This window comes from Streptomyces sp. NPDC002779 (genome assembly GCF_042888685.1).
Classification (GTDB): Bacteria; Actinomycetota; Actinomycetes; order Streptomycetales; family Streptomycetaceae; genus Streptomyces.
Genome location: NZ_JBIAQC010000016.1, coordinates 1 through 115,343, shown reverse-complemented (window position 1 = coordinate 115,343; position 115,343 = coordinate 1). Strand labels below are relative to the sequence as shown.

The window sequence follows — 115,343 nt, the reverse complement described above, 5'->3', positions numbered from 1 at the left end:
TCGTCGAGGCCATGGCCGACCGGGTCGCCGTCCTGAAGCCGCAGAGCGCGTTCTTCGAGCGCTTCGGCTCGCGCGGGATCGCCGTGCTGGAGAAGTCGGTGGAGGAGGCGCGGGCGGCCGGGGCGCTGGTCGTCATGGACGCCAAGCGCGGCGACATCGGCTCGACCATGGCCGCGTACGCCGAGTCCTTCCTGCGCAAGGACTCCCCGCTGTTCTCGGACGCGCTGACCGTCTCGCCGTACCTCGGCTACGGCTCGCTCTCGCCCGCCGTGGCGCTGGCGCGGGAGAGCGGCGCGGGGCTGTTCGTGCTGGCGCTGACCTCCAACCCGGAGGGCGGCGAGGTCCAGCACGCGATCCGCGCGGACGGCCGGAACGTCGGCGCGACGATGCTGGCCCACCTGGCCGCCGAGAACGAGGGGGAGGAGCCGCTCGGCTCCTTCGGGGCGGTCGTCGGCGCCACGCTCGGCGATCTGTCCTCCTACGACCTGAGGATCAACGGCCCGCTCCTGGCGCCCGGCATCGGCGCCCAGGGGGCCACTGCGGCCGACCTTCCCCGGGTCTTCGGGGCGGCGGTGCGAAATGTGGTGCCGAACGTAAGCCGGGGGGTGCTGCGGCACGGTCCCGACGTCGGGGCGCTGCGCGCGTCCGCCGAGCGGTTCGCGGAGGAGATCCGGGCGGCCGTGACCGCCGGGTGAGTCCCAGCGGGCACGCCGATCGGGAGTATTTAGACGGTTGATCGGCAGTATTTAGACGCTTGTTCGAGTCCGCCGATGAGTGACCGCGGGTCGACTTGAGTCTGAATACATCCTCAAATCCAGGGCAATATGTCTTAAATGTCCGTCCTGACGGAGGCTGACCAGGACTTTTCCGCTGTTCTCGCTGACTCTGGCGGACTTGCCCGCTAGTCTCCGAGCAGAGAACGGGCAAGCGTGTTGCTCGTACTCCGCAGGTGTGGGGCGACTAGGTTCCTCACCGGTCCGTATCCGACAGTCAACATCCGAGGTGACGTAGGCGTGGCTCTTCCGCCCCTTACCCCTGAACAGCGCGCAGCCGCGCTCGAAAAGGCCGCCGCGGCTCGCCGGGAGCGGGCCGAGGTCAAGAATCGACTCAAGCACTCCGGCGCCTCCCTTCACGAGGTCATCAAGCAGGGCCAGGAGAACGACGTCATCGGCAAGATGAAGGTCTCCGCCCTTCTTGAGTCGCTGCCGGGCGTGGGCAAGGTCCGCGCCAAGCAGATCATGGAGCGACTCGGTATCTCCGAGAGCCGCCGTGTGCGTGGCCTCGGCTCCAACCAGATCGCTTCCCTGGAGCGTGAGTTCGGCAGCACCGGCTCCTGATCCCGGGCACTGCCGGGAAGGGAGTCCCGGGCACCCCGGGATTGCTGGAATAATCGCTGCATGAGTGAACGTCCGCGGCTGACCGTGCTCTCCGGCCCCTCTGGGGTCGGCAAGAGCACGGTCGTCGCCCATATGCGCAAGGAACACCCCGAGGTCTGGCTCTCGGTGTCGGCGACGACCCGCAAGCCCCGACCCGGCGAGAAGCACGGAGTCCACTACTTCTTCGTCACCGACGAGGAGATGGACAAGCTGATCGCCAACGGCGAGCTGCTGGAGTGGGCCGAGTTCGCGGGCAACCGCTACGGCACACCGCGCGCGGCCGTGCTGGAGCGCCTGGAGGCGGGCGAGCCCGTCCTGCTGGAGATCGACCTCCAGGGCGCCCGGCAGGTCCGCGACTCCATGGAAGAGGCTCATCTGGTGTTCCTGGCTCCTCCCTCCTGGGAGGAGCTGGTGCGCAGGCTCACCGGCCGCGGCACCGAGCCGCCCGAGGTGATCGAGCGCCGGCTCCAGGCGGCGAAGGTCGAACTGGCCGCCGAGCGGGAGTTCGACGAGACCCTGGTCAACACCTCCGTCGAGGACGTGGCGCGCGAGCTGCTAGCCTTGATGGACGTTGTGTGATCGTCTCTGATCGCCTGACTTAATCTTTCCCATCCATCGGAAGGTAGAGCGTGTCCTCTTCCATCTCCGCGCCCGAGGGCATCATCAACCCGCCGATCGACGAGCTCCTCGAGGCCACCGACTCGAAGTACAGCCTCGTGATCTACGCGGCCAAGCGGGCCCGCCAGATCAACGCGTACTACTCGCAGCTCGGCGAGGGCCTCCTCGAGTACGTCGGTCCGCTCGTCGACACCCACGTCCACGAGAAGCCGCTCTCGATCGCCCTCCGGGAGATCAACGCGGGGCTGCTGACGTCCGAGGCCGTCGAGGGCCCGGCGCAGTAATATTTCCTGCTTGCAGCAGTCTTTTCCACAGGCCCGGCAGTCATGCTGCCGGGCCTGTGGTGTGTCATGGGGTTGTACGTGTTCCGAGCGTTTCCGAGCCGGGGAGAGACCGTGGACAAGCCGAGGGTCGTGCTGGGGGTCAGCGGTGGCATCGCCGCGTACAAGGCCTGTGAGCTGCTGCGCAGGCTGACCGAGTCGGGACATGACGTCCGTGTGGTGCCCACCTCCTCCGCGCTGCACTTCGTCGGCGCCGCCACCTGGTCGGCCCTGTCCGGCAACCCCGTCTCGACCGAGGTGTGGGACGACGTCCACGTGGTGCCGCACGTCCGCATCGGCCAGCACGCCGACCTGGTGGTGGTCGCCCCGGCCACCGCGGACCTGCTCGCCAAGGCGGCACACGGCCTCGCCGACGACCTGCTGACCAACACCCTGCTCACCGCCCGCTGCCCGGTCGTGTTCGCCCCCGCCATGCATACCGAGATGTGGGAGCACCCGGCCACCCAGGAGAACGTGGCGACCCTGCGCCGCCGGGGCGCCGTCGTCATCGAGCCCGCCGTCGGCCGCCTCACCGGCGTCGACACCGGCAAGGGCCGGCTGCCGGACCCCGCGGAGATCTACGAGGTCTGCCGCCGGGTGCTGGCCCGGGGCGTCACCGAGCCCGACCTCACCGGGCGGCACGTCGTGGTCAGCGCCGGCGGCACCCGCGAGCCCCTCGACCCGGTCCGTTTCCTCGGCAACCGCTCCTCCGGCAAGCAGGGCTACGCCCTCGCCCGCACCGCCGCCGCGCGCGGTGCCCGGGTCACGCTGATCGCCGCCAACACCGGGCTGCCGGACCCGGCGGGCGTGGACGTCGTCCAGGTCGGTACGGCCGTACAGCTGCGGGAGGCGGTGCTGAAGGCGGCCGCCGACGCCGACGCGGTGGTCATGGCCGCGGCGGTCGCGGACTTCCGGCCGGCCGATTACGCCGCCGGGAAGATCAAGAAGAAGGACGGCCAGGACCCGGACCCGATCGTCCTGGTGCGGAATCCGGACATCCTCGCGGAGATCTCCGCCGACCGGGCCCGCCCCGGCCAGGTGGTCGTCGGCTTCGCCGCCGAGACCGACGACGTGCTGGCCAACGGCCGCACCAAGCTGGCGCGCAAGGGCTGCGACCTGCTGGTGGTGAACGAGGTGGGGGAGCGCAAGACCTTCGGCGCCGAGGAGAACGAGGCCGTGGTGCTGGGCGCCGACGGCACCGAGACGCCGGTCCCCTACGGCCCCAAGGAAGCGCTGGCCGAAACCGTGTGGGATCTGGTGGCCGTCCGGCTCGACTGACCGTCGCATTCGCCGCAGGGCCTGCGAAACCGCGCACATTGGGGCGTGGCGCCCCTGGCCAAGGCCACAGAGGATTGGGCAGAATGCCCGTGCCGCAGGTCACAGCGCTCCCGAGAGGCGAGACGGGTGGGCCCGCGGGTGAGCGCGACCGATAAACTGTTCACGGACGACGCCGGGCGCAGCCCCCGTCCCGTCCACCAATGATCAGCCAGCAGCCGCTGCAACCCCAGGGAGCGTTGTGTCCCGTCGCCTGTTCACCTCGGAGTCCGTGACCGAGGGTCACCCCGACAAGATCGCTGACCAGATCAGCGACACCATTCTCGATGCGCTCCTGCGCGAGGACCCGACCTCCCGGGTCGCCGTCGAGACGCTGATCACCACCGGCCTGGTGCACGTGGCCGGCGAGGTCACGACCAAGACGTACGCGGACATCGCGACGCTGGTCCGCAACAAGGTCCTCGAGATCGGCTACGACTCCTCCAAGAAGGGCTTCGACGGCGCCTCCTGCGGTGTCTCCGTCTCCATCGGCGCGCAGTCCCCCGACATCGCGCAGGGCGTCGACACGGCGTACGAGACCCGGGTCGAGGGCGACGAGGACGAGCTGGACCGCCAGGGCGCCGGTGACCAGGGCCTGATGTTCGGCTACGCGACCGACGAGACGCCGACGCTGATGCCGCTGCCGATCTTCCTGGCGCACCGCCTGTCGAAGCGGCTGTCCGAGGTCCGCAAGAACGGCACCATCCCCTACCTGCGCCCCGACGGCAAGACGCAGGTCACCATCGAGTACGACGGCGACAAGGCCGTCCGCCTCGACACGGTCGTCGTCTCCTCGCAGCACGCGAGCGACATCGACCTGGAGTCCCTGCTCGCCCCCGACATCCGCGAGTTCGTCGTGGAGCCGGAGCTGAAGGCGCTCCTGGACGAGGGCATCAAGCTGGACACGGAGAACTACCGCCTGCTGGTCAACCCCACCGGCCGCTTCGAGATCGGCGGCCCGATGGGCGACGCGGGCCTCACCGGCCGCAAGATCATCATCGACACGTACGGCGGCATGGCCCGCCACGGCGGCGGTGCCTTCTCCGGCAAGGACCCGTCCAAGGTGGACCGCTCGGCCGCGTACGCGATGCGCTGGGTCGCCAAGAACGTCGTCGCGGCGGGCCTCGCCTCCCGCTGCGAGGTCCAGGTGGCGTACGCCATCGGCAAGGCCGAGCCGGTGGGTCTGTTCGTCGAGACCTTCGGCACCGCCAAGATCGACGCCGAGAAGATCGAGAAGGCCATCGACGAGGTCTTCGACCTCCGCCCGGCCGCGATCATCCGCGACCTCGACCTGCTCCGCCCGATCTACGCCCAGACGGCCGCGTACGGCCACTTCGGCCGCGAGCTGCCCGACTTCACCTGGGAGCGCACGGACCGCGTGGACGCGCTGCGGGCGGCGGCGGGGCTGTAAGGCTCCGCATCCGGTACGGCTGACGAGGCCCGGCGCCCCTTCGGGGGTGCCGGGCCTCGCGTATGTCCGGGTGGCGCCGCTGTCAGTGGCATTTGGTAAGAATGCAAGCGTGAGCAGCGAGGACGGGCAGGTCGGGGGTGGGGCCGAGGGGGCGCCGCCCGAGCAGCTCGCGTTCATTCGGGAGAGTGTGCGCAAGGCCAAGGGGCCGCGGGCCAAGCCGCGGACCTGGCGGGGGGCCGCGCTTGCTCCGGAGCTGCCGGTCGCGCGGGTGCTGGTGGACAAGGGGGTGCTGCACCTCGACCGGTACTTCGACTACGCGGTGCCGGAGGAGCTGGACGCCGACGCGCAGCCCGGGGTGCGGGTGCGGGTGCGGTTCGGGGCCGGGCGGCACCGGGTGCGGGACGGGCGCCGTGAGGGCGGGGGGCTGATCGACGGGTTCTTGATCGAGCGGCTGGCCGAGTCGGACTACTCCGGGCCGCTCGCCGCGCTGGCCCAGGTGGTGTCCCCGGAGCGGGTGCTCGACGAGGAGTTGCTGGGGCTGGCCCGGGCCGTCGCGGACCGGTACGCGGGGAGTCTGGCCGACGTGCTGCAGCTCGCTGTTCCGCCGCGCAGTGCCCGGGCCGAGCAGCGGCCCTCGCCGGAGCCGTTGCCGGTACCGGCGGCGCCCGAGGCGGGGTCCTGGGAGCGGTACGAGCACGGTGGGACGTTCGTGCGGGCGCTGGCCTCGGGCGGGGTGCCTCGGGCCGTGTGGAACGCCCTTCCCGGGCCCGAGTGGAGCGAGGAGATCGCCCGGGCGGTCGCGGCGACGCTGGCGTCCGGCCGGGGGGCGCTGGTCGTGGTGCCGGACGGGCGGGCCGTGGCGCGGGTGGATGCCGCGTTGACGGCGCTACTGGGGGAGGGGCGGCACGCCGTGCTCACCGCCGATGCCGGGCCCGAGAAGCGGTACCGGGAGTGGCTGGCCGTGCGCCGGGGGGCCGTGCGAGCCGTCGTGGGGACGCGGGCGGCCATGTTCGCGCCGGTGCGGGATCTTGGGCTCGTGGTCATCTGGGACGACGGGGACGACAGTCACAGCGAGCCGCACGCTCCTCAGCCGCATGCGCGGGATGTGTTGCTGCTGCGGGCCGCGCAGGACAAGTGCGCGTTCCTCCTGGGGGCTTGGAGCTGCACCGTCGAGGCCGCCCAGCTGGTGGAGAGCGGGTGGGCCCGGCCGCTGGTCGCCGGACGGGAGCAGGTGCGGGGGGCCGCGCCGCTGGTGCGGACGGTGGGTGACGGGGACCTGGCCCGGGACGAGGCCGCTCGCGCCGCGCGGCTGCCGACGCTGGCCTGGCAGGTCGTCCGGGACGCGGTGCGGCAGGGGCCGGTACTGGTGCAGGTGCCCCGGCGGGGGTACGTGCCGCGGCTGGCGTGCGCCAACTGCCGGGCGCCCGCTCGGTGCCGGCACTGTTCGGGGCCGCTGGAGGCGCAGGACGCGGGGGCGCTTCGGTGCGCGTGGTGCGGGCGGGAGGAAGGCGCCTGGCACTGCGCGGAGTGCGGGGGGTTCCGGCTGCGGGCGCAGGTCGTGGGGGCTCGGCGGACCGCGGAGGAGCTGGGGCGGGCGTTTCCGGCCGTGCCGGTGCGGACGTCCGGGCGGGAGCAGGTGCTGGACACGGTGCCGGGGGTGCCGGCGCTGGTGGTGAGTACCCCGGGGGCCGAGCCGGTGGCCGAGGGCGGTTACGCGGCGGCCCTGCTGCTGGACGGGTGGGCCATGGTGGGGCGGCCCGATCTGCGGGCCGGTGAGGACGCGTTGCGGCGATGGATCGGGGCCGCGGCGCTGGTGCGGCCGCAGGGGGACGGGGGGACCGTGGTGGTGGTGGCCGAGCCGACCCTGCGGCCCGTGCAGGCGTTGGTGCGGTGGGATCCCGTGGGACATGCGGTGCGGGAGCTGGCGGAGCGAGCCGAGCTGGGGTTTCCGCCGGTGTCCCGGATGGCCGCGGTGTCGGGGACGGCGGAGGCTGTGGGGGAGTTTCTGGGGGCCGTGGAACTGCCGGGGGAGGCGGAGGTGCTGGGGCCGGTCCCGGTGCCGGTCACCGCCCCTGGGCGGCCTCGACGGACGGGTGGGCCGCCGCCGGGGGAGCGGTGGGAGCGGGCGTTGATCCGGGTGCCGCCGGGGAGGGGGGCGGCGCTGGCCGCCGCGCTGAAGGCTGCGCAGGCTGCCCGGATGGCTCGGGGTGGGGCCGGTGGGGAGGCGGCGGTTCGGGTGCGGATCGATCCGCCGGATATTGGGTGACGGGGGTGGGGTGCGGGGTGCGGTGGGTTTGCCTGCCGTGCGTCGGTGCGGGTGCGCGTGCGGTGGGGTTCGCGTGTACGTGCGCTGGTGCGGTTCCCATTGGTTTGCGGAGCCGGGGGGTGGGGGCGCTCGCCCGCGCTGGCGGGGTGCCTCCCCCAGCCCACCCGTGCCGCCCCAGCGGCGGCGGGCGGGGGATGAGGGCCGGTGTGCGGGGGGTGCCGTAGCCGCAGTGGCAGGGGTTTCGGGGCGCTTGCGCTGCCGGGCTCCTGGGCGGCTGAGCGCTCCATCAGCACGCCTCCTGGCAGCCGCGGCGGATGTGTCGGGTGCCGTGAGGAGTGGCTTGCGTGCGGGTCGATGGCGGCGATGAGGCGTGAGCGTCCGCTGGGGCGCGTAGCCCCGCAGCCGTGGGGATGGGTGCCGCAGGGGCAGGGGCAGGGGCAGGGGTTTGAGGGCTTCGGAGGTCCCGCGCTCGCGGGGTGAACCGGTGCGGAGATGTTTGTGCCCCCGGCCTCCCGGTGTCGGTGGGGGAGGGCGGGGGCGTGGGGGCGGGGGTGTCAGCCGTTGCGGGGGGACGGGAAGGCTGGGGGGCGGGGGTCTTCTCGGAGGGCGGGGGTCGTGGCCGTGGGCTGGGTGGGCATCGACCGTGCCGCGGGGACCGTGGGGACCGACGGGATGCCGGTGTTGACGCTCACCGTGCGGGTGGCCGTCGTCTCCGTCGTGCGCTCGGCCTCGGCCGCCGCCTGGGTCACGGCGCGGCGGGCGCCGTAGCGGCGGTGGACCGCCTGCTTGGTCACGCCGAGGGCGGAGCCCACCGCGTCCCACGAGAAGCCGAGTGAGCGGTCGAAGTCCACGGCCGCCGTCACCAGGGTCTCGACGCTGTCCCGCAGCTCCTGGGCGAGGCGTACCGTCGGGGCGGGAGCGCGTCCGTAGACGACGAAGCCCGTGGACGGGCCGGAGCGGCGCGGGCGGTAGACGTTGCCCAACTGGGCGGTGAGCGTGCGCAGTGCGTCCACCTGCCGGCGGACCCGCTCGATGTCCCGCACCAGCAAGTGCAGGCTGGCCCGAGCCTGGGCGTCGTGGGTTGCGTGGTCGGCCATGAACAAGCCTCTCGAACCGGCGTTGAAAAGGAGCGGGCCGCGCGATGTGCGGCCCGTTGGGGTCAACTCTTTCTTGACCAACGCGTAGACGCTCCGCTGGTCACGCAGAGGGGGCGTACCGGCATATGCGTGCGCCGGGGGTGCGGGGCTGCCGACGGCCCTCCCCTCGGCGGCCGCTTTCCCCCAATAGACTGGTGCGCTGCCCGACCCATCCCGACCGAGAGGCCCGCACCCACCCATGAAGCTCGTCTTCGCCGGTACCCCCGAGGTCGCCGTTCCCGCTCTGGACGCTCTTCTCGCCTCCGGGCGGCATGAGGTGGCCGCTGTCGTCACGCGGCCCGACGCTCCCGCCGGGCGAGGGCGCAGGCTCGTCGCCTCGCCGGTGGCCGAGCGGGCCGAGGAGGCCGGGATCGAGGTGCTGAAGCCCGTCAAGCCGCGGGACCCGGAGTTCCTGGAGCGGCTGCGGGAGATCGCGCCGGACTGCTGTCCCGTGGTCGCGTACGGCGCGCTGCTGCCGCGCGTCGCCCTCGACATCCCGGCCCACGGCTGGGTCAACCTGCACTTCTCCCTGCTGCCGGCCTGGCGCGGGGCCGCGCCGGTGCAGCACTCCATCATGGCGGGGGACGAGATCACCGGTGCCTCCACCTTCCTCATCGAGGAGGGCCTCGACTCCGGGCCCGTCTACGGCACCGTCACCGAGACGGTCCGGCCCACCGACACCAGCGGCGACCTGCTCACCCGGCTCGCCTTCGCCGGCGCCGGGCTGCTCGCCGCGACCATGGACGGGATCGAGGACGGCTCCCTGAAGGCCGTACCGCAGCCGGGCGAGGGCATCAGCCTGGCGCCCAAGGTCAATGTGGAGGACGCCCGCATCGACTGGAGCGCCCCCGCCCTGCGCGTCGACCGGGTCGTCCGCGGCTGCACCCCGGCGCCCGGCGCCTGGACCGTCTTCCGCGGGGAGCGGCTCAAGCTCATCCAGGTCCAGCCGGTGCCGGACCGGACCGACCTCGCCCCGGGCGCGCTCGCCGTGGGCAAGAACAGCGTGCACGTCGGCACCGGTTCGTACGCCGTCGAGCTGCTGTGGGTGCAGGCCCAGGGCAAGAAGCCGATGCGGGCGGCCGACTGGGCGCGCGGGGTGCGGATCGCCGACGGCGAGCGGCTCGGGGCCTGACCGGCCGCGCACCGGGCGCCCGGTGCGACGTACGCTGGACACGCACGTCCAGCACATGTCATCCAGCAACGCGGAGCACCTTTTTCGTGAGCGAGACCTCCCGTCGGCCCCGTAAACCCGGCAAGCCCTACCGGCGGCCCCAGAAGGACCCCGTCCGCTTTCTCGCCTTCGAGGCCCTGCGGGCGGTGGACGAACGGGACGCGTACGCCAACCTCGTGCTGCCGCCGCTGCTGCGCAAGGCGCGCGAGCAGGGGGACTTCGACGGGCGGGACGCGGCGCTCGCGACCGAGCTGGTGTACGGGACGCTGCGCCGGCAGGGGACGTACGACGCCGTCATCTCCGCGTGCGTCGACCGGCCGCTCAGGGAGGTCGACCCGCCGGTGCTCGATGTGCTGAGCCTCGGGGCGCACCAGCTCCTCGGCACCCGGATCCCGACGCATGCCGCCGTGTCCGCCTCCGTCGAGCTCGCCCGGGTCGTCCTCGGCGACGGGCGGGCCAAGTTCGTGAACGCCGTGCTGCGCAAGGTCTCCCAGCACGATCTCGACGAGTGGATCGAGCGGGTCGCGCCGCCCTACGACGACGACCCCGAGGACCATCTCGCCGTCGTGCACTCGCATCCGCGCTGGGTCGTCGCCGCGCTGTGGGACGCGCTCGGCGGGGGACGCGCCGGGATCGAGCGGCTGCTGGCGGCCGACAACGAGCGGCCCGAGGTGACCCTGGTCGCCCGGCCCGGGCGGGCCACCACCGAGGAACTGCTCGGCGAGGACGCGGCGGTGGCGGGGCGCTGGTCGCCGTACGCGGTGAGGCTGGCCGAGGGCGGTGAGCCCGGCGCCATCGAGGCCGTACGCGAAGGGCGGGCCGGGGTGCAGGACGAGGGGAGCCAGCTCGTCGCCCTCGCCCTCGCCCACGCGCCCCTGGACGGGCCCGACGCCAGGTGGCTCGACGGATGCGCCGGGCCCGGTGGCAAGGCGGCGCTGCTCGCTGCGGTCGCCGCCGAGCGCGGGGCCGTGCTGCTCGCCGCCGAGAAGCAGCCGCACCGGGCCGGGCTGGTGGCCAAGGCGCTCGCCGGCAACCCCGGGCCGTACCAGGTCATCGCCGCCGACGGGACCCGGCCGCCGTGGCGGCCCGGCTCCTTCGACCGGGTGTTGATGGACGTACCGTGCACCGGTCTCGGCGCCCTGCGGCGGCGGCCGGAGGCCCGGTGGCGGCGCAGGCCCGAGGACCTCGACGGGTTCGCGCCGCTCCAGCGGGGCCTGCTGGGCACCGCCCTCGACTCCGTGCGGGTCGGCGGGGTCGTCGGCTACGCCACCTGCTCCCCGCATCTCGCCGAGACCCGTGCGGTCGTCGACGACGTGCTCAAGCAGCACCCGGGCGCGGAGCTGATCGACGCCCGCCCGCTGCTGCCCGGCGTACCGGACCTGGGCGACGGGCCCGACGTCCAGCTGTGGCCGCATCTGCACGGGACCGACGCGATGTATCTGGCGCTGATCCGCCGCACGGCTTGACCGGCCGGGCGGTTGTCCCGGCCCGGCCCTCCTGCCGAGACTCGTGAGGACCGAGCCGTGCCGGGAGGCTGATGTCCTTGACCGAGGATCCGGATGTGTGGGCCGACGAGGACGGGCATGACGTCGTACGGCTGCGCCCCTGGAAGGGGGAGTGGACCGAGGCCGATCCGCACGCCGCCTTCAAGTCGGACGTGGTGGGGTACGGCCTGCTCGACCCGCTGGCCACGGTGCGCGGGATGTCCCGGAACCTGGACATCCCGGTCGGCGCCCTCGTCCGCTACGTCCTGGCCCGCTGGGCCTCGGGCGGCAGCGGGGGGCTGCTGGAGGTGGGGCCCGTCATGGTGCCCCGGCTGTGGGAGCCCGTCGCCGCCGCCGAGGAGGCGGACAGCGACGAGGAGCGGCTGCGCGCCTACCACCAGCTCCGCCAGATGATCGCCTGGCTCAAGGTCCCGCTGGACGAGCCGTCGGTGTATCCGCCGCAGCGGGACTGACCGAGCCGTCCTCCTTGGCCGGCCGGTGCGGCCACCACACCTTCGGGCCGACGTCCATGAACAGCGCCGGGACCAGGATCGAGCGCACGATGAAGGTGTCCAGGATGACGCCGAGCGCGACCGCGAAGCCGATCTCCGCGAAGGCGACCATCGGGAGCGTGCCGAGGGCGGCGAAGGTCCCGGCCAGGACCAGGCCGGCCGAGGTGATGACCGCGCCCGTCGCGGCGAGGCCGGTCACCACGCCCGCCCGGGTGCCCTGACGGGCCGCCTCCTCGCGGATCCGGGTGGTCAGGAAGATGTTGTAGTCGATGCCCAGGGCGACCAGGAAGACGAAGACGAACAGCGGGAAGTCCGTGGACTCGCCCGCGTAGTGGAAGAGTTGGCGGAAGGCGAGCGCGCTGAGGCCCAGGGCCGCCGCGAAGGACAGGATCACCGTGCCGATCAGCAGCAGCGGGGCGATCAGGGCGCGCAGCAGGACGCACAGGATCAGCAGCACGACGATCAGCACCAGCGGGATGATCAGCAGGTTGTCGTGCGTGGTCGCCCGGTCCATGTCCAGCAGGGCCGCCGTACCGCCGCCGACCTGGGCGTCGGCGTCCGGCACCGCGTGCACGGCGTCCCGGACCCGCTCCACCGTCTGCTGGGCCGCCTCGCTGTCGGCCGGGTCGGACAAGGTGGCCTCGAACAGCACCTTGCCCTCGAAGGACGGTTTCGTGCCCGGTGGCAGGCCCAGGGACTCCGGGACCACGCCCGGGGTCCGGGCGACCGCCTGGCCGACCTCCTCGGCCCGGTCCCGGTTGCTGATGACGACGAGCGGATCGCCGCTGCCCGCCGGGAAGTAGCGCTCGGAGACCTGCTGGCCGGTGATGGAGTCCGGGGTGCCGGTGAAGGCGTCCGCGTTGCCGATGCCCTCGGCGCGCAGCTGGATCAGGCCGAGGGAGCACAGCGCGAGGACCGCCGCCGTGACCGCCCACACCATGCGCGGCCGCACGGAGATACGGCGGCCCATGCGGGCCCAGATGCCCCGCTCGTGCGGGTCGGGGGCGCCGACGTGCGGGATCACCGGCCAGAAGATCCACCGGCCGCAGATCACCAGCAGTGCCGGGAACAGCGTCATCATGGCGAGCAGGCCGACCGCGACCCCGATCGCGGCGACCGGTCCGAGGCCGCTGGTGGAGTTCATCTCGGCGGCCAGCAGCACCAGCATGCTCAGCACGACGGTGGTGCCGGAGGCGATCACCGCGGGGCCCGCGCGGTGCAGGGCCAGTGCCATCGCCTCGTGCCGGTCCTCGTGGGAGCGCAGCTCCTCGCGATAGCGGGCCACGAGCAGCAGGGCGTAGTCCGTCCCCGCGCCGAAGACCAGCACGGTCAGGATGCCCGCGCTCTGGCCGTTCACGGTCAGGCCCGCGTGCTCCGCGAGGAAGTAGATGAGCGCCTGCGCGGTGAGCAGGGCGGCGATCACGGCGAGCAGCGGGATGACCAGCAGGGTCGGGCTGCGGTAGGTGATCAGCAGCATCACGATGACGACCGCCATCGCCGACAGCAGCAGGGTGGAGTCGATGCCCTCGAAGGCCTCGGCGAAGTCCGCGGACGTACCGCCCGGGCCCGTGATGTGCACGGCGAGGCCGCCGCCGCCCTCCCCGGTCACCGCCTGGATGTCGTCGACCGCGGGCGAGATCTGCTCCCAGCCCTTCTCGTCCATCGTGATCGGCACGTACACCTGGGCCGCCCGCGGATCGGTCTCCCGATCGTAGGCGGGCCCCCGGGTCTCGTCGCCGCGGATCCCGTGCGCGGTGAGCCGCTTCAGCTCCCGCACGTCCTCCGCGATCGCGGCCCGGTCCTCCGCCGTGAGTCCGCTGTCCCGGGCGTAGATGACGATGGCGGGGATCTGCTCCGGCCTGAAGTCCTCGGACATCTGCAGGACTTGGGTGGACTCGGCGGAGCCGGGCAGCCAGGAGGCGGCGTCATTGTCCTGGGCGTCGGTGAGCTTCTGGGCGAACGGCGCCGTAAGGAAGAGCACGATGAGCCACAGCACCAGGACGACCCACTTGGCCCGCCGCCCGCAGACGCGATGCGCAATCCCGCGCTTTCCGGTCATCGCCACCCCCGGGGCCGAGAGGATGCCGTGCACCGGAGCCCCCGGTAAGGGGCGCCACGACGATCCCCCGCGGGGCGTGGCAGAGTTGGGTCATGGCCGTGCAGATCAACCCCAGCATCCTGTCCGCCGATTTCGCCCGCCTCGCGGACGAGGCGAAGGCGGTCGAAGGAGCCGACTGGCTCCACGTCGACGTCATGGACAACCATTTCGTCCCGAACCTCACGCTCGGCGTGCCGGTCGTAGAGTCGCTGGCCCGTGCGACGGACACTCCGCTGGACTGCCATCTGATGATCGAGGCCCCCGATCGATGGGCGCCCCAGTACGTAGAAGCGGGGGCCGGTTCGGTCACCTTCCACGTCGAGGCGGCCGCCGCTCCGGTGCGTCTGGCCCGCGAGATCCGGGCCAAGGGTGCGCGAGCCTCCATGGCGCTGAAGCCCGCGACGCCCATCGAGCCGTACGAGGACCTGCTCCCCGAGCTCGACATGTTGCTGATCATGACGGTCGAACCCGGTTTCGGGGGACAGGCGTTCCTCGACATCATGCTCCCCAAGATTCGCCGCACCCGCGAGTTGATCAGCAAGCACGGACTTGAGCTGTGGCTTCAGGTGGACGGCGGGGTCTCGGCCACGACGATCGAGCGGTGCGCGGAGGCGGGCGCGGACGTCTTCGTGGCCGGCTCCGCGGTGTACGGGGCGGCGGATCCCGCCGAGGCGGTCCGCGCGCTGCGGGCACAGGCGGAAGGAGTGACCAAGTCCGCGGCCTGGGCATGCGACCACTGAACCAAGGGAACGTGAACGGCGCCCATCAGGGCGGACCCGGTGCGCCGGATCTGCAAGGATGAACGGCGAATCCAGAGTGTGAACAGTAGTGAGGAGATCGCCGTGTCGGGTATGTCGGCGGGCCGGTCAGCCATGCGGATGGGACCCGCTGAGCTGGTGCAGGCGGCGGCCATGGCCCGCCGCTTCTACCTCGAGGGGAAGTCCAAGATCCAGATCGCCGAGGAGTTCGGCGTCAGCCGCTTCAAGGTGGCCCGGGTCCTGGAGACCGCCCTCGAAAGGGATCTCGTGCGTATCGAGATCCGCGTCCCCGCCGAGCTGGACGCCGAGCGCTCGGACGCGCTGCGGGCCCGCTACGGCCTCAGGCACGCCGTCGTGGTCGAGTCGCCGGCGGAGGCCCAGGACTCTCCCGACCCGGAGAACCTGGGAGAAGTGGCGGCCGATCTGCTCGGCGAACTGGTGAACGAAGGTGATGTCCTGGGCCTGGCCTGGGGCCGCTCCACCATCCACATGGCGGCCGCGCTCGACCGGCTGCCGCCGTGCACCGTGGTGCAGCTGACCGGCGTGTACGACGCCGGGACCGCCGAGCGCGGCTCGGTGGAGGCGGTGCGCCGGGCGGCCCAGGTCTCGGGCGGCGACGCGCACCCGATCTACGCGCCGATGCTGCTGCCGGACGCGGCCACCGCGGCGGCGCTGCGCAACCAGACCGGGATCGCCCGGGCCTTCGAGTACTTCGACAAGGTCACGGTCGCCTGTGTCTCCATCGGTTCCTGGGAGCCGGGCATCTCCACGGTGCACGACATGCTCAGCGACCAGGAGCGGGCGCACTACGCCTCGCTCGGAGTCGCCGCCGAGATGTCGGCGCACCTCTTCGACGCCGATGGCCGCCGGGTCGGGCGGGACCTGGGCGAGCGGTGCATCACCGTCAAGGCCGACCAGCTCCGCCGTATCCCCGAGGTGGTCGCCATAGCGGGCGGGTCGCGCAAGGCGTCCGCGATCGACGCCGTGCTGCGGTCGGGGCTCGTCACCAGCCTGGTGACCGACACCTCGGCGGCGGACGTGCTGATGACGGCCGGGCCGACGCCCAAGCCCGCGCTCAACAGGTCTGATCCGGACGGAATCTGACGGAAGGTCAGGAGGGGATGGCCGTGGCCGCGGCGACGGAATGCCGCCGCGGTCCGTCCCCGCCGTGGCCGATGATCACCACGACTCGTTCCGGACGGTACTGAGATGGCGGAAGTGCTGGCCACGCTGGACCTCACCGGGGTCACCGACAAGGCGGGCCTGATGGACCGGTGCCTGCGGGACCTGGGTCTGCCGGACTACTTCGGCCGCAACTGGGACGCGCTGGCCGACGTCCTGTCCGATCCCGGCCTGTGGCCCGAGGGCCCGGCCATGGTCCTCGTACGGAACTGGGAGCCGTACGCCGAGGCGCGCCCCGAGGAGTGGGCGACCGCCCGTGAGGTTTTCTCGACCGGCTCGGCCGTCACCGTGGCGCTCGTCCTTGGAGGATCCTCCTAAGCGCCTCTGACCAGCCTGGATGAACAGACCGTGTATGGCGTACCGGTCGTCATGGGAGAATGAAGTACGTGCTCTTTCCCCCTGGCTGACCTGTCCGGGGGCCACCTCTGATCGACTGGGATGTGCAGCACGTGCGTTTCCTCAATGACATCCAGCCCCCGTACGACCTGACGTACGACGACGTCTTCATGGTGCCGAGCCGCTCCGCGGTCGGTTCCCGGCAGGCGGTGGACCTCAGCGCCCCCGACGGCACGGGCACCACGATTCCGCTCGTCGTCGCCAACATGACCGCCATCGCCGGCCGCCGCATGGCGGAGACGATGGCCCGGCGCGGCGGTCTGGTGGTCATCCCGCAGGACATCCCGATCGACGTCGTCACCGAGGTCGTCACCTGGGTCAAGAGCCGTCACCTGGTCCTCGACACCCCCATCGTGCTGGCCCCGCACCAGACGGTCGCCGACGCCCTCTCCCTGCTGCCCAAGCGCGCGCACAACGCCGGGGTCGTCGTCGACGACGACTTCAGGCCGGTCGGCGTGGTCACCGACGCCGACCTGAGCGGCGTGGACCGCTTCACCCAGCTCGAGGTCGTCATGTCCCGCGACCTGCTGCTGCTCGACGCCGACATCGACCCGCGCGAGGCCTTCAACACCCTCGACCACCACAACCGCCGCTACGCCCCCGCCGTCGACGCGGAGGGCAAGCTGGCGGGCATCCTGACGCGCAAGGGCGCCCTGCGGGCCACCCTCTACACCCCGGCCGTGGACGCCGACGGCAAGCTGCGCATCGCCGCCGCCGTGGGCATCAACGGCGATGTGGCGGGCAAGGCCAAGCAGCTGCTCGACGCGGGCGTGGACACGCTCGTCATCGACACCGCGCACGGCCACCAGGAGTCGATGATCAGCGCGGTCAAGCTGGTGCGCGCACTCGACCCGCAGGTGCCGATCGTGGCCGGCAACATCGTCGCCGCCGAGGGCGTCCGCGATCTCATCGAGGCCGGTGCCGACATCATCAAGGTCGGCGTCGGACCCGGTGCCATGTGCACCACCCGCATGATGACGGGCGTCGGCCGGCCGCAGTTCTCCGCGGTGCTGGAGTGCGCCGCCGAGGCGAAGAAGTACGGCAAGCACGTGTGGGCCGACGGCGGCGTCCGGCACCCGCGCGACGTGGCGATGGCCCTCGCGGCCGGTGCGTCCAACGTCATGGTCGGCTCCTGGTTCGCGGGCACCTACGAGTCCCCGGGCGACCTCCAGCACGACGCCCAGGGACGCGCCTACAAGGAGTCCTTCGGCATGGCCTCCGCGCGCGCGGTGCGCAACCGTACGTCGGAGGAGTCGGCCTACGACCGGGCCCGCAAGGCGCTGTTCGAGGAGGGCATCTCCACCTCGCGGATGTTCCTCGACCCGGCCCGTCCGGGCGTGGAGGACCTGATCGACTCGATCATCGCGGGCGTCCGCTCCTCCTGCACCTACGCCGGTGCCGGCTCCCTGGAGGAGTTCGCCGAGAAGGCCGTCGTCGGCGTCCAGAGCGCCGCCGGCTACGCCGAGGGCAAGCCGCTGCACGCCAGCTGGAGCTGACTGCCCCTGCCTCACGTACGGCCCCCGTCGTTCCCCGCCCGGGAACAGCGGGGGCCGTTCTGCGTGCCCCCCGAAAACTCCCGTCAAAAGGCCCCGGCGAAGGTCATCGCGCAACGGTCGAAAGCCGCCGTGCAACGAACACCCACCCAGGCCGGAAGTACGCAATGATCATGCGGGTATGCGCAAGGTTGCTGCATTTCATCAGCAACGCCCCACCTCATAGGCTGTCGCCTCGTACGTGGCGTGGCGGGGACCCCGCTCGGTGGGTCCCTGCTTCGAAGGGGTACCGCCTGTCCCTGCCGCCCTGACCGGCAGCGATGAAGGAGCCAGCGCGTGCTCGACCAAGGCGCACCCCCGCACGACCCAAGCCAGACCGCCCCCGCGTCCCCGGGGCTCGGCGCGCGCCTGATGCGACGCAAGCCCGTGGAAGCCCTGGTCGAGGAGGGTGGCCAGGGCGAGGGAGGCTCGCTGCGGCGCTCCCTGGGCCTGTGGCAGCTCACCATGATCAGCATCGGTGCCACCCTCGGCACCGGCATCTTCGTCGTCCTCGGCGACGCCGTCCCCGAGGCCGGTCCCGCCGTCACCCTGGCCTTCGTCATAGCGGGTCTCACGGCACTGTTCTCGGCCCTGTCCTACGCGGAGCTCGCGGGCAGCATCCCGGTCGCCGGATCCTCGTACTCGTATGCGTACGCAACGATGGGCGAACTCGTCGCCTGGGTCTGCGGCTGGTGTCTGGTGCTGGAGTACGGCGTCTCCGTGGCCGCCGTCGCGGTCGGCTGGGGCGAGTACCTCAACGAGCTCCTCGACGGCACGATCGGCGTCACCATCCCCTCCGCGCTCTCCTCGGCGCCCGGCGAGGGCGGCATCATCAACCTGCCCGGGCTGCTCGTCGTCGTGCTGGCGATGGTCTTCCTGCTCGGTGGCGTCCGGGAGTCGGCCCGCGCCAACACGATCATGGTCGCGGTGAAGATCGCCGCACTGGTGCTGTTCTGCGCGGTCGGCTTCATCGGCTTCAAGTCCGGCAACTACGAGGACTTCATGCCGCTCGGCATGGCGGGCGTCAGCGCCGCCGGTGCCACCCTGTTCTTCTCCTACATCGGCTTCGACGCCGCCTCCACCGCCGGTGAGGAGGCCAAGAACCCCAAGAAGGACCTGCCGCGCGCGATCATGCTCTCGCTGATCATCGTCACCGCGCTGTACGTCCTGGTCGCCGCCGTCGCCGTCGGCGCCTGGAACTGGACCAAGTTCGAGGGCTCCGAGGCCTCCCTCGCGGCGATCATGAACGACGTCAGCGGCCAGTCCTACTGGGGCACCCTGCTCGCGCTCGGCGCGGTCATCTCCATCGCGTCGGTGGTCCTCACCGTGCTGTACGGCCAGACCCGCATCCTCTTCGCGATGTCCCGCGACGGCCTGGTGCCCAAGGCGCTCGGCAAGGTGGACCGCAAGACCGGCACCCCTCGTCTGAACACGGTCCTTGTCTCGCTGTTCTGCGGTGTCCTCGCCGCGCTGATCCCGCTCGGCAAGCTCGTCGACGCCACCAGCATCGGCACGCTGTTCGCCTTCGCGCTGGTCAACATCGCGGTGATCGTGCTGCGCTACCGGCGCCCGGAGCTGGAGCGGACCTTCAAGGTGCCGTTCGGTCCGGTGTTCCCCGTCCTGGGCTTCGCGTTCTGCGCGTACAACATGTTCAGCCTCGACACCGTGACCTGGGTGGTCTTCGGGTGCTGGATGGCGGCCGGTCTCGTGTTCTACTTCCTGTACGGCTACCGCCGGTCCCGTCTTGCCGTGTCAGAAGTGAAGTGAACCACCCGCAGTGCTGAACGATCTCGACGAACGCATCGTGCACGCCCTCGCCGAGGACGCCCGCCGCTCCTACGCGGACATCGGGCAGCTCGTCGGCTTGTCCGCGCCCGCCGTGAAGCGGCGCGTGGACCGGCTGCGCGCCACCGGAGCCATCACCGGATTCACGGTGCGGGTGGACCCGTCGGCGCTCGGCTGGGAGACCGAGGGGTTCGTCGAGATCTACTGCCGGCACAACACCTCGCCGGACACCATCCGGCGAGGGCTCGAGCGCTATCAGGAGGTCGTGGCCGCGTCCACCGTCACGGGTGACGCGGACGCGGTCGTGCAGGTCTTCGCCTCCGACATGCGCCACTTCGAGCGGGTGCTGGAGCGGATCGCCGGGGAGCCGTTCGTGGAGCGGACCAAGTCGGTGCTGGTGCTGTCACCACTGCTGAGGCGCTTCTCCTCGGGCTCGCCCACCTAGCCGGGGCGCCCTTCCGCGGCCTGTGGTGCGGCGGTGGCGTCCCTCCCGGAAATCTCCGTGCACGGGAGGACCGGACCGGCCTACTATCGAGCCATGACCTGGCGACATTGATCCATAACCCGTCGTGCCTCCCGAGGGCCGCCTCGGACGCCGTACCCCGCGTCCGATCCGCCCCTCAGGGAAGGCCTCATGACACTCTCACCCGCGCGCGTGCCCGCCACCGGCAGCCTTCGCCGGCTCACTCGCACGCTGTACGGTTACGCGTTCCTCGACGATCTCGTCCTGCTCTACCCGCTGTACGCCCTGCTCTTCGCCGACAGCGGGCTGTCGCTGTGGCAGATCTCCTCGCTGTTCGCCCTGTGGTCGCTCACCGGCGTCGTCCTGGAGGTGCCCTCCGGCGCCTGGGCCGACGCCGTCTCCCGCCGGGCGCTGCTGTGGCTGGGCCCGCTGCTCAGCGCGGCCGGCTTCGCCCTGTGGGTGCTCGTCCCCTCGTACTGGGCCTTCGCGGCCGGCTTCGTCCTGTGGGGCATCAGCGGAGCGCTGGGCTCCGGTGCGCTGGAGGCCCTGGTCTACGACGAACTGGACCGGCTCGGCGCCGCCGACCGCTACGCGCGCGTCATGGGCCGGGCCCGGGCGGCGGGGCTGCTGGGCGTCATGGCCGCCATGGCGGCGGCCGGTCCGGTGTTCGCGCTCGGCGGCTACCAGGCCGTGGGCGCGGCCAGCGTCGCCGTCTGTCTGCTGGCCGCGCTGACGGCGAGCCGGTTCCCGGAGGACCCGGCCCGGTCCAGCGACGGCGAGGGCTGGGCGGCGACCCTGCGCACCGGCCTCACCACCGCCCGCCGGGACCGCTCGCTGCGCGGCGCGCTGCTGCTCGTCCCGGCCGTGGCCTGCGTGTGGAGTGCCCTGGACGAGTACTCACCGCTGCTGGTCCGCGAGACCGGCGTGCCCGACGGGTTCGTGCCCTACGCCCTGCTGCTGATCTGGGCCGCGGTCACCGCCGTCAGCCTGCTGGCGGGCCCCGCCGAACGGCTCGGCACGACCGGCTTCACCTGGTTGATCGCGGCCTCCGCCCTGGCCCTGGCGCTCGGCGCGCTCACCCGCACCCCGGCCGGCCTCGCGCTGATCGCCGTGGCCTTCGCGGGCTTCCAGCTGGCGACCGTCCTCGCCGACGCCCGCCTCCAGCACCGCATCGAGGAGGGCGGCCGAGCCACCCTCACGTCCGTCGCGGGCCTGGGCACGGAACTGCTGACGGTCCTGGTGTACGGCGCCTACGCGGCGGCCGGTGACCACGCCTCCCACGGCACGGTGTTCGCCCTGTTCGCGCTGCCGTACCTGGTGGGGGCGCTGATCCGAGGGGCGGCCGCCAAGGCCCGGCGCTGACCGGAGGCCGCGCAACGAATCGCCGCGCCCGGCCCGGAGCACGCAACGTTCCGCTCACGAGCGCGCAACGGCTCCTGCTTGTCCGGCCGAGCGCGGCGACCGTACCGTCTAGGGGACCCCTTGAACCCCCTTCCGCCCGGTGAGGATCACGCATGCGCACCGCCCTGCTCCAGAGCTCCGGCCGTCCCGGCTCGGTCGTCGAGAACCTCAAGGTGCTCGACGAGGCCGCGGGCCGTGCCGCCGCGGCGGGCGCCGGGCTGCTCATCGCGCCGGAGATGTTCCTGACCGGGTACGCGATCGGCGAGGACATCGCGCGGCTCGCCGAGCCCGCCGACGGGGACAGCGCGGACGCCGTCGCGGAGATCGCCTCGCGGCACGGTCTCGCCCTCGCCTACGGCTACCCCGAGCGGGACGGCGAGACCGTGTACAACTCCGCGCAGCTGATCTCCGCCGACGGCACCCGGCAGGCCAACTACCGCAAGACCCACCTCTTCGGCTGCTTCGAGCGCGACCACTTCACGCCGGGGGAGCGGCAGGTGGTGCAGGCGGAGCTCAACGGCCTGCGCGTCGGCATCCTGATCTGCTACGACGTCGAGTTCCCGGAGAACGTGCGCGCCCACGCCCTGGCCGGCACCGACCTGCTGTTGGTGCCCACGGCGCAGATGCACCCCTTCCAGTTCGTCGCCGAGTCGATGATCCCGGTGCGCGCCTTCGAGAACCAGATGTACGTCGCCTACGTCAACCGGGCCGGGCAGGAAGGGGAGTTCGAGTTCATCGGCCTCTCCGCCCTGGCCGGTCCCGACGGCGTCGCCCGCGCCCGCGCCGGACGCGGTGAGGAGCTGGTGTTCGCCGACACCGACCCCGCGTTCCTCGCCGCCGCCCGCGAGGCCAACCCGTACCTGAAGGACCGCCGCCCCGGCCTCTACGGGTCCCTCGTCTGAACCTCCCCCTCCCAGCTTTCTCAGCTTTCGCAAGGAGTCCGTACCCCATGACGTCCACGGTGCCCACCGCCGTCCAGCACGCCGACGAGCAGCAGCCGCCGATCACCATGTTCGGGCCGGACTTCCCGTACGCGTACGACGACTTCCTCGCCCACCCCGCGGGCCTCGGCCAGATACCCGCGACCGAGCACGGCACCGAGGTCGCGGTGATCGGCGGCGGTCTGTCCGGCATCGTGGCCGCCTACGAGCTGATGAAGATGGGTCTGAAGCCCGTCGTCTACGAGGCCGACCAGATCGGTGGCCGGCTGCGCACCGTCGGCTTCGACGGCCCGGGCACGGAAGGCCTCACGGCCGAGATGGGCGCGATGCGCTTCCCGCCCTCCTCCACCGCCCTCCAGCACTACATCGACCTGGTGGGCCTGGAGACCCGGCCCTTCCCCAACCCCCTGGCCGAGTCCACCCCTTCGACGGTGGTCGACCTCAAGGGCGAGTCGCACTACGCCGAGACCGTCGACGACCTGCCCCAGGTGTACCGGGACGTCGCCGCGGCCTGGAACAAGTGCCTCGAAGAGGGCGCCGACTTCTCCGACATGAACCGCGCGATGCGCGAGCGGGACGTCCCGCGCATCCGCGAGATCTGGGCGCAGCTCGTCGAGAAGCTCGACAACCAGACCTTCTACGGCTTCCTCTGCGAGTCGGAGGCCTTCAAGTCCTTCCGGCACCGCGAGATCTTCGGCCAGGTCGGCTTCGGCACCGGCGGCTGGGACACCGACTTCCCCAACTCCATCCTGGAGATCCTGCGCGTCGTCTACACCGAGGCCGACGACCACCACCGCGGCATCGTCGGCGGCTCCCAGCAGCTGCCCCTGCGCCTGTGGGAGCGCGAGCCGGAGAAGATCGTGCACTGGCCCTACGGCACCTCGCTGGCGAGCCTGCACGACAACGGCGCGCCCCGCCCGGCGGTGACCCGCCTCAACCGCACCGCGGGCAACCGGATCACGGTGACCGACGCCAACGGCGACATCCGCACCTACCAGGCCGCGATCTTCACCGCGCAGTCCTGGATGCTGCTCTCCAAGATCGCCTGCGACGACTCGCTCTTCCCGATCGACCACTGGACCGCCATCGAGCGCACCCACTACATGGAGAGCTCCAAGCTGTTCGTGCCTGTGGACCGGCCGTTCTGGCTGGACAAGGACGAGGAGACGGGCCGGGACGTCATGTCGATGACGCTCACCGACCGGATGACGCGCGGGACGTACCTGCTCGACGACGGCCCGGACAAGCCGGCCGTCATCTGCCTCTCCTACACCTGGTGCGACGACAGCCTGAAGTGGCTGCCGCTGTCCGCGAACGAGCGGATGGAGGTCATGCTGAAGTCGCTCGGCGAGATCTACCCCAAGGTCGACATCCGCAAGCACATCATCGGCAACCCGGTGACCGTGTCCTGGGAGAACGAGCCCTACTTCATGGGCGCGTTCAAGGCCAACCTGCCCGGCCACTACCGCTACCAGCGGCGCCTGTTCACGCACTTCATGCAGGACCGGCTGCCCGAGGACAAGCGGGGCATCTTCCTCGCCGGTGACGACATCTCCTGGACGGCCGGCTGGGCCGAGGGAGCGATCCAGACCGCGCTGAACGCGGTGTGGGGCGTCATGCACCACTTCGGCGGCGAGACCGACGCCACCAACCCCGGGCCCGGCGACGTGTACGACGAGATCGCCCCGGTGGAGCTGCCGGAGGACTGACCTGCCGGAGGACTGACCGCCCGGGGTCAGTCCGGCAGGGGGGTGAGCAGCATGCGGCCCGCGAACCCCACCGCCGCGTCCAGCCGCTCGGTGAACTCCCCGGCCAGCTCGGGGAGTCGGCGCAGCGCCCACAGCGCCCGGGCCGCCGACCAGGTGGCGTCCCGGGCCCGCTCCAGGCTCCACGAGCCGAGCAGATGCGTGAGCGGATCAGCGATCTGGAGCAGGTCCGGGCCCGGCATCAGATCCTCGCGGATGCGCTCCTCCAGCGAGACGAGGAGATCGCCCACCCGATCGAACTCGTCCTCCAGATCGGTGGGTTCGCAGCCGAGGGTACGACAGGCGTCCACGACGGCGAGCGCAAGATCGTGGCCGATGTGCGCATTGATGCCCGCCAGCGCGAACTGCAGCGGTCGTACGCCGGGATGGCGGCGGAACTGGAACAGCGGCCGCCAGCAGGCGGGCGGGCGGCGCTCGTCGGCGACCGTGCCGACCGCCGCGAGATAGCGCTCCGCGAACCGCACGTCCAGCGTGATCGCGGCCCCCGGATCCGCGAAGTGGCCCGCGTCGATCCGCCGGTCCACCGCCTCGGTCACCGCCAGGTAGACACGGTTGAAGACGGCCACGCCGTCCCGGGCGGGCAGGGCCGCGTCCAGGGCGCGCATCCGCGAGACGACCGCGTCTACGGGGGTGGTGAGTTGTTCGCATTGCGCCATGGGGGCAGAGTCGCAGCTTTAGGGTGACGGGAGGGTCGGCGGGCCGATCCTTCCCCAGAACGGGGGAACGCGCCCGCCACGGGGGGAGTGAGCAGTGGCAGGGCAACGTGCCCGGCGTCAGGCCGCGCGCAGGTCGGTGCGGCGACGGTCCGCACGGCGGGGCGCCATGGTCGTGGCGGCCTCCGTCGTGGTCGCCATCGCTACCGCGGCCGGGATGATCTCGGCGCTGGAGGAGGAGGGCGGCTCCGACGAGGCCCGCCCCGAGGTGACGCACTCGCCGCGCCTGCAGTCGCTGCCCGTGCGGCCGCCGGTGTCCGCGTCGCCCAGCGCGTCGCCCTCCGCCACACCCTCGCCGACGGAGAAGGCGAAGAAGAAGCGGGCGGCGAGCCCCACGCCCTCGCCCACGAGGACCGAGCCCGAGCGGCGCACGGCCGCCGTGTCCACCCGGCTGTACCGGCACCCCGAGTCCCAAGTGCTGGACTGGGTACGGGAGAACACCGGCGATCCGCGGCACGGCGTCATACAGTCCCGGATCGCCGCCCAGCCGGCCGCGGTGTGGTTCGCCGACTTCACCCCGGACACCATCACCGCCCGGGTCCGCGCGGTCACCTCCGGCGGCGCCGCCCTCGGCCGGGTGCCGGTCGTGGTGGCGTACGCGATACCGGACCGCGACTGCGGAGGGGCCAGCCAGGGCGGGGCGCCCGACCTCGACGCCTACGACGACTGGATCGACCGCTTCGCCGCGGGCCTCGGCTCCGGCGATGTCATCGTCGTCCTGGAACCCGACTCCGTCGCCCAGGCCGAATGCCTCTCGGGCGGCCAGCGAGCCGACCGCTTCGCCTCGCTGGCCCGTGCGGGGCGCGTCCTGAAGGAGGCCAACCCGAGAGCACGCGTCTACTACGACGCCGGCCACTCCGGCTGGCACGCCCCCGCCAAGCAGGCGGGCTGGCTGAAGCAGGCCGGAGCCGCCTCACCCGCCTCCTCCGACGGCATCTTCAGCAACGTCTCCAACTTCCACACCACGGCCGACGAGAGCGCCTACGACCGACAGGTCCTCGACGCCCTAGGCGGCCCCGCCTCGCTCGGCGCCGTGATCGACACCAGCCGCAACGGCAACGGTGCCCCGGCCGACGGCGAGTGGTGCGACCCGGCGGGACGGAGGATCGGCCGGGCGCCCACCCTGAGCACGGGAGAGGCACGGATCGACGCCTACCTGTGGGTCAAGCTGCCGGGGGAGTCCGACGGCTGCAAGGGGACGCCGGGGACGTTCAGCGCCTCGTACGCCTACGACTTGGCCTCGTCGTAGGAGGACGTGCCCTCGTCCAGCTCTTCAGGTGGGCCGGGCGAACGAGCGAGGAGGCGGTCGATCCACCGCAGGGCCAGTGCGAGCACCGCGCCGATCGTCAGCACCACGGCGACGTTCCGCAACGCCACCGGGTAACCGAGGGCACCGACGTCGAGGAACGGGTACGGGTACCAGCCCGTCGTCGCGCCGCGCACCAGGGTGTATCCGATCCACCCCAGCGGCCAGGCGAACGACCACGCGAGTGTGCGCCGGTCCGTCTGCCCCCGTGGGCCGAACACCAGCCAGCCCAGGAACGTGGCCGGTGGTGCCACGTAATGGAATGCGATCGTGCACCACAGCGCGGCACCCGACAGGTGCACCTTGGACGCCAGCACGGTCACGAACACGAGCCCTGTGATCAGGATGGCGAGCAGTGAGGTCAGTCGCAGCGCCCGCCATACCCGCCCGTCCCGGTCCGGACCGAGTGCGAGTCCCACGCAGGCCATCGCGACCAGCACATTCGAGTCCACCGTGAAGAAGGAGAAGACCCGCACCAGACGCGAGGCGACACTGGACTGTGGGTCGACCCGGCCCGAGTTGGCGTCCGCTCCCCCCAGGACCAGGAGAACGATCTGAGTCACCAGCGCCGCAATGATCACCGCGGCCAGAGCGCCATGCCAGACCCGCGACGCCGTCAGATACCCAGAACTGGTCGCGCAGCCCGCGCGGTATGAAGCCCCACAGTGACCGTCTGCTCCGGTTTGCCCCTTTGGTTCCACCAGGCAAGTACACCACTATCCCCGCCTGTGCCCCGATGGCAGCGCCATGGCCGGGGTGGTGAACGCAGCCGGTGCGCGCCCCCTTCGTGCGCTCGCGCTATCCGGCTCGACCCTGACTCATCCACTAGCGGCACCCGACACCCGGCGCCCTCGGATGAGAGTGCGCCGCGGTCGATTCCGGTTCTGCACCACGCAAAGGGAACTCCGCATGTTCACTCGTCTTCGCGCTCTCCTCGGTGTGCTGGCGGCGGCTCTGCTGCTCGGCCTCACCGTGGGTGCGGCTCCCGTCCAGGCCGATCCCGCCAACACCGCGACGGTGCAGGATCCGACCGGCACCTTCGGACTCAGCGTCACACCCGCCAGCGCCTCGGTGGGTGACACGGTGTACGTGACCCTCGACTACACGAACAAGGGGTCCGCCACGGTCCAGACGAACTTCGGCTACACCGGCTCCCCTGTGGGTTCCTACGCGATCGGGGCCCCCACCGGTGACACCGCGGTCTGCGGCGGCCCTCTGATCGTCGAGGGCGGCTGCACCTACCTGCTGGTTCCGGGCGGCGACTCCCGGCGCGCCACCTGGCCCGGCCAGTCGTTCTACTTCCTCCCGCCGCTGGTGCTCTGCGTCCACTGACGCGCAGCCAGTTGCTTTCAGGGCCGGGGGTCGGGCACGGCCGCGTCCGGGTGGCTGATCCGGGTGGACTTGCGCTCCGCGGTGCGCAGGACGCCCGCGAAGCCGACGAGGCCGGTCGACAACAGCGTCACCAGGGCGAACGACACCACCAGACTGGTCAGCTGGGCCAGCCCCCCGATCGCGCTGGGCGCGACCAGACCGGAGGTGTACGTGATGGTCGCGACGCCCGCGATGGCCTGACTGGGGTTGGGGCCGCTGCGGCCGGCCGCCGCGAAGCACAGCGGCACGACCACCGCGATGCCGAGCCCCATCAGCGCGAACCCGGTCATCGCCATGGCGGGATGGTCCGCCAGGACGATCAGCAGACCGCCGAAGGTGGCGAGGACACCGCCGGAGCGGACGGTGCGCACGGCGCCGTACCGGTCCACCACCTTGTCGCCCGCGATCCGGGCGATGGCCATGGTGAGCGTGAACCCCGTGGTGCACGCGGCGGCGAGCCCGGCCGAACTGCCCAGCTCGTCGCGGAGGTAGACGGCCGACCAGTCCAGGCTCGCCCCTTCCGCGAACACCGCGCAGAACCCGACCGCGCCGATGAGCAGCGCCGAGCGCGGCGGCAGCGCGAACCGGGGCGGCGGTTCCTCGTCCTGGGCGGGCTGGAGGTCGAGCACCCAGGTGCACGCGACTATTCCGGAGACGGTCAGGACTGCCGCCGCCAGCGCGTGGTGCACCCGGGCGTCCGTGCCGAGGTGCGCGGCGAGCGTGCCGCCGAGCGAGCCGAGGACCGCGCCCGCGCTCCACATGCCGTGCAGCCCGGACATGATCGACCGGCCCAGGCGGTTCTCCACCTCGACGCCGAGCGCGTTCATCGCCACGTCGGCCATGCCCGCCGTGGCGCCGAAGACGAACAGGGCGAGGCAGAGGGTGAGCAGGTTCGGGGCGAGGGACGGCAGCACCAGGGCGAGCGTCCACAGCGCCATCAGCGCGCGCAGGGCGGCGCGGGCGCCGAAGCGGTGGGTGATGCTGCCGGCGAGCGGCATCGCCACCGAGGCACCCAGCGCGGGGAAGGCCAGGGCCAGCCCCAACTGGCCCGCGCTCACCGACGCGTGGTCCTGGATCCACGGCACCCGGGTCGCGAACGACCCGGCCACGGCTCCGTGCACGGTGAAGACCGCGGCCACGGCATAGCGCGCCCGCTTCACCTCGCGTCCGTCGTAGACCCCGTCACTCATGCTCAGGCCCCTCCCTGTGGCTGCCGATGCCGTAAACTATCAGGAAGCCTGCCTGATAGATAGGGGATTACATGGCCGCGCCCCGCACGGCCCCGCCGATCTGGAAGGATCCCGGCATGTCCGCATCCCCCAGCACCGCCCGGGCCATCAACGACCGGCTCGCCCTGCGCCTGCTCCAGCAGGAGGGCCCCCTGACGGCGGGGCGGCTGAAAGAGCTGACCGGACTGTCCCGGCCGAGCGTCGCCGACCTCGTCGACCGCCTCATCGCGGCCGGACTGATCGAGGTCGTGGGGGAGTCGGGGGAGCAGCGCCGCGGCCCCAACGCCAAGGTGTACGGCATCGTCGCCGCCCGGGCCCATCTCGCGGCCCTCGACGTGCGCACCGAGGGCGTCGCGGTGGCCGTGTCCGACCTGGTCGGCGTGGTGCTGGCGGAGGCGTCGGCGCCGATCGACGGCGGCGTCGGCACGGGCCCCGCGGTCGAGCAGGCGGTGGCCCTGGTGGAGCGGGCGGTGAAGGAGGCCGGCGTGGACCGGCCGCACACGGTGGGCATCGGCACCCCGGGCCTGATCGACCCGGCGACGGGTGAACTGCGCCGCACCACAGGGCTGCCGGAGTGGCACCGGCGTCTGGTGGCGGCGCTTCAGGAGCGGCTGCCCGAGGCGCGGGTCAGTGTCGAGAACGAGACGAACATGGCGGCGCTGGCCGAGCAACGGGACGGCGCCGCGGCGGACCGCGACACCTTCGTCCTGCTCTGGCTCGGCATGGGCGTCGGCGCCGCCGTGGTGCTGGACGGCGTGCTGCGCCGGGGCGCCTCGGGCGGTACGGGCGAGATCGGCTTCCTGCCGGTGCCGGGCACCACGGGCCTGCCGTCCGCGACGGACTGCGACGGCGGCTTCCACTCGCTGGCGGGGGCGGCCTCGATCGCGGAACTGGCGGCGCGGCACGGAGTGACGGCGCCGGAGAGAGCGGGCGAACCGCATGCGGCGACGCTGGTCCGCACGGCGGTCCAGGCCGCGGACCCGGCTGCGCACGCAGGCTTCCTGGACATCCTCGCCGACCGCCTGGCCCTCGGCGCCGCGGCGGTCATCTCGGTCCTGGACCCCGGCTGCGTGGTCCTGGGGGGCGAGATCGGCCGGGCGGGCGGGGCGGAGCTGGCCGCCCGGGTCCAGGACCGCCTGGTGCGCATGTCGCCGCTGCCCACGGAGGTGCGGGCGAGCACCCTGGGCGGGGCGGCGGTGCTGAGGGGCGCGCTGCTGACGGCACGGGACCGGGCCCAGGAGGAGCTGTTCGCTCCACCGGCCCGTTAAATCGACTCAGCGACTCAGCGACTCAGCGGCTCGCGCGCAGCGGCTCAACGGCTCAGATCCGCTCATCGGCTCGGAACCCCTCAGCGCCCGAAGCGCACCGCCAGATACTCCTCGAAGGTCCCCGTCCCCACCGCCCGCTCCGGTGCCAGATGCCCGCCCGCCTTGAAGGCCCGGTACGCCTTGCCCGCCAGGGGGACGTTCACCACCCGGCGCTTTCGGCCCGTGGCCTTCAGATAGGCGCGGGCCAGGGAGTCGAACGGCCGTACCTCCGGGCCCGCCATGTCCGGGACCCGGCCCGCGGGAGCGGCCAGTGCCAGTTCCACCAGACGGTCCGCGACCTCGGCCACGTCGACCGGCTGGTCCCGCACCCCGGCCGGCACCAGCATCACCGGAGGCTTGGCCAGGATCTCGAACACCCGCGTCAGCAAGTCGTGGAACTGGGTGGCCCGCAGGATCGTCCAGCCGAGGCCCGACTCCTCGATCAGCTTCTCCACCGCGAGCTTGCTCCGGTAGTAGCCGAACGGCACCCGGTCGACCCCGACGATCGAGATGTAGGCGAGGTGTCCCACCCCGGCCCTGCGCGCCGCCGCGATCAGCTGCGCCGCCGCCTTGTCGTCCCCACCGCCCGGCGTGCTCGCGCAGTGCACGATCGCGTCCACGCCCGACACGGCCGCGTCGAGCACGGGCCCGCCCTTGCGCAGGTCCACGGCGTACGGCTGAGCGTGCCTGCTGAGCACCCGCACCTCGTGCCCGTCCGCGAGCAGTCGCTCCGCGACGAGCCGGCCGAGGGTTCCGGTACCGCCGGTCACCAGGATCGTTGTCATGTCCGGCATCCTGCCAGAGCAGGAGGTTGAAGGCCCGGCGGCGGGCAAGGGCCGTCGTCACCGCCGCCGGGCCGGTCCGAGCGCGGGGCTCAGCAGGCGCCGAGGTCCTGCCACACACCCCATTCACCGGTGGTTCCGGGCTCCTCGCCCTTCGTCCACCACTTCGCCTTCCACGAGTGCCCCTTGTGCGCGACCTGACTACCGCCGCCGTACTCCGTGGCGGAGTTCCAGCCGGGCGCGGTGCAGGCACCGGGCGTCGGGGTCGGCGTGGGAGTCGGGTTCGTCGGGTCCGGGGCGGGCCCGGTGCCCGATCCCGGTTCCACCAGCGTGGTGCCGCGGGCCAGGTCGCCGGCGAGGGCGTACGTCGTCCCGTTGATGTTCACCGTCCAGTTCCACGGCGTGGACACCGGCAGGTAGTAGTTGAACGACAGCTCCACCGACGCGCCCGGCGCCACCGACTGCCAGCTCGGCAGCTTCAGCGAGACCCGGTGGAAGTCGCCCTTCAGCCCGCCCACGTTGGAGCCGGTGTGGTCGCTGCTGATCACCTTCGTGCCGAAGCCCGACTGGTCGGAGGCGTTGGCCGGAGCGGCGGTCGCGTAGTCGAACTGGAACTCCGTACCGCCCGGCAGCGTCGACTTGGTGCGGTTGGTGATCTTCAGCTTGGGCGTGATCGGGTAGTTGGAGTCACCGAGCTTGAACTCCCCGAACTCCACGCCGATGTCGACGGCCTTCGTGGGCAGCGCCTTGTTCGAGACCCGCGCGCCGTACGGGGAAGCGGACTTGAACTTCTCGTACATCGCGGTCGTCAGCGTCGACCCCGGCTCGTACTGGCCCTTCGCCGCGTTCCAGCGGTAGTCCCCGGCCAGCTCCCACACCATCGTGCCGCCGATGCCGTTGCGGACGACGTAGTCGGCCTTGGCGTTCACCGACTGCTCGTCCTCGGTGGACAGGAACACCTTCTTCTCGGCGTTCCACAGCCACGGCGCGACCAGCGTGGAGTCGTACTTGCGGGCGTACGTGCCGGTCAGCTTCGTGTCGGCGGGGAAGCCGTACTTGGTGACGTAGTCGCCGACGACGCCCTTCTCCAGGTTCTTGGCGTGCCACATCGGGTTCGAACCCGCGGGTGACTCCTTGCCGTTGGTGTCGAGGTCGTGCCAGAGGTTGTCGATCCCGGTGGCCCCGTCACCGCACTTGGTCAGCCCGGACCCGGCGGGGCAGTTCGTGGACGGAGCCCTGCCCCACAGTCCGTCGGTCCCGCCGGTGACGTTCTTGAACCCCCGGGTGTAGTAGGGGAGCCCGATGTTGATGCGTCCGGCCGGCATCGAACCGCGGAAGTAGTGGTACGCCCAGTCGGTGTTCAGATAGCCGATTCCGCCGTACTGGGAGGCCGAGTACACGCCCGCCGCGGCCAGTTCGCCGTCCTTGCCGTCGTCGAAGAGCGAGGCGTTCGGGCCGACGTACTCGTTCCAGGCGCCGTGCAGGTCGTACGACATGATGTTGACGTAGTCCAGGTACTTCTGGACCTGGAAGGTCTCCATGCCGCGCAGCAGGTAGCCGGAGGAGGGGGCCGCGACCGAGAGCAGATAGTGCTTGCCGTCCGCCGCGCCCGCCCGGTCGAGCTTCTCGCGCAGGGTCTTCATCAGGACCGCGTAGCCCTTGACCAGACCGGCCCTGCGGGCGTTGGCGAGGGACCAGTCGAGCGGGTTGCCCGCGTCCTTCATGGTCGTCGGGTACTCGTAGTCGATGTCGACGCCGTTGAAGCCGTACTTCCTGATGAAGTCGACGGCGGACGTCGCGAAGGTGTCGATGCCCGCCTGGTTGACCGAGCCGTCGGCGTTGGTGGCCATCGAGTAGAAGCCGCCCGAGTTCACCCGCGTGCCGTCGGCCGCGAAGTAGCCGCCGGTCTCGGCCCAGCCGCCCACCGAGATCAGCGTCTTGACGTTCGGGTGCTGCTTCTTGAACTTGTTCAGCAGGTTGAAGTGGCCCTTGTAGGAGAAACCGGGGTCCATCTCCGCCCCGCTCACCCCCGGCCAGGTCATCCCGGTCGCCGGGTTGGTCGCGCCGTCCGCGCCGACCGAGAGCTTGTTGGCGCCGTCGACGTGCGCGAACGCGTAGTTGAGGTGGGTGACCTTGTCCCACGGGATGTCCGGGGCGAGGTAGGCGGGGGTGCCGTCCTTGCCGGTGCGCCAGCCGGTGAAGTAGCCGATCACCCGGCGCTGGTGGTCGGCGCCCATCTTCTCCCGGCCCTCGGCGTCGTAGACCGAGCAGTAGGGGACGTCGACGCCGGGCGTCTTGTAGAGGCCGTCGGGGCGGCAGGACTCCTGGTCGGCGGCGTGCGAGGCGGTGGCCGGGAGCCCGGCGAGCACCAGGCCGGCGACCGTGGCCGCCGCGGCGAACAGGGCGGGTCTCGCTCGGTTGCGTGACAGCAAGTCGGTTCCTCTCCACGGAAGTTGCGCAGACCCTAGGGAGGACTAGACCAATGCGTCAATAGGTATGGACCAATTAGGGTCGAGGAGACGTCCGGCCGGGCCGCCTGTGAGCCACCCCACAACCGTCACCCGCATGGACGTCGTCGCGGCGTGGCAGACTGGCCCTGTACCAGTAGCAGCGCACTCCGGGGTCGGTGAAAGTCCGAACCGGCGGTTACAGTCCGCGACCCGGTCGCCTCCAGCGACCGGTTGACCAGGTGAAATTCCTGGACCGACGGTTAAAGTCCGGATGGGAGGCAGTGCGCGGCGGGCGGGCATTCGTGCGCGCCGCCGATCTGAGCTCGTCCTTTGCGGACGGGTTTTTTCCGGCGTCGCTCCCGGTGTCGTCGTCCGCGGTCTCTGTCGTTCCGCGACAGCCCCCGGAGTCCGTGCCCCGATGTGGCAGGAGGACCCGGGACGTGTTCACCGGAATCGTCGAAGAGCTGGGCGAGATCACCGCCGTCGAGAACCTCGGCGACGCCTGTCGCTTCCGGCTGCGCGGCCCCGTCGTCACCGACGGCGCCCAGCACGGGGACTCCATCGCGGTCAACGGCGTCTGCCTCACGGTCGTGGACCACGAGGGCGACGAGTTCACCGCCGACGTGATGGCCGAGACCCTGAACCGCTCCAGCCTGGGCGCCCTCGGCGTCGGCTCCCGCGTCAACCTGGAGCGCCCCACCGCGGTCGGCGCCCGGCTCGGCGGGCACATCGTGCAGGGCCATGTCGACGGCACCGGCGAAGTGCTGGAGCGCAAGCCGTCCGAGCACTGGGAGATCATCAAGATCTCGCTCCCCGGTGACCTCGCCCGGTACGTCGTGGAGAAGGGCTCGATCACCGTCGACGGCATCAGCCTCACCGTCGTCGACGCGGGCCCCGACCACTTCACCGTCAGCCTCATCCCCACCACCCTCGCCCTGACCACGCTCGGCCACAAGCAGCCCGGCGACCCGGTCAACCTCGAGGTCGACGTCATCGCCAAGTACGTCGAGAGCCTCCTCGGAGCGGCCAAGTGAACTGGCTGAACTCCGAGGCGTTCGTCCTGTTCGGCCAGCACATCATCTGGTCGGACATGGTCGGCAACATCCTGGGCCTGATCACCCTCGCCCTCGGCTTCCGGCGCTCCCTGTGGACCTGGCCGGTGCAGTTCCTCTCCGGCCTCGTCCTCTTCGGCGCCTTCTACGGCCATCTGACCGGCAGCGCCGGCAAGCAGGTCGTCGTCATGGCCGTCGCGCTGTACGGCTGGTGGCAGTGGAACCGCGGCACCGCCCGGGCCGCGGACGGCAAGGTCGCCGTCCGCTTCGCCACCTGGACCGAGCGCGCCGTGATGGCCGCCGCGGCCGCCGCCGGCACCGTCGGGGTGGCCCTGCTCTTCAAGGCGTACCCGAGCCTGTCCTGGGACCCTTGGCCGGACGCCTACATCTTCGTCGGCACCATCGTCGCGATGTACGCCCAGGCCCGCGGCATGGTCGAGTTCTGGTTCGCCTGGCTCCTCGTCGACCTCGTCGGCGTCCCGCTGAACTTCGCGAACGGCTACGCCTTCTCCGGCTTCGTCTACGTCATCTACGGCGCACTCGTCCTGTGGGGCATGCGCGACTGGTGGCTGCGCTCCCGCAGGGACACGCGGCCCGTCCTGGAAGGAGCGCCCGCATGAGCAGGGTCCCTGTCCTGTACAGCAGCGACAACATCGAGAGCTGGTCGCTCGACCCCATCGAGCAGGCCATCTCCGACATCGCGGCCGGCCGCCCGGTCGTGGTCGTCGACGACGAGGACCGGGAGAACGAGGGCGACCTCGTCATCGCCGCCGAGAAGGCGACCCCCGAGATCGTCGCGTTCATGATGAGCGAGTGCCGCGGTCTGGTCTGCGCCCCCATGGAGGGCGAGGAGCTGGACCGGCTGCGCATCCCCCAGATGGTCGAGAACAACACCGAGTCCATGAAGACCGCGTTCACCGTCTCCGTGGACGCCTCGGGCGCCCACGGGGTGACCACCGGCATCTCGGCCGCGGACCGCGCCACCACGCTCCAGCTGCTCGCGAGCGGTGAGGCGGCAGCCGACGACTTCGTGCGGCCCGGCCATGTCTTCCCGCTGCGTGCCAAGCCCGGCGGCGTCCTGGCCCGCAACGGCCACACCGAGGCCGCCGTCGACCTGGCCCGCCTCGCCGGTCTGCGCCCGGCCGGCGCCATCGTCGAGATCGCCGGCGAGGACGGCCGGATGCTCCGCCTGCCCGAGCTGATCCCCTTCGCCCGCAAGCACGGCCTGACGATCATCTCCATCGAGGACCTGATCGCCTACCGCCGCTCCGCCGAGCCCACCGTCCGCCGCGAGGCCGAGGTCCACCTGCCGACCTCGCACGGCACCTTCACGGCGTACGGCTACCGCTCCACCGTCGACGGCGTCGAGCACGTCGCCCTGGTGCACGGCGCGATCGGCGACGGCGAGGACGTGGTGGTCCGCGTCCACTCCGAGTGCCTCACCGGCGATGTCTTCGGCTCCCTGCGCTGCGACTGCGGCCCCCAGTTGGACGCGGCCATGGACCGCATCCAGAGCGAGGGCCGGGGCGTCGTGGTCTACCTGCGCGGCCACGAGGGACGCGGCATCGGCCTGCTGTCCAAGCTGCGCGCCTACGAGCTCCAGGAGCGCGGCCGCGACACCCTGGACGCCAACCTGGAACTCGGGCTGCCCGCCGACGCGCGGGACTACGCGGCCGGGGCTCAGATCCTGGCTGACCTGGGCGTGCGCAGCGTCCGCCTGATGACCAACAATCCCGACAAGACCGACGCGCTCGTCCGGCACGGCATCAAGGTCACCGACCGGGAGCCGATGCCCGTCACCGCGGGCGAGCACAACCTCCGGTACCTGCGCACCAAGCGGGACCGGATGGGACACGACCTGCCCTGGCTGGAGGCGGCCCCCGTCTCCGCGTGCGGCAACCAGTAAGCAAGGGACACCGAGGAGAGACGTGAGCGGCAAGGGTGCACCGGAACTGTCCGTACAGGGCGTGGGCGATCTGCGGGTCGCCGTCATCGCGGCGCAGTGGCACGAGAAGGTGATGGACGGCCTGGTGGACGGCGCCCTGCGCGCCCTGCACGACCTCGGCATCGACGAGCCGACCCTGCTCAGGGTCCCCGGCAGCTGGGAGCTCCCGGTCGTCGCCAAGGTCCTCGCGGGCCGCGGCTACGACGCCGTCGTCGCGCTCGGCGTCGTCATCCGGGGCGGCACCCCGCACTTCGAGTACGTCTGCCAGGGCGTCACCCAGGGCCTCACCCAGGTCTCCGTGGAGACCGGCGTCCCCATCGGCTTCGGCGTCCTCACCTGCGACACCGAGGAGCAGGCCCTGGACCGGGCCGGGCTGACCGGCTCCAGCGAGGACAAGGGGCACGAGGCGGTGACCGCGGCGGTCGCGACCGCGGCCACGCTGCGTTCAGTATCCGAACCCTGGCGCTGACGAACCGGGTGCGTGGCATAGGCTGAGCGTCACCATGTCCAAGAAGACGTTCGAGGAGCTCTTCACCGAGCTCCAGCACAAGGCCGCCAACGGCGATCCCGCCACGTCCCGCACCGCGGAACTGGTCGAAAAGGGTGTCCACGCCATCGGCAAGAAGGTCGTCGAAGAGGCCGCCGAGGTGTGGATGGCCGCCGAGTACGAGGGCAAGGACGCGGCCGCCGAGGAGATCTCGCAGCTGCTGTACCACGTCCAGGTGATGATGGTCGCGCGCGGGATCTCCCTCGACGACGTCTACGCCCACCTCTGAGCCGCTGCCGCACCCCCCGTACATCTCACGCAAAGGAAGCCGACCTCATGCTGCGCATCGCCGTCCCCAACAAGGGTTCCCTGTCAGGCCCTGCGGCGGAGATGCTGCATGAGGCCGGCTACCAGCAGCGCCGCGAGTCCAAGGAACTGCGCATCGTCGACCCGGAGAACGAGGTCGAGTTCTTCTACCTCCGCCCCCGCGACATCGCGATCTACGTCTCCTCGGGCCGCCTCGACATCGGCATCACCGGCCGTGACCTGCTGATCGACTCCGCCGCCGACGCCGAGGTGATCCTCCCGCTCGGCTTCGCCCGCTCCACCTTCCGCTTCGCCGCCAAGCCCGGCACCGCGCAGGACGTCCAGGACCTGAAGGGCAGGACCGTCGCCACCTCCTACGAGGGCATCGTCGAGGGATACCTCGCCGACCAGGGCGTCGACGCCTCCGTCGTCCACCTCGACGGCGCCGTCGAGACGGCCATCGAACTCGGCGTCGCCGAGGTCATCGCCGACGTCGTCGAGACCGGCACCTCGCTGCGCAACGCGGGCCTGGAGGTCTTCGGCGAACCGATCATGAAGTCCGAGGCCGTCGTGATCCGCCGTACCGGCGCCGACGCCGAGGACCCCAAGGTGCAGCAGTTCCTGCGCCGCCTCCAGGGCGTCCTGGTGGCCCGGACGTACGTGATGATGGACTACGACTGCCGAGTCGAGCAGCTGGAGAAGGCCGTCGCCCTCACGCCCGGCCTGGAGTCCCCGACCGTCTCCCCGCTGCACAACGAGGGCTGGGTCGCCGTCCGGGCGATGGTCCCCGCCAAGGAGGCCCAGCGGATCATGGACGACCTGTACGACATCGGCGCGCGGGCCATCCTCACCACGGCCATCCACGCCTGCCGCCTCTGAAAGCACACCAGATGTCCGACCTCCCCGCACTCCCCGTCACCTTCCGGCCCGGCCGCACCCGTGCGGTCCTGCTCACCGCCGGGGCCGCGATCTTCGTGGTGATCACCGCGGTGGCCCTGCTGCTGGAGAACCTCGGCCCGGGTGAGCGCCTCAGCTTCATCCTCACCGGGGCGCTCATGTTCGGCGTCCTGGCGCTGCTCGCCCGGGTCAGGGTCGTCGCCGACGACACCGGCGTCACCGTGGTGAACATCGCCGGCAGGCGCCGGCTGGAATGGGCCGAGATCATCCAGGTGAACCTCCGGCCCGGCGACCCCTGGGTCTTCCTCGACCTCAGCGACGGCACCAGCCTGCCCGCCCTCGGCATCCAGCCCGGCATCGCCAAGCAGCAGGCCATCGCCGACGCTCGCGCGCTGCGGGCGCTCGTGGAGGCCCGCGGCACGAGGGATCTGCCCTAGACGGCCCGGTCGTGATTAATCTGTTGGCGGAGGCGTTCTCGTGACGCCTCCGCCGCTGATGTTCCTGCTACCCGAGGAGTGACTCCCTCCAGCGATGGACGGATCGTCCTGTAGTACCTGCGCCGCCCCCTCCCGGGATACCGAGGCGGCGGCATGACCACCCCCCTGCTCCTGCTCGCCGCGGCCTTCCTGCTGATCCTCGCCAACGGCTTCTTCGTGGCCGCCGAGTTCGGCCTGGTGACGGTCCAACGCCCCGACGCCGAGAAGGCCGCCGCCGAGGGCGACCGCCGCGCCCGTACCGTCGTCGAGTCGCTGAAGGAACTCTCCTTCCAGCTCTCCGGCACCCAACTCGGCATCACCATCACCTCCCTCGTGGTCGGCATGCTCGCCGAACCGGCGCTCGCGGAACTGCTCAACGGCCCCGTCACCGCCGTCGGCATCCCCGACGCCGCCGTCTCCGGGGTCGCCGTGATCGTCGGCATGCTGCTGGCGTCGGCCGTGCAGATGGTGATCGGCGAACTCGTCCCCAAGAACTGGGCGGTCTCCCGCCCCTTGCAGGTCGCCCGGTTCGTCGCGGGCCCGCAGCACCTGTTCGCGCGGGTCTTCCGGCCGGTGATCGCCGCCCTGAACTCCGTGGCCAACCGGCTCGTCCGCGCGCTCGGCATCGAGCCCACCGAGGAGCTGGCCTCCGCCCGCACCCCCGGTGAACTCGTCTCCCTGGCCCGCCACTCCGCCCGGGCCGGCACCCTCGAACAGGACACGGCCGACCTCTTCGTACGGACCCTCTCGCTCGGCGGGCTCACCGCCCAGCATGTGATGACCCCCCGGGTGAAGGTCAGCGCCCTGCAGTCGTCGGCGACCGCCGAGGACGTGGTCAACCTGACCCGCGCCACCGGCCTGTCCCGCTTCCCCGTCTACCGGGACCGGATCGACGAGGTCGTCGGCATGGTCCACCTCAAGGACGCCCTCGCCGTCCCCGCGACCGACCGGCTGCGCACCCCGGTCGGCCGGATCGCCCGGTCCGCCCAACTGGTCCCCGAGACCCTGCCGGTCCGGCCGCTGCTCGCCCGGCTGCGCAGCGAACAGCCCATCGCCGTCGTCGTCGACGAGTACGGCGGCACCGCCGGGGTCGTCACCCTGGAGGACATCGTCGAGGAACTCGTCGGTGAGGTCCGCGACGAGCACGACGGCCAGGACATCCCCGAACTCGCCGCCGCCCCGGCCGAGGAGGGCCGGCCCGCCTGGGACGCCGAGGGCAGCTGCCGCGTCGACATCCTCCGGCGGATAGGACTCGACGTGCCCGAGGGCCCGTACGAGACCGTCGCCGGTCTGGTCGCCGACCTGCTCGGCCGGATCCCGGTCCCCGGTGACAGGGCCGAACTGCCCGGCTGGCGGCTCTCGGTGCGCCAGGTCGGTCACTACCGCGCCGAGCGGGTCCGCCTCGTGCGCACCGCCCCCGTGGCGGAGGCCGCCCGATGAGCGTGCTCCAACTCCTCTTCGCCGCCCTGCTCGTGCTCGCCAACGGCTTCTTCGTCGGCGCCGAGTTCGCCCTGGTCTCCGTCCGCCGCAGCCAGATCGAACCGCTCGGCACGGCCCGCGCCCGGCAGGTGCTGTACGGCCTGGAACATCTGCCGCAGATGATGGCGGCGGCCCAGTTCGGCATCACCGTCTGCTCGCTGACCCTCGGCGCGGTCGCCGAACCGACGGTCGCCCACCTCCTGGAACCCTTCTTCGCGTGGGTCCATCTCCCGCACGCGATGATCCACCCGCTGGGGTACGTCATCGCCCTCGCGACCGTCGTCTTCTTCCACCTCGTCGTCGGCGAGATGCTCCCGAAGAACCTCGCGATGGCCGCGCCCGAGAAGGCCGCTCTCTGGCTCAGCCCGGGCCTGGTCGCCTTCGCCCGCCTGTGCCGGCCTCTCACCGCCGCCCTCGGCGCCTGCGCCCGGGGCATCCTGCGGCTCTTCCGGGTCGAGCCCAGGGACGAGGTCGAGGCCGTCTTCACCAGCGAACAGCTCAACCGGCTGGTGGAGGACGCGGGACAGGCGGGCCTGCTCGACCCTGAGGAGCAGGAACGCCTGGAGGACGCCCTGGAACTGGGCTCCCGCACGGTGACGGACGTCCTGCTGAGCCGCGAGTCCCTGATCACGGTGCCGCCCTCGGTCACCCCGGGCCGGATCGTCGGCCTGACCGCCCGCACCGGCTACTCCCGCTTCCCGGTGGTGGCGGACACGGGCGCCTTCATGGGCTACCTGCACGTGAAGGACGTACTGGACCTGGAGGACTCGGAGCGTGCGGTGCCCCAGCAGATCTGGCGCCCGATGACCACGCTGCGCCCCGAACTCCCCCTGGACGACGCCCTGACGGTGATGCGGCGGGCGGCCACCCACTTGGCGCAGGTCGCGGACGCGTCCGGCCGGGTGCTGGGCCTGGTCGCCCTGGAGGACGTCCTGGAGCTGCTGGTCGGCGAGGTGACGGACCCGGCGCACCGGGAGCTGCCGAAGCAACCGGAACCGGAACAGGTACTGGCGTCCTAGCGGGTGCGGGTGGGCACGGGGTCCGTCCCCCTCACAGGGTCGGCGGATCCTGCGGCCCGCGCCCCGACAGCACCTCTCCGTACGCCTGCATCAGATCCGGCAGCCGCAGCGTCGACAAGTCGTCCCGGGTCAGGGTCCCCGGGTACGTCGACAACCGCAGATCCCGGTACGCGCAGCTCTTCTCGTACAGCGTCCGCAGGAAGCGGCCGTTGCCGAGCTCGTCGATCCACCCCTGGTCCACGACGTGCCCGGCGATGGAGCGCAGCTCGTCCAGGGCCTCCTCGTCCCAGACGTCGCCGTTGTCGCCGGCGAGCACCTCGCCGATGGAGGTGAGCTCCTGGGGCCGGTAGGAGGGGAAGTCCACGCGGGTGGTGAAGCGGGAGGACAGACCGGGGTTGGCGGCCAGCAGGCGGTCCATGCCCTCGGGGTAGCCGGCCAGGATCACCACCAGGTGGTCCCGGTTGTCCTCCGCCCGCTTCAGCAGCACCTGCAGGGCCTCGTCGCCGTAGGCGTCGCCCTTGCCGTAGCCGGTGTTGGACAGCGAATACGCCTCGTCGACGAAGAGCACCCCGCCCAGTGCGGAGTCGATCAGCTCGTTGGCCTTCACGGCCGTCTGGCCGAGGTACTCGCCCACGAGATCGGCCCGTTGCGCCTCGACCAGGTGGTCACCGCCGAGCAGCCCGAGGGCGTAGAAGACCCGGCCCAGGATGCGCGCGACCGTGGTCTTGCCGGTGCCGGAGGGGCCGGAGAAGACGAAGTGCCGTTTCGGCGGCTGGACCGGCAGCCCCTGCCCCGCCCGCAGCCGTGCCATGTTCAACTGGGCGGACAGCGCCTTGACCTGGCGCTTGACCGGCTCCAGGCCCACCATGCGCTCGAGTTCGGCGAGCGCCTCTTCGAGTAACCCGGGGTCCGTGGGGCCCGCGAGCGGCGGCTGCCCGGGCAGGCCCGCCCGCTCGCGCACCGCCGGGTCGGGCACGGGCGGCAGCGGGCCGGGCGACGGCAGATCCGGCCCGGAGAGCTTCAGCTCACGCCCCTCGCCGAAGAACGGGTCGAGGGTGTCGGGGCCGTCGACGGAGTCCTGGCCGAACCCGGTGAGGGTGATCGGCGCGAGATCGCCGGCCTCGTCGTACCCGTCGCCCTCGGCGATGGCGGCGAGCCGGGCCGAGGTGTCCATGAAGGCGGGGTCGACCCGGTGCACGGCCCGGTACAGGGGGAGTGCGGCGGCCGACCGGCCGGTGCCCTCGTGCGCCCGCGCCAGCCAGTACCGCAACTCCTTGCGCTGCGGCTGCTCGCTGCGGCAGCGCATCAGGGCCGCCGAGAGCAGCGGTTCGGCCTGGCCGTACATCTCCAGCCGGACCCGGGCCATGCCGCCGAACAGTCCGGCCTCGATTCCGAGCATGGGGTCGTCGAGCAACGGGTCGGTGTGCCGGACGAGTTGCTCCCAGTCCTTGACCAGATAGGCCCGGCAGGCGTGCAGGAAGCGGACCTGGGCGTCGGCGTCCACCGGCGGCAGTCCGGCGAGCGCCCGGTCCAGCTCCGGCACATGCCGGCCGTCCAGCCAGTGCGAGGCGTGCGCGAGCAGCAGATCGCGCGGGCTCTCCAACACCGGCTGCACCCACCAGCCGAGCCAGTACCAGGAGTTGAGGGTGCGGCGGTGCCGGGCGCGCTGTTCGCCGAAGCGGTCCCGGTGCCGGAACATCCGCAGCAGCGCGGTCGTCGTGTCGACGCGCAACGCGTGCAGGCCGAGCCAGCCGTCGGCCATGCCCGGATCCATCCGCACCGCGGTGCGGAACTCCTCCTCCGCCTGCGGATAAGCGCCCATGGTGTAGGCGTCCACGCCTCGCAACCAGGCGAGGTCGGCCGGGGCCTCCGGGCCCTGCGTGCCGAAGTCCATCACGTCCCCCACAAACCGTGCCCCCGTCGGTTGACCACCGGGCCGTCGCCCGTCGGCCTCGAGAACAGAACCGCCGTACTGCGGACCGGAGTTGCAACGGTGCGTGGAGCTGCAGTCCCAGGTCGCACCGAGGGCATCGTACCTGCGGGGGTGCGGCCCGCCCCAGGGTGCCGCACCGGCCGTTTGGCGAGGTGGGAGCAGTCGGGGGCGCGGCGGCCGGTAACCGAGGGTGAGCGAAACACGGCTCGGCGCGGCCGGAAAAGGGGGGTGAGGGCAGAACGAAGCCCCCGATCACGGGGGAACAACCGGGGGCTTCGCGTCTGGCGGGCGGTCCGCATCGACCGCACATTGAGAACGTAAGACCTGTACGGCCCTTGGGTCAAGCGGAGTTGGGGCCCTGCGGCGAGTTCTCGCCGACCCCTCTTCACCACTTCACCACAGTGCGGAGGGGTCCTCACTCAGCGTGATGGCGTGGTCCGTTTTCAGGGTCCCGGCGGGCCCGGAACGCAGCTCGTACCCCTGGGCGCACTGCCGTACCAACCCGTCCGCGAAGGGTCGTGAGGGGTCCTCGGTGAAGTGTTTCTCTTCCGCTGCGACCCAGCCGTCCCAGAACTCCCGCTGCTCCTCACCGTCCCGCGACCGGCCGCGCGACCAGGCCTCGGCCGGCGGCAGCTCCATCCACAGCAGAAAGGCCAGATATGGCCGTAGCGCGCGCCGCCCGGCGCCGACGCCCTCGACGAGGACCACCGGGGCGGGCGGCAGGGGCACGGGGTCCCGGAAGCGGCGGGCGTGCCAGTCGTAGGGGGCGTAGTGGGCGGTTCCGCCGCGGGAGAGGGGCTCGATCACCTGGGACACGAGCCGGCCCGTCCAGTCGAAGAGCTCGTCATGGCAGGCGATGTCGTCGAGCCGCAGCACCGGCGCCCCGCCCAGCGCCCGCGCCAGCCGCCCGGCGAAGGTCGACTTCCCGGAGCCGGCGTGCCCGTCGATCCCGATCAGCCGGACGGGACCGCAGGACGCGGGGAGGCGGTGGAGGAGTGCGGTGAGGTGGTGGATGGCGGTTCCCGGGGTGAGTGGGGCGGGCACCGGAAGTCTAGTGACGCGGCACCCCGGGTGACGTCAGTGGTCGAGGCCAATATTCCTGGCGCGGCATGCCCGGAAGTGCTGGCAGGAGGCGTCGGCTGCGGCCATAGTTGGCGCACACACCGTGCACTGGACCTGCCCCGACTCGGACACCTGGGGGTCTTTCGCCCATGAGCAGATCCGAACAGCCGTCCCGCAGAACCGTCCTGACCGCCGCGGTCGCCGCGGCCGTGACCGGCACAGCGGGCGCGGTCCCGGCCGTGGCCGCCCCCACCGGAGCGGCCGGCCCCGCGCACTCCGCGGCCGGCCAGATCGACAACCGCGCCTGGACGACGTACACCGACTGGCGCTCGGGCACCGGCAAGGGCACCCGTGCCGTCGCGGGCCCCCGTCCCGGCGTGGCGATCGGAGCCCCCGTCGGCCTCGCCGACTACACCGACCCGCACACCGGCACCACCGCCACCTGGGAGTACGCGACCTGGACCTCGCCCGTCCACCGGCTCGCGGTGCCCTCGACCGAGGCCATCGCCTCCTGGAACGCGCACACCCCGGACGGCACCTGGCTCCAGGTCGAGCTGAAGGGCACCTACTCCGACGGCACCGACACCCCCTGGTACGTCATGGGGCGCTGGGCCGCCGGTGACCAGGACATCAGGCGGACCTCCGTCGACGACCAGACCGACGACAAGTCCACGATCTGGACCGACACCTTCGCCATCGACGACCCGGCGACGGGCCTGCGGCTGACCTCGTACCGGCTGCGGCTGACCCTCTACCGCAAGCCGGGCACGAAGCGGACCCCGACCGTGTGGCGGCTCGGTGTCATGGGCTCCGACGTCCCGGACCGCTTCACCGTCCCGGCGAGCACGCCCGGTCTCGCCCAGGAACTGGCCGTTCCGCGCTACTCGCAGGAGATCCACGTCGGCCAGTACCCCGAGTACGACAACGGCGGCGAGGCCTGGTGCAGCCCCACCTCCTCGCAGATGATCATCGAGTACTGGGGCGGCCGGCTCACCGAGGAGCAGCTGGCCTGGGTCGACCCGGGCTTCGCCGACCCGCAGGTGTGCCACGCCGCCCGGTTCACCTACGACTACCAGTACGCGGGCTGCGGCAACTGGCCCTTCAACGCGGCCTACGCGGCCACCTTCAAGGACCTCCAGGGCGTGGTCACCCGGCTCGGCTCGCTGACCGACCTGGAGACGCTGATCGCGGCCGGGATCCCGGCCATAACGTCCCAGTCGTTCCTGAAGGAGGAGCTGACGGGGGCGGGCTACGGCACCTCGGGGCACCTGATGACGGTGATCGGCTTCACCGCCGAGGGCGATGTGATCGCCAACGATCCGGCCTCGCCGAGCAACCCGGCGGTGCGGCGGGTGTACCGCAGGCGGGAGTTCGAGAACATCTGGCTGAGGACCAAGCGGTACAACGCCAGCGGAAAGGTCGCCTCGGGCACCGGAGGCGTCTGCTACCTGTACTTCCCGGCGCGTCTGTCCGCGCGGCAGTGCGCGGCGCTCGCGGCGGTGGGTGTGCGCTGAGACGTCGTAGGACGGCCCCCGGACTCCCCCCGGGGGCCGTTCGCTGTGACCAAGCTCTCGGCCACAAAAGCCCTGCTCGGTGGCAAGGTGGACGGATGACCACGAATGCAGCCACGGTCGCCCGCGTCCGCACCGGCGGCCCCACGGAAGACGGACCGAAGATCCTCGAACACGTCATGGGGTGGACCCTCGTCGTGGTCGTCGCGATGCTGGTGACCCAGCTCGGCCTGCTCTGACTTGATGTGATCTGACACATATTCGAACCTGCCATACTGCGGGGGTCCCGCCGCCCCGCTCGAGACCAGGGTCGACATTGAAGAGTGAGCAGCACGCTGCCGTCCTCCGCCCCCGGGCGCGCGGCACCGAGCGATCGGCGGCCCGCCGCGCCGAACTCATCGCCATCGGGCGGAGGTTGTTCGCCGACACCTCCTACGACGCCCTGTCGATGGACGACATCGCGCGGCAGGCGCAGGTGGCCAAAGGGCTGATCTACTACTACTTCCAGTCCAAGCGCGGCTACTACCTGGCGATCATCAAGGATTCCGTCGACGACCTGGTCACCTACGCGGCGAGCGGCGTCGAACTGCCCCCGGTGGACCGGGTCCACCGCACGATCGACAGCTATCTGCGCTACGCCGAGCACAACCAGGCCGCCTACCGCACGATCGTCAGCGGCGGGGTCGGCTTCGACACCGAGGTGCACGCCATCCGGGACGGGGTGCGCGAGGCGATCGTCGCGACCATCGCCGAGGGCGCGTACGGCCGTACCGACATCTCCCCGCTCGCCCGGACGGGCCTGCTGGCCTGGGTGTGCGGCGTCGAGGGTGCCGCCCTGGACTGGACGGGCCGGCCCGGCCTCTCCCGTGACACCATGCGCGAGCTGCTGGTGAAGACCCTGGGCGGCGCCCTGCGCGCCATCGAGGAGCTGGACCCCGCCTACCCGGCCCCCGGGCCCGCTCGCCGCGAGGCATGACGAAGGGGCGGAGTCTCGTGGTCTCCGCCCCCAGGCCCCCCGTGTCAGGGGTCAGTTGATCGCCTTGATGAGCTCACCGTTCGCGGTGTCCCCGCTGAGCTCCCAGAAGAAGGTGCCGGCCAGCCCCTGCTGGTTCTTGTACGCCATCTTGGCCGCGATGGTCGCCGGGGTGTCGTAACTCCACCAGTCGGAGCCGCACTTGGCGTACGCCGTGCCGCCCACGGTGCCGGTCGCCGGGCACTTGGACTTCAGGACCTTGTAGTCCTCGATGCCCTGCTCGTACGTACCCGCCGCCGGGCCGGTCGCGGTGCCGCCGGGGGCCGACTGGGTCACTCCGGTCCAGCCGCGGCCGTAGAAGCCGATGCCGAGCAGGAGCTTGGAGGCGGGGATGCCGAGGCTCCTGAGCTTGGCGATGGTCGCCGAGCTGTGCATGCCGGCCTTCGGGATGCCCGGGTAGGAGGTCAGCGGGGAGTGCGGAGCCGTCGGACCCTTGGCGTCCCAGGCGCCGAAGTAGTCGTAGGTCATGGGGTTGTACCAGTTGACGTACGGGGCCGCGCCCGCGTAGTCGGCGGCGTCGATCTTGCCGCCGGCGGTGGCGTCGGCGGTGATCGCCGCGGTCACCAGGTTGCCGGTGCCGAACTTCGCGCGCAGCGCCTGCATCAGGTTCCTGAAGGCCGCCCGGCCGCTGGTGTCGCAGGTCAGGCCGCAGGCGTTCGGGTACTCCCAGTCGATGTCGATGCCGTCGAAGACGTCCGCCCACTTGGAGTTCTCGACCAGGTCGTAGCAGGACTGGGCGAACGCGGCCGGGTTCTGGGCCGCCTGGCCGAAGCCGCCGGACCAGGTCCAGCCGCCGAAGGACCACAGCACCTTGAGGTTCGGGTGCTTCTTCTTCAGCTCGCGCAGCTGGTTGAAGGTGCCGCGCAGCGGCTGGTCCCAGGTGTCGGCGACGCCGTCGACCGACTCGGCCGCGGTGTAGGTCCGCTCGGTGGCCGCGTAGGAGTCGCCGATCGCGCACTTGCCGCCGGTGACATTGCCGAAGGCGTAGTTGATGTGCGTGAGCTTGGCCGCGGAACCGGACGTCTCGATGTTCTTGACGTAGTACTTGCGGTCGTAGGTGCCCCATTCGGTGAAGTAGCCGATCACCTTGGAGCCGGCCGCGGCCCCGGGAGCGCTCGCTTTCGAGGGGGCCGCAGCGGGGGCCGACGCGGTGGCCGAACCCGCCCCGGCGAGCAGTCCGGCGCCGAGGACGGCCGCACAGGCGGCGGAGACCAGCGCCCGGAACCGGGTGCGGTGGGGAATGTGCATCGGGTGTCTCCTCGTGGGGGAGAGGGGGACGTGCGCCGATTGGCATGAACGCGGTAAGCGTTGCCCGCACAGTAGGAGGACTAGACCAGTCGGGTCAATGGTTCGGACCAATTTCGCGCGGCTTGAGTTTTCTTGGAGTAAGCGGTCGTTAACTGGTGACTCGGTGCCTCCGATCGGGCATACTCACAGCGCACAGCCGCTGGTCAGCAGCTTCCGCGACCCGGGAGTGCGAGCCGTCGGCCGCACCATGTGAGACCTGGCGGAGCCGCCCCACCCAAGGCGCACGTCCGCCGATGCGCCCGACAAGGGAGGAGAGCGTCGCCATGCCCGACCGCGCCCCGCAGCCGGTGGACCGGCAACTGCCCACGGACGAGGCCCGGGATCTGATCTCGCTCGTCCGCGACATCGCCCAGCGCGAGATCGCCCCGAAGGCGGCCGAGGAGGAGGACGCCGGACGCTTTCCGCGCGAGGTCTTCTCCCTGCTGTCGGAAGCGGGCCTGCTCGGACTGCCCTACGACGCCGAGTACGGCGGCGGCGACCAGCCCTACGAGGTCTACCTCCAGGTCCTCGAAGAGCTCGCCATGGCCCGGCTCACCGTCGGCCTCGGCGTCAGCGTGCACACCCTGACCTGCTACGCCCTCGCCGCCTACGGCACCAAGGAGCAGCAGGTCGAGCACCTGCCCGCGATGCTCGGCGGCGGCCTGCTCGGCGCCTACTGCCTGTCCGAGCCGTCCTCCGGCTCCGACGCCGCCTCCCTGCGCACCAAGGCGGTGCGCGACGGCGACCACTGGGTGATCACCGGGACCAAGGCCTGGATCACCCACGGTGGCATCGCCGACTTCTACACGGTCATGGCCCGCACCGGCGAGGAGGGCCCGCGCGGAATCACCGCCTTCCTGGTGCCCGGCGACGCCGAGGGGCTGAGCGGGGCCGCGCCCGAGAAGAAGATGGGCATGAAGGGCTCGCCGACCGCACAGGTCCACTTCGACGGAGTGCGGGTGCCGGACGAGCGGCGGCTCGGCGAGGAGGGGCAGGGCTTCGCCATCGCGCTGTCCGCGCTGGACTCCGGGCGGCTCGGCATCGCGGCCTGCGCCATCGGCGTGGCCCAGGCGGCGCTGGACGAGGCGGTGGCCTACGCCTCGGGGCGGCGCCAGTTCGGGCGGCCGATCTCCGACTTCCAGGGGCTGCGCTTCATGCTGGCCGACATGGCGACCCAGATCGAGGCGGGCCGGGCGCTGTACCTGACGGCGGCCCGGCTGAGGGACGCAGGGCGGCCGTTCGCCAAGCAGGCGGCCATGGCCAAACTGCACTGCACCGACACCGCGATGCGAGTGACCACGGACGCCGTGCAGGTCCTCGGCGGGTACGGCTACACCGCCGACTTCCCGGCCGAGCGCTACATGCGCGAGGCCAAGGTGCTCCAGATCGTCGAGGGCACCAACCAGATCCAGCGCATGGTCATCGCCCGTCACCTAGCGGGTCCCGAAGGGCGCTGAACTCACCCGGCCGCACCGTCGGCGCCGCCAGCCGGATCCACTCCGGGTCGTGGCGGCCCGGCAGCGTGCGGCCCCGGTCCGCCCAAGTACGCATCAGATCCCGGTAGATGGGCGGGTCCTGAGGCGGCGGCGGAACCGATTCTGCGGGGGGCGGCACGAAGACGCGCCGCGGACGCCCGGTCGTCGAATAGGTGGGGGTCATACCGGGGCAACGCGGCGGCGACCGGACAGGTCACCGATCCGGCGAATCGGCTCTGCGTTCGCCCATGTCCCTGCCTCCGCGGGCATACCAGTCCCGCACCACGGCAACCTGCGCGCGGGGTGCGGGACTTCGGTGTGCTTCCGGTACGAGGACCGCTCAGGCGGCGTGGCGTCGCATCACCGGCACGCGCATCGGGCGGGAGCCCGGGCCGCCGACGTGCGAGAAGGGCTGCGTCCGCCAGTCGAGTCCCTGAGGGAGCGTCAACAGCAGGGCGGTGTCCTGCTCCTGGGGTTCGGCCGACTCGTCCGCGGGGCGGGCGTCGGCGGCGCGACGGCCGGTGCCGGCGCACACCGTCAGACCGAAGGGGTTCCACGGCGAGGCGCACAGCGCGTGCTCGGGCAGTACCTCCTCGTCCGCCAGCAGCGCGATGGGCTGCGCGCAGTCCGGGCAGATCACCCGGTACATCTCGAAGGTGTCGTACGCGTCGAACTCCTCGTCGGCGAAGTCGGCGTCGGGTTCGACGCCCTCCGGCTCGGGCTCGATGACAAGCTGCGGGCGCTTGGGTGCGGTACGACCAGGGCGCTTAAGACTCTGCATGGGATTCTCCCCCTCGGGCTGGGCCGTTCAGGCACTGCGGCCTCGACCACAGCAAGCACTTCCCGTCCCGCCTGGGCGGTAATCACGAGAACATCACGGAGCCGGTCCGAGGGCTGTGGTGTTCGTCACATGCCGCTCGCAGGTGCCCGAGGCGGCCGGTTTGTCCCCTCGGGCGGCTCACCGGCCGCTCCCGGTCACATCACGAACCGGGTATGACTGGGGCCGCTCAGGTATCCGAGGAGGTCAGGGGCACTGTAGGTTCTAGCGCCATGGAGGAGCTGGACCGACAGATCGTGCAGCTGCTCGTCAAGGACGGGCGGATGAGCTACACAGACCTGGGCAAGGCCACGGGCCTGTCCACGTCGGCCGTGCACCAGCGGGTGCGACGGCTCGAACAGCGTGGCGTCATCCGTGGCTACGCCGCGGTCGTGGACCCCGAGGCCGTCGGGCTGCCCATGACGGCGTTCATCTCGGTGAAGCCGTTCGACCCCAGCGCGCCCGACGACATCGCGGAACGGCTGGCCGGGGTTCCCGAGATCGAGGCCTGCCACAGCGTCGCCGGCGACGAGAACTACATCCTCAAGGTGCGGGTGTCCACGCCCCACGAGCTGGAGGAGCTGCTGGCGCGGGTGCGTTCGCTGGCGGGGGTGTCGACCCGGACGACGGTCGTGCTGTCGACTCCGTACGAGGCCCGCCCGCCGCGCATCTGACCCCACCTGCGTGCCGGGCGGCCGGGGCGAGGCGGGAGACTGTTCCCCATGAGTGAGCGCAGCCCCGAGCCCCAGACCGTCCTGCTCCGCCAAGGAGAGGTCCACAGCCCCGCCGACCCCTTCGCCACCGCGATGGTCGTCGAGCGCGGGCAGGTCGCCTGGGTCGGGTCCGAGGGGGCCGCCGACGCCTTCGCGGACGGGGTCGACGAAGTGATCGACCTGGACGGCGCGCTGGTCACCCCGGCCTTCACCGACGCCCATGTGCACACCACCGCCACGGGCCTCGCCCTGACCGGCCTCGACCTGTCCGCCGCCCCCACCCTGGAGGCGGCCCTGGACCTCGTACGGGCCTTCGCCGCCGCCCGCCCGGACGACCGCGTCCTGCTGGGCCACGGCTGGGACTCCGCCCGCTGGCCCGGCGGCCGTCCGCCGACCCGGGCCGAACTCGACGCGGCCACCGGCGGGCGGCCCCTCTACCTCTCCCGGATCGACGTCCACTCCGCGGTCGTGACCACCGCCCTGCTCGACCTGGCGTCCCTGAGCCGGGTCGACGGCCCCCTCACCGCCGACGCCCACCACGCCGTACGCGCCGCCGCGCTCGGCGCGGTCACCCCGGCCCAGCGCGCCGAGGCGCAGCGCGCGGCCCTCGCCCACGCCGCCTCCCTCGGCATCGGCACCCTCCACGAGTGCGCGGGCCCCGAGATCTCCTCCGAGGACGACTTCACCGGGCTGCTGCGGCTCGCCGCCGAGGAGCCCGGCCCCCGGGTCGTCGGCTACTGGGCCGAACAGAACGTCGCCAAGGCGCGGGAACTCGGCGCGGCCGGTGCCGCGGGCGACCTCTTCGTCGACGGAGCCCTCGGCTCGCACACCGCCTGTCTGCACCAGCCCTACGCCGACGCCGGGCACACCGGCATCGCGTACCTGGACGCCGCCGACGTCGCCGCCCATGTCGTCGCCTGCACCGAGGCGGGGCTCCAGGCGGGCTTCCACGCGATCGGCGACGCCGCCGTGACGGCCGTCGTCGAGGGGGTACGGGCCGCCGCCGAGCAGGTCGGCCTCGCCCGCGTCCGGGCCGCCCGGCACCGGGTGGAGCACGCCGAGATGCTCACCCCCGAGACGATCGCCGCCTTCGCCGAGCTAGGCCTCACCGCCTCCGTGCAGCCCGCCTTCGACGCCCTGTGGGGCGGCGAGGACGGCATGTACAGCGCTCGTCTGGGCGCCGAGCGGGCCCGCACCCTGAATCCCTTCGCGGCCCTGCTGCGGGCCGGTGTGCCGCTCGCCTTCGGCTCCGACAGCCCCGTCACGCCGCTGGACCCGTGGGGCACGGTCCGCGCCGCCGCCTTCCACCGGACGCCCGAGCACCGCGTCTCGGTCCGGGCGGCGTTCACCGCGCACACGCGGGGCGGCTGGCGCGCGACCGGACGGGACGACGCGGGGGTGCTGGTCCCCGGCGCACCCGCCGACTACGCCGTCTGGCGCACCGGCGAGCTGGTGGTGCAGGCCCCGGACGACCGGGTCGCCCGCTGGTCGACCGACCCCCGCTCCGGCACCCCCGGCCTGCCCGACCTCACCCCGGGCCGTGACCTGCCCGTCTGTCTGCGCACGGTGGTGGGCGGACGGACGGTGTTCGTACGGCCGGGCGAGTGATCTCCCGGGCGGTGCGTGCCGCCGATCCGGTGCCGCCGCGTCGTCGGTCGACCCCGGCGTCCGCCGCGCTGACCAGGGCATTGAGGGACGACCCGCAGGTCGAACGGCTGTTGACAGCCGACGGCAGGGGGCCGGTAGGTTCGGCCGAGTCCACCACCGGACGCCCGACCAGGAATGCGTGAACGTTCCGGTAACTCGTCGCTACGCCGCTGGGTCAGGGACGGTGTGCCGCACCGGGGCACCGCCACTGGCAGCCAGGCTCAGCGCCCGCACCACGGCGAGGGAACGTTCCGGCCGGTCGGGGAGGTGTGACCCGGGTGGGGCCCGGGCGCTCAGTAGACAACGGCTTTCGGTCGACCCGCAGCCAGCGGGCCCCAGGTCGGCCCGAAGGGCGCCGGGCCCCCATCCGCAGCGTGCGCACATGATCCGAAAAGCACATACGTACCCCGCTCTTGTGGAATCGACACCACCATACGAACGTGATGTCACGTAATCGCAGGCCGCGCCCACTATGGTGGACGTCTGCGGACGCACACGAAGGGGCAGTAGTGAACGACGGCGACGGGATCCGTGAGACGGAGGTCTCGGGGAGGCGGTTCGGTCCGCTCGGCACCGCGTTGGTGATCATTCCGACCTACAACGAGGCGGAGAACATCAAGGCGATCGTCGGCCGGGTGCGCTCGGCCGTGCCCGAGGCGCACATCCTCGTGGCCGACGACAACAGCCCCGACGGCACCGGCAAGCTCGCCGACGAACTGGCCGCCGGGGACGACCACGTCCAGGTGCTGCACCGCAAGGGCAAGGAGGGCCTCGGCGCCGCCTACCTGGCCGGATTCCGCTGGGGTCTGGAGCACGGCTACGGCGTCCTGGTCGAGATGGACGCCGACGGCTCGCACCGCCCCGAGGAACTGCCCCGGCTGCTGACCGCGCTGAAGGGCGCCGACCTGGTCCTGGGCTCCCGCTGGGTGCCCGGCGGCCGCGTCGTGAACTGGCCCAGGAGCCGTGAGTTGATCTCCCGCGGCGGCAGCCTGTACTCCCGGGTGGCCCTCGATCTGCCGCTGCGCGACATCACCGGCGGCTACCGCGCCTTCCGCCGCGAGACCCTGGAGGGCCTCGGTCTCGACGACGTCGCCTCGCAGGGCTACTGCTTCCAGGTCGACCTCGCCCGCCGCGCGGTCAAGGCCGGCTACCACGTCGTCGAGGTGCCCATCACCTTCGTCGAACGCGAGCACGGTGACTCCAAGATGAGCCGCGACATCCTCGTGGAAGCCCTGTGGCGGGTGACCACCTGGGGCGCCCAGGAACGCGCGGGCAAGCTCCTCAGCCGGGCGAAGCCGCAACCGCCCCGGTCCTCCTAGTGCTACGGCCGCTCAAGCCCCGTTGATCGTGCCCTTATCCCGCGCTGAGCCGGGTCCAGGCACACTGGACGCATGACGACTGGCGCACCGACTCCCACGCACCCCGCCCGGCCCCGGCGCTCCCGGCTGCGCACCTTTCTGCCGCTGGGCATCGTCGCCTGGCTGGTGCTGGAGATCTGGCTGCTGACCCTGGTCGCGGGGGCGGCGGGCGGCCTGACCGTCTTCCTGCTGCTGCTCACGGGTCTGGTGCTCGGCACCATGGTGATCAAGCGGGCGGGTCGGCGCGCCTTCCAGAACCTCAACGAGGCGCTTCAGCGGGGCGGCACCCCGGCCCCCTCCGGCGGGGGCAACGGCCTGATGATGCTCGGCGGTCTGCTCCTGATGCTGCCCGGCCTGATCTCGGACGCGCTCGGTCTGCTCCTGCTGATCCCGCCGGTGCAGAAGGCCCTCGGGCGGTACGCGGAGCGCACCTTCGACCGCAAGCTCCGCGAATCCGGGGCGGGCTCCCTGGGCGGCGCCTTCCAGCAGGCTCGCATGCAGCGGCCCGACGGGAAGGTCGTGCAGGGTGAGGTCATCAGGGACGAGCCCGGGGACACCCGCGAGGGGCCGCGCCCGCCGCTGACGTACTGAGCCGGGGGCACGCGGAAAACCGCGGGCGCCGTACGAAGAACGTACGGCGCCCGCGGTTCATTGCTGTCTTGTGCTGGATCGGGGTTCCGGCCCCGGGGGGACTAGGCCGACTTGCGGCTGTCCCTCGGGTGGACCGCGATGTTCATCGCGCCGGAACGCAGTACGGCCAGGCGCTCCTCGAGGACCTCTTCGAGCTCCTCACGGGTGCGCCGCTCCATCAGCATGTCCCAATGGGTACGCGCGGGCTTGGCCTTTTTCTCCTCAGGGCCGTCGCCGTCCACGAGGAGTGCCTGGGCCCCGCAGACCTTGCACTCCCACTCCGGCGGAATCTCCGCCTCGACCGAGAAGGGCATCTCGAAGCGATGTCCCTTCTCGCATGCGTACTCCACGGCCTGGCGCGGGGCCAGGTCGATGCCGCGGTCCGTCTCGTAGCTGGTCACCACGAGGCGCGTGCCGCGAAGAGCTCGCTCACTCATGAATCGTGCCTCCCGGGCTTGTCGCCCACAGGACAGGTGTCGCTGTCGTCGTCATCCGGTCAACGTCCGGTCGGCGGTAAAGATTCCCGTTCCGGGGTCATGCGTCGCCGTCGTAGCCGCCCCTTGTTGTACCCACCTGCGCCCGGTTTGTCACATCTGCTAGCAGATGTCACCCAGCGTTTCGGCATCTTTGACGCGCAGTAACGGTACGCCTGGCAGGCCAAACGCGTACACTACAGCCCTTTCGCGCCGAACGCTAAATCCTCGCCGGAACCGGGTTCCCCGCGTCGCTGATCGCCTGCCGCACCGGAACCCGCGCGAGCAGCACGAACCCGAGCGCGAAGAAGGCCACCAGCGAGATGATCGCGTCGCGATAACTCCCGGTCAGCTGATAGGTGAGCCCGAACAGCAGCGGCCCGAGCCAGCTCGTCCCGCGGTCGCTCACCTCGTACGCCGAGTAGTACTCGGCCTCCTTGCCCGGCGGTACGAGATGGGAGAACAGGGAGCGGGACAGGGCCTGGCTGCCGCCGAGGACCAGGCCGATCCCGGCGGCCAGCACGAAGAACCACACGGGTGCCCCGGCGGGCAGGAAGTACCCGGCGGCCAGGGTCACCGTCCAGGCGACCAGTGACCCGAGGATGGTGCGCTTGGCGCCGTACGTCCGGGCGAGGCGGCCCATGAGCAGCGCCCCCGCCACCGCCAGCACCTGGACCAGCAGCACCGCGCCGATCAGCGTGGACTGGCCGAGCCCCAGCTCCTTGGCGCCGTAGATCGAGGCCTGGGAGATCACCGTCTGGATGCCGTCGTTGTAGACGAGGTAGGCCAGCAGGAAGGCGAGGGTCAGCGGGTGGCGGCGCATGTCCCGCAGGGTCGCCGCGAGCTGCCGGAAGCCGGGGGCGGTGGTGCGCTCGGCGGGGGAGGAGCGGCGGTCGCGCAGTCGGCGCAGCGGCACCAGGGTGAAGGCCCCCCACCACAGGCCGGCCGCGGCCAGGCAGATCCGCACGGCCGTGGTCTCCGAAACGCCGAAGGAGTCGTGCGCCAGATACACCACCAGGTTCGCGACCAGCACCAGGGCGCCCGCCGCGTACCCGAAGGCCCAGCCCCGGGAGGACACCGCGTCACGCTCCTCGGGCGGGGCGATCTGCGGCAGATAGGAGTTGTAGAGCATCATCGCCACGGACTGGGCCGCGTTCGCGACGATCAGCAGAGCGCCGCCGAGCAGGTACCGGTCGCCGTCGAGCAGGAACATGCAGATCGTCGCCGTGGCCCCGGTGTAGGCGGCCGCGGCCAGCAGCGGCTTCTTCCGGCCGGAACGATCGGCGGCGGCGCCGACCAGGGGCATCACCAGGACGGCCACGATGACCGACAGGGACACCGAGTAGGCGAAGAAGGACCCCGCGCGCACCGGGATGCCGAGCGGGTGGACGAAGCCGTCCGCGTCGGCGGCCGCCTCGGCCACCGAGGTCAGATAAGGCCCGAGGAACACGGTGAGCACGCTCGTCGAATAGACGGAACACGCCCAGTCGTAGACGTACCAGCCGCGCTGCTCGCGCCGCCGCCCCGCGGCCTCCTCGGCCGCCGTCGTCACCGTGGTGCCGGTGTCCACCCCGCGCCCTCGCTTCCCCGTCCGGGCGCGGGTCGCAGAGGTCTCAGACCCAGACGCCCCGGTCCTCCATGACCTTGCGCAATGTCTCGATGTGATCGGTCATGATGCCATCGACCCCCAGGTCCAGGAGCCGGTGCATCCGGTCCTCTGCGTTGACCGTCCACACATGCACCTGGAGCCCGTACGCGTGGGCGGCGCGCACGAAGCGGTGGTCGACGACCTGGATGCCGGACTGCGTCTCGGGTACCTGCGCGGCGATCGCCGACCGGCGCACCGCCGCGGGCATCCCCCAGGAGCGCAGCCGCAGACCGAGCACCCCGCGCGTGCCGTACGACGTCGCCAGCCGGGGACCGGCCAGCCGCTGGGCCCGTACGACCCGTGCCTCGGAGAAGGAGCCGAGGCAGACGCGGTCCCAGGCGCCGGTGCGCTCCACCAGGTCGAGGAAGGGCAGCAGCGCGGACTCCGCCTTGACGTCCACGTTCCAGCGGGCCTCGGGGAAGGCCTCCAGCAGCTCCTCGAACAGCGGCACCGGCTCCTGACCGGCCACGCGCGCGTGCCGTACGTCCGCCCAGGGCAGGTCGGCGATCCGGCCGGCGCCGTCGGTCACCCGGTCCAGCGTGGCGTCGTGGAAGGCGACCAGCTTGCCGTCGCGGGTGCAGTGGACGTCGGTCTCCAGGTACCGGTAGCCCAGGTCCACCGCGCGCCGGAACTGGCGCAGGGTGTTCTCCAGACCGGCCGCCGCCCCGCCCCGGTGGGCGAAGGCGAGCGGACCGGGGTGGTCGAGATAGGGGTGGCGTATCGGCGTGCTCACCGTCGCAGTATCGCGCGCGGGGGTTGACCGGTGGCAACGACGGTGCTGCCGCCGGGTGCCGTGGGGACGGCGAAGACGCGCAGGAAGAGCTGGGCGAGCGGGCCGATGGTCAGCGCGTACAGCAGGGTGCCGACCCCGATCGTGCCGCCCAGGAGGAAGCCGGTGACGACCACCACGACCTCGACGCCGGTGCGCATCAGCCGGATCGAGCGGCCGGTGCGCCGGTGCAGGCCCGTCATCAGGCCGTCGCGCGGCCCCGGTCCGAAACGGGCGGCGATGTAGAGGCCGGTGGCCACGCCGTTGAGGACGATGCCGGCGAGGAGAAGGGGTATCCGGACGGTGAGGGTGTGCGCCTCGGGAAGGGCGGCCAGTGTGCCGTCCATCGCGATGCCGACGACGAAGACGTTGGAGACGGTGCCGAGGCCCGGCCGCTGGCGCAGCGGGATCCACAGGAGCAGGACCGCGGCACCGACGACGATCGACACGACGCCGATCGTCAGACCGGTCAGCTCGGCCAGGCCCTGGTGCAGCACGTTCCAGGGTTCGAGGCCGAGGCCGGCTTCGACGAGCAGCGCCGAGCTCGCCCCGTAGAGCGCGAGACCCGCGTACAGCTGGATCAGCCGTCTCCCGAGACGGTCCGTAGTGGACAAGAGGGTCCCCCTGTGGTGGTAGTGGCCTGCCTCATGACACCCTGTGGCTTGAGGAGAACGGCCATCCAGGGCCAATCCGGGGAAGGTGGACTGATTTCCATGGCGCAGTGGACCTCAGCGGTGGGACCGGCTCAGCTCGCCCGGCTGCTCAGCTCCCAGCAGGACCGCCCGGCGGGCCCCGGCACGCGCCGCCCGCCCGCCTACCGGGCGCTCGCCGACGGGATCCGGCTGCTGGTCCTGGAGGGGCGGGTACCGGTCGCGGCGCGGCTGCCCGCGGAGCGTGAACTGGCGCTCGCCCTGTCCGTGAGCCGTACGACGGTCGCCGCGGCCTACGAGGCGCTGCGCGCCGAGGGCTTCCTGGAGTCGCGGCGCGGGGCGGGCAGCTGGACCGCGGTCCCGGCCGGGAACCCGCTGCCCGCGCGCGGGCTCGAACCGCTGCCGCCCGAGGCCCTCGGGTCGGTGATCGACCTCGGCTGCGCGGCGCTTCCCGCCCCCGAGCCGTGGCTGACCCGGGCCGTGCAGGGCGCCCTGGAGGAACTGCCGCCGTACGCCCATACGCACGGCGACTATCCGGCCGGGCTGCCCGCGCTGCGCGCGATGATCGCCGAGCGGTACACCGCGCGCGGGATCCCCACCATGCCCGAGCAGATCATGGTGACGACCGGGGCGATGGGCGCCATCGACGCCATCTGCCATCTCTTCGCCGGACGGGGCGAGCGAGTCGCCGTGGAGTCGCCGTCGTACGCCAACATCCTCCAGCTGATGCGGGAGGCGGGGGCGCGGCTGGTGCCCGTCGCCATGGCCGAGGGGCTCAGCGGCTGGGACCTGGACCGCTGGCGGCAGGTGCTGCGCGACGCGGCGCCCCGGCTGGCCTATGTCGTCGCCGACTTCCACAATCCCACCGGCGCCCTCGCCGGCGACGACCAGCGGCGGCAACTGGTGGAGGCGGCGCGCTCCGCGGGAACCGTGCTGATCGCCGACGAGACGATGACCGAGCTGTGGCTCGACGCGGACGTCTCCATGCCGCGGCCGGTGTGCGCGTTCGATCCGGCCGGGGCCACGGTGATCACCGTCGGCTCCGCGAGCAAGGCGTTCTGGGCCGGGATGCGCATCGGCTGGGTGCGGGCGGCGCCCGATGTGATCCGCAGCCTGGTCGCCGCGCGCGCCTACGCCGACCTGGGGACCCCCGTACTGGAGCAGCTGGCGGTGAACTGGCTGTTCAGCACCGGCGGCTGGGAGCAGGCCGTCGAACTGCGCCGCCGCCAGGCGCTGGAGAACCGGGACGCGCTGGTCGGCGCGGTGCGCCGGGAGCTGCCCGAGTGGGAGTTCGAGGTCCCCCAGGGCGGGCTCACGCTCTGGGTCCGCACGGGCGGCCTGTCCGGCTCGCGGCTCGCGGAGGCGGGGGAGCGGGTCGGTGTCCGGGTGCCGTCGGGGCCCCGCTTCGGGGTCGACGGCGCCTTCGAGGGGTATGTGCGGCTGCCGTTCACCGTGGGGGGCGCGGTCGCCGAGGAGGCCGCGGTACGGCTGGCCGCGGCCGCGCGGCTGGTGGAGAGCGGAGGGACCGGCGGTGGGGAGGCGCCGCGGACCTTCGTGGCCTGACTGATCGGGACGGCTAGGCCAGCTGTGAGGGCTTGGCCGTCACCGCCTCCGCGGGCACGGGCTCCGGCTTCAGCACGGGGACCGGTTCCGGCTTCAGCACCGGGACGGGATCCGGCTCCGGCTTCAGCACCGGGACCGGCTCCCGCTCCGGCTTCAGCACTGGGACCGGCTCCCGCTCCGGCTTCAGCACCGGGACCGGCTCCCGCTCCGGCCTCAGCACTGGGACCGGCTCCGGCTCCGGTTTGAGCACTGGGACCGGCTTCGGCTCCGGCTCCGGTTTGAGCACTGGGACCGGCTCCCGCTCCGGCTTCAGCACCGGGACCGGCTCCCGCTCCGGGACCGGCTGCGGCTCCGGTTCCAGCGCCGGGACGGGTTCCGGCTGCTGCTCCGCGTCCTCGGGGGTGTCGCGGGGTGGGAGCAGTTCCATTACCGCCTGACGGTGGGCGTCCGTGGTGGCGTCGTCGTAGGGGTCCGGCGTGGCCGGGACCTGGAGGCGGAGCACCTGGCCCGCGCCCAGGCGGGCGTAGCCGCGGCCCGGGGGGACGTGGGTGGTCGGGGTGGTGTGCGGGGGCGCGCCCAGGAACGCCGTCAGCTGGGCCGCCGTCGCGGGGCCGAGGACGGCACGCGCGCGGGTGTGCTGCCGTACGGCGTCGCTCAGGAGCTCCGCGCTCTCGAACTGGTCGGCCACTACCACCGTGACGTTCGACGCGCGGCCGTGCCGCAGGGGTACCTGCAGCAGGGCCTGGGGGTCTTGGTGACCGTCCGTCGCGGCCAGGTGGGCGAAGGCCGTCGGGCGGTCCAGCAGGATCCACAGGGGGCGTTTGGTGTCCTCCGGCGGCGGGTGACCGGCCTGGCGGGCGCGGTTGGCCGCGATGAGCCGGCGTTCCGTCTCGTGCGCCGCCCACTCCAGGCTGGCCAGCGCTCCGGCCAGTGCGCACTCCACGGCGAGGACGCCGTCCCGGCCGGTCAGGCAGGCGTACTCGCCGGTGGCGCCGCCGTCGACGATGACGACATCGCCGTACTGCAGGGCCTGGAGGGCGATCGAGCGGAGCAGGGTGGAGGTGCCGCTGCCGGGCTGGCCCATGACCAGCAGATGGGGCTCGGTGGAGCGGATCCCGGTGCGCCAGACGACCGGGGGCATGTCGCGCTGCTCCTCGCCGTGGGTGAGCGGGAGCGTGCGCTGGACCTCGCCGGGGTCCGTGAAGCCGAGCACCGTCTCGCCGGGGGACGTGACGAAGCGCTGGGCGGCGATGTCGGTGGGCAGCGGCGGCAGGACCGCGAGGGAGAGCCGGTTGCCCTCCTCGTCCCAGGCGAAGCGGTACTCCCGGCCGCGGCCCGACTTGGCGGCGAGCAGATGCTCGATCCGCGCGCGGGCCTCGGGCTCGCCGTCGGTGAAGTAGGCCGGGTAGCGGATCGTGAGGCTCGTGAAGCGCCCCGAGGCGTCGAACTCGTACTCGGGGAAGACGCTCTCCCACTCGCCGCCGTGGGCGTACAGGGGGGTGGGGTCCTCGGCAGTCGAGAAGTACGGAACCAAAGCCTCGTAGAGCGACTTCAGGCGTTCCGTCTGCGACTCGTCCGGACCTTCGGGGGCCGGCGGGGTGCGGTCCCGGCCCTGCCAGGCTGCCGCCGCCATCAGGGTGATGACGGCGAGCAGCGGGCCGTACGGGACGAGCGCGACGACCAGGATCACCGAGGCCACCAGGAACAGCAGTGGCCCGCGCCTGTCCTTGGGGGTGTCGGCCCACTTGCGCCGCCCGGCCGAGGCCAGCCGGCGCAGCCCGCGAGTGATCGTGATCAGCGGGTGGAGGACGTCGGTGGCGCTGTCGGCCGCCGTCCGGGCCAGCTCCCGGCTCCGGGCGATCTGCGCGCTGCCTGTGCTCAGGATGCGGGGGAGGGGGCGCCGGGCCACTGCTGTCTCCTGGAGGTGTGTACGGACGGGACGGGCGGGCTCAGAACTTGATGCCGCCGAGGAGGCTCGCCAGGCTCTCGCCGCCCGCCTTGATGCTCGGGGCGATGGCCGTACTCGCGAGATAGAACCCGAAGAGCGCGGCCACCAGGGCATGGGACGCCTTGAGGCCGTCCTTCTTGAAGAAGAGGAAGACGATGATGCCGAGCAGCACCACGCCTGAGATGGACAGGATCATTTGAGGTCTCCTGGTTCGTGGGGACAGTCACCATGAGTACTTCCAGGATCACAGGATGTATCCATACGATAAAAGGTGCAACTGGGTGAATTCCGGCAGATTTCCCTCAGTTGGCGGAGCCCGTCCTGGGCCGGGTGAGCTGGGCTCTTGCGTCCGACCGGGTTCCTGGTGATCTTTACCTCGGGCACATCGGGTCATGTGCCGCGCGAGCCAGTACCCTGGCGATTCACCTGAACGGTTGTAATGGAGAGGCGGACCGGCGATGAGTGAAGCCCCCGACCCCGAGGTCGTGGAGCTGGCGACCAAGATCTTCGATCTGGCCCGGCAGGGGCGGACCGAGGCGCTGGTGGCGTACCTCGACGCCGGTGTTCCGGCCGACCTCACCAATGACCGCGGCGACTCCCTGGTGATGCTCGCCGCCTACCACGGCCACGCCGAGGCGGTGCGCGCACTGCTGGCACGCGGTGCCGAGGCCGACCGGATCAACGACCGCGGCCAGACTCCGCTCGCGGGGGCCGTGTTCAAGGGCGAGGCGGACGTGATCCGGGCCCTTCTGGACGGCGGCGCCGACCCCTCGGCGGGCACCCCGTCGGCCGTCGACACCGCTCGGATGTTCGGCAAGACGGAACTGCTCGAATTGTTCGGCGCAGCCTGATCCGTACGCTCTGACCAGCTACGACACAGAAAACGGGGGAGGCGGTAAAGGGCCGCCGAAATTTCGGTCGCGGCAGATGGAACTGCCGAGTCATCATGACGTCGTGATTCACGGACGCGATGGCCGGGCAGGTGTTGCCGCACCGCGCGGGCCGTGACGGTCCGCACGGGCCACCTACGAGAGGCAGAGGAAGATGGCTTACAGCAAGCAGGAAACGGCGGGCGCCCCGACGTGTTGTCACGCGGCCAGGTAGAGCACGTCCCCGGTTGCGTCGACGCTTGATGTGAGGCTGTTTCCCATGTTCGATCCGGTCATAGCGCCCAGCGGTACGCTGCTCGGCCTGCTCCAGCGGGGCCGCGGCGACGGCACCTTGCACGCGCTCACCGCCCCGCGCCCCGAAGCGCTCGCGGCACTGAACCACTGCGTGCTCAGCGACCCCCGCCACGACTGGCAGGTGGAGAACCGCTCCCTCTACTACGCCCGGCTCTTCCTCGACCTGAACGGCGAGCTGGACGAGATCGAGGCCCATCTCTTCGACGTCGAGGACGTCTTCGACACCGAGGAGTCACGCACCGGCCTCGCCCTGGCCGTCCTCGGCCACCTCGCCTCCTACGGCAGGCGGGACGCCCTCGCCCTGCTGCGCCGCTACGCCGCCACCGGCGCCAACTGGGCCTGGGCCCTGGACGAGCTGGCCCTGCGCGACGACGACGCCGGACTGCGCGCCCTCGCCGCACCCGTCCTGGCCCGCTTCTCCACCGACGCCGAGGGCGAGGCCGAGCTGGCCGCCGCCGTACGCGACGCTTTTGAGCCACGGCCCTGGCGGCTGTGGGCCGAGGATCCGCGTGAATCGGTCGCCACGCGCGTGCGTGCCGCTCAGGAGGCCGGCTGTTTCGACCGCTGGCAGCGGCAGATGCGCCCCGCCGGGCCCCGCCCCGGATGGAGCGTGCAGGCCGTCTTCGAGTGGGCGCAGCAGGGCGTCGACCGCGGCGCGGCGCTCCATGTGCCCGCCGCCCGCTGTCTCACCGCCGTCGCCGGCCCCGAGGACCGGCCGGAGATCGTGCGGGCCGCCCAGGACGGCACCGAGGGCGCCCGCTGCACCGCCCTGCGCTACCTCGCCGACAGCAACGACCCCGACGCCCTCGACCTCATCGAGGCGGCCGTGACGGCAGGGCCGCCGCCCGTCGTGGAGGCCGCCGTCGACGCCTTCGAACGGATGCGCAGTGTCGCCGCCGTCGACCGGGCCCGCGGCTGGGCCCGCCGACCCGATGAGCTGGGCGCCTCCGCCGGACGCGTGCTCGCCTGCCGCGGCGGGGCCCAGGACAGCGACCTGGTCCTCGCGGCGCTGCGGGAGGCCGTCCGGGGCGAGGGACCCGACGCCAAGACCCTGTGGACCCTCGTGGACGGCACCGGCCGGCTCGGCATCGCCTGCGCCGCCCCCGTCCTGCGCCACATCTACCGCGAGACCGCCTCCTCCCACCTGCGCGGCAGGACCGCCCGCGCCCTCGCCGCCACCGATCCCTCCTTCCGCTCCGGCTTCGCCGTCGAATGCCTCTGGGACTGCGAGGAGACCACCCGCGAGATCGCCGCCCGGCACGCCGAGACCGGGGACAACCGCGTCGTGGAGCGACTGCGCCGGCTCGCCGCCGACCCGGCCGAGGAGGCCGAGGTCCAGACGGCCGTGCGCAGCCGGATCGGGCCCGACGCGCCGACCGGATGAACGAGGGATGTCCCGCGGGTCAGGCGGGCATGGACACGGCCTGACCTGCCCGGTCGTGCAGCGCAACGCTCATGGGACGTTCCCTGTCCGGAAAGATCCACGTTGACGCGGCCACGTCCAGTACGGCGACAACACGGGTATGCGTGTCGTCATCGTGACCGAATCCTTTCCCCCCGACGTGAACGGCGTGGCCCACTGCGCGCTCCAGACCGCCCGACACCTCGTCGATCGCGGTCACGCCCCCGTCGTCGTCGCCCCGGCCCCCGCCCCCGGGAGCAAGCTCGGCGCCCTCGCGCCCTGCCCCGTCGTCCATGTCCCCTCCCTACCGCTCCCCGGCTACCCCCAGGTGCGCGTCGCCCTCCCCAGCCGGCGTCTCGCCGCCACGCTCATCGAGCACAACGCCGAGATGGTCCACCTGGCCAGCCCCTTCGTCATCGGCGTCCGCGGGATGGCCGCCGCCGCCCGGCTCGGCATCCCCGCCGTCGCCGTCTACCAGACCGACCTGGCCGGATACGCCCGCACCTACATGGGCGCCGGCGAGGCCGCGGCCTGGCGCCGGATCCGCTCCGTCCACTCCGCCGCCGACCTCACCCTCGCCCCCTCCAGCGCCTCCCTGCACGACCTGGAGACCCACGGCGTGCCCCGGGTCAAGCTGTGGCCGCGCGGGGTCGACACCGTCCGCTTCCGCCCCGACCTCCGCAACGAGGAACTGCGCCGGGAACTCGCCCCGAACGGCGAGCTGATCGTCGGCTACGTCGGCCGGCTCGCCCCCGAGAAGCACATCGAACTGCTGGCCGACGCCTGCCGTCTGGAGGGCGTCCGGGTGGTGATCGTGGGCGACGGACCGAGCCGCCCCGGCCTGGAGCAGACGCTGCCCGGCGCGGTCTTCCTGGGCCGCCGCACCGGCGACGACCTCGCCCGGATCTTCGCCTCGCTGGACGTCTTCGCGCACACTGGCCCCTTCGAGACCTTCTGCCAGACCGTGCAGGAGGCCATGGCCAGCGGCGTGCCCGTCGTCGCGCCCGCCGTCGGCGGCCCGCTGGACCTGGTCGCCCACGGACGCACCGGCCTGCTCTTCCCGGCCGGTGACGCCGGCGCCGTACGCGAGGCCGTGCGCGCCCTCCAGACCGACCCGGCCCTGCGCACCGCCTTCGGCAGCGCCGCCCGCGCCATGGTCGAGGGGCGCACCTGGGCGGCCGTCGGCGACCAGCTCATCGGCCACTACGCCGACGTGCTGGCGGGCCGCAGGGCGAAGGCGGTGGCGGCGGCATGAACGAGTCACTGCGCATCGTCCGGCTCGCCAACTTCGTCGCGCCCGCCTCCGGCGGACTGCGCACCGCGCTGCGCGAGCTCGGCAAGGGCTTCAAGGCGGCCGGGCACGAACCGGTCCTCATCGTGCCCGGCGAACGCCACACCGACCGGGAGACCGAGCAGGGCCGCGTCATCACCCTGCCCGGCCCGGTGCTGCCCGGCACCGGCGGCTACCGGGTCCTGGCCGACAAGCGGCGGGTGGCCGCCCTCCTGGAGGAGCTCGGCCCCGACCGGCTGGAGGTGTCCGACCGTACGACGCTGAGGTGGACCGGCAAATGGGCGCGACGCGCGCGCGTGCCGGCCGTGATGGTCTCCCACGAGACCGCCGACGGCGTCCTGCGCACCTGGGGTGCGCCGGAGGGCGCTGCCCGGCGCACCGCGGACGCCTTGAACGTCCGTACCGCCCACACCTACTCGCGCGTGGTGTGCACCACGGAGTTCGCCGAGCGCGAGTTCGTGCGGATCGGCGCCCGCAACGTGGTGCGCGCGCCGCTCGGTGTCGACCTGGTACTGCGGCACCCGGCGCTGCGGGACGCGGGGCTGCGCGCCCGGCACGCGCGCGGGGACGAGGCGCTGCTCGTCACCTGCACCCGGCTGTCGGTGGAGAAGCGGCCCGGCACCGCGCTGGACGCCCTGGAGGCGCTGCTCGGCCGGGGCGGGCGGGCGGTACTGGTGGTGGCCGGGGACGGGCCGCTGCGGCCGCGTCTGGAGCAGCGGGCGCGGGAACGCGGGCTGCCGGTGACCTTCCTCGGGCATGTCTCCGACCGGGCCGTGCTCGGGGCGCTCCAGGCGTCGGCGGACGTGTGCCTGGCGCCGGGGCCCGCGGAGACCTTCGGGCTCGCGGCGCTGGAGGCGATGGCGTGCGGGACGCCCGTGGCGGTGAGCGCGTCGTCCGCGCTGCCGGAGGTGATCGGCTCCGCCGGGGCCGTCGCCGCGGACCACGGGGAGGCGTTCGCCGACGCCGTGGAGGAGCTCCTCGCCCGTCCCGAGGCCGAGCGGCGCGAGGCGGCACGCGCCCGTGCCGAGTGCTTCGGCTGGGACACGGCGGTCACCGCGTTCCTCACCGCGCACGACGCGCCCCTCCCCGGGCGGGACCGGGTGCCGGAGGGCGTGGCGTGAGACCGCTGCGCTTCGCCGCCCTCGGGGACTCCCTGTCCGAGGGTGTGGGCGATCCCGTCGGGGACGCGTGGCGCGGCTGGGCCGCGCTGCTCGCCGGCGGGCTCGCCGAACAGCCCGTGGACTTCACCAACCTCGCCGTGAGCGGGGCGCAGACCCAAGACGTGCTGGAACGACAGCTGCCCCGGGCGCTGGCGCTGCGGCCGGACGTGGTGTCCGTCATCGTCGGCGTGAACGACACGCTGCGCTGCACCTTCGACATCCATGCCGTCGCCGAGCGGCTGGACCAGGTGTACGGCGCCCTCACCGCGCGCGGGGCCGTCGTGCTGACGGCGTGTCTGCCGGATCCGGGGGCGATGCTCGGTCTGCCGGGGGCACTGGCGCGTCCACTGGCCCGGCGGCAGCGGGCGGTCAACACGGTGGTGCACGCGCTGTCCGAGCGCTACGACGCCGTGCATCTGCACGCGGCCGAGGGCGCCTGGATCACCGACCGCGCGATGTGGAGCGCGGACCGGCTGCATCCGGGGGAGCGGGGGCACCGGCAACTGGCGGTGCGGTTCCACGCCCTGCTCGCGGAGGGCGGGCTGGCCACCGGCGTGGCGCCCTCGCCGGAGCCCGAGTTCCCGGCTCCCTCCACGTCGGCCGGCCTGTGGTGGCTGGCGACGGCGGGGACGGGGTGGGTGGCCCGGCGGTGCACCGATCTGCTGCCGCAGCTCCTGACGCTGGCCATGGACGAGATGCGGCACCGCGCGTGGGGGACGAGTGCACGGCTGGATCTGCGGACGGCGCATGCGGTGTCGGCGGCGCTGGCGGCGCTGTCCGTGGCGGAGCGACAGCCGGATGCGGCGTAGTCGGTCGGCTGCGGGTGGGTGGGGGTCGGTCGCGCAGTTCCCCGCGCCCCTACCGACGCCGGGGTCCTCGTACGGCGGTGAAGCGGACCGGGGTTCCCGGTACCGCCTGGGCCGCCGCCGGCAGGTCCTGGGGGCGGACCACCGCGATCACCGGGTAGCCGCCGGTGGTCGGGTGGTCCGCCAGGAACACCACCGGCCTGCCGTCCGGGGGCACCTGGATCGCGCCCAGCACCATGCCCTCGCTGGGGAGTTCGCCGGGGACGGAGCGCGCCAGGGCGGGGCCCTCGGTGCGCAGGCCGATGCGGTTGCTCGCGGGGGAGACGCGATAGGCGCGGGAGGTGAAGGTCCGTACGGCCTCTGCGGTGAACCAGTCGTCACGGGGGCCCAGGGTCACGTGGAGGACCAGTTCCTCCGGCGGGGAGGGCTGGGGGGCCACGTCCACGCGCGCGGGGAGGCCGGCCGGCCGGCCCAGGGGGAGGACCATGCCGTCGGCCAGGGGCGGGGGGCCCAGACCGGACAGCAGGTCGGTGGAACGGCTGCCCAGGACCGGGTCCACGGTGATGCCGCCGGAGACGGCCACATAGCTGCGGACGCCCCTGACCGCCGGGCCGAGGTCCAGGACGGCCCCGGCCGGGACGCGCACCGGGGCGCCCCAGGCGACGGGGCGGCCGTCCACCGTGACCGCACAGGGGGCTCCGGCGACCGCCGCGGTGACCGCCGAACGCGGCCGTACGGCGACGCCATTGAGGGTGGTCTCCAGGACCGCCGCCCCGGGCGGATTGCCCACCAGACGGTTGACCAGGGCCGCCGTTGGCCCGTCCAGCGCACCGGAGCGGGGCACGCCGAGGTGGGCGTGACCGGGGCGGCCGGTGTCCTGCACGGTGGTCAGGGCCCCCGCGCGGACGACGGCCAGGGCGCGGTCCGTCATGAACGCCCCGTCACGTCGGAGGGGACGAAGCGCACGGGCGTGCGCGGTACTTCTGCCGGGACGAAGCGCACGCGCGTGCCGGGTACTTCTGCAGGTACGAAGCGCACGCGCGTGCCCGGTGCCAGCAGCGCGGCCGGCACGCGCGCGTGGTCCCACAGCACCGCGTCCGTGGTGCCGATCAGCTGCCAGCCGCCCGGTGAGGAGCGGGGGTAGACGCCGGTGTACTGCCCCGCGAGGGCGACCGAGCCCGCGGGGACGGCCGTCCGCGGGGTGTCCCGGCGCGGTACGTCGTAGTGCGCCGGCAGACCGGTGAGGTAGCCGAAGCCGGGGGCGAAGCCGCAGAAGGCCACGGTGAACTCCGTGTCCGCGTGGATGCGGGCCACCTCCTCGGGGCGCACGCCCCAGTGCGCGGCGACGTCCGCCAGGTCCGGGCCGTCGTAGCGCACCGGGAGTTCGACGACCTCACGCGCGCGTGGGGGCGCCGGGGGGACCTCGGCGGCGGTGAGTTCGGAGGCCAGCCGGGCCGGGTCCGTGAGGCCGTCGAGGAGGACCGTACGGGCGGCCGGGACGATCTCGCGGACCGAAAGAGAGCCCTCCGCGCGGCGCCGCAGCAGCTCCGCGTGCAGTGCCTGGGCCTGCTCGCCCGAGGAGACCTCGACGAGCAGGGCGTCGCCCCCGACGCGCAGCGCCCTCATGCGAAGGCCTCCACCCGGACCCCGAACCGCTGGAGCTGGTCGCGGACCCGGCGGGCGAGGTCCACCGCGCCGGGGGTGTCCCCGTGCAGGCACAGGGAGCGGGCCCTGATCCGGATGCGTGCCCCGGAGTGGGCCTCGACCTCGCCGGAACGGGCCATGCCGACCGAGCGGGCCACGACGGTGTCCGGGTCGGTGACGACGGCGCCCTCCCGGTCGCGCGGGACGAGGGTGCCCTCGTCGGTGTAGGCGCGGTCCGCGAACGCCTCGGTGACCGTCGGCAGCCCCGCCCCGGCGGCCAGCTCCAGCAGCCGGGAGCCGGGCAGCCCGAGCACCGGCAGCGTGGCGTCGGCGAGGAGCACCCCGTCGACGACGGCGCCCGCCTGCTCCTCGTCGCGCACCACCCGGTTGTAGAGCGCGCCGTGCGGCTTGACGTACGACACGCGCGTGCCGGCCGCGCGGGCGAAGACCTCCAGCGCGCCGATCTGGTACGCCACCTCGGCGGTGAGCTCCGCGGACGGCACGTCCATCGCGCGGCGCCCGAAACCCGCCAGGTCCCGGTAGGAGACCTGGGCGCCGATCCGTACCCCGCGCTCGGCCGCCAGCTCGCACACCCGCCGCATGGTGACCGCGTCCCCGGCGTGGAAGCCGCAGGCCACGTTGGCACTGGTGACGACGGACAGCAGCCCCTCGTCGTCGGTGAGCCGCCAGCGGCCGAACCCCTCGCCGAGGTCGGCGTTCAGATCGATCGAGGTCATGGGTCTCCTGTCAGGCGGCGTGCAGCACGCGGTACTGCTCGTCGCGGGCGTCGGTGAGGAACATCTGGCCCGGCGCGTGGGTGAGGGCGAACGGCGGGCGGGACGCCGCCACCGCCGCCTGCGGGGTCACTCCGCAGGCCCAGAACACCGGGATGTCGTCCGGCGCGGTCTCCACCGGGTCCCCGAAGTCGGGGCGGCCGAGGTCGTCGATGCCCAGAACCGAGGGATCGCCGCAGTGTACGGGGCCGCCGTGGACCGCCGGCAGCAGACTGCTCTCCCGGATCGCGGCCGCCAGATGCTCCGGCGGCACCGGACGCATCGACACCACCATCGGGCCGCGCAGCCGCCCCGCGGAGCGGCACTGACGGTCCGTCACATACATCGGGACGTTCCGGCCCTGCTCGATGTGGCGGATCGGGACCCCCGCCTCGGTCAGCGCCCACTCGAAGGTGAAGCTGCAGCCGATGAGGAACGACACCAGGTCGTCCCGCCAGTACGCGCGCACGTCCGTCGGCTCGGCCACCAGCTCGCCGTCCCGCCAGACCCGGTAGCGCGGCAGATCGGTGCGCAGATCGGCGCCGTCGGCGAGGACGGTCGTCCAGGACCCGGCGTCCGTGACGTCGAGCACGGGACACGGCTGGGGATTGCGCTGGCAGAACAGCAGCATGTCGTACGCCCAGTCCGCGGGCACCGAGATCAGGTTGACCTGGGTGTGGCCCGCCGCGACCCCGGCCGTGGGGCCCGTGAGCCCCGCGCGGAAGCGGGTGCGGGCGTCCGCGGGCCGCCACGCGTGCGCGTGCTCGTCGACGAGGACCACGGGGTGGTCGTCCGTGCGGTTCACGCGAGCTCCTTCCCGCGCGTCTCCGGCAGCCCGAGCAGCGCCAGCGCGGCCAGCGCGTAGCCGATCGCGCCGAACACCAGCGCGCCGCCCACACCCCAGCTGTCGGCCAGGAAGCCGACCGTGGTCGGGAAGACGGCACCCACCGCGCGGCCCGTGTTGTACGTGAAGCCCTGTCCGGTGCCGCGCACCGCCGTCGGGTACAGCTCGCTCAGGAAGGACCCGAAGCCGCTGAAGATCGCCGACATGCAGAACCCGAGCGGGAAGCCGAGGACCAGCAGCAGGGTGTTGGCGCCGCTCGGGATGTTCGCGTACACCAGGATGCAGACCGCCGAGAGCAGCGCGAACAGCCAGATGTTGCGGCGCCGGCCGAGCCGGTCGGTGAGATGGCCGCCGGTCAGATAGCCGAGGAAGGCGCCCGAGATCAGGAAGGTCAGATAGCCGCCGGTGCCGACGACCGACAGGTCGCGTTCCGTCTTCAGGTAGGTCGGCACCCATGTGGCCAGGGTGTAGTAGCCCCCTTGGACCCCGGTGGAGAGGAGCACGGCGAACACCGTCGTGCGCAGCATGCCCGGCTGGAAGATCGCCCTGAAGGAGCCCTTGTGGGGGCTGTTCTCGCGTACGGCCACCGCCTGGGGCGCGTCCTGCACCCGGCGGCGCATCCAGACCACGAGCAGCGCGGGCAGCGCGCCGGTCCAGAACATCACGCGCCAGGCCAGATCGTCGTCGAGCAGCGAGAACACGAGTGTGTACATGATCGCGGCCAGCGCCCAGCCCACGGCCCAGGAGCTCTGGATCGCGCCCAGGGTGCGGCCCCGGTGCTTGGCGCTCGCGTACTCGGCGACCAGGATCGCGCCGACCGCCCACTCACCGCCGAACCCCAGGCCCTGGAGCGCGCGGAAGACCAGCAGCGTCTCGTAGTTGGGGGCGAATCCGCAGGCGACGGTGAACACCGCGTACGTGACGACGGTGATCATCAGCGCCTTGACCCGGCCGATCCGGTCCGCGAGCACCCCGGCGAGGGCGCCGCCGATCGCGGAGACCACGAGCGTGACGGTGGTGAACAGGCCGGTCTGGCCGCTGTCCAGGCCGAAGTAGGCGGCCAGCGCCACCATGCTCAGCGGCAGCGTGAAGTAGTCGTAGGAGTCCAGCGCATAGCCCCCGAACGCGCCGGCGAAGGCGCGGCGGCCCCGCGGCCCCAGGGCGCGCAGCCAGCCCAACGCGCCGTCGTCGGGGGCGCCTTGGGCGGTCGGGGGAGGGGCGTCGGTGGTGGGACGGGTCGTGCTCATGTGCACCTCGCAGAGGGAGGACGAAGGGTGCCGGGAACTGAGCCGTGCCGTGCGGACGTGACCGGGTGCCGCGGTGAGGGAGGCGGCGCCGTGCGTAGCAAGGTAGAGGATCGTTGAACGATCCCTCAATACCCCCGTTGTTTCGTCCTTGTATCTGCGATTGAATTCCGGGCATGGCAGAGCAGTTGACGGGACTGGCCGGCGACCGGGCCCTCCTCGGGCGCACCAGCACCGCCGAGCGGGTCTCCGACATCCTCAGGACCCGGATCGCCGAGGGGTACTTCCCGCCCGGCACCCGCCTGTCGGAGGACAGCATCGGCGGCGCCCTCGGCGTCTCCCGCAACACACTGCGCGAGGCGTTCCGCCTGCTCACCCATGAACGGCTGCTGGTCCACGAACTGAACCGGGGCGTCTTCGTCCGGGTCCTGACCGTCGAGGACGTCGAGGACATCTACCGCACCCGTGCCCTCGTCGAGTGCGCCGTCGTCCGCGGGCTCGGGGAGCCGCCGTACGGCCTGGACGGCCTCGAGCAGGCCGTCGGGGAGGGGCAGCGGGCGGCGCGCGAAGGTGACTGGAACGCGGTGGGTACGGCCAACATCCACTTCCACCGGGAACTGGTGGCCCTGGCGGGCAGCGACCGCACCGACGAACTGATGCGCAGCGTCTTCGCCGAACTGCGCCTCGCCTTCCACGTCGCGGACGACCCGCGGCGGCTGCACGAGCCCTACCTCGCCCGCAACCTGGAGATCCTCCAGGCCCTTCGCGGCGGTGACCGCGACGAGGCGGAGCGGCTGCTCGCGGTCTATCTCGGCGACTCGCTCCAGCGGGTCGTGGAGGTGTACCGGCGCCGGGTGGGCGAGGACGGGAGCGGGCCCGCCTGAGGTCTGCCGCGGTCCGCGGCGGCGGTGTGAGGGCCGTCGTTCTGGGTCGTTTGGGCCGTTGTCAGACCTAGCGCCTAATCTGTGCACCGTGACTTCGCCTGCATCGACGGACAGCGTTCCGCCCCAGCTCAGCGCGGGGCCGCGCCCCGCGCCGGGCCCGGCCGCCGACGAGGGCCTGGCGCGGCGTCTGCGCGCGCTCGCCTGCACCGCCCCGCTGCACGACCTGGACGCCCGCAAGGCCAACCTGGCCGGCGAGTACTCGGTGTACGGCATGGCGGAGGTGGCGCTCGCCGCCATCGACCTGGTCACCCTGAACATGGACTTCGACACGGGCGCGGACCACGACCAGATAGTGGCCCGGCTCGTCCCGCGCATCACCGCCCAAGCCCCGCACCGGCCCGCCGCCGAGCACGAGCGGGTGGCCCGCTGGGTGCTGGAGAACCTGATCAACGTCGGCAGCGTCGACCGCGGATTCCGTGCCGTTTACGGGACGTTCACCCCGGATGGCACCTATGTCCGACGCGACTACGACTTCAAGCTGATCGAAGAGGTGCCGGGCCCCGGTGGCACGGTGTACCTGCGGACGACGGACGAAGCGGTCAACGTCCTCGTCGGCGCGCTGGACACCGATGTCACCAGCGCCCAGATCGCCGCCGAGGTCAAGCTGGAGGTGCTGATCAGCCGCGGCCGCCTCGCCGACGCCCAGCTCGCCGCCGAGCAGGCCCGGTACCGGACCGTGCAGTACTCCGAAACCCTGCGCAGGGCCCTGGACGCGACCCGGCGCAACGTCCGCGCGGTGGACTGGCTCCGGACCGTGCCCGACATGATCGCCGAGGCGCTGGACCACGTCGCCGACCGCTACCGCCACGAGAACGCGATCCTGACCAACATCCGCAAGGCGCGGGACGAGTCCGAGGACCCCGAGCACAAGCGCCGGGCCGCCGAGCTCGTCGACATCGTCAAGGACTGCATCCGACGGCACACCCAGTTGCAGTCGCGCCTGCTGGAGGCCGGGCCGCTGTTCCGCGCGGAGCAGGACCGGCAGGCCTTCGCGACGCCGATGACGACCTCGGGGATCGATCTGTACGGCCATCTCGTCGCGCCCGTGCTGCCGCTCCCCGTGGCCGAGGCGGTCCGCGTCACCGACGCGTTCTTCGGACGCGGCACAGGGCTGCGGACACCGGTGTCGGTGCGGGTCGGGGACCTGGTGGACATACTGCTGACGCCCCCGGTGGAGCGCGAGCACCTCGGAGCCGAGATGCCCGAACCGGACCTCATCGCCACCCCGGACGACAGCCGGTTCAGCGAGGAACAGCTCGCCGCGGCGACGGAACTGCTGGACCTGCCCGCCGACGCGCCACGGCGCCTGTCGGGGTTGCTGGCCGAGGCGCGTCGAGCCGACCCCGAACTGCCTTACCTGGTGGCCCTGCTGGCGGTGCACGCGGCGAGTCCGCCGGTCGGCACCGCCTACCGGCAGGGCGAGCAGAAGCTGCTGTTCGCCGTGGACGACGGGACCGAACTGGACGACCCGGAGTTCGGCGGCGCGGATCTGATCGTCGGGACCGCCCTGCTGGACGCCGCGGGAATGGCCGCGGACCGGACGGAAGCAGCGTGAACCGAGTGACAGCACAGCAAGGAGCTTCCCAATGCTGATGTCAAGCCGCCACTGTGACTGGTGGTGTGGCTTGGTAGTACGCTCCGTCGCGGATCATGGCCCACAGGACGTTGACGCGGCGGCGAGCGAGTGCCAGCAGCGCCTGCTTATGTCCCTTGCCTTCGGCGCGCTTGCGCGCGTAATAGGCCTTGGAGGCAGGGCAGCTCTTCAGGCTGGAGAGGGCGGAGAGGTACATCGCGTTGAGCAGGCCGCGGTGAAAGCGGCGCGGTCTTCGAAGGTTGCCGCTGACGCGGCCGGAGTCACGCGGGGCAGGCGCCAGGCCGGCGAAGCCGGCCAGCCGGTCGGCGCTGCCGAAGGCGTCCATGTGACCGCCGGTGGCCGCGATGAAGACGGCGCCCGTCATCTTGCCCGTGCCGGGCAGGCTGAGGATCACCTCGGCGTGCGGGTGCTCGCGAAACCGGGCCTCGATGAGCGCGTCGACTTCCGTGACCTCCTCATCAAGGGCCATCACCCCCTTCGCCAGCCGCACCACCATCGCGGCGGCCAGCTTCTCCCCAGGCAGGGCCGTGTGCTGGGCCTCGGCTGCCTCCAGGGCAGTCCGGGCGAGCGTGGCGGCTCCGCGCACCTTGCGGTTGCGCAGCCACGTCTCGACGCGCTTGGCTCCGCTGCGGCGGATCGCGGCCGGCGTCTGGTAGCCCGTCAGCAGCATGACCGGGCCCTTGTTGGTCAGATCCAGCGACCGTTCCAATGCCGGGAAGATCTCCAGCAGTTGGGCACGCAGCCGGTTGATCTGGCGGGTGCGGTCGGCCACCAGATCCGCCCGGCGTGTGGTCAGTATGCGCAGGTCGACGGCGATCTCGTCACCGGGACGCAGCAGACCGAGGTCGCGGCGCATGCGGGCTTGGTCGGCGATGACGAAGGCGTCCTTGGCGTCCGTCTTGCCCTCGCCCCGGTAGGAGGCCGAGGCGTGGTGCACGGTCAGGCCGGTGATGTAGACCATCGGCTGGTCGTGGCTGACCAGCAGGCCAATCAGCAGGGCGGCACCGCCGCCGTTGAGGTCGACCGCCCACAGCACGTCTTCATCGATGTCCAGGACGTCACCGATCAGCTCCAGCAGGGCCGATTCGTCGTTCAGGACCCGGCGGGACAGCAGCCGTTCACCGTCCCGGTCGATCACCACGCAGTGGTGATGTTCCTTGCCAATGTCCACTCCGGCCCATATCCGGGGCACGGTCACCTCCGCCAGTTCGTCGCGCTACCACTGCCCAGCAGACGACCTCGCCGACGTTGCCCTACGCAGCGATCGAGTCGCATCTCCCAATTAGCGGTCGAGTCGTCGCGGGGCTCCGGGTGGCCAAGCTCCTTCAGCCATCTGACGGTCGCCCAATCATCAGCCATGCCCAGAGCCCCTGGGTCCCACTGATCTTACGAATGATCATTTCGAACCCACTAGAAAGGTAGGGCCCAACCGTGAGCGAGCACGTCGAGTGGAGCGAGCCGGAGGCCACCGCCCCCTCCGCGAGTGCCGCCGTCACGCCCGCGGACGCCGCCGACGCCGCCCGGCTCGTCGCCTTCGGGCTCCAGCCGAAGCTGCAGCCCGCGCGGGACCAGGAGTACACCGAGCTGCTGCGGCGCTACCGCGAGGACCCGCCGTTCGCGCGGCTCGCGGACGCCGTGGCCGCCGGGCTCGGCCTGGTGGTGCTGGAGGTGTCCCCCCGCGCGGGGATGGCGGTGACCGCCGCCGAGGACTCGGTGTTCGCCGTGCGCATGGGCGACTACGCCCGGCGGACCTCCGCCGAATCCGGCGACCGCTTCCTGCACGGGCTCGCCCATCTCGCCGTCGCCGCCCTGGCGTTCCCCCGCCCCGAGGACCTCGCCGACGACGGCTACATCGGGCGCGTCTCCGTCAACGGCGTCGACGCCTTCGTACGGCAGGCCTGCCGGCGCCTGGAGGAACGGGCCGAGGAGCAGGGCGAGAACACCGACCCGGCGAGCGACGCGCCCGGTCTGGAGGCCGCCTGGCGGATCTGGGCCCGACGCACCGCCACCGGCGCCACCAAGGACGCCCGCAGACTCGCCGGGTCCACCACCGGCATCATCGGCAAGGCCGTCGCCTTCCTCACCGACTCCGGCTTCCTCCAGCGCACCGGCGACGACAACGGCGGTACGTACCGCACGACCGCCCGCTACCAGCTCCAGGTGCGGGACATGGCGGGCAGCTCCGCGATGGCCGAGCTGCTGGAGCTGGGCGTGGTTCCGGTCACCGACGGCACGGCGACCCTGCTGCCGCCCGAGGAGGGCGACGACCTGGAGCTGGTCGCCGACGCCGGACTGCCCTTCCACGCGTCCGCCCGGTCCTGACCTTCCCCCCACCTGCCGAAGACTTACGAGAGTCCGCCATGTACGAGCTGTCCCGCATCCGCCTCTACTCCATCGGTCCCGCCGGTGCGCGCTACGCCGACACCGTGCTCGACCTGCGGGGCGTGGGCGAGCCCGTGCCCGACCCCGCGCCCGCGCAGGCGGAGTTCTTCGCGGAGGAGCCCGTCGGCCCGCCGCGCCGGCCCGCGCCCGCCGGCGTGCTGTTCCTGGAGAACGGCGGCGGCAAGTCGGTGCTGCTCAAGCTGATCTTCTCGGTGATGCTGCCGGGCCACCGCAACACCCTCGGTGGCGCCAGCTCCGGTGTGCTGCGCAAGTTCCTGCTCGCCGACGACTGCGGACACGTCGCCCTGGAGTGGCAACACACGCTGACCGGCGAGTGCGTGGTGGTCGGCAAGGTGAGCGAGTGGCGCGGGCGGCAGGTCTCCAACGACCCGCGGAAGTTCGCCGAGGCCTGGTACTCCTTCCGGCCCGGGCCCGGGCTCGCGCTGGACAACCTGCCGGTCGCCGAGTCCACCGCCGTACGCCCGCCCGTCGAGGGCGCCTCCGGCGCCCAGGGCCGGCGCCGCACCATGAAGGGCTTCCGGGACGCCCTCACCGAGGCGGGCAAGGCGTACCCGCATCTGGAGGTGCACTGGGAGGAGATCCACGACCGGTGGATCGAGCACCTCGGCGACCTCGGCCTGGACCCCGAACTCTTCCGCTACCAGCGGGAGATGAACGCCGACGAGGGCGAGGCCGCCGGCCTGTTCGCGGTGAAGAAGGACTCCGACTTCACCGACCTGCTGCTGCGCGCGGTGACCGACACCCGGGACACCGACGGGCTCGCCGACCTGGTCAGCGGGTTCGGCAACAAGCTCGGGCGGCGCGCCGAGCTGATCGCCGAGCGGGACTTCACCGCCGGGTCCGTCGATCTGCTCGGGCGGATCGTGGAGGCGGCCGAGGCGCGCTCCCGCGCGCGGGACATCCACACCGGGGCCGAGCGGCGGACCCGGACCCTGGCCCGGCGGCTGTCCGCGCGCGGGGCCCGGGAGCGGGTGCGGGCGGCCGACCTCGCCCAGCGGGTCACCGCCGCCGCGTACGCCGTCACGCATGCCGAGGCGGGGCGGGAGCGCAGTGCGTCGATCGCCGCCGAACTCGCCTACCGGCACGCCTCGCTGGCCCTCGCGGCCGCCGAGAAGTCCGCGGCCGCGCAGAAGCGCGAGCTCGCCGAGGCCCGCACCCTGCACTCCGCCTGGCAGGCCGCCGAGGCCGTGCTGCGGCACCGCGCCGCCGCCGACCGGGTCGCGCGGGTGGCCGCCGCGATCCAGGAGGCCGAGCGGGACGCCGCCCCCGCCCTCGCCGCCCGCGCGAAGGCCGCCGTCGATCTCGTACGGGCGCTGCACGCGGCCGCGGAGAGCGCCGAGGCCCTCGCCAACCAGGGGGAGGAGCGGTCGGCCGCGCTCCAGGAGGTCGGCGAGGCCGCCCACCGGGACGCCACCTCCGCCGCCACCGAGGCCCAGCGCGCCCGCAGCGAGATCGGCCACCTCAAGCAGCGCCTGTCCGAGGTCGAGCAGGAGACCGCCGAGGCCGTGCGCGCCGGCTGGCTCGACGACAGCGCCCCCGACGCCGATCCGGCCCGCGCGGCCCTCGCCGCGAGTGACGCCGAGAAGAGTGCCGTATCCGCCTGGGACACCGCGCGGGAGGCCTCCCGGCGGGCGTCGGAGCACGCGCGCGAGGCGGCCGCCACGGAGTCCCGCGCCGAACTCACCGCGGCCCGCGCGGCCGACGCGGCGACGGCCGCGCAACGGGCCTACGAGGCGGAGCAGCGGCTCGCCGAGGCGCTGGCGGCCGAGGAGCGGCTGGCCGAGCTGCTGAGCCTGCCGGGCGCCCCCGGCGGGGCGCGGGCGGGCCTGCCGGGGCCCCGGGCCGGGCAGGACGCCGGATCCGGCGGAGCAGCGGTCGGCGGCACTAACCCGCACGCCGACGCCGGCACCGCCCCGCGCGGCCGGACGACCGGCACCGGAGGGACCGTCGGCCCGCGCCTCGCCCCGGACGGCACGCTGACACCCGAGGAGCTCGACCGCTTCGCCGACGAACTGCGCGAACTCCTCGACGACGCCGTCTCCTCCGCCGAGCGGCACCTCTTCGAGCTGCGGACGGCCGCCGCCGACGACTCCCGCATCCTCGGCGCCCTCGGCGACGGCGGACTGCTGCCGCCGGGACCCGACGTGCTGGCCACCGTGGAGTTCCTGGGCGAGCACGGCGTCCCCGCCCTGCCCGGCTGGCGCTACCTCGCCCAGGCCGTCGACCCCGCCGACCACGCGCGCGTACTCGCCGCCCGGCCCGAGCTGGTCGACGGCGTCATCATCACCGACCCCGCCACGCACGCGCGGGCCCGCGAGGTGCTGGGCGAAGCGGCCCTGCTGCCCCGGTCCGCCGTGGCCGTCGGCACCGCCGCCGCGCTCCTCGCCCCCACACCGGGCACCGACGCGCACACCGGTGACGTCTTCCTCGTACCGCCGAACCCGGCCATGCACGACGAGCACGCCGCCGACGAGGAGCGGCAGGCGCTGCGCGCGCGGGCGGCCGAGCGGGACCAGGAGATCCGCACCCTCGCCGCCCGGCTCGGCAAGGACCGGGAGCTCGCCGCGCGGCTCGCCTCCTGGCGCACCGGCTGCCCGGCCGGACGGCTGGTCGAACTGGCCGAGACGGCCCGGGAGGCCCGCGCGTTCGCGGAGGAGTCCGAGGCCGAGCTCGCCGAGGCGCGGACCGTGCGCGCGGAGGCCGACGAGGCCGCCGCGGAGGCCGCCCAGGTCCGCGACGAGCGGCAGGAAGCCGCGCAGAAGGCCCGGCGCGCCGCCGACGCCCTCGCCGGCCTCGCCTTCCGGCTGCGCGAGCGGGCCGGCTGGCAGGCCAAGCTGCGGGAACTCGCCGACGAGGCCGCCGAGTCGGAGGCCCGCGCCCAGGCCTGCCTGGAGCGCGCCCGAGCCGCCGACGAGAACCGGCGGGCCGCCCAGCGCGCCGCGGACGACGCCCGCCGCACCGCGCGGGCCCTGCGCGCCGAGCGCGCCGAGATCGCGGGCGCCCCCGACGACGTACCGGAGACCGGCGCCGAGGCGTCCAAGGCGTCGCTGCCGGCCCTGCGCGAGGCCTACCGGGCCGCCTCGCAGGTGTACGAGAAGGTCGGCGTCGGCGCCGACCTGCGGGCCGAGCAGGCCCGCGCGGAGAGCGACGAGAGCGCGGCGCGCGCGGAGCTGGACCGGCTGAGCAACAAGGTCCGCACCCGCGCGGAGCAGTTGCTCCAGTCCCCCGACGGCTCCGACGGGCCGTCCCGGCAGGCGGCCGTCGCCCGCGCGGAGGAGCTGGTGCAGCTCCTGGAGACCCGGATGTCGACGGCGAGCGAGCAGCTCGGGCGGCTGCGCGGCGAGGCCGAGCGGCACGCGCCCGAGGACGGCGAGGAGGCGCACACCGAGCTGGCCGAGGAGCTGCAGCCGCGCGACGCCGAGCATGCGCAGGCGCTGCTGCGCACGGCGACCGCCGAACTGGCCTCGCGCACCGAGGCGCTGGGGCAGGCCCGGGAGGCGCACGCCGAGCTGCTGGCGGCCCACCGCGCCGCCGAGGACGCGGCCGGCGGCTTCGACGAGATCGCCGCGATGCTCCGCGACCTGCTGCGCGAGCACACCCCGGAGGAGGACCAGGAGGAGACCGAGCCGTATCCCGGCAGCCCGGACGAGGCCCGGCAGTCCGCCGCCGAGGCCCGCCGGTCGCTGCGCGGCTGCGCCGCCGACCTGTCCGCCGCCGAGGCGGCCGTCCGCGAGGCGAGCGATGTGCTCGTGCGGCACGCCAACTCCACGCGGTACGAGCAGGTACGCACCCCCGCGCGGCAGCAGATCCGGGAGCTGCCCGCCGCCTCGCTGCCCGAGCACGCGCAGAAGTGGGCGGACGCCTTCGCACCCCGACTGCGCGTCCTCACCGACGAGTTGGCGCAGCTGGAGCGCAACCGCGACTCGATCGTGGACCGGCTGCGCGGACTGGTGGAGTCGGCGCTCGCCACCCTCCGGTCCGCGCAGCGGCTGTCCCGGCTGCCCGAGGGCCTCGGCGAGTGGTCCGGACAGGAGTTCCTGCGGATCCGGTTCGAGGAACCCGACCAGGCCACGCTCACCGAGCGACTCGGCGAGGTCATCGACGAGGCCACGCGCGCGGCGGTGAAGAAGAACTCCGATCTGCGGCGGGACGGGATGTCCCTGCTGCTGCGCGGAGTCGGCGCCGCGCTCCGGCCCAAGGGCGTCGCCGTCGAGATCCTCAAGCCGGACGCGGTGCTGCGTGCGGAGCGGGTGCCCGTCGGGCAGATGGGCGATGTGTTCTCCGGGGGGCAGCTGCTCACCGCGGCCATCGCGCTGTACTGCACGATGGCGGCCCTGCGCTCGAACGACCGGGGCCGGGACAAGCACCGCCACGCCGGCACGCTGTTCCTGGACAACCCCATCGGCCGTGCCAACGCCACCTACCTGCTGGAGCTGCAGCGCGCGGTCTCCGACGCCCTCGGCGTGCAGCTGCTGTACACCACCGGCCTGTTCGACACCACCGCGCTGGCTGAGTTCCCGCTGGTCATCCGGCTGCGCAACGACGCCGACCTGAGGGCGGGACTGAAGTACATCAGCGTCGAGGAACACCTCCGCCCGGGACTGCCCCAGCAGTCCCAGGGGGAGGACGCGGTGCACAGCGAGATCACGGCGACCCGCATGTACCGACGGCCCCCGGCCGACGATCGGCCTTGATCAGATCCGCGCACTTCTCGCCGATCACCATCGTCGTGATGCACGGATTGACGGTCACCAGATCCTGCATCACCGACCCGTCCGCCACCCGCAGCCCCTCGACCCCCTTGACCCGCAGCCGCGCGTCGAGCGGGGCCGTGGGGTCGTCGTCCGCGCCCATCTTCACCGTGCAGGACGGGTGGTAGACCGTGTTGTGGGTCCGGTGGATGTAGTCCAGCAGTTCGTCGTCGGACCGGACGTCCGGTCCGGGGGCCAGTTCGGCTCCCGCCCAGCCGCTGAGCGCGGGCTGCCCGGCTATGCGGCGGGCGAGCCTCAGGCCGTACGTCATCACGCGCACGTCGTGCTCGTGCGTGAAGTACCGGGGGTCCACCCGCGGCTTGTCCCGGTAGTCGCGGGTGCGCAGGCGGACCGTGCCCCGTGACCTCGCCCGTGTGACGTTGGGGGTGAGGCAGAACGCGTTCTCGGAGGTGGGGTAGCCGTGGCGCGCCGTGTTCATGTCGAACGGCACGGAGCCGTAGTGGAACATCAGGTCCGGCCGGTCCAGGCCCGGTTCGGTGTCGTAGAAGATGCCCGCCTCCCACCACTGGCTGGACGCGGTGGTCATGGGCCGCCGGGCCTGCCACATGATGACGCCCTCGGGGTGGTCCTGGAGGTTCTCGCCGACGCCCGGGGCGTCCACCACCACCTCGACGCCGACCTCGCGCAGGTGCGCGGCCGGTCCGATGCCGGACAGCATCAGGAGCTTGGGGGAGTCGATCGCCCCGCAGGAGACGACGACCTCGCGCCGGGCCCGTACCGTCCGGCTGTGGATCAGGTCGGGGTCCAGGTACTCGGCGCCGACGCAGCGCCGGCCGTCGAGGAGGAGCTTCTTGGCCCGTACGCCGGTACGGACCTCCAGGTTCGGACGCTTGCCCATCACCGGGTGCAGGTAGGCCACCGATGACGACTGACGGATGTTGTTCTCGTCGGAGTTGATCTGGAACCAGTTGGCGCCCCGGATCACCGTCCGGCCGGTGTTGAAGGCCGTCGTCGGTATGCCCGCCTGCGCGCACGCCTCCAGCAGGGCCGTGCCGCACGGATCCTCGCCCTTGAGCGTGCGCAGTTTCACCGGGCCGGTGCGGCCGTGGTGGTCGCCGGGGGAGTCGTTGTTCTCCACGCGCCGGAAGAGCGGGAACAGGTCGGCCGCGCTCCAGCCCGAGCAGCCGCCCGCCGCCCAGTCGTCCAGATCCTCGGCGGGGGCCCAGAAGGCGATGCAGGAGTTGTGCGAGGAGCAGCCGCCGAGCACCTTGGCGCGGGCGTGCCGCAGGAAGCTGTTGCCGCTGGGCTGCGGCTCGACCGGGTAGTCCCAGTCGTAGCCGGACTCCAGCAGGCCCATCCAGCGCTCCAGCCGCAGGACGGCGTCGTCGCCGACGTCGCTCGGCCCGGCCTCCAGGACGCACACCGTGACCGCCGGATCCTCCGACAGCCGGGCCGCGACCACATTGCCCGCGGTGCCGCCGCCGACCACGACGTAGTCGAACTCATCGATGCTCAAGACGGTCTCCCTCGGCCTCCGCGGCGCTCTGCGACCGGTGCTCGGCCAGCACACCCGTGCGGTGCCGCTGGACGAACCAGTAGTAGGCGAAGCCGCCGCCCGCGATGACCCCGACGAACAGGACCGCGCCCCACTGGAGGTACCAGTGGAAGGGGGCGCTGGCGTTGTACACGGAGGCCCGCGGCCAGATCAGGTTGATCGTCATACCGAGGCCCCACAGCACGGCCAGCGCGTTGACGAGCAGACCCCAGCGGCCCAGCGAGAAACGTCCGTCGCCGGCCGGCTGCCATCTGCCGCGCAGCCGCGCCACCAGCATCGGGGCCGTGACGCCCAGGTAGGCGAGGTAGATCATGATGATGCCGATGCTGGTGACGACCGTGAAGATCTGCGGCTGCCGGATGTTGACCACCAGGATCGCCAGCGCCAGGATCCCGATGATCACGGTCGGCAGGACCGGGGTGTGGAACCGCGGGTGGCACTTGGCCAGCTTCGAGGACGCGGGCAGGTTGTTGTCCCGGGCCATCGCGAACGCCAGCCGGACCGCGGCCGTGTGGACCGCCAGGGCGCAGACGGTGACCGCGATCAGCACGCACCACAGCATCGCCTTGCCGGCCGTCGAGCCGAGCACGTCCAGCACGATGTACTGCAGTCCGTCCGTGGAGAGCCGCTCCCCCTTCAGGCTGGAGACGCTCATCAGGGCCAGGAGCAGGACCAGGCCGCCGAGGACGAAGGAGGCCACGATCGCCCGGATGATGGCGCGCGGCGCGTTCCGGGTGGGATCGAGTGACTCCTCGCCGAGCGAGGCGGCCGTGTCGAAGCCGTACATCACGTACGCGGACGCCAGCGACGCGACGAGGAACGCGCCCAGGTACCCGGCGCCGTAGCCCGCGCCGGTGTCGTTGGTCTCCATGACCACCTGCGGACCGCGGGTGATGTGGACGGCGAACAGGACGATCAATACAACGGTGGCGATCAACTCGATGAACACGCCCGCCGTGTTGATCCGGGCCATCAGCTTGACGCCGAAGGCGTTCACCAGGGTGGTGAACAGGATCAGCACCGCGGCCAGGATGACCGCGTTGGTCGCCACGTCGTACTTTCCGGTGCCGTCGCCCACGAGCTGGAACGCGTCGGAGATCTGCGGCAGCGTCAGCTGGTAGGCCAGCGCCACGGCCGCGATGGACACGATGGACGCGATCAGCATCATCCACCCGGCGAGCCAGCCCAGGTGCGGGTTGCCTATCTTCTTCGACCAGTTGTAGACGGACCCCGCCACCGGGTAGCGGGCCGCCAGCTCGGCGAAGCAGAGGGCGACCATGAACTGGCCGCCGAAGACCATCGGCCACGACCACCAGTAGGCGGGGCCGCCACCGCCGTAGCCGAAGTAGAAGAGCTGGAAGGTGCCGGTCAGGATCGAGATGTAGCTGATGCCGGCGGCGAAGGTGTGGAAGGTGCCGAGGGTGCGCTTGAGTTCGGGTCTGTACCCGAACTCGGCGAGTTCGGCGTCGTCGGCGTCTCTCGGTGGGTGGGTCGTGGTCATGAGCGGACTCCTGGTGGGCCTGAGGGAGGAGGGGGAGCGGCTCGTGCGGGGGCCGGGTGCCGCGTGCTGCTACCCGGTGATCAGCTGAACCATCCCTGAGGCGTGGGGCTGGTGTTGCGCCAGATGTGTTTGGTCTCGCGGTACTCGGCGAGCCCGGAGGGGCCGAGCTCCCGCCCGAATCCGGACTGCTTGTAGCCGCCCCATTCGGCCCCCGGGACGTACGGGTGGTAGTCGTTGATCCAGACCGTGCCGGTCCGCAGCGCGGCCGCGACCCGCGCCGCCTTGCCCTCGTCACGCGTCCATACCGCACCCGCGAGGCCGTAGACGGTGTCGTTGGCCAGGCGTACGGCCTCCTCCTCGCCGGTGAAGCACTCCACCGTGAGCACCGGCCCGAAGGACTCCTCCTGGACCACCGACATTCCGGCGGCGCACTCGTCGAGCACCGTGGGCGGGTAGTAGAAGCCGTCGTCGAGACCGGCACCGGTGGGGCGGGCGCCGCCGCAGCGCAGGACCGCGCCCTCGGCGAGCCCCATGGCCACGTACGCCTCGACCTTGGCGCGGTGGGCCGCCGAGATCAGCGGCCCGGTCCGGGCCTGCTCGTCGAAGGGCCCGCCGAGCCTGATCCCGGCGGCCCGCCGTACGACCTCGTCGACGAACCGGTCGTGCAGCGGCTCCTCCACGAGCAGCCTGGCACCCGCCGAGCAGACCTGCCCGGAGTGCAGGAACACGGCCGTCAGCGCCATGTCGACGGCCGTGTCGAAGTCGGCGTCGGCGAAGACGATGTTGGGGTTCTTGCCGCCGAGTTCGAGCGCGACCTTCTTCACGGTCCCGGCCGCGGCCGCCATCAGCCGCCGCCCGGTGTGCAGGCCGCCGGTGAAGGAGACGAGGTCGACGCCCGGGTGGTCGGCGAGCGGGGCGCCCGCCTCGGGTCCCGCACCGAGCACCAGATTGCCGGCGCCCGGCGGGAGTCCGGCCTCGTCCAGCAGCCGCATCAGATGGATCGCGGTGTGCGGGGTCAGCTCGCTCGGCTTCAGCACGAAGGTGTTGCCCGCCGCGAGCGCGGGGGCCACCTTCCAGGCCGTCTGCAACAGCGGGTAGTTCCACGGGGTGATGAGCCCGCAGACCCCGACCGGCTCGTGCACCACCCGGCTGTCGATGGCCCGCGCGCCGGTGTCGACGACCCGGCCGGTCCCCTCGCCCGCGACGAGCCGCCCGAAGTAGCGGAAGCAGTTGGCCACGTCGTCGACGTCGTACTCGCTCTCCACGAGCCGCTTTCCGGTGTCCAGCGACTCGGCCCGGGCGATCGACTCCTTGTCGCGTACGAGGAGATCGGCGACGCGCAGCAGCAGGTCGCCGCGCTCCTGCGGTGCCGTCCGGGGCCAGGAGCCGGTGTCGAAGGCGCGACGGGCGGCGCCGATCGCCTCCACGGTGTCCTTGCCGCCCGCCTCGTCCACCACCCCTACCAGCGAGCCGTCGGCCGGACAGCGGATCTCCCGGGTGCGCTCGTCGAGCGCACCCCGCCACTCGCCGTCAATGAACAGGTCCGGCATGGCCGCCTCCCAGCTTTTCCAGGATCCACGCGTGGAAGATCCCGATGTGGTGCTCGTTGGGGACCAGCACACCACCCGCGCGGTACGCACGGGACGCCATGGCCGGCTGTGTCCGCTCACAGGCCTCGAAGTCCTGCTCGTTGACCCGGTGGAACAGCTCCACCGACTTCGACACGTCGGCTCCGGACGCGACGACCTCGGGTGCGTACAGCCAGTCGCACTCGACGACCGTGCGGTCCTCGGCCAGCGGGAACATGCGGTGCAGGATCACATGGTCCGGAACGAGGCTGACGAAGACCGTCGGCTTGACGGTGACGGCGTAGTACCGGCGGTCCTGGTCCTCGCTCACTCCCGGCAGCTTCGCGAAGCCCTCGCTGCCGTCGACGGTGAAGCCCTTGACCTCCTCGCCGAACTCGGCGCCGTGGCCGACGTAGTACTGCGCGGCGTAGCCGTCGGCGAACTCCGGCAGCACCTCGGTGAGTTCGGGGTGGATCGTGGCGCAGTGGTAGCACTCCATGAAGTTCTCGACGATCAGTTTCCAGTTGGCCTTCACGTCGTAGGAGATGCGCCGGCCGAGGGCGAGGTTCTCCGTGCCGTAGTGCTCACCGGCCCCCAGAAACCGGCCGCGGAGACGACGTGGTCGGCGGGGAAGGAACCCTGGTCGGTGAGTACGGCGGTGACGCGGTGCCCTTCCTTCTCGATGCCGGTCACGGTGTGGCGTTCCAGGAAGCGGGCGCCTCTTTGAGTGGCCCGTTCCCGCTGGGCGCGGGCCGCGAGGAGGGCGCGGGCCAGGCCGTCGTCGGGGGTGTGGAAGCCGCCGAGGACCACCGACTCGTCCAGCAGCGGCCACAGTTCCTTGCAGCGGGCGGCGCCGACGATCTCGCCGCGGATGCCCCAGGCGGCGGCGTAACCGGCCCTGCGATGCAGTTCGGTGAGGCGTTCCGGGGTGGTGGCGAGCTCCAGGCCGCCGACCCGGTCGAAACAGGGAACTCCGTCCACGGTCAGGGCGTTGAACTTCTCGACCGTGTACTTGGCGAACTCCGAGAGCGTCCGGGACGGGCTGGTCTGGAAGACGAGTCCGGGCGCGTGCGAGGTGGAGCCGCCGGGGGCGGGCAGGGGGCCCTGTTCGAGGACGGTGACGTCGGTCCAGCCGCGCGCGGTCAGTTCGTCGGCGAGCGAGCAGCCGACGATGCCGGCACCGATGACGACCACACGGGGGGACTGGCTTTCGGGGGTGCTGGACATGCCCCTCCTTGCGGGGTGGTCGACGGGGCTCACAGGACCACGACCGAGCGCAGCACCTCACCCCGGTGCATCTTGGCGAAGGCCTCCTCGACCTGGTCGAGGGCGATCGTCTCGGTCACGAAGGCGTTCAGGTCCAGCAGCCCGTAGAGGTACTGGTCGACGAGGAACGGGAAGTCCCGGCTCGGCAGACAGTCCCCGTACCAGGACGACTTGATCGCGCCGCCGCGTGAGAACACGTCGATCAGCGGGAGCTCGACCTTCATCTCGGGGGAGGGGACGCCGACCTGCACCAGCACGCCCGCGTGGTCGCGCATGTAGAAGGCCTGGGTGAAGGTCTCGGAGCGGCCCACGGCGTCGATCGCGATGTCGACTCCATGGCCGTCGGTGAGCGCCCGCACCGCCTCCACCGGGTCCGTGCCACGGGAGTTGACCGTGTGCGTGGCGCCGAACTTCTCCGCCTGGTCGAGCTTCTTGTCGTCGATGTCGACGGCGATGACCTTCATGGCGCCGTTCAGACAGGCTCCGGCGATGGCTGCGTTGCCGACGCCGCCGCAGCCGATGACGGCGACCGAGTCGCCGCGCCCGACTCGGCCGGTGTTCACCGCGGCGCCGTAACCGGCCATCACGCCACAGCCGATGAGGCCGGCTGCCTCGGGCCGGGCGGCCGGGTCGATCCGCACCGCCTGCCCCGCCGCGACCAGCGTCTTCTCGGCGAAGGCGCCGATGCCGAGGGCGTTGCTGAGCGGGGTGCCGTCGAGCAGCGTCATCGGCTGCCCGGCGTTGCGGGAGTCGAAGCAGTACCAGGGACGGCCGCGGCGGCAGGAACGGCACCTGCCGCACGGGGCCCGCCAGGCGAGGACGACGTAGTCACCGGGTGAGAGGTCGGTGACACCTTCGCCGACCGCCTCGATCGTGCCGGCCGCCTCATGTCCCAGCAGGAACGGGAAGTCGTCGTTGACCCCGCCGTCGCGGTAGTGCAGGTCGGTGTGGCAGACCCCGCAGGCCTGTACGGCGACCAGCACCTCACCGGGGCCCGGATCGGGGACGACGATCGTCCGCACCTCGACGGGTGCGCCCTTCTTCACAGCGACTACGGCACGGACCTCGTGTGGCACGACCGGGCTCCTCTGCTGTTGCGCACTGCACGATGGGTTGCGCGATGAGGAACATAGTGAGAACGCCATCAAGCGGCCGTCAAGAGGCGCGAGTTAACCCTTGGCAAAAGGAATCCGCGAGGCGAAACGTGTCGGACACATGGCGGCGGAGGCCGTCGGACACGGGACGGCGGTGGCTGCTGGACACATGACGGCGGGCGCCGTCGGACACGGGACGGCGGGGGCCGTCGGACACAGAGGCGGCGCGGGAGCAGGAGGAACCTGGTCCCGCGCCGTGATCCGCTCGTTCGGCTTGCTGCTGTTCGGAGGCTTTCGGTCAGAAGCCGTATCCCATACGGCGGGACAGCTCGGCCCCGGCCGCCACCGTGCGCTTGGCCAGCTCGGGCAGCCGGTCGCTGTTCAGCCGGTAGACCGGGCCCGAGACACTGATCGCCGCGATCACCTTGCCGTCGTGCGAACGCACCGGTGCCGCCACGGCGGCCAGCCCCAGCTCCAGCTCCTCCAGGGTGATGCCGTAACCCTGCTCCACCACGGCCTCCAACTCCCCGCGCAGCGCCGAGGCGCCGGTGATCGTGCGCTCCGTGAACCGCGGCAACGGGCGGGCCAGCAGCCCCTCGCGCAGGGTGGGTGACATGTGCGCGAGCATCACCTTGCCGCTGGAGGTGGCGTGCAGCGGGGTGCGCCGGCCCAGCCAGTTCTGCGCCGTCACCGACGCCGTGCCGCGGGCCTGCATGATGTTGACCGCCGCGTCGTCGTCCAGCACGGCGATGTTGACCGTCTCGCCCAGCTCGTCGGCGAGTTCCCGGCAGACCGGGACACCCTCCTGCGAGATGTCGAGGCGCACTGCCGCCGCCCCCGCGAGGCGCAGGACGCCGGCGCCCAGGTAGTACTTGCCGCGGTCCTTCGCCTGGGCCACCAGGCCGCGGTTCTCCAGGACGCCGAGCAGCCGGAAGGCCGTCGACTTGTGCACGTCCAGTTCGTCGGCGATCTCGGTGACGCCCGCCTCCCCGTGCCGGGCCAGGATCTCCAGGACGCTCACGGCGCGGTCCACCGACTGCACCGCGCTCGCCGCGCCCCTTCCGCCCTGCTTCTCCGGGCTGGGCGTGCTGGCACCTGGGACGGACTGCTGCCTCTGCGTGCGGGTCATGGCTCAACTCTCACCACCTGGGGGCCCGATTCGGGCCGCATCTGCGGGAAACCCTTGACGCGACGGTCGCCCCGCGCGGATTCTGTTGCGCATAGCGCTTGCTCGTGCGCCATGCGAAACATCATGTTACCCAAGCGTCCGGTCCCCGGTAGGGGCCGAACAGCACATGCGGCCGCACCCGGCTCCGGACCGACGGCGTCCCGGAACCCCGGGCGCACCGCGGCACCGCAGCAACGCAGTCGCAGCAACGCAGCACTCCGGCCCTGGAACCCCGCTTCCGGGCTGTCTCTCCGCGGACCGCCTTACAAAGGCCCGCGCTCCTGACTCCCTGCCGCACCTGGACCACACCTGTCCGGACCAGCGCTCCGGACCGAGAGGGGGGCCCATGATTCCCGTCTGCCGCCTCGAAGACCTCCCCGAGGGCGAGTCCGTCCGCATCGGGACGACACCACCCGTCGCCGTGTTCCGCACCGAGGACGGCGAGCTGTACGCCATCGACGACACCTGCACCCACCAGGACGCCTCCCTCTCCGAGGGCTGGCTGGAGGGCTGCCTGGTCGAATGTCCGCTGCACGCCGCCTCCTTCGACCTGCGCACCGGCGAACCGACCTGCCTCCCGGCCCGCCGAGCCGTCCGCACCCACCGGGTCACGGTCGACGACGGAGTCATCCACGTCCACCTGGCGCGGGAAGAGGGTACGGCCGCATGAACGCCGTGACCCGGCCGACGCAGGGCCACTGTGCTGACTCGTGCGCGACCTTGGCCAAGAGGAGGCGCACCGCATGAGGACCGTGACCGTCGTCGGCGCCTCCCTCGCCGGGCTGTACGCGGCCCGGGAACTGCGCGCCCAGGGCTTCGACGGTCGACTGGTGATCGTCGGCGACGAATCCCACCGCCCCTATGACCGGCCTCCCCTCTCCAAGGACTTCCTCACCGGCCGGATCGACGAGGACCGACTCGCCCTCACCGACGCCGAGGAGACCGCGGAACTCGACGCCGAGTGGCGCCTCAGCACCCGGGCCCGCGGCCTCGACGTCCGCGGACGCGCGGTTCTGCTCGACAACGGCCGTACGGTGTCCACCGACGGCGTCGTCATCGCCACCGGCGCCTCGCCCCGCCGCCTCCCCGGGGCCGAACTCGCCGGCGTCCACACCCTGCGCACCCTCGACGACGCCCGAACCCTGCGCGAGGAACTCACCCAGGGCCCCCGACGTGTCGTCGTCATCGGTGGCGGCTTCATCGGCGCCGAGACCGCGTCCTCCTGCGCCGCCCTCGGCCACACGGTCACCGTGGTCGAAGCCGCATCGCTGCCGCTCGTGCCCCAGCTCGGCGTCGAGATGGCCGCCGTGTGCGCGGCCCTGCACCGCCGGGGCGGAGTCGAACTGGTCACCGCTACCGGCGTGGCCGGGCTGACGGGCATCGCCGCCGTCAGCGGCGTGGCACTCGCCGACGGCCGTGACCTCCCGGCCGACGTCGTGATCGTCGGCATCGGTGCCGTCCCCAACACGGCCTGGCTGGCCGGGTCCACGCTCGCCTTTCAGGACGGTGTCCTGTGCGATGACGGCTGTATGACGGCGCTGCCCCAGGTGGTCGCCGTCGGAGACGTCGCCCGCGTCGGCGGCCACCGCGCGGAGCACTGGACCTCCGCCACGGAACAGCCCCGGGTCGCCGTCGCCAACCTGCTCGCCGGGCACACCTCCCGGACGGTGAGGTCGCTGCCCTACTTCTGGTCCGACCAGTACGGCGCCCGCATCCAGTTCGCCGGCCACCGCCGGGACGGGGACACCGTCCGTATCGCCGAGGGCGCTCTGTCCGACGGGGCACCGGCCGAGGGAGGCTTCCTCGCGGTGTACGAGAGGGACGGCCGTACGACCGCGGTCCTCGCCGTGGACAGACCGCGCCCCTTCATGCGGCTACGTCGTGAACTGGGGGGAGGGGACAGGCGTATGGGGGCGTCGGTGTCCTGAAGGGGTGCTTTCCGGGTACCGATGCTCGGGTGCCCCCGCCTCGCCTCAGGAGTGCGACAACTGCCCCGCGCCGCCCCGCCCGTGTATCCGCTCCTGGCCCCGCCCGGCCGCCCTGGCCTGGCGCTGCGCCCGGCGCCGCTCCCGCCGCAACTGACGCGCGGTGCTGGCCGGTGTCGACACCACGCCGTGGCGCTGGTTCCACACCTGACGGGTCACCCAGACGTCCAGCGCGGCCCAGGTGGCGACCACTGTGCTGGCCACGCTGCTGAGCACCATCGGGAACGCCAGCCACGAGCCCGCCAGGGTGCACAGGAAGGCCACCATCGCCTGCATCAGCGTCACGGCGATGATCAGCACCGCCCGCACCGCCGCCGTGCGCACCGGATCGGGCAGCCGACGGCGACGCGCCGGTTCCTCGACCCACAGCGGGGGATACAGCGCCTCTGCCAGTGCCTCCTCGCGCTCCTCCCGCTCGTGCGAGGTGACCCGCGGAGGCGTCACCGCCTTCTCCTCCGGGGCCGCTGGAACTCCCGTCCGGGCCGCCGGAATGTCGAGATTCGGCGCCTCCGGACCCTCCCGCACCGTCAGGCGCGTCGCCGCGCCGCCGTCCTCAGGCGCCTTGCGCCGCTGAGCCGTGCCCATCACCGTGTCACTCCCCACCGCCAGCAGACCGCTCGCTTCCGTGTCCGAAGACCCGGCTCCCCAACGGCTGCCCGGCTTGCGCTGTTTTACGCCGCCGGGAGGCGAGATGCGGCTCCTGTGGCCGATTCTGCCCCCGTTTCCCATGGAGAAAGACGAACGACCTCGCCCGAAGATTCCCAACGAGGGAAAAATTCCAGCCAATTGATATTGCGGACGAGCCGGGCCGGTCCCGGCGGCCCGTGCCGGGATCCGGGAGGCAATCTCCCCCAATGGCCGGACAACTCCCCATGTCTCGCCCCCGGTACGGAAGTTCAGCTTCCGGACGGCTCTTCGAGTTACGTGTGCGTCGGTAGTAGGCTCGCGCCGTTTGTTGACGCACATGTGTACCCCCGTCCGGTGGGGGTCGAGCTGGGGGAGGCCATGCGCTTTCGCGGGAAGTCCATCCGCCGGAAGATCGTGGCGTTGCTTCTCGTGCCGCTGGTGTCCCTCACCGCGATCTGGGGCTTCGCCACGGTACTGACGGGTCGCGAGGCACAGCAGCTGTTCAATGTGTCGTCCGTCGTGGAAAAGATCGGCTACCCCATCGAGGACACGGTCCGTGTCCTCCAGCAGGAACGCCGGCAGACACTTGTCCACCTCGCCGACCCGCGCGCCTCCGACGGGCTCGCCACCCTGAGGCGCAGCCGCAGCGCCACCGACGAAGCCGTCGCCGAGATCCGCAAGAACGCCCAGAATCCCGACGTGCGCGACGCGATGGGTCAGGGCACGGACGAACGCCTCACCGCCGTCCTGGACGCCTTCGACGGCATCGACTCCCTGCGCCGCAGCGTCGAGGACGGCACCGTCAACCGGGCCACCGCGCTGAACCTCTACAACAGCCTGATCGACCCCTGTTACGTGCTCCTCGCCAACCTCCACGTCGTCGACAACGTGGAGATGGACAAGGAGTACCGCGCCCTGGTCAACCTGGCGCGCGCCCGCGAGCTGCTCTCCCGCGAGGACGCCCTCCTCGGCTCCGCGCTGATCGTCGGCAGGCTCTCGCACGACGAACTCCGCGCGGTCTCCGACTACGCCGCCCAGCGCACCCTGATCTACGACGTCAACCTCCCCCTGCTGCCCTCCTGGGAGCGGGACCGCTTCACCCGCTTCTGGAAGAACGCCGCGAGCGCCCCGCTGCGCGTCGCCGAGGAATCCGCCGTCTCGACCGGCGCCGGCACGCCCAGCGGCGTCACCGCGAAGAGCTGGGACTCCGCGGCCGGCAACGTCCTCGACGAGCTCGCCGAGCTCAACGACCAGGCGGCCGACCGCTACCAGGACCGGGTCCGGCCGGTCGCGATGGGCGTCATCGCCAAGGCGGCCATCGCCGGTGTGCTCGGTCTCGTCGCCCTGCTGGTCTCGCTGGTCCTGTCCGTCCGGATCGGCCGCACCCTCATCCGCGACCTGCGACAGCTGCGCCTGGAGGCCCACGAGGCGTCCGGCGTCCGGCTGCCCAGCGTGATGCGCCGCCTGTCGACGGGCGAGCAGGTCGACGTGGAGACCGAGGTCCCGCGCCTGGAGTACGACAAGAACGAGATCGGCGAGGTCGGCCAGGCACTCAACACCCTCCAGCGCGCCGCCGTGGAGGCCGCCGTCAAACAGGCCGAACTGCGCGCCGGGGTCTCCGAGGTCTTCGTCAACCTCGCCCGCCGCAGCCAGGTACTCCTGCACAAGCAGCTCACCCTCCTCGACACCATGGAACGCCGGACCGAGGACACCGACGAACTCGCCGACCTGTTCCGCCTCGACCACCTCACCACCCGTATGCGCCGGCACGCCGAGGGCCTGGTGATCCTCTCCGGCGCCGCCCCCTCCCGGCAGTGGCGCAAGCCCGTCCAGCTCATGGACGTGGTGCGGGCCGCCGTCGCCGAGGTCGAGGACTACGAGCGCATCGAGGTCCGCCGGCTGCCCCGGGTGGCCGTCACCGGCCCGGCCGTCGCGGACCTCACCCATCTGGTGGCCGAACTCCTGGAGAACGCCACCGTGTTCTCCCCGCCGCACACCGCCGTCCATGTGCTCGGCGAACGCGTCGCCAACGGCTTCACCCTCGAGATCCACGACCGCGGACTCGGCATGGCCGCCGACGCGCTCCTGGACGCCAACCTCCGGCTGGCCGAGACCCCCGAGTTCGAGCTCTCCGACACCGACCGGCTCGGTCTCTTCGTGGTCAGCCGGCTCGCCCAGCGGCAGAACGTCCGGGTCTCCCTCCAGCCGTCCCCGTACGGCGGCACCACCGCCGTCGTGTTCATCCCCGACGCGCTGCTGACGGACGACGTACCGGACACCAACGGTCTCGGTTTCCGGCTGGACCGGCCCGGCCCCTCCAAGGAGGCCGAGCTGGAGGAGGCCCGCCGACTGGAGGAGAGCCGCCGAGCCGCCCTCGCCCAGGTGCCCGTACAGCTGCCCGGGCTGCCCACCCAGCTCCTCGACGGGCCGGTCGAGCTGGAGGCGCCCGTCGATCTGCCCGCCCTGGGCGACTTCCCGGACGGACTGGACGAGGAGGACGGCGAGCGCGGCGGTCTTTTCCGCCCGCGCCGCTCCCACCTCGCCCGCGCGGAGGACACCACCGCCCGCCACGACCCGCCGGACTCCGCCGACCCGGACCATGCCGCCTCGGAGGACCACCTGGATGCCGCGGTTCCGCTGCCCCGGCGCCGGACGCCGAAGCTGGTCAGCTCGCACGGGCGCCCCGTCACCGACCAGCGCTCCCGACGCGACGAGGCCGAGGAGTACCCGGCGGGCGCCGGCCGCCACGAGCCGGCCACCCCGGCACCGCTGCCGAGCCGGCGGCGCGGGGACGCGCCCCCGCGTCGCGGTCCCGGCACCTCCGACCCGGTCGGCGAGCGGACCGGCCCGGCCACGGGCCGGGACTCCTCGGGGGAGCCCTCCCCCCTTCCCCGGCGCACCCGGCGCGCGGAGATCGAGTCCAGCAACCCGGGCGCGCCGGACCGGCACCCCGCCCCCAGGCCGCAGCAGCCCGGCTCCGGCACCGGACCGCTGCCCCGGCGGGTACGCCAGGCCAATCTCGCACCACAGCTCAAACGGGATCCCGCCCGACCGACCGAGGGCTCGACGGAGCCCACCGAGCGGGATGCCGACGAGGTACGCAACCGCATGGCCTCGCTCCAGCGCGGCTGGCAGCGCGGCCGCGAGGAGAACGCCGCGGGCGACGACGCCCCCAGCGGCACAGCACCACGAGGAACGACAAAGGGGGACGGTCGATGACCGCACCGAAGGCGACCGGCCATACCGCGACCACCGCGTCCGGCGAGCTCAACTGGCTCCTCGACGACCTGGTGGACCGCGTCGCCAGCATCCGCAAGGCCGTCGTGCTCTCCGGGGACGGCCTGCCGACGGGTGCGTCCAAGGACCTGACCCGGGAGGACAGCGAGCACCTGGCCGCCGTCGCCTCCGGCTTCCACAGCCTCGCCAAGGGCGTGGGCCGCCACTTCGAGGCGGGCAGCGTGCGGCAGACGGTCGTCGAGCTCGACGACGCCTTCCTGTTCGTGACGGCCGCCGGCGACGGCAGCTGCCTGGCCGTCCTCTCGGATGCCGACTCGGACGTCGGCCAGGTCGCGTACGAGATGACCCTCCTGGTCAAGCGGGTCGGGGTGCATCTGGGCACCGCTCCACGCACCGACCTGCCCGCAGGCGGGTAGTGGGATGACATGAGTGCAGACGGTCAGGGAAGAAGCCACTGGTTCGACGACGAGGCCGGACCGGTGGTCCGTCCGTACGCCATGACGCGTGGCCGCACCACCAGTGCGGCCCAGCACCGCCTCGATCTCATCGCGGTGGTCGTCGCGGAGTCGCGCGCGGACGATCCGGAACCGGATTCGACCCTCTCCCCGGAGCACGTGGACATCGTCGACCTGTGCCGTGACGCCCCGCAGTCGGTCGCCGAACTCGCCGCCGAACTCGACCTTCCCATCGGCGTGGTACGCGTCCTCGTCGGGGATCTGGTGGACGGGGAACTCGTCCATGTGAACCGGCCCGTTCCCCCGGCGGAACTGGTCGACGAGAGTATTCTGCGCGACGTGATCAACGGCCTCAGGGCCCTGTGACCGGCGCGGAAGCGGGGTACTGACGTGACTGGCTGGCAGTTCTGGGTCGACCGGGGCGGCACCTTCACCGACATCGTCGCGCGACGACCGGACGGCCGCCTGCTGACGCACAAGCTGCTCTCGGAGAACCCGGCACACTACGCCGACGCGGCCGTGGAGGGCGTACACCGGCTGATGAACGGCTCGACGGAGCCCGTCGAGGCCGTCCGGATGGGCACCACCGTCGCCACCAACGCCCTCCTGGAACGCAAGGGCGAACGCACCCTCCTGATCGTCACCCGCGGCTTCCGCGACGCCCTGCGCATCGCCTACCAGGACCGCCCGCGCATCTTCGCCCGCCGCATCGAACTCCCCGAGCTGCTGTACGAGCGGGTCGTCGAGGTCGACGAGCGCATCGCCGCCGACGGCACCGTCCTGCGCGCCCCCGACCTCGAAGCCCTCGCCGGGCCGCTGCGCCGGGCCTACGACGACGGGATCCGCGCCGTCGCCGTGGTGTGCATGCACAGCCACCTCCACCCGGTCCACGAACAGGCCGTCGGACAGCTCGCCGCCCGGACCGGCTTCCCCCAGATCTCGCTGTCCAGTGAGGTCAGCCCGCTGATGAAGCTCGTCCCGCGCGGGGACACCGCCGTGGTCGACGCCTACCTCTCGCCCGTACTGCGCCGCTACGTCAGGCATGTCGCCGACGCACTCCACGGGGTGCGGCTGATGTTCATGCAGTCCAACGGCGGCCTCGCCGAGGCAGGGCAGTTCCGCGGGAAGGACGCCATCCTCTCCGGCCCCGCCGGCGGCATCGTCGGCATGGCCCGCATGTCGCAGCTGGCCGGCTTCGACCGGGTCATCGGTTTCGACATGGGCGGCACCTCCACCGACGTGTCGCACTTCGCGGGCGAGTACGAACGCGTCTTCACCACCCGGATCGCCGGTGTCCGGCTGCGCGCCCCCATGCTCGACATCCACACCGTGGCGGCGGGCGGTGGCTCCGTCCTCCACTTCGACGGCTCCCGCTACCGGGTGGGACCCGACTCGGCGGGCGCGGACCCCGGCCCCGCCTGCTACCGCGGCGGCGGCCCGCTCACCGTCACGGACGCCAATGTCATGCTCGGCCGTATCCCCCCGGCCCACTTCCCGCCGGTGTTCGGCCCGGACGGCGACCAGCCGCTCGACGCGGACCTCGTCCGCGACCGGTTCGCCGCCCTCGCGCGCGAGATCAGGGAGCGGACCGGCGACGACCGCACCCCCGAGCAGGTCGCCGAGGGCTATCTGCGGATCGCCGTCTCCAACATCGCCAACGCGGTCAAGCGGATCTCCGTGCAGAAGGGCCACGACGTCACCCGCTACGCCCTCACCACCTTCGGTGGTGCGGGCGGCCAGCACGCCTGCGCGGTCGCCGGCTCGCTCGGCATCCGCACCGTCCTCGTCCCGCCCATGGCCGGTGTCCTGTCCGCGCTCGGCATCGGCCTCGCCGACACCACCGCCATGCGCGAACAGTCCGTCGAAGCCCCCCTCGAAGCGGCCTCGATGCCCGGCGTCCGCAAGACCGCCGACGACCTGGAAGCCGCCGCCCGCGCCGAACTCCTCGCCGAAGACGTCCCCGAGGACCGCGTACGGGTCACCCGCCGCGCACAGCTCCGCTACGACGGCACCGACACCACCCTCACCGTCGAGCTCACCGAGCCCGACGCCATGCGCCACGCCTTCGAAGAACGTCATCGCGCCACGTACTCCTTCACCCTCGACCGCCCGATCGTCGTCGAAGCCCTCTCCGTCGAAGCCACCGGCATCACCCAACCCCCCGATCTCTCCACCCTGGCCACCCACCAGGGCCGCGCCTCCGCCCCCGGCACCGTCCGCCTCCACACGGGCGGCGCCTGGCGCGACGTACCCCTCCACCGCCGCGAGGACCTTCCTCCCGGCGAGTCCGTCACCGGCCCCGCGATCATCACCGAGGCCGGCGCGACGACCGTCGTCGACGACGGCTGGCGGGCCGCGACGACCGGCGACGGGCATCTGGTCATGGAACGCACGGCGATTACGGAGAGTTCCGATCTCGACACGAAAGCGGATCCCGTTCTGCTGGAGGTCTTCAACAACCTCTTCATGTCGATCGCCGAACAGATGGGCGCCCGCCTGGAGTCCACCGCCCAGTCCGTCAACATCAAGGAGCGCCTGGACTTCTCCTGCGCCCTCTTCGACCCCGACGGAAACCTGGTGGCCAACGCCCCGCACATCCCCGTCCACCTGGGTTCGATGGGCACCAGCGTCAAGGAGGTCCTCCGGCGCCGCGGCGACTCGATGCGACCCGGCGACACCTACGCGGTCAACGACCCGTACCACGGCGGCACCCACCTGCCCGACGTCACCGTGATCACCCCGGTCTTCGACACGCAGGGTGAACGGATCCTCTTCTACGTCGCCTCCCGCGGCCACCACGCCGAGATCGGCGGTATCGCCCCGGGCTCCATGCCCGCGAACAGCCGCACCATCGAGGAGGAGGGCATCCTCTTCGACAACTGGCTGCTCGCCGAGGGCGGCCGCTTCCGCGAGGAGGAAACCCTCCGCCTGCTCACCGAGGCGCCCTACCCGTCCCGCAATCCCGAGACCAACCTCGCCGACCTGCGCGCTCAGATCGCGGCCAACCGCAAGGGAGCCGACGAAGTCGCCCGCATGATCGAGGAGTTCGGCCTGGATGTCGTCCAGGCCTACATGCGGCACGTCCAGGACAACGCAGAGGAGGCCGTCCGCCGTGTCATCGACGCCCTCGACGACGGCGAGTCCGCCTACGAGACCGACTCCGGCGCCGTCATCCGCGTCCACGTGCGCGTGGACCGCGAAAACCGCTCCGCCACCGTCGACTTCAGCGGCACGTCACCGGAGCTGACCACCAACTTCAACGCCCCCGGCTCCGTGGTCGACGCGGCTGTCCTGTACGTCTTCCGCACCCTCGTCGCCGACGACATCCCGCTCAACGACGGCTGCCTGCGGCCCCTGAGCATCGTCGTACCGCCCGGCTCCATGCTCGCCCCCGAACCGCCGGCCGCGGTCGTCGCGGGCAACGTGGAGACGTCCCAGGCGATCACCGGCGCGCTCTACGCGGCGCTCGGAGTCCAGGCCGAGGGCTCCGGCACCATGAACAACGTCACCTTCGGCAACGCACGCCACCAGTACTACGAGACCGTCGCCTCCGGATCCGGTGCGGGCGACGGCTTCCCCGGCGCGCCCGTCGTCCAGACCCATATGACCAACTCGCGGCTCACCGACCCCGAGGTCCTGGAATGGCGCCTGCCGGTGCGCCTGGACGAATTCGCCGTCCGGCGCGGCAGCGGCGGGGCCGGACGGTGGCGCGGCGGGGACGGTGCCGTGCGCCGGATCCGCTTTCTCGAGCCCATGACCGTCTCCACGCTCTCCCAGCACCGCAGAATCCCGCCGTACGGTCTGGCGGGCGGTGCCCCCGGCGCGCTCGGCGCCAACCGCGTGGAACGGGCGGACGGCACGGTCACCCTACTTGCCGGCAGCGACGCGGCGGACGTCGGTCCCGGCGACGTACTCGTCATCGAAACCCCCGGCGGCGGAGGCTACGGCACACCGCCGCCCGACCCCCCATCAAGCAGGAGAAGAGAACGATGATCTTCGGGCGTTCTGAGCGCGGCAAGCCCCCGGTCGAGCCCGTCACGCTCAAGATCCTGGTGGCCGGCGGCTTCGGGGTGGGCAAGACCACCCTGGTCGGCGCGGTCAGCGAGATCAGGCCGCTGCGCACCGAGGAGTTCCTCACCGAGGCCGGCCGCCCCATCGACGACACGCGCGGGGTGGAGGGCAAGAACACCACCACCGTGGCGATGGACTTCGGCCGCATCACCCTGCGCGAGGACCTCGTGCTGTACCTGTTCGGGACACCCGGACAGGAGCGGTTCTGGTTCATGTGGGACGAGCTCTCCGAGGGCGCGCTCGGTGCCGTCGTGCTGGCCGACACACGCCGCCTGGAGGACTGCTTCGCCGCCGTCGACTACTTCGAGCGGCGCTCCATACCCTTCCTCGTCGGTGTCAACTGCTTCGAGGGGTCCGCCCGTTACCCGGCCGACGACATCAAGCGGGCCCTCGACCTCGACGAGGACGTACCCGTCGTGCTGTGCGACGCACGCGACCGGGAGTCCGTGAAGGAAGTCCTCATCGGCGTCGTCCAGCACGCCATGGCCCACGCGGCGGACCGCAGGCAGGCCGTCACCACCTGACCCCGCGTGCGCACGGCCCGTACCCCCGCCGACCGGGGTACGGGCCGCGGCTCGTGGAGGCCGCACGCGCGCGTGCCTACTCCTCGCCGTCCTCCAGCCAGCCGAAGCTCTTCTCCACCGCCTTGCGCCAGTTGCGGTACTCCCGGTCCCGCACCGCCGGGCCCATCGACGGCGTCCATTCGACGTCCCTCTGCCAGTGGGCCTTCAGCTCGTCGAGGTCGTTCCACACACCGGTCGCGAGCCCGGCCGCGTACGCGGCGCCCAGACAGGTCGTCTCGGACACCTTGGGCCGGATCACCGGCACATCGAGCACATCCGCCTGATGCTGCATGAGCAGGTTGTTCCGCGTCATGCCGCCGTCCACCTTCAGGGTGGTGATCCGCACCCCGGAGTCCTGGTACATGGCGTCCACGACCTCGCGCGTCTGCCAGCTCGTCGCCTCCAGCACCGCGCGCGCGAGATGCGCCTTCGTGACGTACCGGGTGAGCCCGGTGACCACGCCGCGCGCGTCGGAGCGCCAGTACGGCGCGAACAGGCCGGAGAAGGCGGGCACGATGTACGCGCCGCCGTTGTCCTCGACGCTCGCCGCCAGCGACTCGATCTCGTCCGCGGAGCGGATGATGCCGAGCTGGTCGCGGAACCATTGGACCAGCGCGCCCGTTATGGCAATCGCCCCCTCCAGGCAGTACACCGGCGCCTCCCCGCCGATCTTGTAGCCCATCGTCGTCAGCAGGCCGTTCTTCGACGGCACCGGCCGGTTTCCGGTGTTGAGCAGCAGAAAGCTGCCCGTGCCGTACGTGTTCTTCGCGGTGCCCACGTCGTAGCAGGCCTGCCCGAAGACCGCCGCCTGCTGGTCGCCGAGCGCGGAGGCGACGGGCACGCCGGCGAGATGGCCGACGGCGGTGCCGTACACCTCGGCGGAGGAGCGGATCTCGGGCAGTACCGCCTCGGGGACGTTCATGGCGGAGAGGATCGAGGAGTCCCACTGGAGGGTCTCCAGATTCATCAGCATGGTGCGGCCGGCGTTCGTCACGTCGGTGACATGCCGACCGCCGTCCGTGCCGCCCGTGAGGTTCCAGATCAGCCAGGAGTCGATGGTGCCGAAGGCGATCTCGCCGCGCTCGGCGCGTGCCCGGAGCCCCGGCACGTTGTCCAGCAGCCAGGCCGCCTTGGGTCCGGAGAAGTAACTGGCCAGCGGCAGCCCGGTCTGTTCGCGGAACCGGTCCTGCCCGTCCGGGCCGCCGAGCCGGTGGCACAGCGCGGAGGTGCGGGTGTCCTGCCAGACGATCGCGTTGTGCACGGGCTTGCCCGTCGAGCGGTCCCACAGGACGGTCGTCTCGCGCTGGTTGGTGATGCCGAGGGCGCTGATCCGGTCGGCGCGCAGTCCCGCTTTGGCGATGGCCCCGGCGACCACTGCCTGCACCTTGGACCAGATCTCGGTGGCATCGTGCTCCACCCAGCCCGGCTTGGGGAAGATCTGGCGGTGTTCGCGCTGGTCGACGGCGACGATGGCGCCGTTCCGGTCGAAGATGATGCAGCGGCTGGACGTGGTGCCCTGATCGATAGCGGCGACGAACTTCTCCGTCATGACGTCCCCTTCGTGGGTTCCTTCAGAAGGCTGCGTTGAAGATGAGCCCGGACAGCGCCCCGCCGATCAGCGGTCCCACCACCGGGATCCACGCGTAACCCCAGTCCGAGGTGCCCTTGTTGGGGATCGGCAGCACGGCGTGCGTCAACCGCGGGCCCAGGTCGCGGGCCGGGTTGATGGCGTATCCGGTGGGACCGCCGAGCGACAGACCGATGCCGACCACCAGGAAGGCGACGATCAGGATCGCCGTACCGGACTGGCCGAGCCCTTCGGTCAGCCCGAACGCCAGGATGGGCAGCACCAGTCCGACGGTCGCGATGATCTCGGTGATGAGGTTCGCCACGGGATGGCGGATCGCGGGCGCGGTGGCGAAGATCCCGAGGGTCGGCTGTGCCTCGTCCTCCTCCGCGTTGGCCTGGAACTGCGCGTAGTAGACCAGCCAGCACAGCACCGCGCCGAGGACCGCCCCGACCAGCTGGCCCGCGACGTAGAGGTGCACCGTGTCCCATTCCCCGGTGTCGATGGCGATCCCCAAGGTCACCGCCGGGTTCAGATGCCCGCCGGACAGCGGCGCGGCCGTGTACGCCCCGGCCAGCACTCCGAAGCCCCAGCCGAAGGCGATGACGACCCAGCCGGCGTCCTTGGCCTTGGAGTCGTTCAGTACGACGGCGGCGACGACTCCGGCGCCGAAGAGGATCAGGATCGCGGTTCCGATGACCTCGCCGAGGAAGATGTCTCCGTTGCTCATGGCGGCTCCTAGGCCCTGGCCCGGGGTGATCGACCCCGTTCCTCCGTGCAGGGTGCGTTTCCCATGGCGACTTCAGCCGAAGGCAGGGAAGGACCCGCGCCCCGCCCGGCGTCCGTGACGAGCGTGCCGTCGTCGTCGCATCGCCCCTGGGGATGGTCGTGGCTGGATCAGGCGGAGCCCGCACGGCGCGGTGCCTGGTACGCCGTGAATGTACGGCGATGTCGACTGACACCGGAAGTGTTCACCGGTGTCCGAAGGGCGTCAAGGTCGCGGACGGGAACCGTTGAGGGCATGCCCGTACGGCCGTAGCTGCACCGCCGGGCCCGGATTCAGCCCCTGCCCGGCTCCACGACCGCCCACTGCGCCTGCGCGACCGCGGCTCCGGCCCCGCGCCGGATCTCATGACCCGGCAGCCCCGCGCGGCCCAGCACCCAGCTGGCCCCCTGCAAGGACTTCGCGGCCTGTTTCAGGGGGGCCAGACAGGCGGCGGCCTGCCGGTGGTCCAGGACGCTCCCCGGCGCGCACAGGACCGTCGCCAGGGAGAGCGTGACGGGACGCCCGCCCGCCGACCAGGGGGCGTCCAGCACGGTGGCGGCCAGCGGATCAAGGCCCTCCGGGTCCGCGAGGACCAGGAAGTCGTCGCCGCCGATGTGGCCTACGCGCGTACTGCCGGACGCCGCGTGCTGCAGTGTCCGCCCCACGGCCCGGATCAGCTCGTCGCCCGCGGCGAACCCTGCTCCGTCGTTGACCTGTTTGAAGTGGTCGACGTCGAGCCAGCTCAGGGCGAACGTCCGCCCGTCCGCGATCCGTCGGTCCACCTCGCCGGTGATCGCGTCCGATCCGGGCAGCCGGGTCAGCGGGTTGAGCCCGGCCGCCTCCTCGACCCGCGACTCGGCCAGCGCCCGCACGAGGTCCGCGAGCCGTACGACGCCCACACACCGCCCGTACCGGTCCACGACCGCCACGTCGTCGGAGGTACGGTCCCGGTCGCCCACCGCCACGACGTCCAGCACCTCCCAGACGGTGGCGTCGACGCCGACCGTCCGTGGCGGATCACCGAGCTTGGACGCCGGCCGGTCGGCGTACAGGGCATGGCCGTAGCGCCCCGACATCGACAGCAGGAAGCGGGAGCGGTGCACCGAGCGCACGGGCACCCCGCGCGTGTCGACGAGCAGCACCCCGGACACCTCGGGTGACCCGGTCAGCAGGGTGCGCACCTGGCCGGCCGAGGCGGTGGCCGGCAGCAGCGCGGCGGGCCGGACGAACTCGCGGACGACCGGCCCCGAGGGCTGGGGCGCCCCGCCACCGGGACGGCGGGGCGGAACGTATACGTCCGCGGCGGGCAGCCGGGCGGGCGGCGCGAACAGCTCGCCCTGCGCCAGCTGCGCGCCGGCCGAAACCGCGGCCGCGCACTGCAGTTCGGTCTCGACGCCCTCCACGCACAGCAGCGCCCCCAGCGCGTCGCACAGGGTCCGCATCGCGCGCACGCCCGCCGACCGAGCCAGCAGCGACGCGTCGAGCTTCACCAGGTCCGGCGCCAGATCGACGAGCAGCCGCAGCGGTACGTCACCGTCCCCGACGCCGTCCGCACTGATCCGGAAGCCCTGCTCCCGCACCGCGGCCACCGCCTCCAGCAACGCCTGCTGCGGCACGTGCGTGTACGGCGGGACGATGTCGAGGGTCACCTCCCAGGGCATCCGCCCCACTTCCCGGACCGCCTCGGCCAGTCGGGCCAGTCCGCCGAGGTCGGCGAGGGTACCGGCGAAGACGTTGACGTGCAGCGGCAGCAAGGTCTCCTTGCGGGCCGCCGCCCGGACCGCCGATACGGCGAGGCCGCTGTCGAGTTCGGGGTCCCGCCGGGCCTCGGCCAGGATGTCGCCGGTCTCCGGGCGGGCAAGGACCTCCAGCCCCGCCACTCCACCGGTCGTCAGATTGACCACCGGCTGAAAGGCGAAGCGGAGCGTATCCGACCAGGAGTGCACGGCAGCATCATCGCCCTCCCTTCGCGCACCCGAGCCCAGTTCATGAGACGTTCACGCAGCATTCCGGGACGGTCACAGAGCGTGGAAACCTCCCGCCTACGCCCCTGCCGCCGACCGGGTCAGCGCACCGCGATCACTGCCGAACCGTGCCCGAACAGCCCTTGGTTCGCCGAGAGGCCCACGCGCGCGCCCGAGATCTGCCGGTCGCCCGCGGCCCCCCGCAACTGCCATACCAGCTCGCACACTTGGGCCACGGCCTGGGCAGGCACGGCCTCGCCGAAAGAGGCGAGCCCGCCGCTGGTGTTCACGGGTATGCGCCCGCCCGGACCTGTCGCCCCTTCCCTCAGCAACTTCGCGCCTTCGCCCTCGGCGCACAGCCCCAGATCCTCGTACCACTGCAACTCCAGTGCGGTGGACAGGTCGTAGACCTCCGCGAGCGAGAGATCCTCGGCTCCGATGCCTGCCTCCTCGTAGGCGGCGGCCGCGATCGAAGCCCGGAACGACTCCGTGCCCGGCTCCACCGCGACCGCTGAGTCCGTCGCGATGTCCGGCAGGTCGAGCACGGTGTTGGGGAAGCGCGGGGTCACCGTGGACACGGCGCGGATCCGCACCGGCTCCGCCACGCCGTGCCGCCGCGCGAACTCCATGCTGGACAGCACCAGTGCGGCCCCGCCGTCCGAGGTCGCGCAGACGTCCAGCAGCCGCAGCGGATCGGCGACCGTCGCGGAGGCGGCCACCTCTTCCGGTGTGACCCGCTTGCGATAACGCGCGTACGGATTCAGCGCCCCCATGACGGAGTTCTTCACCTTGACCCGCGCGAAGTCCTCGGGCGTGTCCCCGTGCACGGCCATGCGCCGGCGCGCGTACAGCCCGAAGTACGTCGGATTCGTCGCCCCGAGCACCCGGAAGCGGAGCCAGTCCGGATCGTCGGGGCGATCCCCTCCCGCCGGTCGGAAGAAGCCCTTGGGGGCGGCATCGGCCCCGACCACGAGCACCGTCTCGGCGAGGCCCGCCAGGATCTGCGCCCGCGCGGCGCCGATGGCCTGCGCCCCGGACGCGCAAGCCGCGTACACGCTGGTGACCCGGGCCCCCTGCCAGCCGAGGGCCTTCGCGAAGGTGGCTCCTGAGACGTATCCCGGATAGCCGCCCCGTACGGTGTCCGCGCCGACGATCGACCGAACGTCCCGCCAGTGCACCCCCGCGTCGGCCAGCGCGGCCCGAGCGGCCACCGCCCCGTACTCGACGAAGCCGCGCCCCCACTTCCCCCACGGGTGCATGCCCACCCCCAGTACCGCCACATCCTCCGTCACGTCCTCACCGCCCCCTCGTCGGCCGCCACTGCCAGGTCGTCCAGACGGCCTCCGCGTCCTCATGGAGCACGCCCGGCACGACCTCCACCTCCATGCCCACCGCGAGATCACCGACGGTGACCCCGGGAACGGCCTGCCCCAGCACCACCAGCCGCTCGGCGGCCAGTTCCACAGCGATCAACGTGTACGGCTCCCACGGAAGTTCCGGATTGGTCACATAGGGTGACGGTGGCCGATATCGGCTGTCCGTGTACGACCAGACCCGGCCCCGCCGGGACAGCGGAACCTCCTCCAGATCGCCCCCGCAGCACCCGGGGTTGCGGCAGTGGACGTCCTCGCGGGGGAAGAAGACCGAGGCGCAGGCGGAGCAGCGCGTCCCGAGAAGCCGGAAGCCGTCTCCGCCCCCGGCGAACCACCCGGCGACCACGGGCGTACGTGTACGCGACAAAGGCCCTCCCCGCAAGCAGATCTGACGGAACGTCAGAAGTGTGTCACGGGCATCCGCGAAAGGGCAGCGGTCCGCCCGCCACTGTGCGGCACCCGCCCCCGGAAGACGTCCTTCCCGTGATCGGATACAGTCCGCCGCGTGTCCGAAACTCAACATCCCAACCCCAACTCCGCGCCCGGCTCCCACTGTTCGAGCTGCGGAGCGCCCTTTGGAGAGGGCGTCACCGGCTGGCCCCGCACCTGCCCGGTCTGCGGCACCGTGGCCTACCGCAACCCGCTCCCGGTCGCCGTCGCGCTCCAGCCCGTGTACGACACCAAGGGCACCGCCCTGGTCGTCATCACCCGAACCGTCGCCCCCGCGCGCGGGGGCATCGCACTGCCCGGCGGTTACCTCGACGACTGCGAGGACTGGCGGCAGGCCCTCGTCCGCGAACTCAAGGAGGAGACCGGCATCGACGCCGCCGCCCGCGACGTACGGCTGGTGGACGTGATGAGCTCGCCCGACGGCCATCTGCTGCTCTTCGGTCTCCTCCCGGAGCGCCCGGCCGACAACCTCCCGGCGTCCGCCGAGACGGACGAGACGGAGGGCTGGCACCTCCTGCGCCGCCCGGAAGAGCTCGCCTTCCCCCTGCACACCGTCGCGGTACGGGCCTGGTTCGAGGGCCGCTACATCTGAGTTCAGGCCTGCGCGAGCCCCCGCATCCGCACCGGATGGGGCGGCTCGCTCACGCCGTCGTCACCCTCCCGCTCCACCACCACCTGCCGGCCCTCCCAGCGGGCGACGTACCGCTCGATCTCCGGTTCGTCCCAGCCGTCGCCCGCGTCCGGCACGACCAGCCCGCCGCCGGTCCTGCCCCGGGCAGGCGCCCACACCTCCAGCTCCAGCCCGCCGTCCTCACCCCGCACGGGCAGCACGGCACCCGCGCGCGCGAGCACCGGGATACGGGACAGCGGCGCGTCGACCAGCACCTGACCCGGACCCTCGTACACCCGCCCCGTCACCGTGTCGTACCACCGCCCCCGCGGCAGCTGCACCGCACGCCGGTCCGTGCCCGGATCGAGCACCGGCGCCACCAGCAGACAGTCCCCCAGCAGGAAGGCGTCCTCACAGTCACGCAGTGCCCGGTCCTCGGGAGCGCCCCACCAGACCGGCCGCACATAGGGCGCCCCGGTACGCCGGGCCAGATGCGCCAGCGTCAGGAAGTACGGCAGCAGCCGCCTGCGCTCCACCAGCGCCACGCGCGCGTGCCCCAACACCTCCGGGCCGAACTCCCACGGCTCCCGGCGCCCCGCCCGCGGACTCGCATGCGTACGGAACAGCGGCAGGTACGCGCCCAGCTGGAACCACCGCAGATACAGCTCGGGCGAGGGGCTCCCGTCGAAGCCGCCCACATCCGGCCCCGAGTACGGCACCCCGCACAGCCCGAGCCCCAGCACCAGCGACAGCGAGACGCGCAGCCCCGGCCACCCCGTCGCCACATCCCCCGACCAGGTCCCGCCGTAACGCTGCAGACCGGCCCACCCGGAGCGGGAGAAGACGAACGGCCGCTCCCGGGGAGCCAGCTCGCGCAGCCCCTCGTACCCCGCCCTGGCCATGCACAGGGCATAGACGTTGTGCGCCTCGCGGTGATCCCCGCCGCGTCCCTCCAGGGAATGCCGGGCGGAGCGAGGCAACGTCGACTCCCCGAAGGCGGTGAACGACGTGGGTTCGTTCACGTCGTGCCAGAACCCCGCGAACCCCTGCGCCAGCCGTTCCTCGTAGAGCCCGCCCCACCACCGCCGCACGCGCGCGTGCGTGAAGTCCGGGTACACCACCTCCCCGGGCCAGGCGACCCCCTCGACGAGACGGCCGGAGGCATCCCGCACGAACGCGTCCACCGCCGCTCCGCTGTCGTGGACGACGTTGCCGGCAGCTGCCTTGACCGCCGGGCCGACGATCGAGACCAGCCGGACCCCGTCCTGTCGCAGCTCCTCCGCGAGCTGAGGCAGCTTGGGGAAGCGGTCCTGGTCGACGGTGAAGACCCGATGGCCGTCGTAGTGATCGATGTCCAGATGCACCGCGTCCAGCGGCAGACCGCGCTCCAGATACCCCGAAACGATCCGCCGCACCTCCTGCTCACTGCCGAAGCCCCACCGCGCGTGGTGGTGCCCGAGCGCCCACGCGGGCGGCAGCGCCGGCGCCCCGGTGAGCGAGGCCCAGGTGAGCAGCACGCGCGCGGGCGTGCCCACCATGACCCAGCAGCGCAGCGGCCCGCCCTCCATGCGCACCTCGCAGGTCCCCGCCCTGTCGTGTCCGGAACCCGCCCCCTCCTCGCCCTCCCGCAGCGTCACCGTGCCGTCCCACGAGGTGTCGTGGAACACCAGATGCGTGGCCGCGTCGGCCACCACCATCTGCACCGGCATCGTGATGTACAGCGGATCCGCGTCCGGCCCGAAGGCATGACCGGGGTCGGTGTTCCACAGGCGGTACGTCCCGTCCCTCAGCCGGGGCCCCGACGCCCGCCCGCCGAGCCCGAAGAAGCGCGCGTCCGCGGCCACTGCGGAGCGCTGCATCCAGCGCGCGGGCCCGCCCCCCACCGGCTCCCACCACCGAGGCGGCAGATCCCGGCGCAGGGTCACGCCACCCGGCGTACGCACCTCCACGGCGCCGTGCCGCGAGACCACCACCGTCACCCGTTCGGCCACCACCCGCCAGCCGCCGTCCTTGTCCGGCTCCAGCACGACCCGGGGATCCGGCTCCGGACAACGCCCGGCAAGCGCGTACGACGGCTCCGGCGCCGCCCCGTCCCAGCCCCAGAAGACGGCGCCGTTCACGGTCACCGTGACGCGCAGCCGCGTCCTGCTGAACCGGAGAACCCCACCGCCGGGGCCGGGCTCCACATCGCGCACGGGACCGGGCACGCGCGCGCGTTCCGCCCCCTTGGGCGGCAGCCCCGCGGCGTCCGCGCGCCGCCTGCGCCACGCCGCCCGCACGGCACGCAACCCTTGCGCCGCCCCCGTAGAACCGACCACCTTCACCGAACGCACCAGGTCACGACCGTCCATGCTGCTCAGCCTGCCATTGGCGGCCCCACCCGGGTGTGTCGTTCAACTGCCGTTCACCCGTGCCGGGACCACATCTTCACGACGCGGACTATGTGGCGGGCACCCTGGTGCGGGAGTCGATCACATGGCATCGTCCGTGTCAGCCGCGTCACGCGCACACCCCGCTCGTGCGCGGACGACGCACACCACGCGCACAGTCCGGGAGCCGCCCCATGTCGACCCTGAACCCCGAGCCGCTCTGGCAGCCGGATCCGCACCGCATCGCCGACGCGCAGGTCACGAAGTTCCAGGCCTGGGCGGCGGAACGCCACGGAGCACCGGCCGAAGGCGGCTACGCGGCACTGCACCGCTGGTCCGTCGACGAGCTGGACACGTTCTGGCAAGCGGTCACCGAATGGTTCGACGTACGGTTCTCGACGCCCCCCACGCGCGTGCTCGGCAGCCGCGCGATGCCCGGCGCCCAGTGGTTCCCCGGAGCGACCCTCAACTACGCCGAGCACGCCCTGCGCGCCGCCGCCACCCGCGCGGCCGAACCCGCTCTCCTCCACGTCGACGAGACCCACGAACCGAGCCCGGTGACCTGGGCCGAGCTCCGCCGCCAGGTCGGCTCCCTCGCCGCGGAACTGCGTGCGCTCGGCGTACGCCCCGGCGACCGCGTCAGCGGCTACCTCCCGAACATCCCCCAGGCCGTCGTCGCCCTCCTCGCCACGGCCGCCGTGGGCGGCGTCTGGACCTCCTGCGCCCCCGACTTCGGCGCCCGCAGCGTCCTCGACCGCTTCCAGCAGGTCGAACCGGTCGTCCTGTTCACCGTGGACGGCTACCGCTACGGCGGCAAGGAGCACGACCGCCGCGCCACCGTCACCGAGCTGCGCCGCGAACTGCCCACCCTGCGCGCCGTCGTCCACATCCCGCTCCTCGGCACCGAGGCCCCAGATGGCGCCCTGGAATGGTCCTCCCTCACCGGCGCCGACACCGAGCCCGTCTTCGAGCAGGTGCCCTTCGACCACCCCCTGTGGGTGCTCTACTCCTCCGGCACCACCGGCCTGCCCAAGGCCATCGTCCAGTCGCAGGGCGGCATCCTCGTCGAGCACCTCAAGCAACTCGGCCTGCACTGCGACCTCGGCCCCGAGGACACCTTCTTCTGGTACACCTCGACCGGCTGGATGATGTGGAACTTCCTCGTCTCCGGCCTCCTCACCGGCACCACGATCGTCCTCTACGACGGCAGCCCCGGCTACCCCGACACCGGCGCCCAGTGGCGCATCGCCGAACGCACCGGCGCCACCCTCTACGGCACCTCCGCCGCCTACGTCATGGCCTGCCGCAAGGCGGACGTCCACCCGGGACGCGACTTCGACCTCTCCACGGTGCAGTGCGTCGCCACGACCGGCTCACCCCTGCCGCCCGACGGCTTCCGCTGGCTGCACGACGAGGTCCGCGAGAACCTCTGGATCGCCTCCGTCAGCGGCGGCACCGACGTCTGCTCCTGCTTCGCGGGAGCCGTGCCGACCGTGCCCGTGCACATCGGAGAGCTCCAGGCCGCCGGCCTCGGCACCGACCTGCAGTCCTGGGACCCGATCGGCAAGCCCCTCATCGACGAGGTCGGCGAGCTCGTCGTCACCAACCCGATGCCGTCCATGCCGATCCACTTCTGGAACGACCCCGACGGCAGCCGCTACCACGGCAGCTACTTCGACACCTACCCCGGCGTCTGGCGCCACGGAGACTGGATCACCGTCACCTCACGCGGCTCGGTCGTCATCCACGGCCGCTCCGACTCCACGCTCAACCGCCAGGGCGTCCGCATGGGTTCCGCCGACATCTACGAAGCCGTCGAGCGGCTCCCCGAGATCAAGGAATCCCTCGTCGTGGGCATCGAACAGCCCGACGGCGGCTACTGGATGCCGCTCTTCGTCCACCTGGCTCCCGGAGCCGTCCTCGACGAGGCCCTGCTGAACCGCATCAAGCAGACCATCCGGGAACAACTCTCCCCGCGTCACGTCCCCGACGAGGTCATCGAGGTACCGGGCGTCCCGCACACCCTCACCGGCAAGCGCATCGAGGTACCCGTCAAGCGCCTCCTCCAGGGCACCCCCCTGGACAAGGCCGTCAACCCGGGCTCGATCGACAACCTCGACCTCCTGCACTTCTACGAGGACCTCGCCCGCAAGCGCGCCTGAGCCCTCCGCAACAGCCCCGGCAACCTGGCCTCGGACGCCGCCAAGACGGCAAAGTCCGAGGCCAGAGCCATTGTCAGTGCCGCCGATTACTGTAAGTGAGCATAGATCGACCGTGCACACACAGGGGGAAACATGGCGCACACCGACCACCAGACCATGCGACGCGTCCTGCGCCGGGAAATCGCCGGCACCATCGGCCTGCTCACCGACGAACACGACTTCCGCGCCATGCGGCGCTATCGCAGCTTCGCCTTCGACGACCACACGACCTATCTCGAACAGGTCGAGGCCCTCCTCAAAACACGAGCCTCTCAGGGCAGCCACACCACAGTGGCCCTCTTCGACCCACTCGAATACGCCGAATTCTGCACGGACACCGGCCTGGACCCGGACATCCCCTCCACCCGCACCCGCTTCACCGCCGAACTCGCGACCACCGGCCCCAGCCTCCCCTACGACGGCCGGCCCCTGACCGACCTCGTCCCGGACCTCATCGACGAGGCCGTCCGCCAGGCCACCTGGGAGTACGCCTCCACCCTCCTGGCTCGCATGGGTGCCTGCGCCACCTGCGGCGAGGACATCGGCCGCGCCGCCTTCGCCCGGGCCTCGTCACTGCTGGTCCGCATCCTCGAAACCGCGCGCCACGGCCACCGGCATCTCGTCTGCAGCGTCTCCGGCACACCAGAACCCCTGGTCTCCACCCTCCGCGCCGACGAGGACACGAGCGGCACCACAGAACTCGACGAGGCCGAAGCCCTCGAATTCACCACGGTCCTGGCCCTCGGCATCGCCACCCAGAGCCCAGGCGGACTCGTCATGCGCACCAGCACACCCGGCACCACCGACACCATCTACGGCTGGCGCCTGCGCGGAGACGGCCTCGAACCCTTGACCGCAGGGGAGGTCTTCGACGCCTACTGCACCGACGTCGAGTCCGGCGAACTCATCTCCCCGGAGTCAGACGTCGACTACACCGTCCCGCCGGACCTGGGAGAGACGGGAACGGCCTCCGGACACACCCACTGAACGGGGGAGGGGCGCCCCACCCGAAGGTGGAGCGCCCCTCTACGGCCAGGCGACAGCGCCCAGCGACCGACTACTCGCCGGACAGCACGGCCTGCGCCGCGCTGCGCGCCTCCTCGGCGCTGTCCGTCGCCCGCGCGGCCGCCGCGGCCCGCTCGCACTGCGCCAGCGTGTACTTGGCGAGGGTCGCCCGTACATAAGGAATCGACGCCGCACCCATGGAGAGGGAGGTAACACCCAGACCGGTCAGCACACACGCGAGCAGCGGGTCGGACGCGGCCTCACCGCAGACGCCACAGCTCTTGCCCTCCGCCTTCGCCGCCTCCGCGGACAGCGCCACCAGGTCCAGCAGCGCCGGCTGCCACGGGTCCTGCAGACGGGACACCGCGCCCACCTGACGGTCGGCGGCGAATGTGTACTGGGCGAGGTCATTGGTGCCCAGGGACAGGAACTCGACCTCCTGGAGGATCGAGCGAGCCCGCAGCGCCGCCGACGGAATCTCCACCATCGCGCCGAACTTCGCCTGGAGCCCGGCCGCACGGCAGGCGTCCGCGAACGCCCTGGCGTCGGCGCGGTCGGCCACCATCGGGGCCATCACCTCGAGGTAGACCGGCAGGCCCTCGACCGCCTTGGCGAGCGCCGTCAGCTGGGTGCGCAGGATCTCCGGGTGGTCGAGCAGCGTGCGCAGACCGCGCACACCCAGCGCCGGGTTCGGCTCGTCGGCCGGAGTGAGGAAGTCCAGCGGCTTGTCCGCGCCCGCGTCCAGTACCCGTACGACGACACGGCCCTCGGGGAAGGCCTCGAGCACCTGACGGTAGGCCTCGACCTGCTTCTCCTCCGACGGAGCGTTCTTGCTGTCGTCGAGGAAGAGGAACTCGGTACGGAACAGACCGACACCCTCGGCACCGGCCTCGACCGCGGCCGGCACGTCCGACGGGCCACCGACGTTCGCCAGCAGCGGCACCTTGTGACCGTCGGCCGTGGCCCCGGGACCGGTCGAGGCCGCCAGTGCGGCCTTGCGCTCGGCGGCTGCCGCTTCGAGCTGCCCCTTCTTCTCCTCGCTCGGGTTCACGAAGATCTCGCCGGTGCTGCCGTCGACGGCGATCATCGTGCCTTCGGCGAGCTCACCGACACCGGGGAGTGCCACGACGGCCGGTACACCGAGAGCACGCGCCAGGATCGCGCTGTGGCTGGTCGGGCCGCCCTCCTCGGTGACGAAGCCGAGCACCAGGGTCGGGTCCAGCAGCGCCGTGTCGGCCGGCGCGAGGTCCCGGGCCACCAGGACGTAAGGCTCGTCGCTGTCCGGGACGCCTGGCATCGGCACCCCGAGGAGACGGGCGACGATACGATTCCGCACGTCATCGAGGTCGGCCACCCGACCCGCCAGGTACTCACCGGCACTCGCCAGCAGCTCGCGGTAGGCGGCGAAGGCGTCGTACACCGCCCGCTCCGCGGTGCTGCCGACGGCGATACGGCGCTCGACGTCCACCATCAGCTCGGGATCCTGGGCCATCATCGCCTGGGCCTCGAGAACCGCCTGGGCTTCGCCCCCGGCCAGATTGCCGCGCGCCATCAGGTCGGCAGCCACAGCCTCCACGGCCTTGCGGGCGCGCCCCTGTTCACGCTCCGCGTCCTGTGCCGGGATCTGCTTGGCCGGCGGTTCGAGGACCGCCGTGCCCATGTGCCGAACCTCGCCGATCGCCACACCGTGGCTCACGCCGACGCCTCGCAGCGTTGTCTCCATCTCACCCGTCTCCGTTAGTGCGGCGGGTCCCGCCGCCGCGGTGGTTGTCCCTACGTGCCGTCACGGGACGGCACCGGCGTCACTTCCAGAGGAAGAGGCTGTCGCCGGCCTTCACATCGCCCTCGTCACGGAGATCGGCAAGAGCCTCGGCGGTGGCCTCGAGAGCGACGATCGGGCACACCGGGGACTTTCCGGCGGCCTCGACGGCGGCCGGGTTCCAGCGCACCACGCCCTGACCACGGGTGACGGTGTCGCCCTTGTTCACGAGCAGCACGAAGCCCTCGCCGTTGAGCTGCACGGTGTCGATGCCGAGGTGAGTGAGGACTCCGTGGCCCTCCTCGTTCACTACTACGAACGCGTGCGGGTGAAGGGAAACGATGACTCCGTCCACCGGGGATACGGCCTCGGATGGCTCGCGGACGGGGTCGATCGCTGTACCCGGGCCGACCATGGCCCCGGAGAAGACCGGATCCGGCACTGCGGCCAGTCCGATGGCGCGTCCGGCGAGCGGGGACGTCACGGTGGTCATGGGAAGCCTCCCAGGGGTGGAGATCTAGATGGGCCGTCACTGCCTGTACCGGACGGCGCACTGTTCAGCAGGGTATGTCATATGAAGTACCGGTTCCGCATGAGCAAGCCGTCTGGTGGTCTAGACCATAACCCCAAACGATTTGCACCCGCTCCGCGGCCCCGTGTACAGTCGTACTCCTGCTTGAGGCTGAGTGACGCACACCAAGCGTCTTTGCCCGGCAGCATCCAACTTGTCAGATCCTATCTCTGGATCACTTTCTGCATGCCTGCAGGACGGTGGTCAGGGGGTCGGAAAAACCCTGATAGAGTCGGAAACGCAAGACCGAAGGGACGCCCGGAGGAAAGCCCGAGAGGGTGAGTACAAAGGAAGCGACCGTTCCTTGAGAACTCAACAGCGTGCCAAAAGTCAACGCCAGATATGTTGATA

96 protein-coding genes, 3 pseudogenes and 1 riboswitch (1 of these 100 running past the window's edge) are annotated in these 115,343 nt (G+C 72.1%); of the genes and pseudogenes, 59 read left to right on the top strand and 40 right to left on the bottom strand.

Annotation, left to right across the window (positions count from 1 at the left end):
* The 7 genes from pyrF to ACFYW5_RS32345 form a co-directional block, all read left to right on the top strand.
* Positions 1–695, top strand: partial view of an orotidine-5'-phosphate decarboxylase gene (gene pyrF, locus ACFYW5_RS32375; protein WP_389420688.1) — the 3' portion only. 148 nt of this gene lie to the left of the window's left edge; only the last 695 of its 843 coding nucleotides appear in the window; its start codon lies off the left edge, out of view; its stop codon occupies positions 693–695.
* Positions 696–1,013: 318 nt separating this feature from the next.
* Positions 1,014–1,337 (top strand): integration host factor, encoded by a 324-nt coding sequence (locus ACFYW5_RS32370; RefSeq protein ID WP_003977346.1) that lies wholly within the window; start codon positions 1,014–1,016, stop codon positions 1,335–1,337.
* A 60-nt stretch (positions 1,338–1,397) separates the two neighbouring features.
* Entirely contained in the window at positions 1,398–1,955 is a 558-nt protein-coding gene (gene gmk, locus ACFYW5_RS32365) for a guanylate kinase (RefSeq protein ID WP_389420687.1), read from the top strand.
* Positions 1,956–2,005: 50 nt separating this feature from the next.
* Entirely contained in the window at positions 2,006–2,278 is a 273-nt protein-coding gene (gene rpoZ, locus ACFYW5_RS32360) for a DNA-directed RNA polymerase subunit omega (protein ID WP_003988945.1), read from the top strand.
* 111 nt (positions 2,279–2,389) lie between these two features.
* Positions 2,390–3,592 (top strand): bifunctional phosphopantothenoylcysteine decarboxylase/phosphopantothenate--cysteine ligase CoaBC, encoded by a 1,203-nt coding sequence (coaBC, locus tag ACFYW5_RS32355; protein ID WP_389420686.1) that lies wholly within the window; start codon positions 2,390–2,392, stop codon positions 3,590–3,592.
* Positions 3,593–3,830: 238 nt separating this feature from the next.
* A complete protein-coding gene (gene metK / locus ACFYW5_RS32350) occupies positions 3,831–5,039 on the top strand; it encodes a methionine adenosyltransferase (protein WP_389420685.1) in 1,209 nt (402 codons plus the stop codon).
* 109 nt (positions 5,040–5,148) lie between these two features.
* Positions 5,149–7,305: a primosomal protein N' gene (locus tag ACFYW5_RS32345; RefSeq protein WP_389420684.1), complete on the top strand. Its 2,157-nt coding sequence runs from the start codon at positions 5,149–5,151 to the stop codon at positions 7,303–7,305.
* Between the two features lie 554 nt (positions 7,306–7,859).
* Here the strand turns inward: ACFYW5_RS32345 and ACFYW5_RS32340 are convergent.
* Positions 7,860–8,402 carry a hypothetical protein gene (locus ACFYW5_RS32340; RefSeq protein ID WP_389420683.1) on the bottom strand — a complete coding sequence of 181 codons (543 nt, stop codon included), beginning with the start codon at positions 8,400–8,402 and terminating at the stop codon, positions 7,860–7,862.
* Positions 8,403–8,640: 238 nt separating this feature from the next.
* Here ACFYW5_RS32340 and fmt point away from each other — a divergent pair, with 238 nt between their 5' ends.
* From fmt to ACFYW5_RS32325, 3 genes are all read left to right on the top strand, one after another.
* Positions 8,641–9,573: a methionyl-tRNA formyltransferase gene (gene fmt / locus ACFYW5_RS32335; protein ID WP_389420682.1), complete on the top strand. Its 933-nt coding sequence runs from the start codon at positions 8,641–8,643 to the stop codon at positions 9,571–9,573.
* Positions 9,574–9,659: 86 nt separating this feature from the next.
* Entirely contained in the window at positions 9,660–11,078 is a 1,419-nt protein-coding gene (locus ACFYW5_RS32330) for an RsmB/NOP family class I SAM-dependent RNA methyltransferase (RefSeq protein WP_389420681.1), read from the top strand.
* A gap of 71 nt (positions 11,079–11,149) precedes the next feature.
* Positions 11,150–11,569 (top strand): DUF6027 family protein, encoded by a 420-nt coding sequence (locus ACFYW5_RS32325; protein WP_389420680.1) that lies wholly within the window; start codon positions 11,150–11,152, stop codon positions 11,567–11,569.
* On the opposite strand, the gene ACFYW5_RS32320 is transcribed toward ACFYW5_RS32325, so the two are convergent.
* A complete protein-coding gene (locus ACFYW5_RS32320; RefSeq protein ID WP_389420679.1) occupies positions 11,520–13,667 on the bottom strand; it encodes an MMPL family transporter in 2,148 nt (715 codons plus the stop codon). The genes ACFYW5_RS32325 and ACFYW5_RS32320 overlap by 50 nt on opposite strands.
* Positions 13,668–13,759: 92 nt before the next feature.
* On the opposite strand from ACFYW5_RS32320, the gene rpe reads away from it, so the two are divergent.
* From rpe to ACFYW5_RS32275, 9 genes are all read left to right on the top strand, one after another.
* Positions 13,760–14,446: a ribulose-phosphate 3-epimerase gene (gene rpe / locus ACFYW5_RS32315; protein ID WP_389420678.1), complete on the top strand. Its 687-nt coding sequence runs from the start codon at positions 13,760–13,762 to the stop codon at positions 14,444–14,446.
* Between the two features lie 78 nt (positions 14,447–14,524).
* The gene (locus tag ACFYW5_RS32310) at positions 14,525–15,568 is read left to right on the top strand and encodes a sugar-binding transcriptional regulator (RefSeq protein ID WP_389420677.1); all 1,044 of its coding nucleotides are present in this window, start codon (positions 14,525–14,527) and stop codon (positions 15,566–15,568) included.
* Positions 15,569–15,673: 105 nt separating this feature from the next.
* On the top strand, positions 15,674–15,964 hold the full coding sequence (locus ACFYW5_RS32305; RefSeq protein WP_389420676.1) for a barstar family protein: 291 nt from the start codon (positions 15,674–15,676) through the stop codon (positions 15,962–15,964).
* 131 nt (positions 15,965–16,095) lie between these two features.
* Positions 16,096–17,538 carry a GuaB1 family IMP dehydrogenase-related protein gene (locus ACFYW5_RS32300; protein ID WP_389420702.1) on the top strand — a complete coding sequence of 481 codons (1,443 nt, stop codon included), beginning with the start codon at positions 16,096–16,098 and terminating at the stop codon, positions 17,536–17,538.
* 333 nt (positions 17,539–17,871) lie between these two features.
* Positions 17,872–19,341 carry an amino acid permease gene (locus ACFYW5_RS32295; RefSeq protein WP_389420675.1) on the top strand — a complete coding sequence of 490 codons (1,470 nt, stop codon included), beginning with the start codon at positions 17,872–17,874 and terminating at the stop codon, positions 19,339–19,341.
* Positions 19,342–19,351: 10 nt separating this feature from the next.
* Positions 19,352–19,804 carry an Lrp/AsnC family transcriptional regulator gene (locus tag ACFYW5_RS32290; RefSeq protein WP_048581051.1) on the top strand — a complete coding sequence of 151 codons (453 nt, stop codon included), beginning with the start codon at positions 19,352–19,354 and terminating at the stop codon, positions 19,802–19,804.
* A gap of 189 nt (positions 19,805–19,993) precedes the next feature.
* The gene (locus tag ACFYW5_RS32285; protein WP_389420674.1) at positions 19,994–21,184 is read left to right on the top strand and encodes an MFS transporter; all 1,191 of its coding nucleotides are present in this window, start codon (positions 19,994–19,996) and stop codon (positions 21,182–21,184) included.
* A 152-nt stretch (positions 21,185–21,336) separates the two neighbouring features.
* Positions 21,337–22,125 (top strand): carbon-nitrogen hydrolase family protein, encoded by a 789-nt coding sequence (locus ACFYW5_RS32280; RefSeq protein ID WP_389420673.1) that lies wholly within the window; start codon positions 21,337–21,339, stop codon positions 22,123–22,125.
* A 47-nt stretch (positions 22,126–22,172) separates the two neighbouring features.
* Positions 22,173–23,873 carry a flavin monoamine oxidase family protein gene (locus ACFYW5_RS32275; protein WP_389420672.1) on the top strand — a complete coding sequence of 567 codons (1,701 nt, stop codon included), beginning with the start codon at positions 22,173–22,175 and terminating at the stop codon, positions 23,871–23,873.
* A 26-nt stretch (positions 23,874–23,899) separates the two neighbouring features.
* Here ACFYW5_RS32275 and ACFYW5_RS32270 read toward each other — a convergent pair whose 3' ends face one another.
* Entirely contained in the window at positions 23,900–24,586 is a 687-nt protein-coding gene (locus ACFYW5_RS32270) for a DUF5995 family protein (protein ID WP_389420671.1), read from the bottom strand.
* Positions 24,587–24,752: 166 nt separating this feature from the next.
* Between ACFYW5_RS32270 and ACFYW5_RS32265 the strand changes: the two genes are divergently transcribed.
* A complete protein-coding gene (locus ACFYW5_RS32265) occupies positions 24,753–25,892 on the top strand; it encodes a glycoside hydrolase family 6 protein (protein WP_389420701.1) in 1,140 nt (379 codons plus the stop codon).
* Here the strand turns inward: ACFYW5_RS32265 and ACFYW5_RS32260 are convergent.
* A complete protein-coding gene (locus tag ACFYW5_RS32260; protein WP_389420670.1) occupies positions 25,871–26,512 on the bottom strand; it encodes a Pr6Pr family membrane protein in 642 nt (213 codons plus the stop codon). The genes ACFYW5_RS32265 and ACFYW5_RS32260 overlap by 22 nt on opposite strands.
* A 346-nt stretch (positions 26,513–26,858) precedes the next feature.
* Between ACFYW5_RS32260 and ACFYW5_RS32255 the strand changes: the two genes are divergently transcribed.
* The gene (locus ACFYW5_RS32255; protein WP_389420669.1) at positions 26,859–27,281 is read left to right on the top strand and encodes a hypothetical protein; all 423 of its coding nucleotides are present in this window, start codon (positions 26,859–26,861) and stop codon (positions 27,279–27,281) included.
* Between the two features lie 17 nt (positions 27,282–27,298).
* On the opposite strand, the gene ACFYW5_RS32250 is transcribed toward ACFYW5_RS32255, so the two are convergent.
* The gene (locus tag ACFYW5_RS32250) at positions 27,299–28,510 is read right to left on the bottom strand and encodes an MFS transporter (RefSeq protein ID WP_389420668.1); all 1,212 of its coding nucleotides are present in this window, start codon (positions 28,508–28,510) and stop codon (positions 27,299–27,301) included.
* A 116-nt stretch (positions 28,511–28,626) separates the two neighbouring features.
* Here ACFYW5_RS32250 and ACFYW5_RS32245 point away from each other — a divergent pair, with 116 nt between their 5' ends.
* On the top strand, positions 28,627–29,817 hold the full coding sequence (locus ACFYW5_RS32245; protein ID WP_389420667.1) for an ROK family transcriptional regulator: 1,191 nt from the start codon (positions 28,627–28,629) through the stop codon (positions 29,815–29,817).
* Positions 29,818–29,897: 80 nt separating this feature from the next.
* Here ACFYW5_RS32245 and ACFYW5_RS32240 read toward each other — a convergent pair whose 3' ends face one another.
* On the bottom strand, positions 29,898–30,641 hold the full coding sequence (locus ACFYW5_RS32240; RefSeq protein WP_389420666.1) for an SDR family oxidoreductase: 744 nt from the start codon (positions 30,639–30,641) through the stop codon (positions 29,898–29,900).
* A gap of 89 nt (positions 30,642–30,730) precedes the next feature.
* Positions 30,731–33,070, bottom strand: a complete 2,340-nt coding sequence (locus ACFYW5_RS32235; RefSeq protein ID WP_389420665.1) for a chitinase C-terminal domain-containing protein — start codon at positions 33,068–33,070, stop codon at positions 30,731–30,733.
* 176 nt (positions 33,071–33,246) lie between these two features.
* A riboswitch (FMN riboswitch) is annotated at positions 33,247–33,377 on the top strand.
* A 151-nt stretch (positions 33,378–33,528) separates the two neighbouring features.
* Here ACFYW5_RS32235 and ACFYW5_RS32230 point away from each other — a divergent pair.
* The 9 genes from ACFYW5_RS32230 to ACFYW5_RS32190 all read left to right on the top strand — a co-directional run bounded on the left by ACFYW5_RS32230 (position 33,529) and on the right by ACFYW5_RS32190 (position 40,749).
* Positions 33,529–34,122, top strand: a complete 594-nt coding sequence (locus tag ACFYW5_RS32230; RefSeq protein WP_389420664.1) for a riboflavin synthase — start codon at positions 33,529–33,531, stop codon at positions 34,120–34,122.
* On the top strand, positions 34,119–34,760 hold the full coding sequence (locus ACFYW5_RS32225) for a nicotinamide riboside transporter PnuC (RefSeq protein WP_389420663.1): 642 nt from the start codon (positions 34,119–34,121) through the stop codon (positions 34,758–34,760). The genes ACFYW5_RS32230 and ACFYW5_RS32225 overlap by 4 nt, the downstream gene beginning before the upstream one ends.
* A complete protein-coding gene (locus tag ACFYW5_RS32220; protein WP_389420662.1) occupies positions 34,757–36,046 on the top strand; it encodes a bifunctional 3,4-dihydroxy-2-butanone-4-phosphate synthase/GTP cyclohydrolase II in 1,290 nt (429 codons plus the stop codon). The genes ACFYW5_RS32225 and ACFYW5_RS32220 overlap by 4 nt, the downstream gene beginning before the upstream one ends.
* A gap of 22 nt (positions 36,047–36,068) precedes the next feature.
* On the top strand, positions 36,069–36,554 hold the full coding sequence (gene ribH, locus ACFYW5_RS32215) for a 6,7-dimethyl-8-ribityllumazine synthase (protein ID WP_389420661.1): 486 nt from the start codon (positions 36,069–36,071) through the stop codon (positions 36,552–36,554).
* Positions 36,555–36,588: 34 nt separating this feature from the next.
* Complete coding sequence (locus ACFYW5_RS32210) at positions 36,589–36,861, top strand: phosphoribosyl-ATP diphosphatase (protein WP_186285040.1); 273 nt, start codon at positions 36,589–36,591, stop codon at positions 36,859–36,861.
* Positions 36,862–36,908: 47 nt separating this feature from the next.
* Positions 36,909–37,757, top strand: a complete 849-nt coding sequence (gene hisG / locus ACFYW5_RS32205) for an ATP phosphoribosyltransferase (RefSeq protein WP_389420660.1) — start codon at positions 36,909–36,911, stop codon at positions 37,755–37,757.
* Positions 37,758–37,768: 11 nt separating this feature from the next.
* The gene (locus ACFYW5_RS32200) at positions 37,769–38,212 is read left to right on the top strand and encodes a PH domain-containing protein (protein ID WP_389420659.1); all 444 of its coding nucleotides are present in this window, start codon (positions 37,769–37,771) and stop codon (positions 38,210–38,212) included.
* Between the two features lie 153 nt (positions 38,213–38,365).
* Positions 38,366–39,691, top strand: coding sequence for a hemolysin family protein (locus ACFYW5_RS32195; protein WP_389420658.1), 1,326 nt, complete (start codon positions 38,366–38,368; stop codon positions 39,689–39,691).
* Positions 39,688–40,749, top strand: coding sequence for a hemolysin family protein (locus tag ACFYW5_RS32190; RefSeq protein WP_389420657.1), 1,062 nt, complete (start codon positions 39,688–39,690; stop codon positions 40,747–40,749). Before ACFYW5_RS32195 ends, ACFYW5_RS32190 begins: the two co-directional genes overlap by 4 nt.
* 31 nt (positions 40,750–40,780) lie before the next feature.
* Here ACFYW5_RS32190 and ACFYW5_RS32185 read toward each other — a convergent pair whose 3' ends face one another.
* Together ACFYW5_RS32185 and ACFYW5_RS32180 are read right to left on the bottom strand one after the other, a co-directional pair.
* Positions 40,781–42,643, bottom strand: a complete 1,863-nt coding sequence (locus tag ACFYW5_RS32185) for an AAA family ATPase (protein WP_389420656.1) — start codon at positions 42,641–42,643, stop codon at positions 40,781–40,783.
* A gap of 432 nt (positions 42,644–43,075) precedes the next feature.
* Positions 43,076–43,726 (bottom strand): uridine kinase, encoded by a 651-nt coding sequence (locus ACFYW5_RS32180; protein WP_389420655.1) that lies wholly within the window; start codon positions 43,724–43,726, stop codon positions 43,076–43,078.
* 167 nt (positions 43,727–43,893) lie between these two features.
* Between ACFYW5_RS32180 and ACFYW5_RS32175 the strand changes: the two genes are divergently transcribed.
* The 3 genes from ACFYW5_RS32175 to ACFYW5_RS32165 all read left to right on the top strand — a co-directional run bounded on the left by ACFYW5_RS32175 (position 43,894) and on the right by ACFYW5_RS32165 (position 46,231).
* Positions 43,894–45,258 (top strand): peptidase C39 family protein, encoded by a 1,365-nt coding sequence (locus ACFYW5_RS32175; RefSeq protein WP_389420654.1) that lies wholly within the window; start codon positions 43,894–43,896, stop codon positions 45,256–45,258.
* Positions 45,259–45,353: 95 nt separating this feature from the next.
* Entirely contained in the window at positions 45,354–45,494 is a 141-nt protein-coding gene (locus tag ACFYW5_RS32170; protein WP_389420653.1) for an SCO1431 family membrane protein, read from the top strand.
* A 77-nt stretch (positions 45,495–45,571) separates the two neighbouring features.
* On the top strand, positions 45,572–46,231 hold the full coding sequence (locus ACFYW5_RS32165) for a TetR/AcrR family transcriptional regulator (protein WP_389420652.1): 660 nt from the start codon (positions 45,572–45,574) through the stop codon (positions 46,229–46,231).
* A 51-nt stretch (positions 46,232–46,282) separates the two neighbouring features.
* Here the strand turns inward: ACFYW5_RS32165 and ACFYW5_RS32160 are convergent, their stop codons facing one another.
* Positions 46,283–47,536, bottom strand: a complete 1,254-nt coding sequence (locus ACFYW5_RS32160) for a glycoside hydrolase family 18 protein (protein ID WP_389420651.1) — start codon at positions 47,534–47,536, stop codon at positions 46,283–46,285.
* A 323-nt stretch (positions 47,537–47,859) separates the two neighbouring features.
* On the opposite strand from ACFYW5_RS32160, the gene ACFYW5_RS32155 reads away from it, so the two are divergent.
* Positions 47,860–49,032, top strand: a complete 1,173-nt coding sequence (locus tag ACFYW5_RS32155; RefSeq protein ID WP_389420650.1) for an acyl-CoA dehydrogenase — start codon at positions 47,860–47,862, stop codon at positions 49,030–49,032.
* Here ACFYW5_RS32155 and ACFYW5_RS32150 read toward each other — a convergent pair.
* Entirely contained in the window at positions 48,995–49,234 is a 240-nt protein-coding gene (locus ACFYW5_RS32150; RefSeq protein ID WP_389420649.1) for a hypothetical protein, read from the bottom strand. The genes ACFYW5_RS32155 and ACFYW5_RS32150 overlap by 38 nt on opposite strands.
* A 156-nt stretch (positions 49,235–49,390) precedes the next feature.
* Positions 49,391–49,831: a hypothetical protein gene (locus tag ACFYW5_RS32145; protein WP_389420648.1), complete on the bottom strand. Its 441-nt coding sequence runs from the start codon at positions 49,829–49,831 to the stop codon at positions 49,391–49,393.
* 269 nt (positions 49,832–50,100) lie between these two features.
* On the opposite strand from ACFYW5_RS32145, the gene ACFYW5_RS32140 reads away from it, so the two are divergent.
* The 4 genes from ACFYW5_RS32140 (at position 50,101) to fxsA (ending at position 54,176) form a co-directional block, all read left to right on the top strand.
* Positions 50,101–50,541: an Lrp/AsnC family transcriptional regulator gene (locus tag ACFYW5_RS32140; RefSeq protein ID WP_125508282.1), complete on the top strand. Its 441-nt coding sequence runs from the start codon at positions 50,101–50,103 to the stop codon at positions 50,539–50,541.
* A gap of 48 nt (positions 50,542–50,589) precedes the next feature.
* Positions 50,590–52,188 carry an amidohydrolase gene (locus ACFYW5_RS32135; RefSeq protein WP_389420647.1) on the top strand — a complete coding sequence of 533 codons (1,599 nt, stop codon included), beginning with the start codon at positions 50,590–50,592 and terminating at the stop codon, positions 52,186–52,188.
* 548 nt (positions 52,189–52,736) lie between these two features.
* A complete protein-coding gene (locus ACFYW5_RS32130) occupies positions 52,737–53,546 on the top strand; it encodes a polyprenol monophosphomannose synthase (protein ID WP_389420646.1) in 810 nt (269 codons plus the stop codon).
* Between the two features lie 72 nt (positions 53,547–53,618).
* On the top strand, positions 53,619–54,176 hold the full coding sequence (fxsA, locus tag ACFYW5_RS32125) for an FxsA family membrane protein (protein ID WP_389420645.1): 558 nt from the start codon (positions 53,619–53,621) through the stop codon (positions 54,174–54,176).
* A 101-nt stretch (positions 54,177–54,277) separates the two neighbouring features.
* On the opposite strand, the gene ACFYW5_RS32120 is transcribed toward fxsA, so the two are convergent.
* The 4 genes from ACFYW5_RS32120 to ACFYW5_RS32105 all read right to left on the bottom strand — a co-directional run bounded on the left by ACFYW5_RS32120 (position 54,278) and on the right by ACFYW5_RS32105 (position 57,719).
* On the bottom strand, positions 54,278–54,652 hold the full coding sequence (locus tag ACFYW5_RS32120; protein ID WP_003977404.1) for an RNA polymerase-binding protein RbpA: 375 nt from the start codon (positions 54,650–54,652) through the stop codon (positions 54,278–54,280).
* Between the two features lie 256 nt (positions 54,653–54,908).
* Entirely contained in the window at positions 54,909–56,258 is a 1,350-nt protein-coding gene (locus ACFYW5_RS32115; RefSeq protein ID WP_389420644.1) for an MFS transporter, read from the bottom strand.
* A gap of 43 nt (positions 56,259–56,301) precedes the next feature.
* Positions 56,302–57,069, bottom strand: a complete 768-nt coding sequence (locus tag ACFYW5_RS32110) for a glycerophosphodiester phosphodiesterase (protein WP_389420643.1) — start codon at positions 57,067–57,069, stop codon at positions 56,302–56,304.
* The gene (locus ACFYW5_RS32105) at positions 57,066–57,719 is read right to left on the bottom strand and encodes a YitT family protein (RefSeq protein WP_389420642.1); all 654 of its coding nucleotides are present in this window, start codon (positions 57,717–57,719) and stop codon (positions 57,066–57,068) included. The genes ACFYW5_RS32110 and ACFYW5_RS32105 overlap by 4 nt, the downstream gene beginning before the upstream one ends.
* A 99-nt stretch (positions 57,720–57,818) precedes the next feature.
* On the opposite strand from ACFYW5_RS32105, the gene ACFYW5_RS32100 reads away from it, so the two are divergent.
* Entirely contained in the window at positions 57,819–59,318 is a 1,500-nt protein-coding gene (locus ACFYW5_RS32100) for a PLP-dependent aminotransferase family protein (RefSeq protein WP_389420641.1), read from the top strand.
* A 13-nt stretch (positions 59,319–59,331) separates the two neighbouring features.
* Here the strand turns inward: ACFYW5_RS32100 and ACFYW5_RS32095 are convergent, their stop codons facing one another.
* Both ACFYW5_RS32095 and ACFYW5_RS32090 read right to left on the bottom strand, forming a co-directional pair.
* A complete protein-coding gene (locus ACFYW5_RS32095; protein WP_389420640.1) occupies positions 59,332–61,227 on the bottom strand; it encodes a hypothetical protein in 1,896 nt (631 codons plus the stop codon).
* Between the two features lie 40 nt (positions 61,228–61,267).
* Positions 61,268–61,462, bottom strand: coding sequence for a hypothetical protein (locus ACFYW5_RS32090; RefSeq protein ID WP_015661880.1), 195 nt, complete (start codon positions 61,460–61,462; stop codon positions 61,268–61,270).
* Between the two features lie 262 nt (positions 61,463–61,724).
* Here ACFYW5_RS32090 and ACFYW5_RS32085 point away from each other — a divergent pair, with 262 nt between their 5' ends.
* The 5 genes from ACFYW5_RS32085 to ACFYW5_RS32065 all read left to right on the top strand — a co-directional run bounded on the left by ACFYW5_RS32085 (position 61,725) and on the right by ACFYW5_RS32065 (position 67,112).
* Positions 61,725–62,117 (top strand): ankyrin repeat domain-containing protein, encoded by a 393-nt coding sequence (locus ACFYW5_RS32085; RefSeq protein WP_389420639.1) that lies wholly within the window; start codon positions 61,725–61,727, stop codon positions 62,115–62,117.
* A gap of 298 nt (positions 62,118–62,415) precedes the next feature.
* A complete protein-coding gene (locus ACFYW5_RS32080; protein ID WP_389420638.1) occupies positions 62,416–63,834 on the top strand; it encodes a HEAT repeat domain-containing protein in 1,419 nt (472 codons plus the stop codon).
* Positions 63,835–63,973: 139 nt separating this feature from the next.
* A complete protein-coding gene (locus ACFYW5_RS32075; RefSeq protein ID WP_389420637.1) occupies positions 63,974–65,107 on the top strand; it encodes a glycosyltransferase family 4 protein in 1,134 nt (377 codons plus the stop codon).
* The gene (locus tag ACFYW5_RS32070) at positions 65,104–66,264 is read left to right on the top strand and encodes a glycosyltransferase (RefSeq protein ID WP_389420636.1); all 1,161 of its coding nucleotides are present in this window, start codon (positions 65,104–65,106) and stop codon (positions 66,262–66,264) included. Before ACFYW5_RS32075 ends, ACFYW5_RS32070 begins: the two co-directional genes overlap by 4 nt.
* Positions 66,261–67,112: an SGNH/GDSL hydrolase family protein gene (locus ACFYW5_RS32065; RefSeq protein ID WP_389420635.1), complete on the top strand. Its 852-nt coding sequence runs from the start codon at positions 66,261–66,263 to the stop codon at positions 67,110–67,112. Before ACFYW5_RS32070 ends, ACFYW5_RS32065 begins: the two co-directional genes overlap by 4 nt.
* A 49-nt stretch (positions 67,113–67,161) precedes the next feature.
* On the opposite strand, the gene ACFYW5_RS32060 is transcribed toward ACFYW5_RS32065, so the two are convergent.
* From ACFYW5_RS32060 to ACFYW5_RS32040, 5 genes are read right to left on the bottom strand one after another with little or no spacing between them, the layout of a single operon-like run.
* Positions 67,162–68,040, bottom strand: coding sequence for a biotin-dependent carboxyltransferase family protein (locus tag ACFYW5_RS32060; RefSeq protein ID WP_389420634.1), 879 nt, complete (start codon positions 68,038–68,040; stop codon positions 67,162–67,164).
* Positions 68,037–68,735 (bottom strand): allophanate hydrolase subunit 1, encoded by a 699-nt coding sequence (locus ACFYW5_RS32055; protein WP_389420633.1) that lies wholly within the window; start codon positions 68,733–68,735, stop codon positions 68,037–68,039. Before ACFYW5_RS32055 ends, ACFYW5_RS32060 begins: the two co-directional genes overlap by 4 nt.
* Positions 68,732–69,490, bottom strand: coding sequence for a LamB/YcsF family protein (locus tag ACFYW5_RS32050; RefSeq protein WP_389420632.1), 759 nt, complete (start codon positions 69,488–69,490; stop codon positions 68,732–68,734). The genes ACFYW5_RS32055 and ACFYW5_RS32050 overlap by 4 nt, the downstream gene beginning before the upstream one ends.
* A 10-nt stretch (positions 69,491–69,500) precedes the next feature.
* A complete protein-coding gene (locus ACFYW5_RS32045) occupies positions 69,501–70,331 on the bottom strand; it encodes a putative hydro-lyase (RefSeq protein WP_389420631.1) in 831 nt (276 codons plus the stop codon).
* Entirely contained in the window at positions 70,328–71,617 is a 1,290-nt protein-coding gene (locus ACFYW5_RS32040; protein WP_389420630.1) for an MFS transporter, read from the bottom strand. The genes ACFYW5_RS32045 and ACFYW5_RS32040 overlap by 4 nt, the downstream gene beginning before the upstream one ends.
* Positions 71,618–71,790: 173 nt before the next feature.
* Here ACFYW5_RS32040 and ACFYW5_RS32035 point away from each other — a divergent pair, with 173 nt between their 5' ends.
* Complete coding sequence (locus tag ACFYW5_RS32035; RefSeq protein ID WP_389420629.1) at positions 71,791–72,498, top strand: GntR family transcriptional regulator; 708 nt, start codon at positions 71,791–71,793, stop codon at positions 72,496–72,498.
* 88 nt (positions 72,499–72,586) lie between these two features.
* On the top strand, positions 72,587–74,113 hold the full coding sequence (locus ACFYW5_RS32030; RefSeq protein ID WP_389420628.1) for a hypothetical protein: 1,527 nt from the start codon (positions 72,587–72,589) through the stop codon (positions 74,111–74,113).
* 40 nt (positions 74,114–74,153) lie between these two features.
* On the opposite strand, the gene ACFYW5_RS32025 is transcribed toward ACFYW5_RS32030, so the two are convergent.
* On the bottom strand, positions 74,154–75,350 hold the full coding sequence (locus ACFYW5_RS32025) for an IS110 family transposase (RefSeq protein ID WP_389420627.1): 1,197 nt from the start codon (positions 75,348–75,350) through the stop codon (positions 74,154–74,156).
* Between the two features lie 233 nt (positions 75,351–75,583).
* Here ACFYW5_RS32025 and ACFYW5_RS32020 point away from each other — a divergent pair, with 233 nt between their 5' ends.
* Together ACFYW5_RS32020 and ACFYW5_RS32015 are read left to right on the top strand one after the other, a co-directional pair.
* A complete protein-coding gene (locus tag ACFYW5_RS32020) occupies positions 75,584–76,474 on the top strand; it encodes a hypothetical protein (RefSeq protein ID WP_389420626.1) in 891 nt (296 codons plus the stop codon).
* 38 nt (positions 76,475–76,512) lie between these two features.
* Complete coding sequence (locus ACFYW5_RS32015; protein WP_389420625.1) at positions 76,513–81,249, top strand: hypothetical protein; 4,737 nt, start codon at positions 76,513–76,515, stop codon at positions 81,247–81,249.
* Here ACFYW5_RS32015 and ACFYW5_RS32010 read toward each other — a convergent pair.
* The 7 genes and pseudogenes from ACFYW5_RS32010 to ACFYW5_RS31980 all read right to left on the bottom strand — a co-directional run bounded on the left by ACFYW5_RS32010 (position 81,200) and on the right by ACFYW5_RS31980 (position 89,380).
* Positions 81,200–82,783: a GMC family oxidoreductase gene (locus tag ACFYW5_RS32010; protein ID WP_389420624.1), complete on the bottom strand. Its 1,584-nt coding sequence runs from the start codon at positions 82,781–82,783 to the stop codon at positions 81,200–81,202. The genes ACFYW5_RS32015 and ACFYW5_RS32010 overlap by 50 nt on opposite strands.
* Positions 82,770–84,323, bottom strand: coding sequence for an APC family permease (locus tag ACFYW5_RS32005; protein WP_389420623.1), 1,554 nt, complete (start codon positions 84,321–84,323; stop codon positions 82,770–82,772). Before ACFYW5_RS32005 ends, ACFYW5_RS32010 begins: the two co-directional genes overlap by 14 nt.
* A gap of 80 nt (positions 84,324–84,403) precedes the next feature.
* Complete coding sequence (locus ACFYW5_RS32000; protein ID WP_389420622.1) at positions 84,404–85,873, bottom strand: aldehyde dehydrogenase family protein; 1,470 nt, start codon at positions 85,871–85,873, stop codon at positions 84,404–84,406.
* Positions 85,854–86,477 (bottom strand): annotated as a pseudogene (locus ACFYW5_RS31995) (RHO alpha subunit C-terminal catalytic domain-containing protein); the annotation flags it as partial. The pseudogene ACFYW5_RS31995 and the gene ACFYW5_RS32000, both read right to left, overlap by 20 nt.
* Positions 86,477–87,118, bottom strand: a pseudogene (locus ACFYW5_RS31990) (NAD(P)/FAD-dependent oxidoreductase); the annotation flags it as partial. The pseudogenes ACFYW5_RS31995 and ACFYW5_RS31990, both read right to left, overlap by 1 nt.
* Before the next feature lie 29 nt (positions 87,119–87,147).
* Positions 87,148–88,233 (bottom strand): S-(hydroxymethyl)mycothiol dehydrogenase, encoded by a 1,086-nt coding sequence (locus ACFYW5_RS31985; protein ID WP_389420621.1) that lies wholly within the window; start codon positions 88,231–88,233, stop codon positions 87,148–87,150.
* Positions 88,234–88,549: 316 nt separating this feature from the next.
* Positions 88,550–89,380: an IclR family transcriptional regulator gene (locus ACFYW5_RS31980; protein ID WP_389420620.1), complete on the bottom strand. Its 831-nt coding sequence runs from the start codon at positions 89,378–89,380 to the stop codon at positions 88,550–88,552.
* A 385-nt stretch (positions 89,381–89,765) separates the two neighbouring features.
* Here ACFYW5_RS31980 and ACFYW5_RS31975 point away from each other — a divergent pair, with 385 nt between their 5' ends.
* Positions 89,766–90,089 (top strand): bifunctional 3-phenylpropionate/cinnamic acid dioxygenase ferredoxin subunit, encoded by a 324-nt coding sequence (locus ACFYW5_RS31975; protein WP_389420619.1) that lies wholly within the window; start codon positions 89,766–89,768, stop codon positions 90,087–90,089.
* A 73-nt stretch (positions 90,090–90,162) separates the two neighbouring features.
* Entirely contained in the window at positions 90,163–91,347 is a 1,185-nt protein-coding gene (locus ACFYW5_RS31970; protein ID WP_389420618.1) for an NAD(P)/FAD-dependent oxidoreductase, read from the top strand.
* A gap of 45 nt (positions 91,348–91,392) precedes the next feature.
* Here the strand turns inward: ACFYW5_RS31970 and ACFYW5_RS31965 are convergent, their stop codons facing one another.
* A complete protein-coding gene (locus ACFYW5_RS31965) occupies positions 91,393–91,989 on the bottom strand; it encodes a hypothetical protein (RefSeq protein ID WP_389420617.1) in 597 nt (198 codons plus the stop codon).
* 420 nt (positions 91,990–92,409) lie between these two features.
* On the opposite strand from ACFYW5_RS31965, the gene ACFYW5_RS31960 reads away from it, so the two are divergent.
* From ACFYW5_RS31960 to ACFYW5_RS31940, 5 genes and pseudogenes are all read left to right on the top strand, one after another.
* On the top strand, positions 92,410–95,250 hold the full coding sequence (locus ACFYW5_RS31960; RefSeq protein ID WP_389420700.1) for a nitrate- and nitrite sensing domain-containing protein: 2,841 nt from the start codon (positions 92,410–92,412) through the stop codon (positions 95,248–95,250).
* Entirely contained in the window at positions 95,247–95,684 is a 438-nt protein-coding gene (locus ACFYW5_RS31955) for a roadblock/LC7 domain-containing protein (RefSeq protein WP_389420616.1), read from the top strand. Before ACFYW5_RS31960 ends, ACFYW5_RS31955 begins: the two co-directional genes overlap by 4 nt.
* Before the next feature lie 9 nt (positions 95,685–95,693).
* A complete protein-coding gene (locus ACFYW5_RS31950; protein ID WP_389420615.1) occupies positions 95,694–96,089 on the top strand; it encodes a DUF742 domain-containing protein in 396 nt (131 codons plus the stop codon).
* Between the two features lie 24 nt (positions 96,090–96,113).
* Positions 96,114–99,732 (top strand): annotated as a pseudogene (locus tag ACFYW5_RS31945) (hydantoinase B/oxoprolinase family protein).
* Positions 99,713–100,318: an ATP/GTP-binding protein gene (locus ACFYW5_RS31940; protein WP_389420614.1), complete on the top strand. Its 606-nt coding sequence runs from the start codon at positions 99,713–99,715 to the stop codon at positions 100,316–100,318. Before ACFYW5_RS31945 ends, ACFYW5_RS31940 begins: the two are co-directional and overlap by 20 nt.
* 76 nt (positions 100,319–100,394) lie before the next feature.
* On the opposite strand, the gene glpK is transcribed toward ACFYW5_RS31940, so the two are convergent.
* The 5 genes from glpK to ACFYW5_RS31915 all read right to left on the bottom strand — a co-directional run bounded on the left by glpK (position 100,395) and on the right by ACFYW5_RS31915 (position 106,373).
* Positions 100,395–101,906: a glycerol kinase GlpK gene (gene glpK / locus ACFYW5_RS31935; protein ID WP_389420613.1), complete on the bottom strand. Its 1,512-nt coding sequence runs from the start codon at positions 101,904–101,906 to the stop codon at positions 100,395–100,397.
* 22 nt (positions 101,907–101,928) lie between these two features.
* Positions 101,929–102,654, bottom strand: a complete 726-nt coding sequence (locus ACFYW5_RS31930; protein ID WP_389420612.1) for an MIP/aquaporin family protein — start codon at positions 102,652–102,654, stop codon at positions 101,929–101,931.
* 329 nt (positions 102,655–102,983) lie between these two features.
* Positions 102,984–104,636, bottom strand: a complete 1,653-nt coding sequence (locus ACFYW5_RS31925) for an EAL domain-containing protein (RefSeq protein ID WP_389420611.1) — start codon at positions 104,634–104,636, stop codon at positions 102,984–102,986.
* A 119-nt stretch (positions 104,637–104,755) separates the two neighbouring features.
* The gene (locus ACFYW5_RS31920) at positions 104,756–105,946 is read right to left on the bottom strand and encodes a lipid-transfer protein (protein ID WP_389420610.1); all 1,191 of its coding nucleotides are present in this window, start codon (positions 105,944–105,946) and stop codon (positions 104,756–104,758) included.
* 4 nt (positions 105,947–105,950) lie between these two features.
* A complete protein-coding gene (locus ACFYW5_RS31915) occupies positions 105,951–106,373 on the bottom strand; it encodes a Zn-ribbon domain-containing OB-fold protein (RefSeq protein ID WP_389420699.1) in 423 nt (140 codons plus the stop codon).
* 159 nt (positions 106,374–106,532) lie between these two features.
* On the opposite strand from ACFYW5_RS31915, the gene ACFYW5_RS31910 reads away from it, so the two are divergent.
* Positions 106,533–107,069: an NUDIX domain-containing protein gene (locus ACFYW5_RS31910; protein WP_389420609.1), complete on the top strand. Its 537-nt coding sequence runs from the start codon at positions 106,533–106,535 to the stop codon at positions 107,067–107,069.
* Between the two features lie 2 nt (positions 107,070–107,071).
* On the opposite strand, the gene ACFYW5_RS31905 is transcribed toward ACFYW5_RS31910, so the two are convergent.
* Entirely contained in the window at positions 107,072–109,438 is a 2,367-nt protein-coding gene (locus ACFYW5_RS31905; protein ID WP_389420608.1) for a glycoside hydrolase family 31 protein, read from the bottom strand.
* 212 nt (positions 109,439–109,650) lie between these two features.
* Here ACFYW5_RS31905 and ACFYW5_RS31900 point away from each other — a divergent pair, with 212 nt between their 5' ends.
* Together ACFYW5_RS31900 and ACFYW5_RS31895 are read left to right on the top strand one after the other, a co-directional pair.
* Entirely contained in the window at positions 109,651–111,618 is a 1,968-nt protein-coding gene (locus tag ACFYW5_RS31900) for an acetoacetate--CoA ligase (RefSeq protein ID WP_389420607.1), read from the top strand.
* Positions 111,619–111,750: 132 nt separating this feature from the next.
* Complete coding sequence (locus ACFYW5_RS31895; RefSeq protein ID WP_389420606.1) at positions 111,751–112,644, top strand: hypothetical protein; 894 nt, start codon at positions 111,751–111,753, stop codon at positions 112,642–112,644.
* Positions 112,645–112,714: 70 nt separating this feature from the next.
* Here the strand turns inward: ACFYW5_RS31895 and ptsP are convergent, their stop codons facing one another.
* Entirely contained in the window at positions 112,715–114,385 is a 1,671-nt protein-coding gene (gene ptsP, locus ACFYW5_RS31890) for a phosphoenolpyruvate--protein phosphotransferase (protein ID WP_389420605.1), read from the bottom strand.
* A 79-nt stretch (positions 114,386–114,464) separates the two neighbouring features.
* Complete coding sequence (locus ACFYW5_RS31885) at positions 114,465–114,914, bottom strand: PTS glucose transporter subunit IIA (RefSeq protein ID WP_389420604.1); 450 nt, start codon at positions 114,912–114,914, stop codon at positions 114,465–114,467.
* Positions 114,915–115,343 lie beyond the last annotated feature (429 nt).

Bases quoted from the DNA above. Each gene is read 5' to 3' on its own strand.
- ACFYW5_RS32000 (WP_389420622.1), bottom strand. From the start codon at position 85,873: ATGCCGGACCTGTTCATTGACGGCGAGTGGCGGGGTGCGCTCGACGAG.
- ACFYW5_RS32195 (WP_389420658.1), top strand. From the start codon at position 38,366: ATGACCACCCCCCTGCTCCTGCTCGCCGCGGCCTTCCTGCTGATCCTC.
- ACFYW5_RS32120 (WP_003977404.1), bottom strand. From the start codon at position 54,652: ATGAGTGAGCGAGCTCTTCGCGGCACGCGCCTCGTGGTGACCAGCTAC.
- ACFYW5_RS32270 (WP_389420671.1), bottom strand. From the start codon at position 24,586: ATGGCGCAATGCGAACAACTCACCACCCCCGTAGACGCGGTCGTCTCG.
- ACFYW5_RS32190 (WP_389420657.1), top strand. From the start codon at position 39,688: ATGAGCGTGCTCCAACTCCTCTTCGCCGCCCTGCTCGTGCTCGCCAAC.
- ACFYW5_RS32255 (WP_389420669.1), top strand. From the start codon at position 26,859: ATGTTCACTCGTCTTCGCGCTCTCCTCGGTGTGCTGGCGGCGGCTCTG.
- ACFYW5_RS31970 (WP_389420618.1), top strand. From the start codon at position 90,163: ATGAGGACCGTGACCGTCGTCGGCGCCTCCCTCGCCGGGCTGTACGCG.
- ACFYW5_RS32340 (WP_389420683.1), bottom strand. From the start codon at position 8,402: ATGGCCGACCACGCAACCCACGACGCCCAGGCTCGGGCCAGCCTGCAC.
- glpK (WP_389420613.1), bottom strand. From the start codon at position 101,906: ATGACGGAGAAGTTCGTCGCCGCTATCGATCAGGGCACCACGTCCAGC.
- ACFYW5_RS32240 (WP_389420666.1), bottom strand. From the start codon at position 30,641: ATGACAACGATCCTGGTGACCGGCGGTACCGGAACCCTCGGCCGGCTC.
- ACFYW5_RS32085 (WP_389420639.1), top strand. From the start codon at position 61,725: ATGAGTGAAGCCCCCGACCCCGAGGTCGTGGAGCTGGCGACCAAGATC.
- ACFYW5_RS32145 (WP_389420648.1), bottom strand. From the start codon at position 49,831: ATGCAGAGTCTTAAGCGCCCTGGTCGTACCGCACCCAAGCGCCCGCAG.
- hisG (WP_389420660.1), top strand. From the start codon at position 36,909: ATGCTGCGCATCGCCGTCCCCAACAAGGGTTCCCTGTCAGGCCCTGCG.
- ACFYW5_RS32160 (WP_389420651.1), bottom strand. From the start codon at position 47,536: ATGCACATTCCCCACCGCACCCGGTTCCGGGCGCTGGTCTCCGCCGCC.
- ACFYW5_RS32100 (WP_389420641.1), top strand. From the start codon at position 57,819: ATGGCGCAGTGGACCTCAGCGGTGGGACCGGCTCAGCTCGCCCGGCTG.
- ACFYW5_RS32040 (WP_389420630.1), bottom strand. From the start codon at position 71,617: ATGAGCACGACCCGTCCCACCACCGACGCCCCTCCCCCGACCGCCCAA.
- ACFYW5_RS32080 (WP_389420638.1), top strand. From the start codon at position 62,416: ATGTTCGATCCGGTCATAGCGCCCAGCGGTACGCTGCTCGGCCTGCTC.
- ACFYW5_RS31930 (WP_389420612.1), bottom strand. From the start codon at position 102,654: ATGAGCAACGGAGACATCTTCCTCGGCGAGGTCATCGGAACCGCGATC.
- ptsP (WP_389420605.1), bottom strand. From the start codon at position 114,385: ATGGAGACAACGCTGCGAGGCGTCGGCGTGAGCCACGGTGTGGCGATC.
- ACFYW5_RS32220 (WP_389420662.1), top strand. From the start codon at position 34,757: ATGAGCAGGGTCCCTGTCCTGTACAGCAGCGACAACATCGAGAGCTGG.
- ACFYW5_RS31905 (WP_389420608.1), bottom strand. From the start codon at position 109,438: ATGGACGGTCGTGACCTGGTGCGTTCGGTGAAGGTGGTCGGTTCTACG.
- ACFYW5_RS32170 (WP_389420653.1), top strand. From the start codon at position 45,354: ATGACCACGAATGCAGCCACGGTCGCCCGCGTCCGCACCGGCGGCCCC.
- ACFYW5_RS32320 (WP_389420679.1), bottom strand. From the start codon at position 13,667: ATGACCGGAAAGCGCGGGATTGCGCATCGCGTCTGCGGGCGGCGGGCC.
- fmt (WP_389420682.1), top strand. From the start codon at position 8,641: ATGAAGCTCGTCTTCGCCGGTACCCCCGAGGTCGCCGTTCCCGCTCTG.
- fxsA (WP_389420645.1), top strand. From the start codon at position 53,619: ATGACGACTGGCGCACCGACTCCCACGCACCCCGCCCGGCCCCGGCGC.
- ACFYW5_RS31975 (WP_389420619.1), top strand. From the start codon at position 89,766: ATGATTCCCGTCTGCCGCCTCGAAGACCTCCCCGAGGGCGAGTCCGTC.
- ACFYW5_RS32275 (WP_389420672.1), top strand. From the start codon at position 22,173: ATGACGTCCACGGTGCCCACCGCCGTCCAGCACGCCGACGAGCAGCAG.
- ACFYW5_RS32325 (WP_389420680.1), top strand. From the start codon at position 11,150: ATGTCCTTGACCGAGGATCCGGATGTGTGGGCCGACGAGGACGGGCAT.
- ACFYW5_RS32250 (WP_389420668.1), bottom strand. From the start codon at position 28,510: ATGAGTGACGGGGTCTACGACGGACGCGAGGTGAAGCGGGCGCGCTAT.
- ACFYW5_RS32015 (WP_389420625.1), top strand. From the start codon at position 76,513: ATGTACGAGCTGTCCCGCATCCGCCTCTACTCCATCGGTCCCGCCGGT.
- ACFYW5_RS32285 (WP_389420674.1), top strand. From the start codon at position 19,994: ATGACACTCTCACCCGCGCGCGTGCCCGCCACCGGCAGCCTTCGCCGG.
- ACFYW5_RS32280 (WP_389420673.1), top strand. From the start codon at position 21,337: ATGCGCACCGCCCTGCTCCAGAGCTCCGGCCGTCCCGGCTCGGTCGTC.
- ACFYW5_RS31955 (WP_389420616.1), top strand. From the start codon at position 95,247: ATGACCGCACCGAAGGCGACCGGCCATACCGCGACCACCGCGTCCGGC.
- rpe (WP_389420678.1), top strand. From the start codon at position 13,760: ATGGCCGTGCAGATCAACCCCAGCATCCTGTCCGCCGATTTCGCCCGC.
- ACFYW5_RS32185 (WP_389420656.1), bottom strand. From the start codon at position 42,643: ATGGACTTCGGCACGCAGGGCCCGGAGGCCCCGGCCGACCTCGCCTGG.
- gmk (WP_389420687.1), top strand. From the start codon at position 1,398: ATGAGTGAACGTCCGCGGCTGACCGTGCTCTCCGGCCCCTCTGGGGTC.
- ACFYW5_RS31950 (WP_389420615.1), top strand. From the start codon at position 95,694: ATGAGTGCAGACGGTCAGGGAAGAAGCCACTGGTTCGACGACGAGGCC.
- ACFYW5_RS31980 (WP_389420620.1), bottom strand. From the start codon at position 89,380: ATGACCCGCACGCAGAGGCAGCAGTCCGTCCCAGGTGCCAGCACGCCC.
- ACFYW5_RS32035 (WP_389420629.1), top strand. From the start codon at position 71,791: ATGGCAGAGCAGTTGACGGGACTGGCCGGCGACCGGGCCCTCCTCGGG.
- ACFYW5_RS32055 (WP_389420633.1), bottom strand. From the start codon at position 68,735: ATGAGGGCGCTGCGCGTCGGGGGCGACGCCCTGCTCGTCGAGGTCTCC.
- ACFYW5_RS32070 (WP_389420636.1), top strand. From the start codon at position 65,104: ATGAACGAGTCACTGCGCATCGTCCGGCTCGCCAACTTCGTCGCGCCC.
- ACFYW5_RS32305 (WP_389420676.1), top strand. From the start codon at position 15,674: ATGGCGGAAGTGCTGGCCACGCTGGACCTCACCGGGGTCACCGACAAG.
- ACFYW5_RS32200 (WP_389420659.1), top strand. From the start codon at position 37,769: ATGTCCGACCTCCCCGCACTCCCCGTCACCTTCCGGCCCGGCCGCACC.
- ACFYW5_RS32140 (WP_125508282.1), top strand. From the start codon at position 50,101: ATGGAGGAGCTGGACCGACAGATCGTGCAGCTGCTCGTCAAGGACGGG.
- ACFYW5_RS32155 (WP_389420650.1), top strand. From the start codon at position 47,860: ATGCCCGACCGCGCCCCGCAGCCGGTGGACCGGCAACTGCCCACGGAC.
- ACFYW5_RS32210 (WP_186285040.1), top strand. From the start codon at position 36,589: ATGTCCAAGAAGACGTTCGAGGAGCTCTTCACCGAGCTCCAGCACAAG.
- ACFYW5_RS32135 (WP_389420647.1), top strand. From the start codon at position 50,590: ATGAGTGAGCGCAGCCCCGAGCCCCAGACCGTCCTGCTCCGCCAAGGA.
- ACFYW5_RS32090 (WP_015661880.1), bottom strand. From the start codon at position 61,462: ATGATCCTGTCCATCTCAGGCGTGGTGCTGCTCGGCATCATCGTCTTC.
- ACFYW5_RS32150 (WP_389420649.1), bottom strand. From the start codon at position 49,234: ATGACCCCCACCTATTCGACGACCGGGCGTCCGCGGCGCGTCTTCGTG.
- ACFYW5_RS31940 (WP_389420614.1), top strand. From the start codon at position 99,713: ATGATCTTCGGGCGTTCTGAGCGCGGCAAGCCCCCGGTCGAGCCCGTC.
- ACFYW5_RS32005 (WP_389420623.1), bottom strand. From the start codon at position 84,323: ATGACCACGACCCACCCACCGAGAGACGCCGACGACGCCGAACTCGCC.
- ACFYW5_RS32075 (WP_389420637.1), top strand. From the start codon at position 63,974: ATGCGTGTCGTCATCGTGACCGAATCCTTTCCCCCCGACGTGAACGGC.
- ACFYW5_RS31895 (WP_389420606.1), top strand. From the start codon at position 111,751: ATGGCGCACACCGACCACCAGACCATGCGACGCGTCCTGCGCCGGGAA.
- ACFYW5_RS31900 (WP_389420607.1), top strand. From the start codon at position 109,651: ATGTCGACCCTGAACCCCGAGCCGCTCTGGCAGCCGGATCCGCACCGC.
- ACFYW5_RS32050 (WP_389420632.1), bottom strand. From the start codon at position 69,490: ATGACCTCGATCGATCTGAACGCCGACCTCGGCGAGGGGTTCGGCCGC.
- ACFYW5_RS32245 (WP_389420667.1), top strand. From the start codon at position 28,627: ATGTCCGCATCCCCCAGCACCGCCCGGGCCATCAACGACCGGCTCGCC.
- ACFYW5_RS31965 (WP_389420617.1), bottom strand. From the start codon at position 91,989: ATGGGCACGGCTCAGCGGCGCAAGGCGCCTGAGGACGGCGGCGCGGCG.
- ACFYW5_RS32265 (WP_389420701.1), top strand. From the start codon at position 24,753: ATGGTCGTGGCGGCCTCCGTCGTGGTCGCCATCGCTACCGCGGCCGGG.
- ACFYW5_RS31960 (WP_389420700.1), top strand. From the start codon at position 92,410: ATGCGCTTTCGCGGGAAGTCCATCCGCCGGAAGATCGTGGCGTTGCTT.
- ACFYW5_RS31885 (WP_389420604.1), bottom strand. From the start codon at position 114,914: ATGACCACCGTGACGTCCCCGCTCGCCGGACGCGCCATCGGACTGGCC.
- ACFYW5_RS32060 (WP_389420634.1), bottom strand. From the start codon at position 68,040: ATGACGGACCGCGCCCTGGCCGTCGTCCGCGCGGGGGCCCTGACCACC.
- ACFYW5_RS32175 (WP_389420654.1), top strand. From the start codon at position 43,894: ATGAGCAGATCCGAACAGCCGTCCCGCAGAACCGTCCTGACCGCCGCG.